We start from the raw sequence: 109,257 nt of genomic DNA, 5'->3' as shown, positions 1-109,257 counted from the left end.
TAGCGCTCGGCCAGCGCCGCCAGCCGCGCCACGTCGGTGCGGTCGCCGTCCATGCTGAAGACGCTTTCGGTGATGATGAAGCGCGCGGCGGGCGCGGCCGATGGCCCGGCGCGCGCCGCCAGCAGCGCTTCGAGGTGGTCCAGGTCGTTGTGGCGGAAGCGGATCTGCCGCACGCCGGCTGCCTGGCAGCCGTGATGCAGGCTGGCATGGTTGAGCTTGTCGGCGTAGACCTGCACTTCGCCCTGGCCGGCGGCCGCGCGCAGCAGGGCCGGCAGCACGGCGGCATTGGCCTGCCAGCCAGACGCCAGCAGCAGCGCGGCCTCGGTGCCTTTCAGGCGCGCCAGCTTGGCTTCGACCTGCTCGTGCAGGTCGAGATTGCCGCACACCAGCCGCGAGGCCTGCGCGCCGGCGCCATGGCGGGCGGCCCATTCGCGCGCGCGCTCGATCAGCAGCGGGTGCTTGGACAGGCCCAGGTAGTCGTTGCTGGAGAAGTTCAGCGCCGGGACGCCGTGCAATGCGATGCGGCCCGCGGGCGCGGCGGTGGCCGTGCGCAGCCGGCGCCGCACGCGGCGCGATTCGGCTTGCGCCAGTTCGGAAGAAAAGAGGGGATCCAGCTTGGACATGACGATTTCCTGCGGCGGCCGGCGGCGGGAGCCCCGCCAGAGGACCGCGGCCGCAAAGCGCGCCGTCAGGCCCCCGGCCGTAGAATGCGAGCCATTGTAGTGGAGGTGAAACATGCAGACCCCTGACTGGATGGCGCGGGGCCAGCGGCATATCTGGCTGCCGTACGCCCAGATGAAGACGGCCACGCCGCCGCTGCCGGTGGTGCGCAGCCATGGCAGCCGCCTGGAGCTGGCCGACGGTCGCCAATTGATCGACGGCGTGGCGTCCTGGTGGACCGCCTGCCACGGCTACAACCATCCGCACATCGCCCGGGCGCTGCGCGAGCAGCTGGACGCCATGCCGCACGTCATGTTCGGCGGCCTGACCCACGAGCCCGCGCTGACCCTGGCCCGGCGCCTGGCCGGCCTGCTGGGGCCGGGGCTGGACCGGGTGTTCTATACGGATTCCGGCTCGGTGGCGGTGGAAGTGGCCATGAAGATGGCGGTGCAGTTCTGGCTCAACCAGGGCGAACGCGGCCGCAGCCGCTTCCTGGCGTTCCGTGGCGGCTACCACGGGGACACCCTGGGCACCATGGCGGTATGCGATCCGGACGAGGGCATGCACAGCCTGTTCCGCGGCATGCTGGCCGAGCACGACATCGTCGACCTGCCGCGCGACGATGCCGCCATGGCGCGCCTGGACGCTTTCCTGGAAACCCGCGGGCCGCAACTGGCCGGCATCCTGGTCGAGCCGCTGGTGCAGGGCGCCGGCGGCATGCTGCTGCACGAGCCGCAGGTGCTGCGGCGCTTGCGCCGGCTGGCCGACCGCCATGGCCTGCTGCTGATCTTCGACGAGATCTTCACCGGCTTCGGCCGCACCGGCACGATGTTCGCGTTCGAGCAGGCCGGCGCGCGTCCCGACATCATCACGCTGTCCAAGGCCCTGACCGGCGGCACCTTGCCGCTAGCGGCCACCGTGGCCAGCAGCCGGGTATTCGACGCCTTCTGGTCGGACGATCCGTCCCATGCCCTGATGCACGGCCCCACCTTCATGGGCAACGCGATGGCCTGCGCCGCCGCCAATGCCTCGCTCGACCTGTTCGAAAGCGAGCCGCGGCTGGCCCAGGCGCAGGCGCTGTCGGTTGCGCTGGCGCGGGGCCTGGCGCCATGCCGCGAGTTGCCGTGGGTGCGCGACGTGCGGGTGCTGGGCGCGATCGGCGTGGTCGAGCTGGATCGCATCGAGGACCGCGAAGCCCTGAAACGGCGCCTGGTCGAGGCCGGGGTCTGGGTGCGGCCGTTCGGCAACGTGGTCTACCTGACGCCGGCCCTGACCATCGCGGCGGACGAACTGGATACCTTGATGCGGGCGGTGGTGGCGGTGTTGCGCGCGCAACGGCCCTGAGCCGGCGGCCGGCCGCGCGCGGGCAAACCGTCCGAGGCGGCTTGATCCAGGTCAAGGCGCGCCCCGGTGGCGCTGGGTAGCATCGGCGCATGCGAGCAAAATCCATTTTCGCCGTTCCCCCGACCCTGCCCGACGCCGACCGCCAGCAGCGCCGGCACGCGCTGGTGCGCCTGTCGCTGGCGTGGCTGGCGATGATGCAGGTGATGATGTTCGCCTGGCCGGGCTACCTGCGCCATGACGGCATCCCCAGGGACGCCCTGGAAACGCTGGACTGGGCCATCGTGCTGATGAACTGGGCCAGCCTGGCCCTGACCGTGCCGGTGGTGCTGTATTCGGCCTGGCCGATCTGGCGCCACGCCGGCGCCAACTTGCGCCAGGGCCGCGCCGGCATGGACGTGCCGGTGGCGCTGGGCATCGTCGCCGCCTTCGTCCCCAGCGTGCATGCCACCTATACGGGCCGCGGCGAGGTGTATTTCGATTCGGTCACCATGTTCGTCGCCTTCCTGCTGACGGCGCGCTACCTGGAACTGTGCGCCCGGCAGTCTTTCGGCGGCTCGACGGGCGGCCAACGGCATGCCCGGGTCGAGGCGCAGCGCCTGCTGCTGGGCGCCGGCGCCGACCGGCTGGCCTCGCGCTTCGTCATGGCGCAGGTGGCGCTGGCGCTGGGGGCGGCGGCCGCCTGGGCCTATATCGATCCGGCCCACAGCCTTCCCGTCATGGTCGCGCTGCTGGTGATGAGCTGTCCCTGCGCCATGTCGATGGCGGTGCCCACCGCCATGGCGTCGGCCCATTCGGCGCTGGCGGCCCATCCGTCAATGCCCGACGCGGCACTGGACGCGTTGCTGGCCCAGGCGCAGCGCAAGGCGCGCCAGAACCTGCATGGTTCCCTGGTCTGGCACCTGCTGATGACGCCGCTGGCGCTGGTCGGCTGGGTCACGCCCTGGCTGGCGGCGATCACCATGCTGGTGTCGTCGCTGGCGGTTGCCTACAACTCGTGGCGGCTGTCGCGGCGCGACTGGTCCGGCCGCGCGGCGCCCGGCGGCGCGCTGGAAGCCGCGCCATGACCATCCTCTATCTTCTCCTGCCCCTGTCCCTGCTGTTCGTGCTGGTCATCGGCGTGTCGTTGTGGTGGGCCGTTTTCAATGGCCAATATGACGATACCGACAACGCCGGCGCCGCCATCCTGCGCGACGACGACGGCGGCCAGGCCTCGCGGGACTGACGGCCGCCGTGCCCTGGACGTTGCGCGGCCGCTGCGGGTTCCCCTGCACGACCAGTAGGGTTTGATTCACATCAACCCCGGATCGTGTCCGACCCCCCATCATTGAAACCTGGAGCTACTTGTTTCTTTTTGTTTGGGGGAAGGGTGATGAACGATTGCGCCGCAATCGCAAGCAAGGCCGACACCTTCAACTATCGGATCGTGAGGCAGTTCGCGCTCATGACCGTGGTCTGGGGCATCGTCGGCATGGCTGTGGGCGTTTTTCTCGCCGCGCAGCTGGTTTGGCCTCAGTTGAATTTCGACACCGCCTGGCTCAGCTACGGCCGCCTGCGCCCGCTGCACACCAACGCCGTGATCTTCGCCTTCGGCGGCAGCGCGCTGTTCGCGACCTCGTACTACGTGGTCCAGCGCACCTGTCAGACCCGCATTTTCTGTGACCGGCTGGCCGCGTTCACCTTCTGGGGCTGGCAGGCGGTCATCGTCGCGGCCGCCATCACCTTGCCGCTGGGCTACACCAGCAGCAAGGAATACGCCGAACTCGAATGGCCCATCGACATCCTGATCACGCTGGTCTGGGTGGCCTACGCCATCGTGTTCTTCGGCACCATCATCAAGCGTCGGTCCAAGCACATCTACGTGGCCAACTGGTTCTTCGGCTCGTACATCCTGACCATCGCCATCCTGCACATCTTCAACAACATCGAGATGCCGGTGACGCTGTGGAAGTCGTACTCCGCCTATTCGGGGGTACAGGACGCCATGGTGCAGTGGTGGTACGGCCACAACGCGGTGGGCTTCTTCCTGACCACCAGCTTCCTGGGCATGATGTACTACTTCGTGCCCAAGCAGGCCGGCCGCCCCATCTATTCGTATCGCCTGTCGATCGTCCACTTCTGGGCGCTGGCCTTCACCTACATGTGGGCCGGTCCGCACCACCTGCTGTACACCTCGCTGCCCGACTGGACCCAGTCGCTGGGCATGACGTTCTCGCTGATCCTGCTGGCGCCGTCGTGGGGCGGCATGATCAACGGCATCATGACGCTGCAGGGTGCCTGGTACAAGCTGCGCACCGATCCGATCCTGAAGTTCATGGTGACGGCGCTGTCGTTCTACGGCATGTCCACGTTCGAAGGCTCGATGATGTCGATCCGCACCGTGAACGCGCTGTCGCACTACACCGACTGGACCATCGGCCACGTGCACTCGGGCGCGCTGGGCTGGGTCGCGATGATCTCGTTCGGCTCGCTCTACTACCTGATCCCGCGCCTGTATGGCCGCGAAAAGATGTACAGCGTCAAGGCCATCGAACTGCACTTCTGGATCGCCACCATCGGCGTGGTGCTGTACATCGCCGCGATGTGGATCGCCGGGGTGCAGCAGGGCCTGATGTGGCGCGACACGGCAGCCGACGGCACGCTGGTGTACAGCTTCGTCGAAGAGCTCAAGACGCGCCTGCCGTATTACCTGATCCGGCTGCTGGGCGGCACGCTGTTCCTGTCGGGTGTCTTTGTCATGGCGTGGAACGTGTGGAAGACGGTGAGCGGCGCGCAAGCGATCAATCCCCCCATTCCGCAAGACGATCCCCACGCCGCCCGCACGCCGGCCATCGCCGCCGCGCCGGCCACTGTTTGACGAGGACATCATGGCCAACAAGCAACAAGGCTTTTTCTCCCACCAGACGCTCGAAAAGAACATCGGCTGGATGATCATCGCCAGCATCCTGGTGGTGTCGTTCGCCGGCCTGGTGCAGATCGTGCCGCTGTTTTTCCAGCACAGCACCACGCAGCCGGTGGCGGGGGTCGAACCTTACAGCCCGCTGCGCCTGATGGGGCGCGACGTCTACATCCGCGAAGGCTGTGTCGGCTGCCACTCGCAGCAGGTGCGCCTGCTGGCGGCCGAAGTGCAGCGCTACGGTTCGTATTCGCTGGCCTCGGAGTCGGTGTTCGACCATCCGTTCCTGTGGGGCTCCAAGCGCACCGGCCCGGACCTGGCGCGCGTGGGCGAACGCTATTCCGACGACTGGCATCGCATCCACCTGCGCGATCCGCGCAAGGTGGTGCCCGAGTCCAACATGCCGGCCTATCCGTGGCTGGAAAAGACGGTGATCACCGGCCAGAACGTCGAGCAGCGCATGCGCGCGCTGCGCGCCCTGGGCGTGCCGTACACCGACGAAGAGATCGCCGCCGCGCCCAAGGCCATCGAAGGCAAGACCGAAGAGGACGCGCTGGTGGCCTATCTGCAAGGGCTGGGCGTGGGCGTGCGCAAGGCGCAGCAGGCCAAAAAGGCGGAAGAGGCCAGGAAGGCCGAAGAAGCCCGAAAGGCGGCGCAGCCCGCCGCCGCCGCGCAACCCGCGGCCACGGGAGGCTGATCATGGCTTATTTAAGCGCAATCGTCACCGCCATCTCGATGGCAACCTTTTTCGGCATTGTCTGGTGGGCCTGCTCGCGCGGCCGCCAGGGCGCCAACAGCGAATCGGCGATGCTGCCGTTCGCGCTGCCCGATGAATTCGGGCCGGTACAACAAGATGGAGCGGATCGGTCATGAGCGATTTCGTCAATGGCTTCTGGGGGTATTTCATCTCGATCGTCGCGGTCGGCGGCGTGGTGTGGTGCGTGTGGCTGCTGTATACGCAGCGTCGTTGGCTCAAGACCAAGCCGGCCAATGGCCAGGTGGAAGACACCGGCCACGTCTGGGATGGCGACCTGACCGAACTGAACAATCCGGTGCCTGGCTGGTGGACCTGGATGTACCTGCTGGCCTGCGCGTTCGCGCTGGGTTACCTGTTCTTCATGCCGGGCCTGGGTTCGTACAAGGGCCAGCTGGGCTACAGCAGCGCCAACGAGGTGGCGCAGCAGCAGGCCAAAATGGCCGAGGCCGTGCGCCCGATCTACGCGCGTTTCGAGACCATGACGGTGCCGCAGATCGCCGCGGATCCGGGCGCCCGGGAAATCGGCCAGCGCCTGTTTCTGAACACCTGCTCGCAGTGCCACGGTTCCGACGCCAAGGGCGGCCCCAGCTTTCCCAATCTGACCGACACGGACTGGCTGCATGGCGGCTCGCCCGAAGCCATCATGCAGACCATCACCAATGGCCGCATCGGCGTGATGCCGCCCTGGAAGGCCGCCATCGATCCCAAGACCGCCGGTGACATCGCCCAGTACGTGCGTTCGCTGTCGGGACTGACGGCCGATCCGGTGCGGGTGTTCCGCGGCCAGCGCGAGTTCGCCAACTTCTGCGTCGCCTGTCACGGTGTCGACGGCAAGGGCAACCAGGCCCTGGGCGCGCCCAACCTGACGGACGACGTCTGGCTGTATGGCAGCTCGGAAGCCACCATCGTCAAGACGATCCTGGATGGTCGCGAGAACCGCATGCCGGCGCACGGCGACATCCTGACCCCGGAACAGATCAAGATCCTGACGGCCTGGGTCTGGGGCCTGTCGAACAAGCCCGACGCGCAAGCGCAGCCGGCCACGACCGCTGCGGCCAAGTAGGCGGCGCATAGGTGGGGCGCCGCGACGGCGGCCCCCATACCACATGGACTTACAGCACGGAGCAGCAAATGGATGATGGGTCAACCGCAAGCGTCAGCAGCTCGCCTGGCGGCGACCCGCCACCCTGGCGGCCGCACGTGCGGCCGCCCCGGCCCGGCCAGGAGACGCTGGAGCAGACCCTGGCCGGCGTGCGCAGCAAGATCTATCCGCGCTCGGTCAGCGGCATCTTCGCGCGCTGGCGCATCGCCTTCGTCTTTCTCACGCAGCTGATCTTCTACGGCCTGCCCTGGCTGCAATGGAACGGCCGCCAGGCCGTGCTGTTCGACCTGGGCGCGCGCAAGTTCTACCTGTTCGGCCTGGTGCTGTGGCCCCAGGACGTGGTCTACCTGGCGGTGCTGCTGGTGATCTCGGCGCTGGCGCTGTTCCTGTTCACCGCGGTGGCCGGCCGGTTGTTCTGCGGCTACGCCTGTCCGCAGACGGTCTACACCGAGATCTTCATGTGGATCGAGCGCAAGGTCGAAGGCGACCGCGTCGCCCGCATCCGCCTGGACGAGTCGCCCTGGACCTGGCGCAAGGCGCGCCTGAAGGTCACCAAGCACTTCCTGTGGATCGCGCTGGCCTGGTGGACCGGCTCGACCTTCATCGGCTACTTCGCGCCGATCCGCGAACTGGGTCACGAGCTGTTCGCGCTGCAGCTGGGGCCGTGGCAATGGTTCTGGATGCTGTTCTACGGTTTCGCCACCTGGGGCAATGCCGGCTTCATGCGCGAGTCGGTGTGCAAATACATGTGCCCGTACGCGCGCTTCCAGAGCGTGATGGTCGACCCCGACACCTTCGTGGTGACCTACGACAAGCGCCGCGGCGATCCGCGCGGCGGCCGCTCGCGCAAGGTCGACCACAAGGCCGCGGGGCTGGGCGACTGCGTCGATTGCAGCCTGTGCGTGCAGGTGTGCCCGACCGGCATCGACATCCGCGACGGGCTGCAATACATGTGCATCGGCTGCGGCGCCTGTATCGACGCCTGCGAGCAGGTGATGGACAAGATGCAGTACCCGTCCGGGCTGATCCGCTACACCTCGGAGCGGGCGATGCTGGAAGGGCTGTCGACCCAGAGCGCGCGCTCGCACCTGCTGCGCCCGCGCGTGCTGATCTACGGCACGCTGATCCTGGGGCTGGCGGTGGCATTCGTGGTGTCGCTGACGCTGCGCAACCCGCTGCGGGTGGACGTGATCCGCGATCGCGGCGTGCTGGGGCGCGAGGTGGCCGGCGGCATGATCGAGAACGTGTATCGGCTGCAGATCATCAACACCTCGGACTCGCCGCTGCGTTTACGGCTGTCGGCCGACGGCATGCCCGGACTGGCGGTGCGCGCCGGGCAGGGCGAGTCGGACGTGGTGGATGTCGAGGCGGCGGCCAACAAGCTGGTGCCGATGGTGATCCGCGCGCCGGCCGGGGCCGAGCCGGGCGCGCACCCGATCACGCTGCGGGCCCGCGCCCACGATCAAGAGAACCGGCCGGTCGAAACCGACGAAGCCGCGAGTTTTTATGTCCCCGAGTGATTCCGAACCAAGGATGCCAACGATGAATACTGTCCATCTTGCCGCGCCGATGCCGGCGAAACCCTGGTACCGCGAGTTCTGGCCGTGGTTCCTGATGGCCGGGCCGTTCCTGGCGGTGATCGGCTGTGCCATCACGATCTACCTGGCCTATACGCAGTTCGGCAACCAGCCGATCCAGGAAGGCGTGGTCAAGCGCGGACTGGTGATCGAGCAGATGGAGCCGCTGCCGACGCCGCCGGCCGCGGTCGGCGTTCGTTGATGATTTCCGGAGGCGCGCCATGGGGTTGAGGTCGTTGATGTGGATACTGTGGCCGTCGTTCCTGGCGGCGGCCGTGGGCAGCGCGATTGTTTTTGCGTTGATCGACCCGTTGGATGTGGCGGTGTTCGGATATGTGCCGACGGGGCGGGTGGGGTTCTATACCGTGTCGTTCTTTCTGTTTTGGGGGATGGCGGGGGCGTCGAGTGCGTTGACGGCTTATTTGATGCCTAAGGTGGAGGAGGATCCGGATCTTTAGGTTCGTTCTTTTTTGGGGGGGCTTCGTGGGAGGCGTGGTTGTGGGCGCGCTTCGTAGGTCGCCCCTCGCGGCGGGCGAGTCGGTGGCGGGCGCCCACGATTGCGGTCCGGAGCGTTCGCTCCGGACTGCCCCGTTGTCATCCTCGTCCTCGCCTTCGGCGACTCCTTCGGATTCCCTCGGGCGCATCGAGGTTGCCCGCCACCGACTCGCCCGCCGCGAGGGGCTGCGAGCGTCTTGGAGCGTCGCGTTGTCAGAACGGTGGGGGCATGGAGAGGTTTGCGGGGCCCGCCCCAGGCCGGCCGCGCGGGCGGCCTTTTGGGGCTTACGCGGTGTCTTGCGTTGGGGCGGTGTTGGGGTGTCGGCGGCTGGTGGGGGCTGAGCTGGGGGCTGCTTGTTTTTGCTCTGCGTGGTGCGCCTTTATCGTGCGTGGTGCGTCCTTATCCCGCGTCGTGCAGCAGGTCCACGAAGTGCCTGGCGGGCGCGCTTAGCGGGCGGTCCTTGGGGATGATGCTGCCGAAGGCGGTCAGGGTGTGCTGGAGTTGGTAGGGGATGATGGCGAGCAGGCCGTGGCGGGCGTAGCGGCTGGCGACGGAGTCGGGGATGACCCCCAGCATGTCGGACTTCATGGCCAGGTTGGTGGTGGTGAGGATCGAGGCGGACTCGATCAGGCCCTTGGGCAGGGGCGTGTCGTGGGCGCGGAATTCCTGTTCCAGGACGTCGCGCATGGGACTGCCGTGGGGTTGCAGGATCCAGGGGTAGGCCTGCAGCGCGTCGAAGGTGATGCGCTTGCGGCGTGTCAGGGGGTGATCGACCGCGGCGATGACGGAGAGGGCCTCGTCGCCGATGGGGCGGAAGACGTAATGGCGTTCGGACAGGGTCAGCATGCGGCCGATGACGACGTCGAGCCTGCCCTCGTTCAGCCGTTCGATCAGCAGGTCGCTGGTGCCGGTGGAGATCTCCACGGCCAGTAGCGGGTAGGTCTGCTTCAGGCGCAGCAGGGCGTCGGTCAGGTGGCCCGGCGAGGCGGCCATGATGCTGCCGATGAACAGTTTGCCGGCGCTGCCCAGGCGCAGTTCTTCCAGTTCCCGCGCCAGCGATGACACCGTGCCGCGCATGCCGCGGAAATACTCCATCACGCATTCCCCGGCGGCGGTCAGCGCCAGGCCGCGGCCGACGCGCTCGAACAGCGCTTGGCCGATGGCCAGTTCCAGTTCGTGCAGCATCTTGCTGGCGGCGGACTGCGTCATGTTGAGCTGGGTGGCGGCGGCCCGCAGGGTGCCGCGTTCTTCGATGGCCAACAGCAGCACGATCTGCCGCATGCGCAGCCGCGAGAGCAGCGCGGGGACGTTCGGGACGCGTTCCATGATTGATCGCCTGTAGTGAACAGTTGGTGCAAAAGTTTCATTTTACGGAAACAGCGGTTGTTTCTAAGATGCAGGCATAACAAAGCCCGCTACGGGCCATAAGCCCCCAAGGAGACAACCATGAAGACTCGGCTTTATGCCGCATTGGCGGCGGGCGTGCTGTGCCTGTCCGCCGCCGTATCCGCCCAGGCGCAGAGCGCCGACTGGCCGGCCCGGCCGCTGCGCCTGCTGGTGGGCTCGGCCCCCGGCGGCGGCACCGACGCCATGGCGCGCGCCGTGGCCGACAAGCTCGGGCCGATGCTCAAGCAGACCGTGGTGGTGGAGAACAAGCCGGGCGCGTCCAACACGCTGGCGGCGGACCTGGCGGCCAAGTCGGGCGACGGCCACACCATGGTGATGGGCGTGTCCACCGCGCATGCGATCGCGCCGCACCTGCTCAAGCTGGGCTACGACAACGACCGCGACCTGACCCCGGTGGTGTTCGTGGGTGCGGTGCCGAACATCCTGGTGGTCAACAACCAGTTGCCGGCCAAGTCGGTGCAGGATCTCATCGCGCTGCTCAAGCGCAAGCCGGGTGAATACAACTTCGCCAGCAGCGGTTCGGGCAGCACCCAGCACATCGCCGCCGAACTGTTCAAGGACGCCACCGGCGTGCAGATGACCCATATTCCCTATCGCGGCAGCGGCCCGGCCATGGTCGACCTGATGGGCGGCCAGGTGCAGATCGCCTTCGAGACCGCGTCGTCCGTCATTCCGCACATCAAGAGCGGCAAGGTGCGCGCGCTGGCGGTGCTGAGTGCCAAGCGCAATCCGCAGCTGCCCGATGTGCCGACCATGGCCGAAGCCGGCGTCAGCGGCGTCGAGATGAGCGCCTGGTACGGCATCTACATGCCCGGCAACACGCCGGCGGCGGTGCAGCGGCGCGTGCATGACTCGGTCAATGCGGTGCTGGCCATGCCCGAGACCCAGACGCGCCTGCAGGCCATCGGCGCCGACATCAGCCCCATGAGCCAGGCGCAGTTCGCGCAGTTCCACCAGACCGAGAACCAGCGCTACGCCGCCATCATCAAGAAGAACCATATTTCCGTGGAATGAACGCAGCATGAGCATCGAAAGCAACCCCGCCGCCAAGCCCGTCATTGCCCTGACGCTGGGCGACCCCGCCGGCATCGGCCCCGAACTGATCGCGCGCCTGCTGGCGCGGCCCGAGGCGGCGCAGCTGGCCAACATCGTGCTGGTGGGCGATGAATGGCTGTGGCGCGAGGGCCAGCGGGTGGCGGGCGTGCAGGTGGCGACGCAGGCGGTGGACGGCTTCGCCGCGGTGCGGGCGCGGCCGGATACCCGCGCGCCGGCGTGGCTGGCGATGGATACCGTGCGGCGCGAGGATGTCAACCTGGGGCAGGCGCAGGCCCCTGGCGGCGCCTCGGTGCTGCGCGTGCTGGACGCCTGCATGGACGCGGCGCTGGCCGGCCATATCGACGCCATCTGCTTCGCGCCGCTGAACAAGCACGCGATGAAGCAGGGCGGCCTGCGCCACGACGACGAACTGCACCACTTCGCGCAGTACCTGGGCGTGACCGGCTACTTCTGCGAATTCAACACGCTGGGCGAGCTGTGGACCTCGCGCGTGTCCTCGCACATTCCGCTCAAGGACGCCGCCGCCGCGCTCAGCATCGACGGCATCAAGGCCGCCACGCGGCTGATCTACCAGTCGCTGCAGGCCAACGGCGTGGCCGCGCCGCGGGTGGCGGTGGCGGCGTTCAATCCGCATGGCGGCGACGGCGGCACCTGCGGGCGCGAAGAGGTCGACATCATCGCCCCGGCCGTGCGCCAGTTGAACCAGGAAGGGCTGCCGGTGCAGGGCCCGTTCCCCGCCGACACCATCTTCCTGAAGGCGCAGGCGGGCGAGTTCCAGGCCATCGTCACCATGTACCACGACCAGGGCCAGATCGCGATCAAGCTGCTGGGCTTTTCGCGCGGGGTGACGGTGCAGGGCGGCCTGCCGATCCCGATCACCACGCCGGCCCACGGCACCGCCTACGACATTGCCGGCCAGGGACGCGCCAGCGTCGACGCTACCTGGCAGGCCTTCCGCATCGCCTGCCGCATGGGCCTGTCGCATCGCGCCGCGCGCGCGGCGGCCTGAGGCGGCCGTTCTTTCCCGTTCATCGCATCGTTCGACCTCGTTTCGCAGGAACCCCCCATGAAGATCAAATCCGTCCGCGCCCGCGTCTTTGAATGGACCGGCAAGACCGTGCCGCCGCAAGGCAACTTCTGCTCCAACGCCATGGACCTGCTGTATTCGCCGCAGGAAACCATGAGCACCTTCCGCTTCCACGGCTGGACCGTGGTCGAGGTCGAGACCGATGACGGCATCGTCGGCCTGGGCAACGTGGCGCTGGCGCCGCGCGTGGCCAAGGCCATCATCGACCAGTACCTGGCGCCGCTGGTGATCGGCCAGGACCCCTGGGACTACGAGTACCTGTGGCAGCGCATGTACCGCGCCACCCACGCCTGGGGCCGCAAGGGCGTGACCATGGCGGCGATCTCGGGCGTGGACCTGGCGATCTGGGACATCCTGGGCAAATCGGTCGGCAAGCCGGTCTTCAAGCTGCTGGGCGGACGCACCAAGGAGAAGATTCCGGTCTATTACTCCAAGCTGTACCGCACCGACCTGAAGGCCATGCAGGAAGAGGCCCAGACCTATCTGGACCAGGGTTTCACGGCGTTCAAGATGCGCTTCGGCTACGGCCCGGCGCACCTGCAGCGCGGCGTGGCGGAGAACCTGAAATCGGTCGAGGCGGTGCGCGAGGTGATCGGCTACGACACCGACCTGATGCTCGAATGCTACATGGGCTGGAACCTGGAGTACGCCAAGCGCATGCTGCCCAAGCTGGAGAAGTTCGAGCCGCGCTGGCTGGAAGAACCGGTGATCGCCGACGACATCGACGGCTATGCGGAGCTGAACCAGCTGACGTCCATCCCCATCTCGGGCGGCGAGCACGAGTTCTCGCTGTATGGCTTCAAGCAGCTGCTGGACCGCAAGGCGGTGTCGGTGGTGCAGTACGATACCAACCGCGTCGGCGGCATCACCGCCGCGCACAAGATCAACGCCCTGTGCGAGGCCTACAGCGTGCCGGTCATCCCGCACGCCGGCCAGATGCACAACTACCACCTGACCATGAGCACGCTGGCCTCGCCCATGAGCGAGTATTTCCCGATGTTCGACGTGGAAGTGGGCAACGAGCTGTTCTACTACATCTTCGACGGCGAGCCGGTGGCCAGGGAAGGCTTCATCGACCTGGACGACAACAAGCCGGGGCTGGGCCTGAGCCTGAAGACCGAATACCTGAAAGACTTCAACATCATCGAGTGAGCGCCATGACCACGACGACTGTGCCGGCGCCGCGCTATCGCGGCATTTTTCCGGTGGTGCCCACCATCTTCACCGAGTCGGGCGAGCTGGACCTGCCGGGCCAGAAGCGCGCGGCCGATTTCATGATCGACTGCGGCGTCGACGGCCTGTGCATCCTGGCCAACTTCTCCGAGCAGTTCTCGCTGTCGGACGACGAGCGCGAAGTGCTGACGCGCACCTTGCTGGAACACGTGGCCGGCCGGGTGCCGGTGATCGTCACCACCACGCACTACGGCACCCAGGTGTGCGCGGCGCGCAGCCGCCGGGCGCAGGCGCAGGGCGCGGCCATGGTGATGATCATGCCGCCGTACCACGGGGCCACCCTCCGCGTTGCCGAGGAACAGGTGGTCGGCTTCTTCCAGCGGGTGTCGGACGCCATCGACATCCCCATCATGATCCAGGACGCGCCGGTGGCCGGCACGCCGCTGCCCGCCGCGTTGCTGGCGCGCATGGCGCGCGACATCGCCCAGGTGTCGTACTTCAAGATCGAGACCGCCGGCGCGGCCACCAAGCTGCGCGACCTGATCGCGCTGGGCGGCGCGGCGGTGGAAGGGCCGTGGGACGGCGAAGAGGCCATCACGCTGCTGCCGGACCTGGATGCCGGCGCCACCGGGTCCATGACGGGTGGCGGCTTCGCCGACGGCATCCGGCCGATCATCGAGGCGCACCGAGCAGGCCGCGCCGACGAGGCCTACCGCCTGTACGAACGCTGGCTGCCGCTGATCAACTACGAGAACCGCCAGGGCGGCATCCTGACCGCCAAGGCGTTGATGAAGGCGGGCGGCGTGATCGCCTGCGACGCGCCGCGCCATCCATTTCCGGCCATGCGGCCGGAAGTGCGGCGGGGCCTGCTGGAGGTGGCGCGGCGGCTGGATCCGCTGGTGCTGCGCTGGGGGCGCTAGGACGCCAGGCCGACGCCGGCCTGCGCGTCAAGGCACCAGCGACAGGCCGATGCGGAACTGCGATTCGTTGCGCTGGTTGTAGCCCAGCAGCGTTTCGCCGTAGCCGTTGAAGTACTGCAGGTGCAGGTAGCCGTTCATGTTGAGCCAGGTGCGCTGCAGCGGCCAGGCGAAATCGAGCTGCGTGGTGCGGCGGCGCTGGTCGCCCTGGCGGTACATGGCCGAGACCACCGCGCCGTTGTCCTGCGCCCAGCGCAGGTTCCAGTCGACGCGGCCGGCGTAGTCGGCGTAGTCGGAGTTCTCGCTGGCGACGCCGAAATAGGCCTTGACCTTGGGCGCGAAGGTCAGCGTGCTGCCGCCGTCGAAACGGTAGTTGAACTGCGGTTGGATGTAGGCGTCGTTGACCGAGCGCGAGTCGTCGCCGGCCTTGCCGTTGGAGTTGTGTTCGACGCCGGTGTTCAGCCCCAGGCGCCAGCTTTGGCTTTCCGACTGCCACATGTTGTCCGACAGCCAGAACAGGCTGGGGTTGAAGGTGGTGTCGATGAAGGGCATGGAATCGCCCTGCAGATCCCACAGCGAGGTCTGGGTATAGCCCAGGTAGAAGTTCTCGCCCCAGGTCGCGGGCCGGTTGCCGGACGGGCTGAACAGGCGGTACTTGGCGCTGATCTGGAAGCGCGCGGTGGTCTGGCCGCGGGTGCCGATGTCGAAGTACACCGGCTTGTATTCCGAGATCGCGCTGCGGAAATGATCGAAGGCCGATTGCTGGTAGGACGAGACGGCCACGCTGTCCGGCGCCGGGCCGCCTTCGGGCGATGCGCCGGCCGCGGTGACCACGGCAGGCGGCACCGGCTGGCCGGTGCGCGGATCGACCACCGGGACGGGAGCGGGCGTGCTGGCCAGCGTGCCGCTGTCGCGGCCGGTGGCGTCCAGCGCCATCATGGCCGGCTGGCCCTCGATGGAAATGGCCTGCAGGCCGCGGGCGCTGGCGGGCACTTCGGCGCTCCAGGCCATGCGCGCGAAATTGTTGACCGGCACGCTGTAGCTGGCCTTGCCGCCTTGCAGCTTGGCCAGGCTGCGCACGATCTGGCCGTCCTGGCCGCGCCATTGCAGCACCAGTTCGGGCGGCGCCTCCCAAGTGGCGCGGGCGTTGCCTTCGTTGAAGTACACCGCTTCGATGGTGACGGTGTCGCCGGGGGCGGCCGAAGGACGGTCGAGCCGGTAGGACACGCCGGCGGTGGCGGTGCCGGCCAGGCCCAGCGCCAGGGCGGCGACCAGGGTGCGCGGGGGAAGGGCGATGCGTCGGGACGAAGTCATGGGAGGCGGGTGGTATCTGTGACGATGCAATGTAGCATCGGCCCGGCCTACATTTTGTAAGTCGGGCTTATCGGATGTAGGACTTGCAACATGGGCGCGGTAGCGTGGACGCGCCGCCGGCTGTGTCCCGCGTGCCCGCGGGACCCGCTGGCGCGCGGCTGGCGGCCGATATCGGCGCCCCGCAAGGCAGGAGGCCCCGCGCATCAGCGACGATGCGCGGGGCCTCTTGCCCTATGGCTGGCGGCTTACTCGCCGAACTTGATGCCCTGCGCCAGCGGCAGGTTGCGCGAGTAGTTGATGGTGTTGGTGGCGCGGCGCATGTAGTTGCGCCAGGCGTCCGAGCCCGACTCGCGGCCTCCGCCCGTTTCCTTTTCACCGCCGAAGGCGCCGCCGATCTCGGCGCCCGAGGTGCCGATGTTGACGTTGGCGATGCCGCAGTCCGAGCCCGCCGCCGACAGGAAGGTCTCGGCCTCGCGCAGGTCATTGGTGAAGATGGCCGACGACAGGCCTTGCGGCACGCCGTTCTGCAGCGCCAGCGCCTGGTTGAAATCGCTGTAGCGCATCACGTACAGGATCGGCGCGAAGGTCTCGTGGCAGACCACGTCGGTCTGGCCGGGCATTTCGGCGATGGCGGGGCGCACGTACCAGGCGTCCGGGTACTGGTCGGCCAGCACGCGTTCGCCACCCGTGACCTTGCCGCCCTGTTCACCGGCGGCCTTGAGCGCGGCCTGCATGGCGTCGAACGAGGCGCGGTCGATCAGCGGTCCGACCAGGTTCTTGCCGTCCAGCGGGTTGCCGATGGGCGCGCTGGCGTAGGCCTTGTGCAAGCGTTGCAGCAGATCGTCGGCCACGCTTTCGTGCACGATCAGGCGGCGCGTGGTGGTGCAGCGCTGGCCGGCGGTGCCGATGGCGCCGAAGACGATGCCGCGCGCCGCCATGTCGAGGTCGGCGGTGGGGCCGACGATGATGGCGTTGTTGCCGCCCAGTTCCAGCAGCACGCGGCCAAAGCGCTGCGCCACGCGCGGGCCGACCTGGCGGCCCATGCGGGTCGAGCCGGTCGCCGACACCAGCGCCACGGCGTGCGAATCCACCAGCGCCTCGCCGACGTCGCGGCCGCCGATCAGCACTTCCGACAGGCCGGCCGGCGCATCGCCGAAAAGCTGCACCGCCTGCGCGAACAGCGCCTGGCAGGCCAGCGCGGTCAGCGGCGTTTTTTCCGACGGCTTCCAGACCACGGCGTTGCCGCACACCAGCGCCAGCGCGGCGTTCCAGGACCACACCGCCACCGGGAAGTTGAAGGCGCTGATGACGCCCACCACGCCCAGCGGATGCCAGGTTTCCATCATGCGGTGGCCGGGGCGCTCGGAAGCGATGGTCAGGCCGTAAAGCTGGCGCGACAGGCCCACGGCGAAGTCGCAGATGTCGATCATTTCCTGGACCTCGCCTTCGCCCTCGGCCAGGATCTTGCCGGCTTCCAGGCTGACCAGGCGGCCCAGTTCGCGCTTGTGCTGGCGCAGCACTTCGCCGAACAGGCGCAGCAGTTCGCCGCGGCGCGGCGCCGGCACGTCGCGCCAGGCCAGGCTGGCCTGGCGGGCGCGAGTGATGGCCGCGTGGGCCTGCGCCACCGTATGTTCATGGACCTGGGCCAGCTCGGCGCCGTCGATCGGGCTGCGGGCGATCAGCGTGCCGCCGGTCAGGGTCGCGGGGTTGAGGCCGAGTGCGCGCAGGATGTCTTGGGGCGTGTCCATACCGGTTCCTTGGAGATGCCGGCGAAGGCGGGCCTTCGCTTAAGGGTTATGCCTAAGTGGCGATTCTGGAAATAAATTTACTATACGAAACTCCAGCGCGAAATGCGAAACCTTTTTGAAGGCCATGCTCGTGTCCGAACCCCTGCTCGTAGTCGAGGCGGTCACCAAGACCTACCAGCGCGACGGCCAGCCCGATCACCTGGCGCTGGACGGCATCGACTGCCGGCTCGACCGCGGCGAGGTGCTGGTGGTGGTGGGGCCGTCGGGCTCGGGCAAGAGCACCTTCCTGCGCACCCTCAATGGCCTGGAGCGCATCGACAGCGGCACCATCCGCGTCGACGGCGTGTCGCTGACCGACCCGGCCACCGACGTCAACCGCTGGCGCACCGACGTGGGCATGGTGTTCCAGCACTTCAACCTGTTCCAGCACCGCACCGCGCTCGACAATGTGGCGTTGCCGCAGCGCGTGGTGCGCGGCCGCGACCGCGCCCAGGCCGAACGCTACGCGCTTGAATTGCTGGACCGGGTCGGCATGGCCGACTTCGGCCCGCGCTATCCCAGCCAGTTGTCCGGCGGCCAGCAGCAGCGCGTGGCGATCGCCCGCGCCCTGGCGATGGACCCCAAGCTGATGCTGTTCGACGAAGCCACCTCGGCGCTCGACCCCGAGACCGTCGGCGGCATCCTGGAACTGATGCGCGCCCTGGCGCGCGACGGCATGACCATGGCGGTGGTGACGCACGAGATGGGCTTTGCCCGCGACGTGGGCGACCGCGCCCTGTTCATGGACGCCGGCCGCATCGTCGAATCCGGCACTCCGGCCGAGGTCTTCGGCCAGCCGAAAGAGGCGCGCACCCGCGCCTTCCTGGAAAAGATCCTGTAGCGGGACCCGCCGCGCCGTGGCGCCGGGCCCGCATTACCGTTGGTTATTTGCGCATCACGCAGTCTTCGCAGCAAGCAGCACACCGCATCCGCATCAGGCAGCAACCGCATCAGGCAGCAAGCAGTAGGCAGCAGGCAGCAGGCAGCAAGCAGGGCCGGCCCGGCCTGACCGGGCGCCGCCGGCACCAGGTGTACGCCCGGAACGACACACGTCTTTCATCCAGAAGGGGAAGCAAATGCTGAAAATCAAACAATGGCTGGGCGCTGCGGGCGTCGTGCTGGCCGTGGCCGCCATCGCGCAGCCGGCGCGGGCCGACGAGCTGTCGGACATCATCAAGCGCGGCGAGCTGCGGGTGGCGGTGCAGACCTCCGGCCCGCTGATGAGCTTCATGGACAAGAGCGGCAAGCGCACCGGCCTGGCGGTGGAAGTCGCCAAGCGCATGGCCGACGACCTGGGCGTCAAGCTGGTGCTGCAGGACTACGAATGGAAGGGCCTGATCCCGGCGCTGCTGTCCGGCAAGGCCGACATGGTGGCCGCCGACATGACGCCGACGCCGCAGCGCGCCGCCCAGGTGCTGTTCTCGACGCCCATGTTCTACGCCGACACCGTGGCGGTGGTGCCCAAGGACTCGCCCTACAAGTCGTACGCGGAACTGGACAAGGACGGCGTGACCGTCGGCGCGCTGGGCGCCAGCACCTACGCCGAGGTCGGCAAGAAGATGCTGCCCAAGGCCACGCTCAAGGAATTCTCCGGCGGCAGCGCGCCGGTGGGCCAGGCGCTGTCCAGCGGCCGCCTGGACGCCGGCATCATGTCGCTGTCCACCGCCAACCAGTTCCTGGTGGACTTCGGCAACCTGCGGGTGCTGGACGGCGTGATGGTGCGCGAGCCGCTGGCTTTCGCGGTGGCGCCCAATGCGTTCCGGCTCAAGTTCTGGCTCGACAACTGGCAGACGCTCAAGACCGCCGACAACACGCTGCCCGAGCAGATCAAGTACTGGTACTCGACCGACTGGAAAAAAGACCACTGATAGCGCGCATCCGCCACCCTTGACCGACAGGACCTGAATGGACTGGCTCATCGACTACTACAACTGGCGCATCGTCGGCCAGTACACGGGCCAGTTCGCCACGGGCCTGGTCAACACCCTGATCGCGGCCGGCGCCAGCCTGGTGCTGTCGGTGCTCGCCGGCATTCCGCTGGCGCTGGCGCACATGTCGGCGCGGGCCTGGGTCTGGCGGCCGGTGGCGGGCTACGTGCAGTTCATTCGCTCGACGCCGCTGCTGGTGCAGATCTACCTGGTTTACTACGCGGTGCCCATGCTGGTGCCCGGCGCCAAGGGCTGGAGCGAAATGCTGCTGGGCATCCTGGCCATGACACTGCACCACGCCGCCTACATGAGCGAGATCATCCGCGTCGGCATCGAATCCGTCCCGCGCGGGCAGATCGAGGGCGCCAAGGCCTGCGGCATGAATTACCACCAGCGCTTGCGCTACGTGGTGTTGCCGCAGGCTTTCGCCAACACGCTGCCGCCCCTGCTGGGGCAGACCGCCGTGCTGATCAAGGACACCTCGCTGCTGTCGTTGATCACGGTCTTCGAACTGGTGGCCGCGGGCGTGCAGATGAACAGCGAGCGCATCGTGCCCACCGAGAGTTTCCTGACCATCGCGGCCGGCTACCTGCTGATCTACGCGGTGATGCTGCTGCTGTCGCGCGGGGTCAGCCTGTGGCTGGCGGGTCCCGCCTGGAACGCGAGGTGAGCATGCTGGATTCCTACCTGTCCACCGCCGGCGTCGTGCTGCCGTTCCTGCTCAAGGGCTTCTGGGAGACCCTGAAGATCTCGTTCGTGGCGATCATCGCCGGTTCGCTGCTGGGGTTCGTCATCGGCGTGATCCGCAGTTACCGCGTGCGCGGCCTGCACCAGTTGCTCGGGCTGTATATCCATGTGCTGCGCGGCACGCCATTCCTGGTGCAACTCTATATCTTCTACTTCGTGTTGCCCGGCACCGGGATCGCGCTGCTGCATTGGGACTCGGCCACGGCGGCCTTCGTGTCGCTGTCGGTCTACACCTCTTGCTATGTGGCGGAGATCGTTTCCGGCGCCATCCGCGCGGTGCCGCGCGGCCAGACCGAGGGCGCCATGACGCTGGGCCTGCGGCCGTTGCAGATCCTGCGGCTGGTGATCCTGCCGCAGGCCATGCGCCTGATCGTGCAGCCCATGAGCGGGGTGTACGTGATGCTGATCAAGAGCACCGCCATCCTGTCGGTGGTCGGCATCACCGAACTGACGCGCCAGGGCGAAGTGTTCATCATCACCTTCCCGGCGAAGTCGCTGTTCATCTACGGGCTGATCGCGGCCATCTATTTCCTGTATTGCTACCCCTTGCTGCGGCTGGCCACCTGGCTGGAAAAACGCCTGACCGGCGGATTGCAGGGCGCTGGGCTGAACTGAACCAAGACCATGGCCACCGAGTACATCGACACCTACTACAAGCGCACGCTGGGCGAGGCGCAAACCTATTACGCGCCGCTGGCGGGCACGGCAGAGGCCGATGTCTGCGTGGTGGGCGCGGGCCTGGCCGGCCTGTCGACGGCGCTGGAGCTGGCGCGCCGCGGCCGCGCCGTGACGCTGCTGGAGGCGCGCCGCATCGCCTGGGGCGCATCCGGCCGCAACGGCGGCTCGGTGTCGCCGGCGTTCTCGGCCGGCGCCGACGCCATCCGTCGGCACGTCGACGAAGACCACTACCGCCAGCTGTACCGGCTGTCGATGGAAGGCGTGGAGATCATCCGCGACAACATCCGCGACCTGCGCATCGCCGATGCCCACAAGGTCGATGGTCGCCTGCGGGTGGTGCGCTACGAGGCCGCCGAGGCGCTGCGCCGCTATTGCGAGGACCAGCGCCGCGACTTCCAACGCGACGTGCGCCTGCTGGACCGCGCGCAGGTGCGCGAGCGGCTGCTGTCCGACGCCTACTTCCAGGGCATCGAAGACCCTGCGTCATTCCATTTCCATCCGCTCAACTATGCCCGCGCCCTGGCCCGCGAGTGCGCGCGGTTGGGCGTGCGCATCCACGAGGACTCGCCCGTCACGCAGGCGCGCCTGGATGGGGCCGTCAAGCAGCTGCGCACCGCCGCCGGCCAGGTCGACGCGCGCACCGTGGTGCTGGCCACCGGCGGCTACACCGGCGATGTGGTGCCGGCGCTGCGCCGGGCGATGCTGCCGATCGCCACCTACATCATGCTGACCGAACCACTGGGCGACCGGGTGCGCGAGGCCATCCGCACCCAGGCCGCGATCGGCGACGACCGCCGCGCGGGCAACTATTACCGGGTGCTCGATGGCGGGCGCATCGGCTGGGGCAGTAGAATCACCACCCGTGTCGATGACCCGCCCGATCTGGCCGAGTCCCTGCGCCGCGAATTGCTCAGCGTCTATCCCCAGTTGCAGGGGCTGCGCGTCGAGACCGCGTGGTCCGGGCGCATGGCCTACGCGCGGCATCTGATGCCGCAGATCGGCAAGCTGGCGCCCGATGTCTGGTACTGCACGGCCTTTGGCGGCCATGGCATGAACACCACCGCCATCGGCGGCCGTGTCGTGGCCGAAGGGATCACCGGCGACAGCCAGCGCTACCGGCTGTTCGAACCCTTCGGCCTGGCCTGGAACGGCGGCGCGCTGGGCACGGCGGCGGTTCAACTCACATATTGGTCTTACCAGGCGCGCGATTGGTGGCGGGAGCGGCAATCGCGGGCATGACAGGGTGTACAGATGCAAGGCAACAAACAGAGCGTGTTGGCACAACGGCTGCGAGCCCTGCGCCAGGCGCGCGATTGGACGCTCAAGCAGGCGGCGTTGGCCACCGGCGTGTCCGCGTCCACGCTCTCGAAGATCGAGAACGGCCTGCTCTCGCCCACCTATGACAACCTGATCAAGATCGCCGCCGGCCTGGAGCTGGACGTGGCCGAACTGTTCACCGCGTCGGACGCCCACATGGGCACCGGCCGCCGCAGCCTCAGCCGCCAGGGCGAGGGCCGCCAGTACGAAACCCCGTATTACGACCACCGCCTGCTCTGCACCGCGCTGTCGCACAAGCGCATGATGCCGTTCCACACCCGCGTCAAGGCGCGTTCGTTCGATGAATTCCAGGACTGGAGCCGCCACGGCGGCGAGGAATTCGTCTACGTGCTGGAAGGCGAGGTCGAGCTGTACACCGAGTTCTATGAACCGGCGCGACTGAAGGCGGGCGAGAGCTTCTATATAGACAGCCGCATGGGCCACCGCGTGATCAGCCTGAGCAAGCAGGACGCGCTGGTGCTGTGGGTGTCCACCCATGCCGATCTCGGCGAGGAATGATGCGTCGTCCCGCCTGATAAAGCGGGTCGGCTCGCCGCCCGCGCCCCGGCCCGGCCGCAACAGGGTAAAATGCGCCGCCCGGACCCGTTCCGGGCAGCCACACACCGCGCGGCAGTAGCTCAGCTGGATAGAGCACGGGCCTTCTAAGCCTGAGGTCGGGGGTTCGAGCCCCTCCTGCCGCGCCAGGATAAGCTGTGGAATCAAGTGCATACGCGGAATTTCGGGCGGCGGACGCCGCGAATGGCGCGTCCGCGCCGGCACCGCCTGTCATGCCGCGTTGCTAGCCGAGCCGGAGCTCGAGCTGCGGTCTCACGCGTTCAGGGTCTCCTTCTATTGGCGCCGGAACAGCCTTCTTCCGTCTGGCGCCTTGGGCCATGTAAAACCCTTCCGCGTGGGGTTCCGCATCGATCGTCAATATCGTTGCGCCGCGTTTCCTGGCGGTGTCCACCGCATGGGCGAACAATGCGCGACCAAACCCTTGGCCGATCCGCTCTGGGTCGATCCACAGATTGTCCAGCGCCCACGCGCCGTTATCGGCGGCCTCCAGCGTGTAGAAGCCGATAGTGCCGGCGTCGTTTTCAGCGACGATGAACGGACGCGCATCAACCCACGCTTCCTGCGGGGTCAGATCCTCGCGCCATTTTTCGAGTTGCCGCGCCGAGTAACCCCAATGCCCCTTCGCCGCGAGCGCGAGGGAACCCAGATGAGGGATGTCTGAAAGCACGGCAGGGCGAAAGCGCATTGGTGTTGTGAAGGGTTGAAGTTGGCCGGATATAGGGTACCGCAACCCGTGCTGCCATATGCGAACGCTTCGGCATGGCAATTGCTTGCGGGTCCCCCGCCCGGCCAATGACGGCCGGCAAAACGGGAGACGACCATGTTTGCTCACAACAAACGCTTGCAGTACACCGTGCGCGTCGCGCAGACCAACCCGGGGTTGGCCAATCTGCTGCTGGAGCAATTCGGCGGTCCTCAGGGGGAACTGGCGGCGGCGTGTAGATACTTCACGCAGGCACTGGCGGAGGACGACCCGGGGCGAAAGGACATGCTGCTCGATATCGCCACCGAGGAACTGAGTCACCTCGAAGTGATCGGTACGTTGGTGGCCATGCTCAATAAGGGGGCCAAGGGCGTGCTTGCCGAAGCCACCGAATCCGAGGCCGAGATCTACCGGCGCTTGAACGGGCCGGGAAACGATTCGCACGTTACGCAGGTGCTGTTCGGCGGCGGGCCCGCGCTGGTCAACTCCGGCGGGCAGCTTTGGAACGCCGGGTATATCGACACCATCGGCGACCCTTCCGCGGACCTGCGTTCGAACATTGCCGCCGAGGCGCGGGCCAAGATCATCTATGAGCGCCTGATCAACGCTACTGACGACCCGGGCGTCAAGGAAGCGCTGGGTTTCCTGATGACGCGGGAAGTGTCGCACCAGCGCTCGTTCGAGAAGGCGCTTTATTCGATGGAACCGAACTTCCCGCCCGGAAAGCTGCCGGGCGACCCGCGCTTTGCCAACGTCTACTTCAACATGTCGCAGGGCGAGGGTGATACGCGTGGTTCGTGGAACAGTGACGAGAACTTCAACTACGTTTCCGAACGGGATGAGCAATGCGCGATCGACGGGGACGGGCTTGCATCGGTAGGTCTTACCGAGGATGAAACGCAGGCGCTGCAAGCCCTGGTTGCCCGTACCGCGTCGGATCCCGCCGCCGACCCGGTGACGGGCACTGAGCTGGGCGACGGGAGTGCGATGGGCGACCGTACTTGACCGGTGGCGGAGCACCACGTCCCGGCCCCGCTTGAAAACAGGGAGGCCGCCGTCCCGCCAGTACGGCAGGCCGGCGGCATTCGGTATCCGTCATTCGCGCGCGGGCGGGCGCGGACCTCCGGCATGACGGCAGGCTAGTCTTGTGCCGAGCGGCGCAACGCCTGGCCTCGACCCGCATCCTTCGCTGCGTAAAGCGCGGCGTCCGCTTCCGAGAGAAGCGAAGCCAGATCTGACCCATCTGCGGGAAAAATCGAGATGCCGACGGATGCGCCCACAGTCGCCTCTACTCCGGGGTAGGGCCGCGACAATGATCTGATCAAGTTGTTTGCGGCGGATAGCGCAGTCTCCGCATCGCTGTCGTCCATCAAAACAAAGAACTCGTCACCGCCGAAGCGCGCAATGATGTCCGATGCGCGAAACGTGGTCTTCATGCGTTGGGCGACAAACTCCAACACTGCGTCGCCCATCGCATGCCCCTGGGTGTCGTTCACGTCCTTGAAGTGATCAAGGTCGATCGCCAGTATGGCCACTTGCCGGCGCGCGCTTGCCGCGGCCGCCAGGGTTTGGCTGGCCAGCTCTCCGAACAGTACGCGATTGCAAAGTCCTGTGAGCGGATCGTGATACGCCAGCTGTTGCGCTCGCGCCAGCATGCGCGAAGTTTCTGTCAGCGCCGATCCCAGCGCGGCCGTTTCCACAAAGTGCGTCGGCGGGGCAACAAAGGTACCGCCGCGGCCGAGCTCGATGGCCGGTTCAATAAGGGCTGCGATGGATCGTTCGATTGCACGCGCCATCCATACGGCGAGCGCGACGCCAAGGCCAACAAATGCGATCCCGGCCAGAATGACCTTCGCCAGCGACGCGATAAGCTCCTCCAAAAGGAAATTCGCGGGTGCGCCCACGGCCACGGCCCACTTCCCGTCCGAGGTGTGTGTGAAGGCCGTAAAGACCGGCGCGCCTTCCTTCGTTGTGCTTTCCAGCGTGTTTTCGGCCCGATTTTCGATGGCGCGGCGAAGCGACGGAACCGCGGGGTGGCCGATGAATCGAGATTCTTCGCGTGTTCGGCCGGCGATGATGCCTTGTGAATCGAGCAATGCCGCGACCCAGCCTTCGCCAAGCGCCTGGCGACGTAATAGCCTTCCGATGGCTTCGGGGCTGATGCCGGCTTGCAAGCTGTATCGGACTTCGTTGTTTACGATTACGGGTACGCCGATGGCCACGAGATAGCGGTTCGTGGCCCGGGTGTTGAATAAATCGGTTTGCATCAAAGTGCGATCCGAGAACACCCGATCCAGCGCGCCTTGCGGCGCTGAGGCAGGGACTGCCGGGCGGGCGTAATCATGGGCCGTATTCAAGATCTGCATGCGCCGGGCGTCGACAAGCACATAGCTGTCCACGTTCTGCAATTGAGCGATCTGCCGCGCCTTCGCATGAAAACCGCGCAGGTCGCCGCGAGCCAGTTCTTCGGAGGCGGCAAGGACGTTCAGACCCGCGGTCACGCCATGGATCTCCCGCTCCCAGTCAACAGTCATGCTGCGGGCGATAGACACCGTCGCCTGGTAAATCCGCTCCTTGTGAAGGCGATAGTCTTCGTACACCGTTAGCGCGGCGACCAATGTCGCGGGTGCCGAGCATGCCAGGCCGAGCAGGACAAGGGCTTGTCGCAGAGACAACAGTCGTAGGCTGCGGGTAAGAGTCGAGCTTTTTGCGGCCAATTTGCGGTCCGACTGTGTGACGTGGAAATGTAAATCCAGTGTAACAAGCCGCGCGGGTCCCTGTCATGGAGAGGGACGTTCGTAGAAGATCTGTGGCGCTGAGGTGAATGTGCGCTGGCGGCAGCCGCTTGCGCCGTTGCATGGAATTGCTAGTGTCCGCGCATTCCGACATCGTCGGTCACCCTCGCAGAACATCTGGATGAAGCGCGCTCTCTGCCTTGCCCTTGCGTTCACGGCCCTGGCCCTCGTCGCCGCGCCACCGCGTCCGCAGGGCCATTGGGAAACCCGTTGAGGGGAATTCGCCTCCAGCAAGGACGACCTCGTCGGCATGGTCGGCATGGCGATTGCTCACCGCATGGCCATGGCTGCGAGCCGGGCGATGGGCGTCCGGCCGTCGAGCCTGGAGCGCCAAGCGCAAGGAGGTCAGGATGTCCAAGCCGATTTTTCACGCGGAGTCCGAGAGCGAGCAGCACAATGGCCAGCCGCAGGTCGATCGACCCGGGCACGATACGCCCAATCCGGATCCGGACACGGGGTCGGGCTATCCGGCGGGCGGCCAACGGCGCGAACAAGGCAAGGATGCCTATGGCCGTGGCCCGATGCAGCGCCGCCAGGCGGGCTTGCCGCCCGATCCGGAAAGCGGCGCGGGGCGGGACGAGCCGCCCGGTAAATCGCGTTGACCGTCGCCGTGTTACGTCCGGCTATCCGTCGGGCCGCCGGAGGCCCGTTGCATCGGCTGTAGCCATGCCGCGCAGCCGGCCGGCGAGGTCGTGCCACTGACATACAACGCGCCGGCACCGTACAGCGACAGGCTCTCGCGCAGCGAGAGGTTTTGCACCACCCATACGCCGCCAGCGCGGTCCGTCCACACGATGCGGGCGTCGGTGCCATCCAGCGCCTGCAGCAACCCCGTGGCCGACGCGTTCGGCAACAAGGCCACCACGGTCGTGCCGTTGTCGCCGCGCAGAGGGAAGAGGTTGGCCGCGGCGGCGCCGGCCAGCGCGGCAATCAGCAGGCCGATGGAGACGTGGCGCCGGCGTGCTGGCGGGCCGCCGCCAGCGGAACGGCCGCGCCAGCCAACCATGAACGGCAACAGGCCGAACACCGCCAGCCAGGCCAGGTCCCAGAACAAGGGCATGTCGGTGTCCATGCGGATTCGGTGAATGCCCGTGATCCAGTGCGAGAACAACGCATCGATGATGTGCCAGGCGCCGAAGCCCATCCAGAACGCCGGCCACAGCGGCCGCAGCGAGACCGCCGGCGCGTGGGCCCGCGTCCGATAGAGGATCCACAAGCCGACCGCCGCCACCACGTACATCAGGGCGTGAAACAGGCCGTCCACCGCCACCTGCATGCGCAGGTCCCCCAGGATGCCGGTGCGGATGGCGGACAACAGGTGATGCCACTGAAGTATCTGGTGCAGCAGGATGCCGTCGAAGAAGCCGCCCATGGCAAAGCCGAGCAGGCCGCCGGCGCGACGCACGCTGCGGCCACTGGCTTGTTCGGAGGTGGGGAGGTCCATGCTGGCGCCTGCTACGCCGGGTTTTTCGACCCGGTGCGTCGGGGCATCACGGCGGGCGTGTCGTCGGCCGGTTTGAGGATGTCGTCCTCGTCCGCGCGCGGATTCGGCGAGCCGTCGAATTGGGTCGCCTTGTGGCCCGTGGCGGTCGTCTGGCCGGGGGGGCGGGGCCGCTGGTTCGCCTGCTTCAATCCTTCTTGCACGCGGGATGAAATGTCGACCTGGTCCTCGCTGCTCGGTTCGGGCGTTTTGGGCGATGGCTGCCGTGGCGGGTCGTTATTGGGCGATGGCTTCATGGTGGATTTCCTTTGACGGGTTGGCCGGTAGTCCCTGCAAGCGGCGTGCCCGGCCGCTGCCGTGAGTCGCCCGGCATGCGGGCACGAGGCTTGCTGATGGCGCCTGCTCGTCCCTATCGACGAAGATATCCAGGAGGCCAACATGGCGAAGAAAGCAGGCAATCCCGAGCAGATTCACGACCTTCTGTACCAGGCGCTCGAAACCGAATTGGGCGGTGAACTCGTGTACACCGCCGCGCTCGACTGCACGGTCGACGCCGACCTGCGCAAGGAGTGGCAGGGTTACCTTGACGAGACGAAAACGCACCAGCGCGTGTTGTTGACCGTCTTTGAAGAGCTGGGCCTGGACCCGGATGCGGCGGTGCCCAGCCGGGCCGTTGTGAAGCACCACGGGGAAAGCCTCGTGGCCGCCATCAAGCTCGCCAAATCGCAAGGCGACCCGGACGCGGCCCAACTGGTGGCCGCGGAATGCGTGGTGCTGGCCGAAACCAAGGATCACCAGAACTGGGAATTGATCGGCCTGGTGGCGCAGAAGACGTCAGGGCCGCAGGCCAGCGTGCTCAAGCGCGCCCACGACGCCGTCGAGAAGGATGAGGACCACCACCTCTATCACACCAAGGGCTGGGCGCGTGAGTTGTGGATCCAGGCGCTGGGCTTCCCCGCCGTCCTGCCTCCTCCGGAGGAGGCCAGGAATGTCGAAACCGCTATCGGCGCTTCCCGCGCCGAACAGGCGCGTGACAAGATGCTCTGACTGTCCGGTTGGCAGGGTATGGCGTGGGCGCCCGGGGTCCAGGGGCGGCGATGATGGGCTCAGTGGACAGGGGGCCGCGCCTGGCCTGCCGGCGGAGGGGTGCCGCGGGGCGGATTCCATGATCGGGTCTCGGCCAGGAATCCGGCCTCCCAGGCCTCGACCTTGCCGCGCCACTCCGTGATCGACTCGCCCGTGTGTCCCGGCATGGCCGCGGCACGGTAGTAGGGGCAGTCCCACAGGGTCAGTCCGTCGCGGGCGGCTTGGGCGCCCAGCTTTTGGATTTCGTCGCGATGCATTGCACTTCCCTCCAAAAGTAGGTGATAGGACCGTCAGTTTTACTGAAATGGCGGATCGGCCGCAATAGTGTTGCAGTACCTGTATCCGTGGTAGGCAACGCTTACCCTTCCGTTTTGACCGTGCAACCACTCTCATGCCATCCTGTCGCCGTGTACGAGGAAGGAGGCGCGTATGGACCGCGAAGAACTCCTGGAATTGATGATCCTGACGCCGGCGCCCACGCCTTCGCTTGATGCCTGGGACAGCGTGCTCGCGATCTATGCGGGTCATCTGGAAAAGCTTGGCGCCAAGCTGGACGAAAAGGATCTCGGCCTGCTGGTCGCCAGCGGCGCGATGTTCTATCGAACCTTGTGCCAGGCCAATGCCGCGCGCTTGCAGGCGCTCGAGCGGCAGGCCGCGCAACCGTCGCGCGGCGCCAAGGACGGGCATGACGCAACCGAGCCCGCGCCTAAAGGAAAAGGGCTGTAAACACAGCCCTCTCTTGCCTGACCTGCCTACATCACTCTTGTCCTCGCGCATTGCTGGCGGTTCCAACCGGCTTCCCATGCCAGCACCTTGGCGAGCCATTGCCCGATCGGTTCCGCGCTTCGGGCGGGCAACAGGTTGAGCCTGAGATAGGGGCAGTCGAGCTTGCTCGCTCCGTGCATCGCTGCCTTGGCCCCTTGCTTCTGGATATCCTCGTACATGGGCCTTTCCTCCACGAGAAAGGTGAACGTCCAGTGTCGGCGGGGGACCGGGCTGGGTCGAGCGTTGTTACCCGGCGAAATGTTACTGTCGCGTCCGTTTCCGGGGCCGGATCCTGCGTCCTGCCTGGTAGCGCCACTACCGGTACACCCGATTGCCTTCCCGGGGGCGTGGGGGCGGCTTAGGCTGTGGGTCTTTTCACTGGCAACGGAGAAGTCCCATGGTGACCGCGAACAGGGTGGGGCCGTCATACGGCGTCGAGATCGGCAACGGGCAAAGCCTGGTGCGATCCGATACGCGCAAGCTTGGCGCGGGAGGCGACACGGGCATGCGGCCGCACGAATTGCTCGAGAGCGCGCTGGCGGCCTGTATCTGCATGTCCATCGACATGGCCGCGCAGCGGGCCGCCATGGCGCTGCCCGCGCTGACGGTGACGGTGGCGCTCGAGCGTCTCGATCACGAAAGCGGCTTCGATGTCTCGTTGCGCTTTGCCGCGCCGCTGTCCGATGCGCAGCGCGCGCTGGCGCGCGAGGCGGTGGCGGCTTCGCCGGTCGCGCGCACCCTGGGCAAGACCGTGCGGGTGCGGCCGGCGACGGTCGACGATGCCTGAGCCGATGACTGCGGTATAGTCGGCGCCCAGTCGAAACGGGGGGAAGGATGCGCAACGTATTGATCGCGATGGTTCTGGCGGCCTGCAATCGGCCGGGCCGTTTCATTGCGCGTGCGTTGTTGCCGGGCGCGTGCGCCCTCGCCATCAGCCTGCCCGCCCAGGCCCAACCGACCGAGCAGCACTGGCTGCCACGCCCGGACGGCTCGGCCATCGCCTACTACCTGCGCCAACACGATCCCGATCGCGCCGCCGACAGTCTGCTGGTGGTGGTGCAGGGGTCCGATTGCAACAGCGTGGCACACAACCATGCCGTGCGCCGGTATCTGCGGCACGTGCTGCCGCGGGCCGATCTGCTTACGGTCGACAAGTACGGCATCGATGTCTCCCTGCCGTACCGCGACGATGATGGCAGCGACCGCGCCGACTGTCCGCGGGCCTATCTGCTGCACGACAATTTCGACCAGCGCCTGCGGGACTACGCAGCCGTGATCGCGCGCTTGCGCCAGCAGGGCGGGTACCGCCGCGTGGTGGCCGTGGGCGGCAGCGAAGGCGCGGTCGTGGCTAATATGCTGGCGGCGCGCGGCGGGCTGGTGGATGCCAGCATCGCCTTCAACGGCGGCGGGCGCTGGTTCCTGGATGACGTGCTGCACAGCATCGGGACGGGCGATGCGCCGCCTGCCGAGAAGGCGCAGGCCATCGAGGGGTTCCGCGGGTTTGCGCAGGCCCTGGCGCAGGCGCCGTCTTCCGACGTGGTGGCGAGCAATCACGGACATGACTGGTGGCGCCAGGCCCTGGCGCTGGACCAGCAGGCGCTGCTGGAGCGGGTGCGCACGCCGCTGTTGATCGTCCAGGGCGGCGCGGACACGTCAGTGTCGCCGGATTCGGTGGCGCGGATGATCGATGCCCTCAAGCGCGCCGGCCGGCGCAATATCGACTATCGCTTCTATCCCGGGCTGGATCATGGCCTGCGCGAAGCGGACGGCACGCCGCGCATGGGCGAGGTGGCGGCCGACATGGCCGCGTGGCTGAGCGCGTTGCCGCCGCCCGCGCCCTGACGCCTTTCCCGCCCTTTCCCCTTTCCTACAATAGCGGCTGGCTTAAGCAGGAAAAGATCATGCCCACTCCCGAAGACATCATGCGGCACTACGACGCCGATCCGGACGAGGACCCGTGGGTGCGCGGCAAGCCGGCGCCGGAAGCGGTCGTCGTGGTGCCTTACGACCCCGACTGGCCGGCGCGGTATGCGCGGCTGGCGCAGGACATCGCCGCGGCGCTGGGGCCGGCCGCGCTGCGCATCGACCACGTCGGATCGACCGCGGTGCCGGGTCTGCCGGCCAAGCCGGTGGTGGACATCGACCTGGCGGTGGCCGACCCGGCCGACGAGGCCGCCTATGTGCCGGCGCTGGAGGCCATCGGCTATGTGCTGGTGATCCGCGAACCCTCGTGGCACCAGCATCGCTGCCTGCAGTTGTCGACGCCGCGGGTCAACCTGCATGTGTTCGGCCCGGACTGTCCCGAGAACATCCGCCACCGGATGTTCCGCGACTGGTTGCGCGGGCACGACGATGACCGCGACCGATATGCCCAGGCCAAGCACGCCGCGGCCGAGGGCGTGGACCAGGTCGCGGACTACAACCTGCGCAAGCAGGCCGTGCTGCGCGGCATCTACGACCGCATGTTCCGCGCGGCGGGCTTCAACTGACGTCCTGCGGCAAAGGCCGTACAAGGTTCCCGATGTATGGACTTGAACCGGGTTTGTGCCATACTGGCCGATTCATGTCAGTCATACATTGCGGCATTCCCGCGCAATAAAAACAATGCATAACGACGATATGTATGCATCCTGGCCCCTGGCCTTCGTGCGCGGCGCCGGCCCCCGCTACCGCCAGATCGCGGATTTCATCGAAGGCGCCGTGGCCGCCAACCGCATGCAGCCGGGCGACCGCCTGCCGCCGCAGCGGCGCCTGGCCCAGCACCTGGACGTGGACCTGACCACGGTGACGCGCGCCTACGCCGAGGCCGCCCAGCGCGGGCTGATCGAAGCGCGCGGGCCGCTCGGCACTTTCATTGCGCGGCCTGTCGAACAGCCGCTGCGGCAGATGCTGGACCTGGGCATGAACATGCCGCCGCTGCCGCTGGGCTGCGACCTGCAGGACCTGCTGCGGCGCGGCCTGGCCCAGGCCATGGAACGCCATGACGTCGGCGTGATGATGACCTATCACCAGGCCGGCGGCGGTCCCGCCGAACGCGAGGCCGGCGCGCAATGGCTGGCGCAGTCGGTCGAGCGGGTCGATCCGGACAGGGTGCTGGTGTGTCCCGGCGCGCAGGCCGCCCTGGCCGCCGTGATGCTGGCCTACAGCCGGCCGGGCGACGGCATCATCGCCGAGCCGCTGGTGTATCCGGGCCTCTTGACCGCGGCGCAGCAGTTGGGCCGGCGCGTGCTGGTGGCCGAGACCGACGCCGACGGCATGACGCCAGCCGGGCTGGAGCGCGCCTGCCGCGACGGCGGCCGGCTGGTCTACCTGAACCCCACGCTGCAGAATCCCACCGCCCACACCATGAGCGCGGCGCGCCGCCGCGACCTGGCGCGCGCCGCGGCGGCCCGCGGCGTGCGCATCATCGAAGACGATCCCTATTCACTGTTCCTGGACGACGCGCCGCCGGCGCTGGCCAGCCTGGCGCCGGCCTCGGTGTTCTACATCGCCACGCTGGCCAAGACCCTGACGCCCGGCCTGCGCACCGCGTTCGTGCTGAGCCCGGACGAAGACGGCCGCCGCAACGTGCTCGCGGCGATGCGCTCGTTTGCCGTGATGGCGGCGCCGCTGATGGGGGTGCTGACCACGCAATGGATCGCCAGCGGCACGGCGCGGCAGATCCTGGACGGTGTGCGCGCCGAGGCCCATGCGCGCCAGCAATTGGCGCGCCGGTTGCTGCCGGGGCCATTTCCGGCCGCGGCGGCGGGCATCCACCTGTGGCAGCCGTTGCCGAGCCTCTGGACCGCGGTCGACCTGGAACGGGTGGCGCGCGACGAAGGCCTGAGCGTGACCTCGTCGGACGCCTTCCACCAGGGCTTGGGCGCGCCCAACGCCATCCGCATCTCGCTGGGCAGCATTCCCGGGCGCGAGGCCCTGGCGCAGGCGCTGGAGCGGCTGGCCGGCCTGGTGCGGCGGCGTCCGCGCGGCCTGCGCGACGTGATCGTCTGACGCGCAAGCCGTAACATGGGCGTCATGCCTGTCTTGCCGTAACGCCTCATGTTGTTCGAGACCTTTCATTCCCTGCAGCAGACGCTGGTCGATTTCGCCCGCACCCACGCCGACTGGCTGGCGCCGATGGGATTCGCCTTCGCGTTCCTGAAGTCGCTGCCGCTGGTGGCGCTGGTGATACCGGGCACGGCGTTGCTGCTGTCGATCGGCGCCATCCTGGGGTTGGGCGACAGCGCTTTCGTGCCGGTATGGTTGGCGATCGCGATTGGCGCGGCGCTGGGCGACTGGGTGCAATATGCCTGCGGCGTGTGGTTCGGACCCGGCCTGACGCAATTGAAGCCGCTGCGAAAACGCCCTGAACTCCTGCACCGCAGCGCCGTGTTCATCCAGAAGTGGGGCGTGCTGAGCATCGTGCTGTGCCGCTTCTTCGGCCCCTTGCGCGCCACCGTGCCGATGATCGCCGGCATCTGCGGCATGCGCGCCGCGTCGTTCCAGGCCGCCAACTGGGCCTCGGCCTTCCTGTGGGCGGCGGCGCTGCTGCTGCCCGGCTGGTGGGGCACGCGCGCGTTCCTTTGAGCCGGCGCGCGTGGCACCGGTTCCGCGCCCCGCGCAGGCGGCGCGGCAGGCGCCCGCGCCGCCATGGGGCGCGCGTCAGAACAGATGGCGGATGCCGACCGAGGTCTGCAGCGTGTGCGATGCGCGGATGTCCAGGCGGTTGACGTAGGCGTACAGGTTGGTGCGCTTGGACAGGTCATGCTGGTAGCCCAGGGCCCAGCCGGTGATGTCGGAGCTGGTGGCGCGCTGGTACGACGCCATCAGCGTGCCGGCCTTGCCGGTCGGCATGCTGACGCCGGCGAGGTACGAATTGACCCGGTCGTAGCCCGCCGAAGGGCCGGTATTGGCGTTGCGCAGGTTGCCGTAGGTGCCGTGCAGCTTGATCCACTCGAAGTCGTACGAACCGGCCACTTGCAGGTTGCCGGCCGTCTTCTTGTTCGGCAGTTGCGAATTCGGATTGAGCCGCTCGTAGGTCAGCGCCGCCGCCACCGGGCCGCCGTTGTAGCGCAGGCCCGCGGTCAGCACGCGATCGTGCGCGTCGGTGGCGAAGGCCTCGCCGTCGTGCGATTCGAAGCTGTAGCCCAGCCCGGCCTGCCAGCCGCCCAGGCGCGGGGTGGCATAGAACACCGCGTTGTTGACGCGGCCGCCGGCGCCGAAGTCGCCGTCGTTGTAGCCCAGGCTGGCGTTGTTGGAAGACTGGCCCCAGCCGGTGCCGAACGGCGAGCCGACGCCGGCCCACTCGAAGCCGTAGACCCACTGGCGCCCCAGCCGCACTTCGCCGAAGCCGCCGGCCAGGCCGACGTAGGCCCAGCGGCCGAACATGCGGCCCTGCGCCTGGGTGCCGTTGTTGGCATTGAAGCCGCTCTCCAGGCGGAACACCGCCTTGTAGCCATTGCCCAGGTCCTCGGAGCCGCGCAGGCCCCAGCGCGAGCCCGATTGGTTGCCGCTTTTCTGGCGCAGGCTGGACGCGCCGTCCTTGCGTTCGTAGGTGGTGCCCAGGTCGACCAGGCCATACAGCGTCACGCTGCTGGTTTCGGCGGCCTGGACCGGACTCAGGCATCCCAGCGCCAAGGCGGCGCCCAGGACTCGGCGGTGGCGGATGATTCTTTTCATGGTGTGATCCCCTCGATTGGTATGGCATTGGACAAAAGAAGCCCCTGCCGCCGGCGCGCCGGCGGCAAAGGATGAAGCAAGCGGTTGTCGGGGCCGGGCGCTAACGGGTCATGGCAGGGCCCCATGCGCGGGCAGCGGCGCCAGGTCCCGCGGCGCGGCCACGCACAGCGTGACGCTGGACGGATGCGCGGCCGACAGGTGCACCGTGTTCAGCGCGATGCGCTTTTCGCGGGCGTCGGCGGCCGATTCGCCGCTGTTCGGGTTGACGTCGTACTTCGGGAAGTTGCTGCTGGAGATGTCCAGGCGGATGCGGTGGCCGCGCTGGAACAGATTGCAGGTGGCGAACGGTTCGATGGTGATCTCGTAGACCTTGCCCGGCGCCAGCGGCCGCGCCTCGTCCCAGCCTTCATGGAAGCGGCAGCGGAAGATGCCGTCGGTCAGGTTCAGCGCATAGCCCTGCGGGTAGTCGGCGCTGGGCGGATAGACGTCGATCAGCTTGGCGGTGAAGTCGGTGTCGGGGCAGTCGGACGACACGTACAGCTTGACGCTCACCGGCCCGGCCACCGCCAGATCCTCCGGCAGCGGTTCGGTCTGGAACACCAGCACGTCGTCGCGCGCGGCCAGCGGCAGGCCAGGCTGGCGCACGCCGAAGAAGCGCGCATCCTCGCGCTGGTCGAAGCCGCCGCCCTCGAACACCGGCTGGCCCGAGGTCAGCGCGCCGCCGATCGTGGGCACCGGATTGCGTGGGTCGTACTGGTAGCGCAACCGGCCCGCCGCGTCCGCCGGCGACCGTTGATCCAGGCGGCCGTCGGCGTGCAGGTAGAAGGCGGTGGCGCGGGCCTGCGGCACCGGCCAGGCGTCGGCCTGGATCCAGGCGCCGCCGTGGTCGAAGCGGCCCTGCGCGTCGCGCGCGCCGCTGCCGCCGCCCATCAGGAACAGGCGCGCGGCCGGGTCCGGCGCGGCGCCCGCCGGCGCATCCTGCAGCCAGCGCTGGAACCACGCCAGCCGGAAGTCCAGCCAGTGCCGCGCCAGGTTGCCGTCGAAGGCCGCGCGCGGACCGAATTCGGCGTCGCCGCTGTGGGTGGTGTTGCGGTCGCCATGCAGCCATGGCCCCATGATGAGCCGCACCGGCGACTGCCGGCCCTGCGTCAGGCCGGCGTAGTTCTCCAGGGTGGTGCGCACGTAGGCGTCGTACCAGCTGGACATCAGCGCCACCGGGATGTCGGGAATCGCGTCGTAGTAGCCCTGGGCGTAGATGCCCAGCTGGCGCCAGGACTCGTCGAAGGTATCGGCGCGCCATTGCTCGAACAGGTAGTCCTCGTATTCGGGCACGCTGGCCAGCGGCGAATGGCCGGGACGCCACGGCATGCGCGTGAACCACTGGCGGATGTCCTCGGCCTCGAGCGCGGCCAGCACCAGCGGGTCCTGCTGCGCGGCGGGGCTCAGCTTGGCCTGCTTGTAGGCCCAGGTGGCCTGCTTCAGCTCGAACGCGCCGGATTGGCGGATGCCGCACTGGTAGCCGTTGGAAAACCCGCCCGAGTCCAGCACCATGCAGGCCAGGCCCGGCGGGTTCAGGCAGGCCAGCGCCATTTGCGTGTGCGCGGCGTACGACAGGCCCATGGTGCCGATGCGGCCGTTGCACCACGGCTGTTGCATGATCCACGCCAGCGTGTCGAAGCCGTCCGGGCCTTCCGACAGGTACTTGGTGAACTGGCCTTCCGAGCCGTAGCGGCCGCGGCAGTCCTGGAACACCACGGCGAAACCGTGCGCGTTGAAATAGCGCGCCACCTCGGGCCGCGGCACGCCGAGCCGGCCGTCGATCTGCTCGGAGCGCGACACCTCCGCCTTGCCATAGGGCGTGCGCTCCAGGATCACGGGCAGCGGCGCGTCCAGGCCGGGCCGGTAGCCGGCCGGCAGGTGCACGTCGGTGGCCAGGCGCACGCCGTCGCGCATGCGCACCATCTGGTCCGCCAGCAGCGCGGCGGGAGAAACTTCGGGGGCGGTCATTTTGCTTCCTGTATGTACAGCATTGAGGTGCGTTCGAGCTTGTTGGCGCGCATGACGGTGCCGTCGCGCGCGGCCCAGAAGGCCACCGGGAAATACAGCGGCACGATGCCGACGTCGTTGAAGGCGGCCTCGGCGGCCTGGCGCAGCAGGGCGTCGCGTTGCGCCGGGTCGAACTCCACGGCGGCCCGCGCCAGCAGGCGGTCCACCACCGGGTTGGAGTAGCGCGCGCGGTTGAAGGCGCCGGTGCCGGCGGCCTTGTCGTAGGTGGCCAGCACGTTGGTCAGGCCGTTCGACGAATCGCCGGTGCTGTTGCCGTACGAGAAGATGAAGGCGCTGTACTGCTGCTTGCCGCTGGCGCCGGCATAGACGTTGTAGGGCTGGGTCACCACGCCGTTGATGCGCAGGCCGGCGCGCGCCATCATCTGCGCCAGCGCCTGGGCCAGGTCGCTGTCGCCGGCGAAGCGGTCGTTGGATGAGTGCAGCGTCAGGCCGAAGCCTTGCGGATAGCCGGCCTGGGCCAGCAGGGCGCGCGCGCCTTCCAGGTCGTAGGCGGGCGCGGGCAGGTTGGGGCTGTGGCCGCCCAGGCCCTCGGGCACCATCTGCCCGGCCGGCACGCCGGCGCCGCTGAGCAGGCGTTCGGTGATCGGGCCGCGCATGAACATCTTCGAGATCGCCTGGCGCACCCGCGCGTCCTTGAGTGGATTGACTGTCATCGGCTTGCCCTGCGCGTCGGTGATGAACGGGCTGGCGTCGCGCGCCGAGTCCAGCGCCAGGTAGATCAGGCGCGCCGACGGCGAGCGATAGAGCGTGTAGCCGGCCTTGCCCTCGAGCGTCCTGGCATCCGTCGGCGGCACGCTGTCGATCAGGTCGACCGTGCCCGACAGCAGCGCCGAGATGCGCGCCGCGTCGTTGGCGATGTAGCGGATCACCACGCGGTCGAAGTCCGGCCGCGCGCCCCAGTAGGTCTCGTTGCGCGCCAGCTCCAGGCTGTCGCCCGGCTGCCAGCGCACGAACCTGTAGGGGCCGGTGCCGATGGCCGCCACGCCGCTGTTGAAGTCTTCCGAGCGCTTGCCTTGCGCGGCGTGGCGCGACAGCATGTAGACCAGCCCGATCTGCTCCATGAAGTCCGGCGTGGGCGCCTTGGTGCGGATGCGCAGGGTCAGCGGGTCGATCACCTCGACCGCGGCGATGGAGCGCACCGCGCCGCTGAAGGGCGCCGGGCTGTTGGGCACCCTGGGCGCGCGTTCCAGCGAGAACACCACGTCGTCGGCGCTGAACGGCGTGCCGTCATGGAAGCGCACGCCGGGCCGCAGCCTGATCTCCCAGGTGTCGGGCGCCAGCACCCGCCACGACAGGGCCAGGCCCGGACGCATCTGCATGTTCTCGTCGGTGGAGACCAACCGTTCGAAGATGTTCTCGGCCGCGGCCTGGTTGTTGCCGGTGCGCGAGAACAGCGGGTCCATCGACGACGGTTCGCTGGAATGGCCGATGGTCAGCAGCGGCCGCGCCACGGCGGGCGCGGCGCCGGCCAGCAGCGCCAGCAGGGCCAGCGCCGCGGCGCCGCGGCGGATCGGGGTAAGCAGGGGATTCATGCGGCGGAGGTTCCTTGTGGGCGCGCGGCGCCGGCGCCGTCGAGCAGGTGACAGGCGGCCTGGTGGCCGTCGGCCGTGACGCGCAGCAGCGGTTGTTCGGTCTTGCATCGCGCCATGGCCTGCGGGCAGCGCGGATGGAAATGGCAGCCGGGCGGCGGATTCAGCGGCGACGGGATTTCGCCCTTGATGGCGTGAAAACGCCGCTTGCGGTTCGACAGCCGCGGCACTTCCTCCAGCAGGGCCTGGGTGTAGGGATGGCGCGGCGCGGCGAACACCTCGGCGGTGGGGCCCGACTCGACCACGCGGCCCAGGTACATGATGACGGTGCGGTCGCTGATGCGCCGCACCACCCCCAGGTCGTGGCTGATGAAGAGATAGGTCAGGCCCAGGTCCTGCCGCAGGTCCATGAAGAGGTTCAGGATCTGCGCCTGGATCGACACGTCCAGCGCCGCGATCGACTCGTCGCAGATCAGGAAGCCCGGCTTGACCGCCAGCGCCCGGCCGATGCCCACGCGCTGGCGCTGGCCGCCCGAGAACTGGTGCGAAAAGCGGTTGCGGTAGTCCGGGTCCAGCCCCACGCGCCGCATCACCTGCACCACGTAGTCGTCGTAGTCGCGGCGCGCGATGATGCCGTTGGCCAGCGGCGCCTCGCCGATGATGTCGCGCACCCGCTTGCGCGGATTGAGCGAGGACATCGGGTCCTGGAAGATCATCTGCGTGGCCATGCGCTGCGCGTGCGCGGCGCGGCCGGTCAGGGCGGACAGTTCGCCGGCCGGCGTCTGGATGCTGCCCGTGGTGGCCGGCAGGATGCCCGCCAGCACCCGGCCCAGCGTCGACTTGCCGCAGCCGGATTCGCCCACCAGGCCGACCACTTCGCCCTGGTGGATGGTCAGGTCGACGCGGTCGACCGCGTGCACGGTGTGCGAGGCGACCTTGGCGCCCAGCAGGCCGGCCAGGCGTTCGGCGTAGTCGGGCCGCTTCACGAACAGGCGCGACACCTGGTTGGCCTGCATCAGGATCGTCGGGCTCACGAAAGGGCTCCTGTCTGGGGATGGAAACAGCGCAGGCCGCGGCCGCCCGCGGCCTCCAGCGGCGGCTGTTCGGCGCGGCAGCGCTCGGTCGCATGGCCGCAGCGCGGGTTGAAGGCGCAGCCGGCCGGCAGCGCCAGCGGCGACGGCGCCATGCCGGGGATCTGGTACAGGCGGTCGCCGGTGTGCTCGTTGCTGGGCACCGAGCCGATCAGGCCGATGGTGTAGGGATGGCGCGGACGATCGAGGATGTCGTCGGTGCCGCCGGACTCGACCACGCGGCCGGCGTACATCACACAGACGCGGTCGGCCAGGCCCGCCACCACCGCCAGGTCGTGGCTGACCCACACCATGGCGGTGCCGGTCTCGGCGCACAGCTTCTGCATCTCGGCCAGGATCTGCGCCTGGATGGTGACGTCCAGCGCCGTGGTCGGCTCGTCGGCGATGATCAGGTCGGGCTTGTGCAGCATGGCGATGGCGATCGCCACGCGCTGGCGCATGCCGCCCGACAGCTGGTGCGGATAGGCCTTCAGGCGCTCGGCCGGCGACGGGATGCCGACCGCCGCCAGCGTGTCGCGGGCGCGGTCCCAGGCGGCCTTGCGGCTGCAGCGCTCGTGGCTCAGCACCGTCTCGACCATCTGGGTCTCGATGCGAAACACCGGGTTCAGCGTCATCATCGGATCCTGGAACACCATGGCGATGCGGTTGCCGCGCAGCTGGCGCAGTTCTTCGCGCGACAGCGTCGCCAGGTCGGTGCCCTTGAACAGGATCTGGCCGCCGTCGATGCGCCCGGGCGGATCGATCAGGCCCAGGATGGAAAAGCCGGTGATGGACTTGCCCGAGCCGGACTCGCCGACCAGGCCCAGGATCTCGCCGGGATGGACGTCGAAGCTGACGTCGTCCACCGCCCGCACCAGGCCGGCGCGGGTGTGGAACCAGGTGCGCAGGTTGCGCACGGATAGGGTGGGGGTTGCCGATTGCATGGCGCTTCCTATTTCTGCAGGCGCGGGTTGAGCGCCTCGCGGACGCGGTCGCCCACGATGTTCATGGTGAAGACCACGGTCAGCAGCAGCAGGCCGGGAAACACGCTGATCCAGTACAGGCCGGCCAGCATCTGCTGGTAGCCGTTGGCGATCAACAGACCCAGCGACGGCTCGGTGACCGGCAGGCCGATGCCCAGGAAGCTGAGCGTGGCCTCGGCGGCGATGGCGTTGGCGGTCTGGATCATGGCGATGACGATGACCGGCGGGATGCAGTTCGGCAGCAACTGGCTGAACAGCGCGCGCCGGTGGCTCAGCCCCAGGCACAGGGCGGCTTCCATGTATTCCTTGCGCCGCTCGACCACGGCGGTGGCGCGCACCGCGCGGGCGAAGTAGGCCCACTGCACCACCACCAGCGCCAGGATCACCTTGTCCACGCCCTGGCCCAGGATGGCCAGCATCATCAGCGCCACCAGGATGGTCGGGAAACCCAGCATCAGGTCCACCAGGCGCATGATCAGCGCATCGATGCGGCCGCCGAAATACGCCGCCGTCAGGCCCAGCACGGTGCCCACGGCCATGGCGAACAGTCCGCTCAGCACGCCCACGGAAAGGCTGGTGCGCAGGCCATACATCATGGCCGACAGCATGTCGCGGCCCTGGGCGTCGGTGCCGGCCCAGTAGATGTCGCCATAGATGCCCTGGCTGCCCGGCGGCATGCGGCCGTCCAGGATGGTGATGGCGGCCAGGTCATATGGGTTCTGCGGCGCGATCCACGGCGCCAGCAGCACGGCCAGCACCAGCAGCAGGAAGATGATCGCGGCCAGCGTCGCGGGGCGGCTGTCCAGCACGCCGTGCAGCGCCTGGCCGAAAGTGGTGTCGCGGCCGGGCAGCCATTTTTTCGCAAGCAATGTCATTCGGAGGCTCCCACGCGGACACGGGGATCCAGCACGGAATAGATGATGTCCACCAGCAGGTTGAGCACGATGAACATGGTGACAACGATCAGCAGGTAGGCAACCACCACCGGGCGGTCCAACTTCATGATGCTGTCGATGATCAGCTTGCCCACGCCGGGCCAGGCGAAGATGGTTTCGGTGACGGTGGCGAAGGCGATCAGCGAGCCGAACTCCATGCCCACCACGGTGACAATCGGGATCAGGATGTTCTTGAGCACGTGCATGTAGATCACGCGCGATTCGCGCAGGCCCTTGGCGCGGGCGAACTTCACGTAGTCCAGCGGCATCGTCTCGCGCACGCCGCTGCGGGTCAGGCGCACGATCAGCGCGATCTTGAACAGCGCCAGGTTCAGCGCCGGCAGGATCAGGTGGCGGATGCCGTCCCACGACGCCAGGCTGGTGTGGATGCCGAGGATCTCGCCGGTGGGGCCGCGCCCGGTCGACGGCAGCCAGCCCAGCGTCACCGAGAAGATCAGCACCAGCATGATGCCCTGCCAGAAGTTCGGCAGGCTGAAGCCCAGGATCGAGCCGGTCATGATGCCGCGATCCAGCGCCGAATCCGGCTTCAGGCCGGCCACCAGGCCCAGCGGCAGGCCGATGGCCAGCGCCAGCAGCAGCGCCACGCAGGCCAATTCCAGCGTGGCCGGCAGGCGTTGCAGGATCAGCTGGATGGCGGGCTGGTTGAAGACGAACGAGGCGCCCAGGTCGCCGTGCAGCGCGTTGCCGACGAACTTCAGGTACTGCTGGTACAGCGGCAGGTCCAGGCCCAGCGACTGCACCGCCTGCGCGATCTCGGCCTGCGTGGCGTCGGCTGGCACCAGGATCTCGATCGGGTCGCCGATGGCGTAGACGCCGGCGAACACGATCAGCGAGGTCAGCGCCAGGATCACCAGGCTCTGGCACAGCCGGCGGATAATGAACGCGGTCATGGCGCCTCGCGGCGACAGGAAGCGGGGAACGGAACGGCGCGCATCTGGGGGCTCCTTGCCGGAAGATATCGGCGATATCGCGTATTGATTGCGGATTCATGAATGGCGAGAATCCGGATGGGCGGAATGTTCGATCCATCGCGCCCGACTGGCAACCGTATGCGAAGGCGGCATATGGCTATGTGAATGACGAGAAATTTGGTGTTAACCCTAGGCCTCGCGCGTGCCGTGCCGCGCGGCGCCGATATTGCGGACCCCGCGGGACAGGATGAATTTCAAGCAGCTCGAGGCTTTCCTCGCCTTCATGACCACCGGCTCGACCATCGAAGCCGCGCAGCGGCTGGGTTCGTCGCAGCCGGCCGTCAGCCGCCTGCTGAGCCAGTTCGAGACCGACCTGGGCGTGCCGCTGTTCGTGCGTCGCAAGGGCCGGTTGCATCCCACCGCCGAGGCCGAATCGCTGCTGCCCGACGTGCAGAACATGATCTCGGACGCCGAGTCGCTGCAGCGCCACGTCAACCAGTTGCGGCTGGGCGGGCAGCGGCGCACGCTGATCCGCGTGCAGCTGCCCAGCACGGTGGCGCAGTCGGTCATGCCCGCCGTGGTCGAATCGTTCCTGTCCGACCATCCCGACGTCGCGCTGGAAGTGCTGGTGGGCACCTACGAAACCAGCGAAGTGGCGGTGCTGGGGCGCGAGGCCGACCTGGCGCTGGTGCGCTCGCCGCCGATGAATTCGGGCCTGGCCATGTTGCGGCGGCTGGCGGCCGAGGCGGTCTGCATCATGCCGCCGGGCCATCCGTTGCAGGCGCTGGACGAGATCGGCCCGGCCGACCTGATCGGCGTCGACCTGGTGCTGCTGGGCCGGCAGCGTTCGCTGCGCCTGCAGATCGACCAGGCCTTCCGGCAGGGCCGCATGATGCCGCAGATCAAGGCCGAGGTGCATTCGGTGGAAATGGCCTGCCGGCTGGCGGCGCAGGGCATCGGCGTGTCGATCGTCAACGGCCTGTTCGCGCGCCTGTGCCAGGACATGGGCATCGTCTGCCGGCCGTTCCGGCCGCGCATCGACTACTGCGTGGGCATGGCCACGCTGGCCGGCCAGCCGCCGCACCCGCTGGTGCCCGAACTGGTCCAGCGCATTCTCGACGCCATGGCGCGGCGGGCGGGGCCGGACGCGTTCACGCTGTTGGCGCCGGACGACGCCGCCGCGCCTGCCGCGCCGGCCTGAGGCGCGCGCCGCCGCCGGCACGGACGCGGGATACAGTACGACGCAAAAGCGGCGGTCTTGCGACACAGGCGGGATACAGCGCCTTGGTGCAATGCGGGTTCCTCAATTCCGATACCAGGAGCCATCATGTCCCAAGCGCTGGAAACCGTGCTGTACACCGCTCACACCCACACCACCGGCGGCCGCGAAGGCGCCGGCCGCAGCGATGACGGCGCGCTGCTGCTGCCGCTCAGCCCGCCGGGCTCGGGCCGGCCCGGCACCAACCCTGAGCAACTGTTCGGCATCGGCTATTCCGCCTGCTTCATCGGCGCCATGCAACTGGCCGGCGCCAAGCTCGGCATCGCCGTGCCGCGCGATGTGGCGGTCGATGCCGAGGTGTCGCTGGGCAAGACCGACGGCGGCGCGCGCTACGCGCTGGCGGTCAGGCTGGGCATTTCGCTGCCGGGACTGTCGGACGAGCAGCGGCGCCAACTGGTCGACACCGCGCACCAGACCTGCCCCTACTCGGGCGCGATCCGCGGCAATATCGACGTGGAATTGGCGATTCTCTGAGTCCGTAGTTTCAGAAGCAACGCCCCGCGATGGCGACATCGCGGGGCGTTTTTCATCTGGAAAATCGAAGCGCGCGCTACCTCGCCGCGCTCAGGCGCCGGGCCGCAGCAGCACCTGCGCCTCCAGCCCGCCGCCCTCGCGATTGCGCAGCCGCAATTCGCCGTCGATCACGTCGGCCAGTTGCCGCGCGATCGCCAGCCCCAGGCCCGTGCCGCCGCTGTCGCGGTTGCGCGAGCCTTCGAGCCGGTAGAACGGTTGCAGCACCGCCTGCAATTCCTGCTCGGGAATGCCGGGGCCGCGGTCCAGCACGCGAATCGATACACCGTGGCCGTCCTCGGCCGGGCCGATCAGGACTTCTGCCGCGCCGCCGAATTTCAGCGCGTTGTCGATCAGGTTGCCCAGGATCCGGCGCAAGGCGCGCGGCCGGGTCTGCCATGGGCCAGGGCAGTGGCCTTGCAGCGTCACCGGCTTGCCGATGTCGGTGTAGTCGCACACCAGGCTGTCCAGGAACGCGTCCAGGTCGATGCGCGCGGGCGGCTCGGTGGCGGCGCCCGCGCTGCGCGCGTAGGCCAGGCCGTCGCGCACCAGCTGCTCGACTTCCTGCAGGTCGTGCGCCAGCTTGTCGCGGTCGGCCGAATCGTCCATGAATTCCGAACGCAGCTTCATGCGCGTGATCGGCGTCTGCAGGTCGTGCGAAATCGCGCCCAGGATCTGCATGCGCTCGGCCAGGTGCGCGGCGATGCGGTCCTGCATGGCATTGAATGCCGCCGAGGCCTGCGCCACTTCGGCCGGCCCGTCCTCGGCCAGCCGCGGGCTGCGGCGGTCGGGGCTCATCGCATCGGCCGCGCCGGCCAGCTGCGTCAGCGGCCGGATCGCCAGCCGCACCGCCAGCCACGCGCACAGGATCAGCAGCGCCAGCTGCGCCAGCAGCACCACCGGCAGCCACATCGCCAGCGGCATCACGCTCATGTGGATGTCGAGCGTGACCGCTTGGCCGTCGGCCAGCGTGGCGCGCGCCTGGATGTGCTTGGGGTCGTCGCCGACCGTGCCGAAGGCCAGCGGATAGGCATTGCCCAGCGCCGCCTGGATCGAGTCGCGCACCGCCTCGGCGGCCGGCGTCTGCAACGGCCGGTCGAAATCGCCGGGTCCCAGCAGGTACTGGCGGTTGCTGGCGCTCAGTCGCGGCAGCCAGGCGGCGCGCTCGTCGGCCGGCAGGCGGTTCAGGATCGCCAGCGCGACCACCACGTCGCGTTCCAGGTTGTCGAGCATGACGCTCCTGGCCGACTGGTAGCGCTCGTAGAACTGCAGTCCAAACGACAATCCGTGGGCCAGCACCAGGCCCACCAGGAAGACCAGGAACAGCCGGCTCGCCAGGGTGCGCGGCCAGCGGCGCCAGGCCGGGACCCGGGCGGCCATCTACGTGGCCTCGGACACGTCGACCTGCGCGGCGAATACATAGCCTTCGCTGCGCACCGTCTTGATATACATCGGCTCGCGCGCGTCCTCGCGCAGCCGCTGGCGCAGGCGGCTGACCAGCAGGTCGATCGAGCGGCCGAAGAAATCGGCGTCGCGCCCCTGCGTCAGGTTCAGCAGCTGGTCGCGGTTCAGCACCCGCTGCGGATGATCCAGGAAGACCCGCAGCAATCGGTATTCGGCGCCGCTCAGCGACACGATCGTGCCTTCGGCATCCAGCAGGTGGCGCGCGGTGGTGTCCAGCGTCCAGGCGCCGAACCGCACGGCGCGGCCGGGCTCGGTGACCTGGAAGTTGGGCGGCAGCATGCGGGTGCGGCGCAGGATCGCCTTGATCCGCGCCAGCAGTTCGCGCGCCACGAAGGGCTTGACCAGGTAGTCGTCGGCGCCCATCTCCAGCCCCAGCACGCGATCCATGTCCTCGTCGCGCGCGGTCAGCAGCAGGATCGGGGTGCGGCGGTGCTTGCCGGCGCGCAGCTCGCGGCACAGCACCAGGCCGTCGTCGCCGGGCATCATGATGTCCAGCACGATCAGGTCGACGGTCAGCGTTTCGAGCAGGTTGCGCATCTGCCGGCCATCGGCCGCCAGCGTGACGTTCAGGCCGTTCTTCTTGAGGAAGTTGCCGGCCAGCTCGCGGATCTCGCGGTCGTCGTCGACGATCAGGATGTGGTCTGGATTGTCCATGGCGCATTCTACTCAGCGGGCGGGGTGCGGCGGCGGTCCTGGCTGTTGACGATCAGCTGGCATGGGCCGGCCTGGACGGCTTCGGCGCCCAGGCCGCCGGCCAGCAGCGCCAGCACGGCCAGCAGCCGGCGCAGGGTGGGGCGGGGACGTGGCAGGGGGGCGGGGTGCTTCATGGTCGGGCTCCGGCAAGGGGTGTCCGGCAGGTTATAGCGCCGCCCGCGGCGCGAAGTGTGTCGTAGTGTATGCGCGGCCGGACACGATACAAAAGCCGCGCAAAAACCCCGTTTTCCGGCACAGGGCGGATACCCGCCGCGCGTCCAATGCGGTCATCGAGACTGAAACGGACCGCCCGCCATGACCACCCTCATCGACACCCCGCTCGCCCTGGCCGCCGGCATGCTGACGGTAGCCTCGCCCTGCGTATTGCCGCTGCTGCCGATCCTGCTGGGCAGCGCGGTCGAGCGCGCCGGGCGCCTGCGGCCGCTGTGCATCGTGCTGGGCTTCGTGCTGGCGTTCTCCGGGCTGGGTATCGCGCTCAGCCTGCTGTCGGGCGCGGTGGAATCGGCCCATGAGGCGGTGCGCTCGGTGTCCGTGGCGGCGCTGGCGCTGTTCGGCCTGGCGCGCATCTGGCCGCGGCCGTACGACTGGCTGGCGGCGCGGCTGAGCGGCCCGCTGCAGGGTGTGATCGGCCTGGGCGCCCGGGGCGGTTCGGGCAATGCCGGCGGCTTCCTGCTGGGCATGTCGCTGGGCGCGGTCTGGACGCCCTGCGCCGGGCCGGTGCTGGCATCGATCCTGATCCTGGCGGCGCGCGCCCAGGACCTGGCCCATTCCAGCCTGCTGCTGCTGGTCTACGGGCTGGGCGCCGGCATCCCGATGTTGGCCATTGCCTACGGCGGCGGCTTCGCGGCCCGCCGCGTCGGCGCCATCGCCCGCCACGCCGTGCGCCTGCAGCGCGCCTTCGGCGTGTTGCTGGTGGCGTCGGCCATCGCCATCCATTTCCAGTACGACGTGCTGGCCTATGCCTGGATCAGCCGCCTGTTCTCGTGACCTGTTTTTTTCTGTCCGCTTTTCCGCGACCTGCTTTTTCGCAACCCCATTTTCCGTGACCTGAAGGAGCGCACCATGCCGTCCATCCGCTTTTCCGCCCGCCGGGCCCTCGTTTCCGTCAAGCTCGCCGTGGCCGGCCTGTTGCTGGGGACCGCGGCGCATGCCGCCGCCCCGGCGCCGGTTCCCGCGCCGGAATTCACCGGCATCCAGACCTGGCTCAACAGCGAGCCGCGCACCCTGGCCAGCCTGCGAGGCAAGGTGGTGCTGGTGGATTTCTGGACCTACACCTGCATCAACTGCATCAACACGCTGCCGTACGTGAAGCAGTGGCACCAGAAGTACAAGGACCAGGGCCTGGTGGTGGTGGGCGTGCACACGCCGGAATTCCCTTTCGAGCGCACAACGAAGAATGTGGCGGACGCCATCAAGCGCTTCGGCATCGAATACCCGGTGGCGCAGGACAACGACTACAAGACCTGGGACGCCTACCGCAATCAGTACTGGCCGGCGTTCTACCTGATCGACAAGGGGGGCAACATCGTCTATCGCCATTTTGGCGAGGGGCGCTACGCCGAGACCGAGGCCGAGATCCAGCGCCTGCTGGCCCAGCCCCAGTCCTGAGTCCCGCGCACCGGGCCGTCGTCGCGAATGCCGTTGCGGGCGCCATTGAGACGCGTGCGATGGCTCGCTGGCGCGTCCTGTGCCGGCCCCGCGGCGGTTCAGCCGCCGGCCAGCGCCAGCATCAGCAGCGCGCCCAGCAGCGCCGGCGGCATCACCCAGGCGCCCAGTTTCAGGAAGCGCAGCGCGCCCACGTGCTGGCCCTCGCGCCGCACCGCGATCAGCCACAGCAGCGTCGCCAGCGAACCGGTGATCGACAGGTTGGGGCCCAGGTCCACGCCGATCAGCAAGGCGCCGGCGGTCTGCGCCGGCAGGTCGGCGATCTGGCCGACCGACCCGGCGATCAGTCCGGCCGGCAGGTTATTGATGACGTTGCTGGCCAGCGCCGCGACGATGCCGGCGCCCCACAGCGCGCCGCCGGCCGAGTCGCTCGCCAGCCGCAGCAGCGCCCGCGCCAGGGCGTCGATGGCGCCGCTGAGCGCCAGGCCCTCGACCAGCACGAACAGGCCGGCCACCATCGGCAGTACGCCCCAGGCCACGTGGCGCAGCACCGGCAGGGGATTGAGCCGCTGCCGCAGGTGGATGAAACCGGCGGTGGCCAGGCCGGCAATGAAGGTGGGCAACCCCAGGTCGGCATGCAATGCCGAGGCCGCCATCAGCACCAGCGCGGTCAGCAGGATGCCGATGCCGGTCAGGCGCGCGCCGCTGTCCAGCGGCTGCGGCACGATGTCCGCCCGCAATGGCTGGCGCAGCGCCTCGCGCTGGCTGTAGCGCAGCGCCAGGTAGGTCAGGCCGATGGCCGCCAGCGACGGCAGCGTGAAGCGTTGCAGCCAGTCCAGCAGCGGCGGCATCTGGCTGCCGTACACCACCAGGTTGGCGGGATTGGAGATCGGCAGCACGAAGCTGGCGGCGTTGGCGATGAAGGCGCAGATGAACAGATACGGCAGCGGCCGCGCGCCGGCGGCCCGCGCCGCGGCGTACACCGCCGGCGTCAGCACCACGGCGGTGGCGTCGTTCGACAGGAATACGGTGACCAGGATGCCCACCAGGAACACCAGGTCGAACAGCCGCCGCGCCGACCCGCGCGCATGGCGCGCCGCCACCATCGCCAGCCAGTCGAACAGCCCCTGCTGGCGCGCCAGCTCGGCCAGCACCATCATGCCGATCAGGAACAGGTAGACGTCCAGCCCCTTGCCGACCGCGCCCAGCGCTGCCTGCCAGGGGATCAGCCCGGTCGCCGTCAGTAGCAGGGCGGCGCCGCCGGCCCAGACGTATTCGGGCAACTTCCAGGGGCGCAGCAGGATGCCGACGATCGCCAGGGCGGAAATACCCCAGAGGGCGAGGGAGGCGTAGGAGGCGGGCATGAATGGTGGTCGCGGGGCGGGAAGCTGGGCATTATCGCCCGTCTCGCGGCCGCGCGGGCGGGGCGGCCCGCTGCTTCCGCACTGCTCATGCCCCGCGCCGATCCCGGGGGGGCCTCGTGATGCGAGCAGGCCCTAGCCTAGTTGACCTGCAGCGTGTACATCGCCTGTCCGCGCACCAGCGTCAGCAGCAGCGGTTGCCCCGGCGCCGCGCCGCTCAGCAGGCCGCGCAGGTCGGCCAGCCGGCTCACCGGGCGCTGGTTGACGCCGATGACGATGTCGCCGCGCTGCATCCGCGCCGCCACCGGCCCGCGCTCGGGATAAGTGGCGCTGACCGCCACGCCATCGTTGCCCTTCAGGCGCTGCGCGCGGCCGATCTCGGTGAACTCCACGCCATTCAGGCGCGCATCCAGCGAACCGCCGTGCAGCCGCTCGTTGCGCTCCGGCTCGATGCGCAGCGTCACCTCCGAGCGCTGGCCGCCGCGCGACAGCGTCAGCCGCACCTGCTTGCCCACCGGCAGCAGGCCCTCGGCATTGCGCAGCTGGGCGCTGGTGCCGATCGGCTTGCCGTCCAGCGCCACGACCAGGTCGCGCGCCTGCACGCCGGCCTGTTGCGCCGGTGAACCGTCCGCCACCCGCGCCACCACCACGCCGGTGGCGTTGGGCGCCATGCCCAATTGGCGCGCGTTGCGCGGCGTGATGTCGATGGTGTCCAGCCCCAGGCCGCCGCGCTGCACCTGGCCGTGCTGCAGCAACTGGCGCATGACCTCGCCCGCCAGGTTCGACGGAATCGCGAAGCCGATGCCGACATTGCCGCCCGATGGCGTGTAGATCATGGTATTGATGCCGACCAGTTCGCCGTTCAGGTTGACCAGCGCGCCGCCCGAGTTGCCCGGGTTGATGGAGGCGTCGGTCTGGATGAAGTTCTGGTAGCCGGCCGCGCGCAGGCTGGAGCGTTCCAGCGCCGATACGATGCCGGACGAGGCCGACTGGCCCAGGCCGTAGGGATCGCCGATGGCGACCACGAAATCGCCCACCCGCAGGTCGCTCGAGTCGGACAGCGTCAGGGCCTGCAGCTTGTCGGGCGGAATGCGCAGCACCGCCAGGTCGGTGTCCGGATCGCTGCCGACCACGGTGGCGGTGAAGCTGCGGCCGTCCTGCAACGACACGCGGATGGACGTGGCGCCGCGCACCACGTGGTGATTGGTCAGGATATTGCCCTGGGCCGCGTCGACGATCACGCCCGAGCCGATGCTCTGGCGCCCGCCGCCACCGGCCTGGCCGAAGGCCGACGCCGGCGCGCCATCGCCCTGGGCGGAAATGTTGACCACCGCTGGCGTCACGCGTTCGAGCATGGGCGCCAGCGAGGGCAGGGGCTGGCCGTCCACGGCCATGGGCAGCGCGGCCAGCGCGCGGGACGGGGCGGTGAGCGAGGTCGCCAGGGCGGCGGCCAGCGCCGCGGCGGACAGGATGCGGTTCATAGGGGCCTTGGTGAGTCTGCGCCGCAGTATCGCCGCGCCCCGCGTCGTCCATATGACCGATCAAGCCCCTTTCCGGCGGCGTGTTCCGCCGCCGTGCCCGCCAGCCCTAGAAGCCGACCGCCTGGCCGTCGCGGCGCGAATCGGACGCAGCCACGTAGCCGCCCTGCGGCAGCCGGCAGATCAGTTGCGCCGAGCCGAATTCCAGGCTGTCGGCGGGCGCCACCGCCACGTTGTGGCCGCGCTGGCGCAGCGCCTCGACCACGTCGGCGGGCAGGTGCGCTTCGACGTTCACCACCGGCCCCTTCTCGACCCGGAAACGCGGCGCATCGCTCATGGCCTGCGGGTTCTGGCCGAAGGCCGCCAGGCGCGTCACCATCTGCAGATGGCCTTGCGCCTGCATCGACCCGCCCATCACGCCGAACGACATCACCGGCTCGCCGCCGCGGGTGACGAAGGCCGGGATGATGGTGTGCATGGGCTTCTTGCGCGGCGCCACCTGGTTGGCGTGGCCCGGCGTCAGCACGAAGTTCAGGCCGCGGTTGTGCAGGCTGATGCCGGTGTCCGGCACCACCACTCCGGAACCGAAGCCGTGGTAGTTGGATTGGATGAACGACACCATGGTGCCGCCCGCGTCGGCGGCGGTCAGGTAGACCGTGCCGCCGCTGGCGGGCGTGCCGGCCACTGGCACGGCGGCGCGGTCCATCGAGATCAGGCGCGCGCGCTCGGCCAGGTAGGCGCGATCGAGCAGGGCGCGGGCGTCGGTGCGCATGTGGCGCGGATCGGCCACGTGGTGATGCAGGTCGGCAAAAGCCAGCTTCATGGCCTCGATGCTGACGTGGTAGTAATCGGCGCTGTCGCGGCCCATCGCTTCCAGGTCGAACTGCTCCAGCATGCCCAGCGCCATCAGCGCCGAGATGCCCTGGCCGTTGGGCGGGATTTCATGCAGTTCGTAGCCGCGGAACGACTGCGAGATCGGCGTCACCCACTCGGGGCGGTGTTCGGCCAGGTCGGCCGCGCCCAGGGCGCCGCCGGTGCGCGCCGCGAAGTCGACGATCCTGCCGGCCAGCGCGCCGCGGTAGAAGCTGTCGCCCCCGCTTTCGGCGATGTCGCGCAAGGTGCGCGCCTGCGCCGGAAAGCGCCACCATTCGCCCGCCCGCGGCGCCCGGCCTTGCGGCAGGAACGCCTCGGCAAAGCCCGGTTCCTGCGCCAGCTTGGGCGCCTGCGTGGCCCATTGGCGCGCAATCGTCGGGCTGACCGCGAAGCCTTCCTCGGCATAGGCGATTGCCGGTTCGAACAGCTTGGCGAAGGGCAGCTTGCCGAAGCGTTCGGACAGCGCCTTCCAGCCCGCCACCTGGCCGGGCACGGTCACCGTGCCCCAGCCGGTGCCAGGCATGGCGTCGCGGCCGGCGAAATACTCCGGCGTCCATGCCGCCGGCGCGCAGCCGCTGGAGTTCAGGCCATGCAACCGCCCTTCGTGCCACACCAGCGCGAACATGTCGCCGCCAATGCCGTTCATCACGGGTTCGACCACGGTCAGCGCGATGGCGGTGGCGATGGCGCTGTCCACGGCATTGCCGCCCGCCAGCAGCATGCGCAGCCCGGCCTGGGCCGCCAGCGGCTGGCTGGTTGCCACCGCGTTGGCGGCCAGCACCGGCATTTTTCGGGAAGCGTACGGAAAAGACCAATCGAAGGGGGAGGACATGATGGCGTGGAGACTCTGTGGGAAATTACTGCGGGGTGATGCCGGCCTGGTCGATCAACTGCTTGGTGCGCGGGATCTCGGCCTTGATGAAGGCGGCGAATTCCTCGCGGCTGCCGCCACGCGGCTCGGCGCCGGCTTCGGCCAGCTTACCGCGCAACGCGGGATCCGCAAGCACCTTGTTGACGGCGCGGTTGAGCTTGTCCAGGATCGGCGCGGGCGTGCCTTCCGGCGCCACCAGCCCGTACCACGGCGCGATGTCGTAGCCGGCGTAGCCCTGCTCGGCGATGGTCGGGATGTCCGGCGCCAGCGACGAGCGCTGCGAATTGGACATGCCCAGCGCCAGCAGCGCGCCGCTCTTGACCTGCGGCAGGCCGGTCATGATGGTGTCGAAGTACATCGAGACCTGGCCGCTCAGCAGCGCCGGAATGGCTTCGCCGGCGCCCTTGTAGGGCACGTGCAGGATGTCGATGCCGGCCACCGACTTGAGCATTTCCCCCGCCATGTGCGAGGTGGTGCCGGTGCCGAACGAGGCGTAGGTCAACTTGCCCGGATTGGCGCGGGCATACGCGATCATCTCGGGCAGGGTCTTGAACGGCTGCTGCGGATTGGCCAGCAGGATGTTGGGCGTGTAGGCCACCATCGACACCAGCTCGAACTTGTCCGGATCGTAGGCCAGGCGCTTCTGCAGGAAGCGGTTGGTGACGATGGCGGCCGGGCCGCCCATCAGCAGTGTGTAGCCGTCGGCCGCCGAGCGCGCCACCGAGGCGCTGCCGATCGCGGCGGCGGCGCCCGGGCGGGCCTCCACCACGAAAGGCTGGCCCAGTTCGGTCGACAGCGCCGCGCCCAGCTGGCGCGAAATCAGGTCGGTGGCCGAGCCGGCCTGGAACGGCACCACGATGCGCACCGGATGCTGCGGCCAGTCGGTGGCCTGGGCGCCGGCCTGGGCGGCGAAGGCCAGCGCGGCGGCGCCCGCCAGGGCGCGGATGAGACGGAAAGGCATGGATTCCCCTTGAATGCGTTGTATCGGTGAGCGCCAGGCGGGTCTGTCGCCCGTTGCGGTCCCCGGCGGGCGCGCACGGCCGGCGCGCCAGTCACGGATTTGACGCGAGCCATGGCGATCCGAACATAGGTATTTGCATCCATGGATTACTGGATCCAATTTGTGTTATTTTTGCGTTTATCTATCATGGCGGCTTTGAAAACCCGGGGACGAGGATGCTGCAGTATCAGAAGACAGCCGTCAGCGCCGAAGAAGAGGCCTACCTGCACCTGCAGCGCGAAATCCGGCTGGGCAACTATCCGCCCGGCCACCGCCTGGTGCCCGAGGTCATCGCCAGCGAAATCGGCACCAGCCGCATGCCGGTGCGCGGCGCGCTGCGCCGCCTGGCGTCCGAAGGCCTGGTCGAGATCCGCGCCAACCGCGGCGCCGTGGTGCGCGGCCTGAACCAGCAGGAAATGCGCGAAGTCTTCGAAATGCGCTCCGTGCTCGAAGGGCTGGCCGTGCGCAATGCCGTGCGCCACATGAGCGCCGAGCACGTCCGCCGCCTGTCCGGCATGCTCGACCAGTTGGAGCAGGGCCTGGGCGACTACCTGGACTGGACCAGCGCCCACCGCGACTTCCACGAATACCTCTGTAGTTTCTGCCAGCAGCCGCGCCTGTTGCGGCAGATCTCCGAACTGCACTCGGTGGTCGAGCCCTACATGCGCCTGTGGGCCGCCCAGCCCGGCCGCGTGTTGCGGGTGCGCGAATCGCACCAGGAGCTGATAGACGCGCTGCTCACCGGCGACCCCGATCGCTGCGAAGCCGCAATGCGCCAGCATGTGCTGAACACCGTGCCGGCGTTGCAGGCGTTCCTGGAGCAGGGCGGCTGACGGCTGTCCGCCCGCGCCGCGCCGTTCAGGTCCTGCCCGGCGCCGGCTTGCCGCGGCGCTTGAATTTCACCTCGCTGGCCAGCACGCCCGCCACGATCAACGCCGCGCCCACCAGCGCCAGGCCGGGCAGGCGCTCCCCGGCCAGCCGGCCGACGATGCCGCCCCACACCGGCTCGCCGGCGTAGATCACCGTGGCGCGCGTGGGCGACACCGACTTCTGCGCCCAATTCATCGTCAGCTGGATCACCGCGCTGGCCAGGCCAAGTCCGATCGCCCCGCCGGCCCACAGCCATGAAAATTCCGGCACCGCCTCGCCCAGCGCCGGCATCAGCGCGAACGACACCAGCCCGGCCGTCAGCAGCTGCACCGCCGTGACGCGGCGGCTGTCCACCGAGCTGGCGAAATGGCCGATCAGGATGATCTCGGCCGCAATCGCCGCCGCGCCCGCCAGCGTGGCCAGTTCGCCCGCGCTGAAATGCAGCGCGCCGGCCTCCGGACCGGCCAGCAGCACCAGCCCGGTGAACGCCAGCGCCACCCCGACCCAGCTCATCAGTCCGGGCGGGCGCTTGAGCACCGCCCATTGCAGCAGCGGCACGATCGGCACGTACAGCGCGGTGATGAAGGCCGACTGGCTGCTGGTGATGGTGCGCAGGCCGAGGGTCTGCAGGTAATAACCGAGGAACAGCGCGCAGCCGATCGCCACGCCCGCGCCCGCTTCGCGCCGCGTCAGCCGTGCCATGTGCCGGCGGAACAGCAGCATCGACACGACTCCCGCCAGGGTGAACCGCACTCCCACGAAGAACAGCGGTCCGCTATGCTGCATGGCGATATGGATAACGAGGAAAGTGCTTCCCCACAGCATGGTGACCAGCACCAGGGCGATTTCCTGGCGCGACAAGGCAAACATCGATTCGGATTTCACGGCGGACTTCGGATTTCAAAGGTGCGAGCAATATACGCGCCCGGCCGCACTGCGGCGTCGCGCCACGGGCAGGGTGCCGCGATTCCAGCGCCACGGATCGGCGCGCGCCCGGACACCACCGGCGACCGTTCACCGGACAACATCTTGCGCCCGCCCCGCCACCCGCATATAGCCAGGAGTAATATGGCGCGTCCGGCGGTCGGCTTCCGTCTCCTCGCATCTCCGATGCCCGTGTACCGAAGCGCCCCGGCGCGACAAGAACACAAGGAGAGAGGCAAGTGGACAAGCAAGCATCGGGCGGCTGGTATTTCGGCTGGAACATCGTCGGCGCCGCCACCGTACTGACCCTGCTCACGGTGGGGCTGCGCATGGGTATCGGGCCGTTCTTCCTGCCCATGGCGGACGGCCTGGGTTTCTCGCGCAGCCTGCTGTCGGGCATCGTCGCGGTCGGCATGCTGTGCTACGGCCTGGGCATGCCGCTGGCCGGCTACCTGGTCAGCACCCGCGGCACCCGCTTCGTGCTGCTCACCGGCACCGCCATCGTGGTGGCCTCGTCGATCTGGACCGTGTTCGCGCGCGGCCCCATCGAATTCCTGCTGGCGTTCGGCGTGGCCCTGTCGATCGGGCTGGCCTTCACCAGCCCGGTGGCGCTGACCCCCGTCATCAGCCGCTGGTTCACGCGCCAGCGCGGCATGGCGCTGTTCTTCCTGTCCACCGGCTCCATGGCCGGCATTGCGCTGATGACCCCCACGCTCACCTTCGCCATCGGCGCCGTGGGCTGGCAGGAAACCCTGCTGGCCTTCGCGGTCCTGTTCGCGCTCTTGACCGTGCCGGTGGCGCTGTTCGTCATGCGCGACCAGGCGCCCGAACACACCGACCTGCTGCCCCACCAGATCGTCGAAAGGAAAGCCGGCGCCCGGCCCGCCGCCAAGGCACCCGACCTGCGCGTTGGCGACGCCGTGCGCACGCTGCCGTTCTGGCAGGTGGCGCTGGGCCTGTTCGCCTGTGGCTTCAGCATGAACCTGCTGGGCACGCATGGCATGCCCATGCTGATGGATCATGGTTTCGACGCCACCACCAGCTCGCTGGGCATCGGCCTGATCGGCCTGGTGGCGATCTTCAGCACCCTGGTGCTGGGACGCATGTCCGACCAGGTCGAGCGCCGCAACATCCTGGCCGTCATCTACCTGGTGCGCGGGCTCGGGTTCTTCGCGCTGGTCATGGTCGGGGCGCACTGGGAACTGTATGCCGCCGCCACCATCGGCGGCGTGGTCTGGGCCGGCAGCATCGCGCTGTCGTCCGCCATCCTGGCCGACGTCTACGGCGTGCGCCTGGTGGGCGTGCTGTACGGGCTGACCTACCTGGGCCACCAGGTCGGCGGCATGATCAGTTCATGGCTGGGTGGCTGGGCCTTCGAGACCTTCCATACCCACTGGGTGGCGTTCGGCGCGGCCGGCGCCTTGCTGCTGCTGGCCGCCGCCATTTCCCTGCAACTGCCGCGGCGCGGCGCCTTGCGCGCCGTGCCGGCGATGGCGGCGGGCGGGCGCTGAACCCGCGCCGCCGTCAGGCTCAACGGTCCCTTAACGGTCCTTGAGCAGCGACACCAGTTCGGGCACGTAGCGTTCGCCGCCGCCCTGGCTGACCGCCTGGTCATAGGTGTGCAGCACCGCGGCGCCGATCTCGCGCACCGCGCCGGTCTCGGCCGCCATGGTGTTGTAGTACGAAAGGTCCTTCTGCGCGTTCGACATGAAAAAGCGCAGCGACGACGGGTCCTGCTCCAGCAGGTAGGGCTTGAGGCGCTCCAGCGCCACGCCGCCGCCGCCACCCTTGGTCAGCACCTCGGCGAACACCGCCGGATCGATGTCGGCGCGCAGCGCGCACGCGGCCGCTTCCGACAGCAGCGCGATCGCGCCCAGCGACACATAGTTGTGCAGCAGCTTCATGCGATGGCCCGCGCCCACCGGGCCGGCATGCGCGATGTTCTCGGCAAAGCATGCCAGGATCGGCTTGCATTCCTCGAACAAGGCCTTGTCGCCGCCCACCAGCAGGTTCAGGCGGCCTTCTGCGGCTTCCTTCGGCGTGCGCGTCATGGGGGCGTCGAGGAAACGGCCGCCTTTCTCGGTGACCGCCTCGGCCACCTTGACGGTGGACGAGGGAATGGCGGTCGAGCAGTCGATGATCACCGTGCCCGGGCGCAGCCCTTCCAGCACGCCGCCTGGCGACAGCAGCACCGCCTCGACCTGGGGGCTGCCCGTGACGCACAGGATGATCACGTCCGACTGCGCCGCCAGCGTCGCGCCGTCGGCGCAACTGGTGGCGCCCGCCGCCTTCAACGCGTCCAGCGGCTGGTTGCCCGGATGCTCCAGCACCGTCAGCGTGTGACCGTGCTTGACCAGATTGCTTGCGATGCCATGGCCCATCAGGCCGATGCCCACCATACCGATTTTTGCCATCTTCCACTGCTCCTGCCACATGGGCTGTTTGTTATGGCTTAAATCTTACTCTCAGATCCACGCGCGGCCGGCCGACGCAGCGCGATGGCGCCCGGCGCTCCCCGCCTTGCGGCGCCCCGCCGCATGCCGGGCGGCCAGGCGCCAAGACCAGCCTGGCGCCGGGGACGGCGGCCAAGGCAGCCCGCGCCGCGCCTCAGACGATGCGGATGCTCAACTCCGGCAGGCCGTCCACGTGCGCCACGATCACGTCGCCGCGCACCACCGGCCCCACGTTCTCCGGCGTGCCCGAATAGATCAGGTCGCCCGGGAACAGCTCGAAAGCCTGCGACAGCCGCGCGATCTGCTCGGCCACCGACCAGATCATGTGCGACAGCGTCGCCTGTTGCTTGCGCTCGCCATTGACCGCCAGCCAGATGCTGCCTTCCTTGTAGTGTCCCGTCTGGCTCACCGGATGGATCGGGCCGATCGGCGCCGCGTGGTCGAAACTCTTGCCGATTTCCCACGGCTTCTTCTGGTCGCCCATGCCGCGCTGCAGGTCGCGCCGCGTCATGTCCAGCCCCAACGCGTAGCCGTAGACGCAGTCGAGCGCCCGTTCCACGGGGATGTCGCGGCCGCCTTGCGACAAGGCCGCCACCAGTTCCACCTCGTAGTGGTAGTTCTGGGTCAGCGGCGGGTAGGGGTGATCGGCCACCGTGTCCGGAAGCACCACCTGGATCGCGTCCGTCGGCTTCTGGAAAAAGAACGGCGCTTCGCGGCTGGGGTCCGAACCCATCTCGATGGCGTGCGCGGCATAGTTGCGGCCGATGCAGTAGATGCGGCGCACCGGAAAGCGCAGGTCGCCGCCGGCGATCGGCACGGTGGTCTGCGGCACGGCAAACGGGGTCTGGACGGATGGGGTCATCGCGGGTCTCCTGAAGGTTGCGAGGGGTCACGGCCAGATTAGGTCCGCGCCGCCCGCGTCGCCTGGAGACGATTACGCAATCCGTGGACGATTCCGCGCATTTCGCGGCGTGCCCTGCCGTCCCGTTTGCGTGGCCTTTCGCCCCGTCTTTTGCCCGGACTCTTGCGCGACCTTCGGCGGCGTCCGCGCGCCGTCGCCGCGCAGACGCTCGCGGTAGCCGGTCGGGCTGACGCCTTCCAGCTGCCGGAAGCGGCGCGAGAAATACGCCTCGTCCGCGAATCCCGCGGCATGCGCCACCTGCGCCACGCCGCGCGCCGTATGTGCCAGCAGATCGCGCGCGAGTGCCATGCGGCGCTCGGCCACCAGCTCGGTGAAGGTCTTGCCGGTCTCTTTCTTGAGCAGGTGCGCCAGGTAATTGGGCGACAGGAACGCCGCCGCCGCCGCGTCGTTCAGCGTCAGGTTCTCGGCCAGATGCGCGCCGATGTGCGCCAGCACCCGTCGCACGCTCTCGCGCCGGCTGCTGCCAGCGTGATGGCGCGCCAGGTGCAGCAGATCGGCCTCGTAGCGTGCGCACACCAGCCCGATCAGCTGCAGCAGCAGCCCGCGGATCGCCGTCGACGAACCGAAGCCGCGCCGCCGGTTCTCCGCCATCAACCGGGCGATCAGCGTCTCGGCCTCGGCCAGCCCCTGCGCGTCCAGCTCGAAATCCAGGTATTCCTGGAACAGGAACGGCGCCAGCGCCGGCGCCTGCGATACCGGCACGTCCTCCAGGTCCAGCGCGTCCACCGCCAGCTCCGGCCACAGGAAGCGCTGCGCGAAATTGATGATGACGTAGCGCGCGCCGGGCGGATGCGGCACCAGGTGCACCCGGTACGGCAGCACGAAGCTCAGCCCGCCGCGCGGAAACGACCGCGTGGTGCCGCTGATGGTCTGGCGCGTGTCGCCCTCCAGGTTCACCTGGATCTGGAAATACTCGTGCCGGTGCGGCTGCTCCAGCGGCTCGCGCACCTGCTGCGCCCGGATATCGAAGTCGAAATAATCCGCGCGCTCGGCCATGCCGTAGGTCTTGATGCGGTTCATGCGTGGGGCGGAGAAACGGACGATTGCATGGGCAGAATGTAGCGCCGGCGCGACGGCCGCGCCAGCCGCCGCCGAAATTGTCCGCTCACCGGTCGCCACCGGCCGGCGCTGGCGCGCGCCGTCCTCTTTGCGCTACCGTGGGACATTGCGCAGCAGACACTTACCATCCCATGACAGACACCATCCCCGCCGGCTTCGCGCCGTGGCAACCCAGCAGCCAGTTCATGCGCCACCTGGCGGACCTGGGCGGCTTCTACCGGCGCGCGGCCGACGACGTGCTGGCCATGCGCATCGGCGCGGCCCACGGCAACATGCACGGCATGGCCCACGGCGGCCTGCTCGCCACCCTGGCCGACAGCGCACTCGGCTATGTCATCGCCCATCAATGCCAGGCCTCGGTCGTCACCGCGCAAATGTCGGTCGAATACCTCAACGCCGTCATGCCCGGCGACTGGCTCGAAGCCCACGTCACCATCGACAAGCGCGGCAAGCGCCTGATCTACGCCACCTGCCATCTGAAGGTGGACGAACGCCTGGTGCTCAAGGCCAGCGCCGTCTTCGCCGTGCGCCAGGCCGCGGTGCCGACCTCGGACGGTTGATGCGGCGGGCGGCGAAGCCGCCAAACGCAACCGGCGGCCAGCGGCCGCCGATTTTCCCGCATGCCGGCGCCGCCGGGCTCAGAGGTAGGGCGTGGCCAGCCAGATCACCTTGTTGCGCAGCCGCTTGGCGAACGGCGCCTGCTGCAATTCATCGAGCGTCTGCCGGCGCGCGCCGGCCACCAGCGCATCGATGCGGGCGCCGATCCAGCATGCCACCTGCGGGTCGTAGATCTCCGTATCCAGCTCGAAATTCAGCCGCAGGCTGCGCGGGTCCAGGTTCGACGACCCGACATAGGCCCAGCCGTCATCCACCGTCATCAGCTTGGAATGGTCGAACGCTCCGCGCGAGCGCCACACCCGGCAGCCGGTGCGCACCACCTGGTCCAGCTGCGCCGTCATGGCATAGTCGACCAGCCTCAGGTTGTTCTTGCCCGGGATCACGATATCGACGATGACCCCGCGCCGCGCCGCCGTCGCCAGCGCGCCGATCAGCGGCTGGTCCGGCAGGAAATAGGGCGACTGGATCCGCACGTGGCGCTGCGCCACCGCCAGCGCGCCCAGGATGATGCTGTGCGCGCTGCCCATGGCGCGGTCGGGACCCGACGGCACGCAGCGCATCGGCACCACGCCATGCACCGGCTGGGCGTGCGGGTCGAACCACGGCCGCGCCGGCAGCGACTCGTGCGTCGTGAAATTCCAGTCGTGCGCAAACACCGACATCAACTGCGTCACGATCGGGCCTTCCACCCGGAAATGCGTATCGACATTGGTGGCCGCGCCCGACAGCGCCGTCACGAACGCCGCCCGCACGTTCATGCCGCCGGTGAAACCGATGCGGCCATCCACCACCAGCACCTTGCGGTGGCTGCGCAGATTGGCATACGGCATGCGCAGCACGCCCAGCGGATTGGTCATGAACCGCGCCACCGGCACGCCGCCGCGCGCCAGCATGCGCACGATCGGCGGCCGCGAATACTTGGCGCCGATCGCATCGATCAGCACCCGCACCTGCACCCCGCGCCCGTGCGCCTCGATCAGCGCCTGCGCCATTTCGCGGCCGATCGCGTCGTTGTCGAAGATGTAGCTCTGCATCGCCACCGCGTGGCGCGCCTCGCGGATCGCCTGCAGCATCGCCGGATAGGCCTCGTCGCCGCCGGCCAGCGGCCGCACCGCGTTGCCGCCCAGCAGCCGGAAGCGGCTGACCTGGTCGCCCAGCACCTTCAGCGACGCGAACTGCGGGCCCGAGATCGGCGCCACGTCCACGCTGGGCGTCTCCACCAGCGCCGCGTCCACCAGTATGGCTTCGTCACGCTGCTGCGACAGCCGCGTTTTGCGGATCCGGTTGATCCCTGCCACGAAATAGGCCGCCGCCCCGAACAAGGGCGAGAACAGCGCCAACCCGACCCAGCCGATGGCCGAGCGCACATCCTGCTTGGTCATGGCGGCATGCACCGCCGCGCCCGTGCCCGCCACCACGCTGATGCCGAACACCATGTGCGGCCAGTAAGCGGTCAATAATTCATGTATGCGATCCATGGCAACGGCGCGACGCAGGCCTCCAGAGGGTGATTCGAGCGCCAAGGATAGCAAGGCGGGCAGGCGTGGCAAGAGGGGGCGGACGAGGCCGAGGCGGCAGGACCGCGGGGCGTTTTACACCGCCGAAAAAAACATGCTAGAATTCGGCCTCTTTGCAGTTGAACACGAAATTTCTGGTGTCAGCAATTTGGTGCAGCGGTTTGGTGTCAGCGCAAGAAAAATGTGGTGGCTGTAGCTCAGTTGGTAGAGTCCCGGATTGTGATTCCGGTTGTCGTGGGTTCGAGTCCCATCAGCCACCCCACCGAATTCAAATGAAATCAGGCACTTACGCGAAAGCGGGGTGCCTTTTTTCATTTCCGGATGGTGGCAGGATCCGGCATTGGTGGCATGCGTCAGGCGCTGCCCTTAATTGACCACGTGCTGGCGGTCGTACACCCGCCCGGTGGCGGCGGGGTTGGCGTGGGTTTCCCGGTTCTCATGCCGGCCCACCAAGACGGTCACATTTTGCCCTGGCGAACCGTGCCACAAGAGTCGCCGCCGACGTCATGGCGCCGGTCGCCGTCGGAGGCGTACCAGACGCGATCATGCGGGTAAACCGGCGAAATCGCTGCTCCACGTCTCGCGCACCCACAGGCGGCCACCGGGCTGGCCGTAGGGGCGCGTGGCGCCAGGGCTTCACGACCCGCCGCGTCTGCGTCTTGTTGCCGGCCAGGATGGCGCGCACCAGATTTGGCGAGGGATGGTCAATTTGGGCGCTGACACGTTGGTAGGGGATTCCCGTAGAACTGTGTCGTGCTCGTGGTAAACCAGAGCCTCGATCGGCCACCAACCATGAAGTCATGGGCAGCTATGGTTAATATCTCCCGCGAGACCTTTGAGCAAACTGAGCGACGTCTACGCCAGGTCATCACTAAGGCACGACTACGCATATATCCGGGCACATACGCGTTCGTTGAATTTCCGTTGGATAGATTTCCCAGCGCTGTCCGCGCAGATGCACTTGCTCTGGTGCGAGATGACGACGTGTGGAGTCAGCTTGTGCCCAGTGACGGGACGCACGACGAACAGTTCGGGTTATTTCGATTCCATTTCCCTCCGGGTGCCGACAATAGCGGCTTCGTAGGGTGGCTAGCCACGCATTTCAAGAATCGGTTTGGCACCGGAGTATTTGTCACGTGCGGCCAGAATCAGTCGGATGGCGGGATATTCGACTACTGGGGTGTGCCGAAGACGCTCGCGGCAGAAGTGTTTAATGAGGTTCAGCGGCTGGTTGAGGGGCGCTAGCCATCGGCGCGGACGCGGCGGGTAGTGGCGCATCACTCACCGCCTTTGTCCTGCTGGGCTGCAATCGCGGAGTCAATGTCTCCGTTGATCGTGTCGCTGAACGTCTCCCCATCATCCACGTCGATGCCGTTGTATTGGGGGTCTATCGCAGTGACGCCAACAGTCTTTGATGGAGCGGGACGCGGGGTTCGAACCCGCGTAGGCGGCGTGAAAGCCCGTCTCGTCATCGCGCGGGCATCGCCCTGACTCCGACCCTCGTGGCAAGCGGCCGGGAAGGCCATTGCCGTCGTTCCCGCCTGTTCCCCGAATACGTCCACGGCGCGATATACGACTGGTAACCGCCGCTAGAGCCTTGTTTCGGGCCGCCGAAATACACTGGGCGCACTTTTGACTCGGTGTCTTTGATATGAAAATTCTCTGTAGCCTGGCCCTGCTCGCCTCCTTGCTCGGCGGGTGCGCCGTATATACCCCGGACGGCGCCGTGATCGTCGATCCTCACCGTGGCGGCGGCGGCTTCTGTCCGCCGGGACAGGCCAAGAAGGGCAACTGCTGATCTTCAGCTCCGGCGAAAGGGCGCCCATGCCTGAACTGCCCCCGAGAGGTTGGATCCCTGTCCGACTTTCGCGGAAAGCGGTTCATGGCAGGGCGCCCTTTTTTGCGGGCATGGCCCGGCACATTGTTACCGTATCGCCGCCAGCTTCACCGCAAATCCCAGCAGGAACACTCCCGCCAGCCGTTCCAGCAGATTGGCCACGCGCGGGTTGGCGCGCATGCGTTGCGCCAGATGGTGCGTCAGCAGCACCGCGACCAACCCATACAGGAAGGTCAGCGCCGCCACCGTGACCGCCATGAAGGCGAAGGTCACCAGGCCCTGGTGCCTGACCGGGTCGATGAACAGCGGGAAGAACGCCATGTAGAACATGATCGCCTTGGGGTTGAGCAAGGTGATCATCGCGGTCTGGCGCAGGTAGTGGCCGTTGTCCATGCGGCTCGGACGCGGCGGGGCGCCGGGTTTGCTGCGCATCATCTGCAGGCCGAGCCAGGCCAGGTATGCGGCGCCCGCCCACTGCACGATATGGAACGCGGTGGGATAGGCCGCCAGCAGGGCCGACACGCCGGCCACCGCGAGCCACATCAACACCTGGTCGCCCAGGATCACGCCGCAGGTGGCGGCCAGGCCCGCTTTGATGCCACCCTTGCCCGTGGCGGTGAGCAAAGCGAAGTTGCCAGGGCCGGGGATGATCAACAGCATGATGAAGGCGAGCACGAATGCGCCATAGTCGGTGACGCCGAGCATGGAAGGACTCCCGAGAAGATAGCGGTATTGTAGAACCGCTGGCGTCGGCGGAAACCGTCGGAATCAATCCACTTGCCCCAGCCAGGGGGCCGGCGCTTCGCTTGGGCCGGCGCTGCGCGCCGGCCGTCCTGTCGCGTTACTCCCGCTTGATGCCGGCCTTGCGGATCACTTCCGCCCAGTTCCGGCGCTCCTGTTCCGCATAGGCGCGGAATTCCTCCGCGGACATCGGCATGGGCTGGACGCCGATGTCGGCCATCTTCTGCGTCATGGCGGGCGTCCTGATCGCGGCCTGCAACTCGGCCGACAGCTTCTTCGTGACCGCCTCGGGCAGGCCTTTCGGGCCGACCACGCCCTGCCAGGAATAGACGGTGTAGTCCTTGACCCCCTGTTCGGCCATGGTCGGAACGTCGGGAAGATCCCTCAGCCGCTGCGGCGTGGCGGTGGCCAGGATGCGCAGCTTGCCTGCCTTGATGTTGGGCAGGGCGCTGGTGAGGTCCACGAACATCAGGTCCACCTGATTGCCCAACAGGTCCTGGATGGCGGGCGCGGCGCCCTTGTAGGGCACGTGCAGGATGTCCGCGCCGGTGCGCTGCTTGAACAGTTCCAGCGCCAGATGGTGCGGCGAACCGGTGCCGGCCGAAGAGGCCGTCAGTTTGCCGGGGTGCTTCCTGGCCGCCTGCAGCACATCGTCCAGGGTTTTGTAGGCGGAGCCGGCGTTCACCGCCAGCATCATGGGAAACCTGGCGAGCCCGCCGATGTAGGTGAATTTCGACGGGTCGTAGGTCAGGCTGTTGTAGAGCGCCGGGTTGAAGGCGAGGGTGGCGATGTCGGCCGAGCCGAGCACGTAGCCCGACGGCGCCGATTCGGCGATCGCGGTGGCGCCCACGATGGTGGCGGCGCCGGGGCGATTCTCCACCACCACCGTCTGGCCCAGCGGTTTCTCCAGGCCGCTGACGACCGTGCGGGCCAGCACGTCGGTGCCGCCGCCGGCAGGGTAGGGCACGATCCAGCGGATGGGTTGGGTGGGCCAGGACTGGGCCTGGGCCGTGGCGGCCAGCGACAGGGTGGCCAGCGCCAGCAGGCGCTTCGCGTAGGGATGCATGGGAACCTCGTTGTCTCTGTGTGCTTGTCGAACGTGGAAGAACGCTGCTTGTGGCGAGGTGATACGGACCAACTCTTACGGACCAACGCGTTATTTTTAACATGTTAACTAATTGTGGAACAGCCTTGCCACGCGTCGGGCGGGTCAGGGTTTTCGCGCAGGACAGTCCGGCCCGGGGCGCGCCGGACGCCTGTCCGCGACTTGGATCGGGTGCCGGGACTTGTCGCTGGTCGAGAAAATAATATGGAATAAATATTCACAAACTGAAATTTATCTATCAAAATCGAGCTGGTGTGCTGTCCCGTATCCGTGGGTCGGCGCACCCGCGACGCACCGTCGCGCTTCCCGTGCCCGAGGACCGACCCATGCGCACCGCAAGCCGCTTGTTGCAAGATTCGTACCGCCGGACCGACCGCGCGATGTTGCCCCTGCTTTGGCTGCTGTTCATCGTTGGCCTGTGCATGGCGCCGCAGTACGGTCGTTGGGCCGCCGCCCTCATCGTCGGCGGCTTGGCCGCCGGCATTCCTTCGTTGCTGATTCTCTGGTTGCCCGGGCGCCTGGCCACGCGCCTGGCCGTCGCCTGTGGACTGATGGTGCTGGCCGCGCTGCACATCCACCTGATGTCCGGCATGACCGAAATCCACTTCGGCATCTTCGTCCTGCTCTCGCTGCTGCTGGCGTATCGTGACTGGCGCACCATCCTGTGCGCGGCGCTGGTGATCGCGGTGCATCACCTGTCCTTCAATTTCCTGCAGCAGTGGGGATACGGGACCATCTGCTTTACCGAGCCCAGCCTGGGCATGGTGCTGTTGCATGCCACCTACGTGGTGGTGCAGGCCGCCGCGCTGGGGTGGCTGGCCTGGAAGATGGAACGGGCCGGCGTCGCCGCCGAAGAACTGGCCCGGCTCAGCGCGCACATCGGGCGCGAAGTCGGCGTGTTCGACCTGCGGTTCGACGGGCAGGGCATGCACAGCGACCTGGGCCGCAGTTTCAAGACCACCATGGACGCGGTGCATCGGACCATGAGCGAGGTGCGGGCGACCGCGACGTCGCTATCCGTCGCCTTGAGCGAGATGATGCAGGGCAATCAGCAGCTCGACGCGCACGCGGGCACGCAGGCCGAATCGCTAGCGCGTACCGCCGCGTCGATGCGCGACCTGGCGGCCAATGTCCATGACAACGCCGCACGCGCGCAGCAGGCGCGGCAACTGACCGACCAGGCGCGCCAGACCGTCGACGCGGGCAGCGCCGCCGTGGCGGGCGTGGCGACCATGATGGGCGAAATCCAGCAGGAGTCGAAAAAGATCTCGGAAATCATCGGCCTGATCGACAGCATTGCGTTCCAGACCAATATCCTGGCGCTGAACGCGGCGGTGGAGGCGGCGCGCGCCGGTGAGAGCGGGCGCGGCTTCGCGGTGGTGGCCACCGAGGTCCGGGCGCTGGCGCAGCGCAGCGCCAGCGCGGCGCGCGACATTCGCACGTTGATCGAAGGTTCCCTGCACAAGACCAGCGAGGGGTTTCGCCAGGCCGATCACGCGGCTGGGGTGATCCGCGAGGTGGTGTCCAGCATCGACCAGGCGGCGCGCATCGTCGGCCAGATCGGCGAGGCGGGACAAACCCAGAGCGCGGATATCGACGCGGTAAACCTGGCGGTGTCCAACATGGATGAGCTGGTCCGCGAGACCGCGTCCGAGGTGGCCCAGGCCGCTCGCGCCTCGACCGCGCAGCAAGCGCAGGCGGCGGCCTTGCTGCGGGCGGTGGAAGTGTTCCGCCTGCAGGCCGACCCATCGGCCGATGCCGTGGCCGCGCCGGGCGCGCGGCCGCCATCTGCCGCGTTGACGCTGGCGGGCGCGTGACCCCAAGTTCCGAAAGGGCGCGGGCCTCGGCGCCGCTTTGATGCGCGGACGCGGCGCGGCCTCCGGTCGTCGCCAATGCGATGACCGGAGGCCGCGTGGGCCAGGCGCTATTGCGTGATCAACGCAGCAGCGACAGCACCGTCTGCGGCACCTGGTTGGCCTGCGCCAGGACCGACGTGCCGGCCTGTTGCAGGATCTGGGCCTTGGACATGTTCGACACTTCGGTGGCGTAGTCCGCGTCCAGGATGCGCGAGCGGGCGCCGGACAGGTTGTTGATCACGTTGTTCAGGTTGGCGATGGTCGATTCCAGACGGTTCTGCACCGCGCCCAGTTCACCGGTCAACTTGTTCAGCACGTTGAAGGCGGCGTCCAGCGTCTTGAGCGGATCGGTGGTCTTGTCGCCCTTGCTGGTCGTTTCGGTGGTCAGCTTGCCGCTGGAGCTCATGTAGACGGTAGCGCCGATCTTGGGCGCATAGGCGCCCGTGCCGGTGCCGGCCTTGACCGTGACGGTGCCCGTGGTGGGGTCATTGGTGTAGGTCGTCGTGAACGTGCCGCCCGTGATCTTGGTGAATTCCCCCGCGTCATCGACATACGTGTCGGTCGATTGGCCCGAGGTAAACGCCAGCGTCACGCTGGCCAAGCCATCCCCCAGGACCACATTGCTGTTGACAGGGCCCGCCTTGAAAGCGGTCAGGACAGCGTCCTTGCTCTTGGTGTCGACGTAATGTACCTCGCCCGCGGTGCCACTGCTGTTGTAGACCTTGCCGCCAATCGACAGCGTGGCGTCGTTTGCGGCGGCCTTGCTGGTCGCCGTCAGGATGTTGGTCAACGAGGCGGCTGGTACCGTGCCGGCGGCGTTATTGGTGGTGAGTTCGCCAGTGGTTGTCAGGAATGCGGCCTTGCCACCGATGGTTACGTTGCCGGCGGCATCGACTTCGAAGGTCGCGGCGGCCGTGCCCTTGTTCGTGTAGGTTCCGGTGACGGTGCCGGTGGCCGGCGTCAACGACGTTACCAGCGCGCCCAGTGTGGCGGTTGTTGTCTTGTTGTCGAACGTGAAGTTGTCGTTGGCGGCGTCGTACGTATATGTGACGTTGGCTGCTGCCGTGGCACCGGCCACCGTAACGGTATTGCCGTTCTCCAGCTTGGCGAAGGCTTGTTCGGCGCTGACCTTGGCGAAAGTGGTGGTCACGACGTAATCGTTTGGCGTGGCGGCTGCAGGCGTAGGGGCACCGGCGGCCAGCAGATTGTTCACCGAGGCCTTGGTGTTATCGATGACGCCCTTGCCATTGACGTTGAAGCCGTTCAGGCCCAGCGTCTTCGAGCTGATTTCAGACAGGTTCAAGGTAATGGTCTCGCCATCATTGGCGCCGACTTGCAGCGTCAGGGGCTTGGCGTTCGACGACAGTACTTTCACGCCGTTGAAGTCGGTCTGTTGCGAGATACGGTCGATGTCCGCCATGCGCTGCTTGATTTCGTCCTGGATGGAGTCGAGCTGTTCTTGCGAGTAGCTGCCGTTGGCGGCTTGCACCGTCAGTTCGCGCACACGTTGCAGGTGGGTAGTGACTTCGGAGGCTGCGCCTTCGGTGGTCTGTGCCAGCGAGATGCCGTCGTTGGCGTTGCGCGCGGCCTGGGTCAGGCCTCGGACGTTCGAGGTGAAGCGATTCGAGATCGCCATGCCAGCGGCATCATCCTTGGCGCTGTTGATGCGCAGGCCCGACGACAGGCGTTCGATGGCGGTGCCCAGGGCGGACTGGGACTTGTTCAGGTTGTTCTGCGCAACCAGCGACAGATAGTTGGTATTGATGACTGCAGCCATGTGTTTGCTCCTAGACAGAGTGGCTTTACTGGCTCGGGCCGCGGATGCGGCCCGATGGAAACGTGATGAACCGGGGCTCAGCCTGCGGTTCGTCCGTTGCCATGACTACGGCGCTGGGCAATTTGTTCTTTAGAAGTTTGCCGCTGGAAACGGGGCTTTATGATCTTTTATGAGCTTTTGCTCTCTTAATGAATGCGCTTGCGGAACGCCAGAAAAAAAGAAGGCCCCGCCCGCCGGTAAGCGGGTGGGGCCTTCGGGTCTTAGCTCTCTTGGGGAAAGTTTTAAGACCTGCGTAGTGTAGAAGCTGTACGGTATCGAAAACTCATCAATACTCAACGCCCCGGGAAACGGCCTAGGCCTGAGCCGCAATGCTGACCGTGATGTCGCGCACGACCAGCAATGAGCCTTCGGCGTAGATGTTGCGGATCTGCATGGGCGTGCCCCGGATCGTGCCGAGCTTCTTGCGCACGCGATAGAGCAGGGCATCGATGCGATGCTTGTCGAAGATGATCTCGGGGTAGCCCAGTATCTGTGACATGCGCTCGTGGCTGATGGGAAACTTCGGGCTCTGGATCAGCGAGGCCAGGACGATGGCTTCCTTGGCGGTCAGGTCGACCTGTTGGCCGTCGCTCGACCGCAGTTCGCGCGATTCCACGTCCAGGGTCCAGGCGCCGTCGCGGGACGGCGCGGCCGACGAGGTGACCAGCCGGCGCTCAAGCGCGCTTAGCGTGACGGCCAGCAGGGGCAGCTGCACCGGCTTGTTCAGGTAGTGGTCGACGCCATCGCTCATGCCCTGCAGCTGCGTGTTGATGCGCGGGCTGGCGGCGAGCACGACGATGCCCATGGCGGGAAAGGTGCGGTGCAGGGCGGCAATGTGCGCCAGCATGTCGCCGTCGGGCAGCGGCGTGCCGGTGACCAGTATTTCCGGCGCCCGCTGGCGGATATGGTCGAGCGCGTCACGCAGGCCGCCGCAGGTATGCACGGCATGGCCCAGGCCGGCAATGTGCCGGGATACGGTGTCGGCCCATTCCGGGGGATCTTCAACGACGAGGATGCGCATGTTTGCACTGGCCGGTTCTGGCCGCGGACGACGAGGGTCGGCGCGGTGCGGGCCCAAGGTTGTGCCTTGAAATCGATACTTCCGGGATTCTAGGGGCGCCGATGCGCGCAAGGCGTGTCCCGGGCCCTACCTTCAGTCTGATATTGATGCGGTCAGTGCGGTGGCGCGTCGCGCGATGCGCGCTGGCGTGCCGTGCCGCCCGCGGCGCTGAGGTTGTAGGCCGTGTTCACCAGGCCGATATGCGAGAAGCCCTGTGGAAAGTTGCCGACCAGGCGTCGGCGCGCCACGTCGTATTCCTCGGACAGCAGACCCAGGTCATTGCGCAGCGACAGCAGCCGGTCGAACAGGCGCTCGGCGTCGTCCAGCCGGCCCAGCATGATGCAGGCGTCCGCGAGCCAGAAGCTGCACGCCAGGAACACGCCTTCGTCGCCCGGCAGGCCATCGTCGCTCAGCGCGGGCGAATAGCGCAGCAGCAGGCCATCGCGCAGCAGCTCGCGCTCGATGGCCCGCACCGTGCCGGCGATGCGCGGATCGTCCGGCGGCAGGAAGCCGACCTGGGGGATCAGCAGCAGGCTGGCGTCGAGCGCCGTGCCGCCGTAGTACTGCACGAAGGTGTTGCGGCCGGCGTCGTAGCCGTGGGTGCAGATGTCCTCGCGGATTTCGTCGGCCAGCGCGCGCCAGCGCTGCACCGGGCCTTCCAGCCCGAAGCGTTCGCTGGATTTGACGCTGCGGTCCAGCGCCACCCAGCACATCAGCCGCGAATGCGTAAACGCGCGCGGCGGTCCGCGCATTTCCCAGATGCCGTGGTCCGGTTCGCGCCAGAGCGCCTCGAGCGGCTGCAGCAGCACCTTCTGCATGCGCCAGGCTTCGGCCAGCGGCGCCAGGTCGGCCACGCGCGCGGCGTGCAGGGTTTCGATCAGTTCGCCGTAGACGTCCAGTTGCATCTGCCCGGCCGCCCCATTGCCCAGGCGCGCGGGGGCGCTGCCTTCGTAGCCGGGCAGCCACGGGATGTCGTGCTCGGGCAGCCAGCGCTGGCCGGCAATGCCGTACATGATCTGCAGCTGGTTGGGGTGGCCGGCGGCGGCGCGCAGCAGCCACTGACGCCAGGCCTCGGCTTCTTCGCGGTAGCCGGCGTTGAGCAGCGCATACAGGGTCAGGGCGGAGTCGCGCAGCCAGCAATGGCGATAGTCCCAATTGCGGCTGCCGCCCAGTTGCTCCGGCAGCGACGTGGTGGGCGCGGCGACGATGCCGCCGGTAGGCTGGAAGGTCAGCAGCTTCAGCGTGATCAGCGAGCGCACCACCGCGTCGCGGCGCGCGCCGGGACCGTCGGGCCAGTGGCAGCGCTTGGCCCATTCGTGCCACCAGGCGATGGTGCGGTCCATGCTTTCCATGCGGTCGGGCACGAAATGCGGCGACTTGTGCGAGCGGTGGTAAGACAGGGTGAAAGGCACGGTTTGCCCCTGCCGCACGCTGAAGGCGGCCACGCTTTTCATGTCGCGGCCTTCCAGCGGCACGGCGGTGTGCAATTCCACCGCGTCCGGACCGGCGATGGCGCTCAGCCCGTAATCGCGCCGCCGCACCCACGGCACCGCCTGCCCATAGTTGAAGCGCAGCGTCAGCTCCATCTGCATGTCCACGTGGCCGGATTCACCCTGGACGATGCGCACCACGTCGACCCGTTCTTCGTCGTCGCTGAGCGGCATGAAATCGTAGACACGCACCGCGCCGGTGGCGGTCTCGTGGCGCGTTTCCAGCACGGCCGTGTCGGGCAGGTAGCGGCGCCGGACCTCGCCCGGCCGGCGCGGCGCCAGCAGCCAGCGGCCGTGGCTGTCGTCGCCGAGCAGGGCGGCGAAACACGCGGGGGAATCGAAATGCGGCAGGCACAGCCAGTCGATGGAGCCGTCGCGCGCGACCAGCGCCGCCGACAGCAGGTTGCCGATCACGCCATAGTCCTCGATGGGCTTGGACATGGGTCAGGGCGCGTCTCGCGGCTCGCCGATGCGGCCGTTGACCACCACGCGCGCGCCGGTGGCCGCCAGTTCCAGGGCGATGCCACGGCCGATGCCGGAAGTGGCGCCCGTGACGATGGCCACCTGTCCGGACAGATCCGTTTGCCGCATGTTGCTCTCCTTGCGGCGGGCGCGAGCACGGGCTGTCGCCAGGCCAGGGCACGCGGGCCGCTGTCGATAGCAAAGGGTCAGGTTAGTCCCGAACGGACGGCGGTTCAACCCGCGGCCGCCCGGCGCCTGGCGCCGGTTCGCCAACCGATTTCTGACATTTTTCTGAAATTTCCTTGATTTTTCACCAGGTTGCTCTTCATTTTGTCCGACATATAATGCGCATGAGAAGTATTGTTATTAGCAAATAGGGGCGGTAAATCTTGACCAAGAATATGAAATCGGCCCGGGCGCGTCGCGTTCCCCGGCACGCGCCGCGACTCGCGCTGGCGCTCGCTTTCCCTTTTTCCAGCGCGCTGGCGCAAAGCGCGGCGCCCACCCTGCCGGCCGTGACGGTCACGGCCAATTCCGCGCAGGACCAGGACTTGCCCGCGCCCTACGCCGGCGGCCAGGTGGCGCAGGGCGCCAGGCTGGGCATGATGGGCAACCAGGACGTGATGGACACGCCCTTCAACGTCACCAGCTACACCGCCGAACTGATCCAGAACCAGCAGGCCCGCACGCTGGCCGACGTCATGGCCAACGATGCGTCGGTGCGCTTCACGACGTCGAGCGGGCACGCGTATGAGAATTTCCGCATCCGCGGGTTCGACGTCAACCAGAACGATGTCGCGATCAACGGCATGTACGGCCTGGCGCCCATGGGCCGCACGCCGCTGGAATTCGTCGAGCGGGTCGAAGTGCTCAAGGGGCCGAATGCGCTGTTCAGCGGCATGGCGCCCAGCGGCGCGGTGGGCGGCACGATCAATCTGGTGCCCAAGCGCGCCGACGATACGCCCAACGCGACGTTCGGGGTGAACTGGCAGGGAGACGGCCAGCTGGGCACCACCATCGATGCCGGCAGGCGCTTCGGCGACGCCAACCAATGGGGGGCCCGCGTCAACGGCGCTTTCAGCGACGGCGCCACCACGCTGGACGGCCAGTCGCGCAAGCGCGAATTCCTGTCGCTGGGCCTGGACTATCGCGGCAGCGCGCTGAGCGCCTCGATCGACGCCTACCACAGCCAGGAGTCGTTCCAGGGCGGCACGCCCGCCATGTTCTGGTTCGGCGGCTCCGTGGTGCCCAAGGCGCCCGATCCCCGCATCAATCAGTTCAGCACCGGCTACGGCAGCATCCAGAGCAACGCCGTGGTCGGCCGCGCCGAATACCGCTTCAACGACAATGTCTCGGTGTTCGGCGGCATCGGCCGGCGCGACAGCCACCAATCGGGCCTGATCAACGGCACGCACGCGCGCCAGATCGACGCCAATGGCAATTTCACCGGCTCCATCATCGGCCAGCGGGCCTACACCGACGCCACCTCGGCCGAGGCGGGCCTGCGGTCGCGCTTCAAGACCGGCGCCGTGGGCCATGAACTGGTGCTGCAGGCCTCCATCCTGGATACCGAGGATGGGTCGGCCACGGGCACGACCTCGACCTTCCGCTCCAACATCTACGACCCCATCACTCCGGTCATGCCGGGTGTGCCCGACAGCGCGCCCAAGACGGCGGAAAACACCTTGACCAGCCTGGCGCTGGTCGACACGATGTCGTTCCTCGACGACCGGCTGCGGTTGACCGGCGGCCTGCGCAACCAGCGCGTGAAGACGACCAACTTCGACAAGAACGGCAACACCACGTCGCGCTACGACAAGCAAGCCGTGACGCCCGCCGTGGCCTTGGTCGTCAAGCCCTGGGGCCCGGATTTGTCCTTCTATGCGAACTACGTGCAGGGCCTGAGCAAGGGCGACAGCGTCACCGACACCACCGCCACCAACTTCGGCCAGGTCTTCGCGCCCTACAAGACCGAGCAGAAAGAGGTGGGCGTGAAGTGGAACGCCGGCACGTTCACCAATACGCTGGCACTGTTCCAGATCGACAAGCCCATGCTGGTCACCGAAGGCACCACGGCCAGGCCGACCTACGCCGATGGCGGCGAAAAGCGCGTGCGCGGGGTCGAATGGAACACCTTCGGCGAACTGGCGCGCGGCGTGCGCGTGCTGGGCGGGGTGACCTATTCCCAGGGCAAGCAGACCAAGACCTCGTTCGGCCGCTATGACGGCAACACCGCGGTCGGCGCGCCGCGCTGGCAGGCCAATACCGGACTGGAATGGGATACCCCCTGGATTGCCGGCCTGACCCTCAGCGCGCGCGTGCAGGCGACCTCGAGCCAGTACGCCGATGCCGCCAACAAGCTGAAGATCCCGGGTTGGGGCCAGCTCGACCTGGGCGCCCGCTACGCCATGCTGGTCAATGGCAAGGACGTGGTGCTGCGTTTGAACGTCAACAACGTGTTCGACAAGCACTATTACGCCGGCAGTTTCAGCGACACCACGCCGATCGCCACGCTGGGCCCGGCGCGCACCGTCACCGCATCCGCCAGCATCAGCTTCTGACCATGGCGCGCCGCCCCCGCCGCCGGCCATGGGCCGGGCAGGGCGCGGCGCCCCACCGCATGCGCCGCATGCAAGGACGACTATGCAATCCCTGATTCTTCCCAGCCTGATCGCCTTGTTCCTGGGCTGCCTTGGCATCTATCTCGGGTCGCCCAATCAGCGCTGGCGCCGCGCGCCCTGGCCCCCGCTGGCGGCCCGCGCCGCCGGGAGCGTGGGCTTGGCGCTGGGCGCCTGGGGCTGTCTGCGCGCGTTCTCGATCGTCGCGGCGGTGTTCGTGTTCTGTACCGCCTTGATGCTGTTCTTCAGCCTCATCCCGTACCTTGGCGCGCTGGCGGCCTCGCGCCGGAGCGATAGGCATGACGCCCGCTAAGCCCGCGCCGATCCGGCGCGACTGGATTTCCAAGACCCTGGCGGGTGCGCTGCTCGGCTTCGTTCTGGCGCTCGGCGCCAGCGCGGCGCTGGCGGCGATGACGCGCGGGATTCCCCTTGTGACGCGCTCGCAGCTCGCCATGTGGCTGGTGCCGCCCGTCTGGCTGGGCGTGCTGAGCACGGTCTATTTCTTCCGCAGCGGCCCGCGGGCCTGGGCCTGGCTGGGGGGCGCGTGCGCCGTGCTGTATGGCGCGTTGTTCCTGGCCGGCGCGCTCTGAGGGCGGGCACCATCATGAAAGCCGACTACATACGCATCTACAAATCCGTCCACACCTGGACCGGCATCCTGGCGGGCATGGCGCTCTTCATTGCCTTCTATGCCGGCGCATTGACGGTATTCAAGGAGCCGCTGTCGCGCTGGGCCACGCCGCCCTCGGCGGTGCCGCGCGCGCCGGTGGAAGACGCGCAGGATCTCATCGCCAGGACGCTGGCGGCGCGCCCGGACGTGGCCAGGGGATTCACCGTGCACCTGCGCGACGGCGAGCACGTGCCGGCGCGCCTGGGCTGGGAGGTGCGCGATCCGGGCGCCGACGACCATGACGAATCGTCGCTGCGCCACTACATCGCCTTCCTGGACGCGGACGGGAAATTGCAGGTGCAGCAGTCCGCGCCCAGCGGGCTGGCCGCATTCATCGACGTGCTGCATCGCGTGGTCGGGCTGCCGCTCGACAGCGATCCCAATCGCTGGTTCATGGGAATCATCGCCTCGCTGTACGCGGTGGCGCTGGTTTCCGGCGTCATTGTGCTGCTGCCGTCGCTGGTCAAGGATTTCTTTGCCCTGCGCACCGGCAGGAACCTCAAGCGCATGTGGCTCGATGCGCACAATGTGGTGGGCATTGTCTCGTTGCCGTTTCACCTGGTCATGGCGCTCAGTTCGGTGGTGTTCGCGTTCCACGATGGCATCTACGACCTGCAGGACAAGTTCATGTACGAGGGCAAGCTGGAGGCGGTGTTCCAGCGGCCTGGCGCCGGCGCGCCGGACCCGGCCATCCGGCGCGACCCGGCGGCCATGCTGGCGCCGCAGGCGCTGGCGGCCCGGGCGCGCGAGCTGGCGCCGGGCTTCGAGCCGGACACGCTGCAGTACCAGCAGGTCACCGGTCCGCGCGCCATCGTGCGGGTGTGGGGCAAGGACGACAGGGCGGTGTCGCCGCGCGCGCGCGGCGGCTTCGTGGCGCTCGACCCCTACACCGGCAAGGTGCTGAACAGCGACTACCTGCCGGGCGGGCAGAGCACCGCCAATCTCTGGGTCAGCAGCTTCTTCGCGCTGCACATGGCGTCCTTCGGTGGCGTGACGGTGCAGTGGCTGTACTTCTTCCTGGGCCTGGCGGGCGCGTGGCTGTTCTACAGCGGCAACCTGCTGTGGATCGAAACGCGTCGCAAGCGCGCCGACCGCAGGACCGGCGCGATGCCGCGGCAGAGGCTGGATACGCGGCTGATGGCCTCGGCCACCGTGGGCGTATGCCTGGGCAGCCTGTGCGGCATTTCGTTGATGATCGTCGCCGCCAAAGGATTGAATGGCCGCGTCGACGATCTCGACGCCTGGCTGCGGGGCGTGTACTACGCGGCGTTCTTCGCCAGCGTGGCCTGGGCCTTTGCGCGCGGCGGCGCCAGGGCGGGCGTGCAACTGCTGTGGACCGCCGCGGCGCTGACGCTGGCGATTCCGGCCACCTCGCTGGCGGGCTGGCTGCTGCCCGCCAGCGGACTATGGGCGCACACCACGCCGCCGGCATTGGCCGTGGACGCCACGGCGCTGGCGCTTGCGCTGGGCCTGGCCTGGATGGCGAAAGCCAGCGCGCGGCGTATCCGCCATGGCGAGCGCGACAGCGTGTGGGCGCCGCCGCCGCGGGCATCCGAGCGCGGCCTGGCATAGCGTCGGCGAGCCCCATTTCGCATGAGGCCCGCGGGCCGTCACGGGAAGCGGTACCGCAGCCCCGCCGCGAACACATTGTTGGTCAGCCCTCCGGGGCCGAACTGCGCGTCGTAGCTGGCGTACCACGAGACGTCGTCCGCCAGCTGCGAGCTGGCGCCCAGGCCCAGCCAGCCGGTATGGCGCGGCAGGCCGATGCCCTGGACCTCGAAGCTCGCGTCCGGAGCGCCGGCGAAGGCGGCCGTGAAGTCCAGGCGCGTCGGGTTGCCGTAGCGATACGCGCCATAGGCGCTAAGGGTGGTGCTGCCCCCGGCCCAGTCGAGCGGCGAGGACTGCAATCGCAGGCCCAACTGGCCGGCCCCCTGGTCGTAGGATTTCTTTCGAGCCTGCAGGGCGAAGGCGCTGCCATCTTCGTCGATCGCGCCGCGCGCCAGATGGTCGTAGGACACGCCGACGAAAGGCGTCACGCGGCCGCTGTCGAACGCGAAGGCGTGGCCGATCTCGGCGTAAAGGGCGGTGACGCGGTCGTTGCGGCCGCTGTCGACGCGTTCGGCGCCGCCGGCCAGGATGTCGCGCTTGACGTCCGCATGGCGCCATTCGTGGCCGGCGCGCGCCGACACGTACGGGCCGGTCTCGGCCCCGTAGCGGCCATACAGCGACAGCCCGGTTCCCTGGCTCCTGGACTGGCCGCCATAATGGTCGAAATCGGCCTTGGCGTCGGACCACGTCAGGGAAAGACCGAGAATGCCGTCGTCCGTGACGCGATGGTCAACGCCCAGCTGGCCGCCATACAGGCGCGTATCGGCGCCGGCGAAACCGGACTGCTTCAACTTGCCGGCGCCGCCCATCATCTGCATCCACACGCCGCTGCGCGCGCCCGCGAGCGCCAGCTGGTCGACGCGGTTCGACAGCGCGCGGTTCACGGCCTGTGACTGCTGGAAGCCGAGCGCCTGCGACGAGGCATGGATCTGCCCGCTGACGCTGTCGAGCGCCGCCGCCAGTTGCGCGGCGCTGTCGACGCTCTGCAGCCGCGCCGCGCGCTGGATGAAGGCGTCGCTGACGTTGCTGTCCGCGCCCAGGACCTTGGCGTCGGCCGCCTCGAAGGCGGTCTCGATCGCCTGCGCGGCGCCCAGCCTGCCGGCCTGGCCGCCGTACAAGTCATTCGCCACGGTAGCGACGTTGCTGCGCGCCACGTCCAGGTCGATCTGGTCGGCGGTCGAGTAGTCGGGGCTGACCGTGTACAGCAGGCTCGGTCCGGCGCTGACCGTGCCGAAGCGGCCGACCACCGCGAAGGCCTTGAGAACCGTCTCGCGCGACTTGACCACATAGGCGTCGTCGGGCTTGGTGACCTCCAGCGTGGAGTTGCCCAGCGAGGCCAGGCCATCGACCGTCAGGGTCGTGCCAAGCTGGGTCGTCAACCTGGCCTCGGGGCGAAACGCGAAGTAGCTGCCCTGGATGTGCAGGCCGTTGCCCTTGGCCACCAGCGTGCCGCGGTTGTGCACCGAGCGTCCCGCCACGCCGCCGTCGGCGCTCAGGACGCCATCGGCCTGGATCGAGATGTCCCCGGCCACGCTGCCGTACAGTTCGACCGTGCCGCGGGTGATGGTCGTGGTGCCGGTATAGCGGTTCTGGCCCCACAGGACCAGGGCGCCCGTGCCTGCCTTGGTCAGGCCGGCGTCGCCGCCGATGTCGTTGAAGAACTCCGAGCGCATGCCGTCGAAGTCCGCCACGAAATCCCCGCCCAGCGTCAGGCGCGTGTCGAACAGGGCGGGGCCGCGCACCGCGCGCGCCATGTTCAACCGGCCCCAGCCGAAGCGGGTACGATCGCCCAGGTCGTCGGCGGTCGACAGCAGGGTCTGGCGCAATGCGCTGTTGTCCATCCAGGGATAGGCTTGCGATACCAGCGCCGCCGTGGCGGCGACCACGGGCGCGGCAAACGAGGTGCCCGTCAATTTGTCGTCGTCCGGCGACCGCGCGCTGAGGCACCACTTCGCGGCGATACCGCAGGCGTTGGACCAGGGCGCGAGATCGCCGTCGGCCAGCACCTGCGTGACCGTCAGCCAGCCGCGTTCCAGCGTCGGCACGACACGAGGCGCGGCGGCCAGCAGATAGGGATTGGGTTGCGATTCGTTGCCGTTGGCCCAGACCAGCAGCTGGCCGTTGCTGTTCACGGCTTCGTCGAGCGCAGGGAAGAAGGCCTTGACCGTCGGCGAATCGGGCTTGGTTTCGTCGCCGTCGGGCAGGGCGTACTCGGGGCCGGGAACGAAGGACCAGGAATTGTTGACGATCTTGACCCCGCGCGCGTTCAGGGCTGACAGCACGCCGCGCAGGCTCAGGTTCGAGAAGGTGGCCCGCTGGTTTGCCTGGTACAGGTTGACGCCCGTGGCCACGCCCTTGCCGAAGTCGTCGCCGGCCACGACCTTGCCGCCAATGATGCGGCTGACGATGGCGCCATGGGTGGCGATCTTGCCGTCCTTGTCGACGGGCTCGGCGGCATCGGCGGCGAGGACCTCGCGCAGCGCGCCCGCAACCGAGAGCTTGTGGTGGTCCGTGGCCGGATCGGCGTCGAAGCCGTTGTCGATCACGCCGACGTTGACGCCTGTGCCCTCGAAGGCCGCCGCGTCGGGCGGGGCGGGCATGGGCGAAGTCGGCCGCCAGCCGGGGATGCCGGTGTCGCTGATGGAGACGACAGGGGCTGGCTGGGGCGGATCGGGGGGCGCGACGGGATCGGCCGGTGTGGCGGGATCGGGGGGGGTGACGGGATCGGCCGGTTTGGCGGGGTCGGGGGGCGTGACGGGATCGGCGGGCTTGACGGGGCCGGGAGGCGTGACGGGATCGGCCGGTTTGGCCGGATCAGGCGGCGTGACGGGATCGGCGGACTGGACCGGAGGCGCGACCGTCCCGGCGCCGCCAGGACCGCCACCGCCGCCACTTCCCGTGCCAGGCAGGCTGCCCCCCGTGTCTCCATGGCTTCCCCCGCCGCCTCCGCAAGCCGCCAGGATGGACAGGGTCAGGATGGACAGGGCGAGTCTGGATGCGATCGGCAGGGATCGATGTGTGCGCATGATGCGGCGGTTTCCGTATTTGTGCTGGCCCCGGGCAAGGGGCGCTTGAAAGGGGGGCGTCGCCGTCAAGCCAAGTTTGGTTTTTGCGACACGCCATGTTTGGCGGCGCGCATTAACCCCGCATTAGCCGAGGCCACAAGGGCACCGCGCGAGCGTGTTCTCGGACTGCCGGACATCCACCCCTTCCGCCAGGAACCGCTGGCCTATTAGCGGGATTTATGCCGGGCTTAAGCCATTGCTTGAACCAGCGTCGTGAACAGTGAGCAAAACCCGCTATTCCTGGGGTTTTCCCTCATCCCCTCATCGCCCTACCATGCCCGTCCGGATCAATCAGGCCCCGCGACAACAACAGGCGCCATCGCGCCATCCGGCCGGGGCCGCATAGGAAGCAAGCATGTTTCGGCTATTTACTGGATTGCGCATCCGCGCCCGGCTCTCGGGCGCTTTCTTGATCGTGGCGATGATCGGCGGGGCCATTGGCGCCGTTGGCGTCTGGGGGCTGGCCAGCATCAACGACATGAACACGCGGCTTTACGAAGTCGAGCTGCGCGGCCTGTCCGACATGAAGGAAGCCAACATCCATTTCATCTATGCGGGCCGCGCCCGCAACAGCTACCTGGCCGCCTCCAGCGAACGCGAACGCCAGGCCGTGCGCGCGCAGTTCGACAACGCCGTGCGCAACATGGACAAGCTGCGTGACCGCGCGCAGGCCTACTACCAGACGGACGAGGGGCGCCAGATGCTGGACCGCTTCAAGGAAATGGAAGAGACGTGGAAACGCGACGCCGACGCCTTCTTCACCGCCGCCGCCGCGCTGCCGCCGGTGCAGAAAGACCCGCGCGCGGCCGAGATCGAGCGACACGTGATCGCGTCGTCCGAGCAACTGGACCGCGTCATGAGCAAGCTGGCCCTGCAAAAAGAGGCCTCCACCGCGCAGTCGGTGCGCGAGGGCTCCGATCTGTACGAGCGCATGCGGGACGTCATGATCCTCCTGTCGGTGGCTGGGGTGGTGCTAGGCATCCTGCTGGGCGCCGTGATGACGCGCGGCATTGTGGGGCCGCTGGGCCAGGCCGTGAACGCGGCGCGCCGGGTGGCGGCCGGCGACCTGACCGGCGACATCCAGGTGGCCACGCGCGACGAGACCGGCGACCTGATGGCCGCGCTCAAGGCCATGAACGCCAGCCTGACCGGTATCGTGCGCGAGGTGCGCGGCGGCAGCGAGGGAATCGCCGCGGCGTCGTCGCAGATCGCGCAGGGCAACGCCGACCTGTCCCAGCGCACGGAGGAACAGGCCGCATCGCTCGAGCAAACCGCGGCGTCCATGGAGGAACTCACCGGCACGGTGCGCCAGAACGCCGCCAACGCCGGCCAGGCCGAGCAACTGGTCAGCCAGGCCTCGGCCGTGGCGGCGCGCGGCGGCGAAGTGGTCGATGGCGTGGTGCAGACCATGGGCACGATTTCCGACAGCTCGCGCCGCATCGCGGATATTACCAACGTGATTGATGGCATCGCGTTCCAGACCAACATCCTGGCGCTCAACGCCGCGGTCGAGGCGGCCCGGGCCGGCGAGCAGGGCCGCGGCTTCGCCGTGGTGGCGGGCGAGGTCCGCACCCTGGCGCAGCGCTCGGCGCTGGCCGCCAAGGAAATCAATGCCCTGATCAACGAATCCGTCAGCCGCGTGGAGGATGGATCGCGCCAGGCCGACGAGGCCGGGCGCACCATGCGCGACGTGGTCCAGAGCGTGCGCCGCGCGGCAACGCTGGTGCGCGAAATCGCCAGCGCCTCGGCCGAGCAGTCGACCGGCATCGACCAGGTGAACGTGGCGATCGCGCAGATGGACGGCGTCACGCAGCAGAACGCCGCCCTGGTGGAACAGGCCGCCGCCGCGGCCGCCAGCATGCGCGAGCAGGCCGGCCACCTGGCGCAGCAGGTGCGGCGTTTCAAGGTGGAGGCGGACGCGCCGCCGGTGACGCGCCGGTCGTGATCGGCCTGGGGGGCCGCCGGGCGCGCTGGCCTCTGCCGGCAGGTGTGTCGCCCGCGCTACTGGCGCAGGCGTTCCTGGAAAACGCACTGCCCCGCCGCGCAGCGATAGCGGTTCATGCGCAATCCGCCATAGTCGTCGACATTGCCCAGCACCACCTCGCCGACGTCCGGCGGCAGCGTCGCCTTGACCTCCTGTTCCGAGAACGGCGCCAGCATCGGCGCGTTGTCGAAACCTGGCAGCGGCTGCTTCACATCGCGTCCCAGCCAGATCACCGTGACGTAGTACGGCGTGGGGTTTTTCAGCGTCAGGCTGTTGCCGCGTGCCTGGATCTGCAGTGACCTTTCCGGATTGACTTCGTCGCTCTTGCCGAGCGCCGCCGGGCGCAGCAGCAGCTTCAGCCGGCTTTGCGTGGTCAGCTGCAGGATGTTGGCGTCGGTCTTGGGCGGTTCCGGGGGAATCTCGCGCACGTTGAAATAGAACAGGGTCTCGCGGTCCTGTGGCAGGCGTGCGGTGAAGGCGTCGTTGGCGCGCATGATGCGCACCTGGGCCTTCTTGCCGCCATCGATCCGCTGCAGCGGCGGCAGCGCCACCAGGTCGCTGATTGTCTTGCCGTCGGCGTCCTCGATCCAGGCTTGCGCCAGGTAGGGGGTGTCATGGCTTTCGTTGCTCAGGACGACCGACACCGATTTCTGGTTGCCGCCCATGATGATGCGGGTGCGGTCGACGTTGACCGCGGCCTGGGCGCAAAGCCCCCATGCCAGCGTGGCGCCCAGCAGCAGGCCTCTCAGATGTTTGCGTTTCACGTGTGCTCTTCCCAAAAAGATGTGGCGCCCTGCGGGGTCGTTCAGTGGCAGGGCAAGGACCGCGGCCCCTGGTCGATGGCCGCCGCGGCCGGCAGCGCCAGGCGGCATTCGCGGGCTCCGCCCCAGGTCACGGTCAGCGCCTCGCGGTCATCCGGTTCCACGTTCAGGTACACCAGTCCGCCGTCGGCCACCATGCCGGCGGTCTTGCCGCTGCGGGTCGACAGCACCAGCGCGCCAAGCGGTGGGTGGCCGCCGTCGGCCAGCTCTACGCGGCCCAGCACCTGTTCGCCATGGCGGGCACCGACACGGGTGTAGCCGATGGCGCCCTCGGTCAATACCTGGCTGATCATCGCGTCGGCCACGTCCACGCCGTCGGGCAGGGCATTGACGTCCACCGCCAGGTTGCTTTCGCGATAGCTCGATACGCCGTTCACGACTGCGATGCCGAAGCGGTTGGTGACCCCGTCGCCGTTCTCGATCTGCACGCCGGCGATGCCGTCGGTGTCGATCATCATGCGCGGTTCGTTGCCCGAGGAAGGCGGGCCGAAGGCCGCGCCTTCGGCGGTTGCCGTCAGCGAGCCGTACCAGTTCAGGCCGACGCTGCGGTACTGGCCCGGCTGCAAGGTGAAATCGCCCGCGGCGCGGCCGTAGGGGGTGCGGCTCTGGATATTGCCGCTCACGCTCTGGTGGCGGTCGGGCGCGTCGCGGTCGTCGCTGGCGCTCAGGTTCCAGGTGGTGTCGGGGTTGCTGAAGTCGGTGTAGCCGACGTTCTGCTGCATGCGGCCGCCGCCGCTGTTCTGGTAGCCGTAGCTGAGCTGGCGGCTGTCGCCCAGCGGGATGCTGAGGCTGGCGTAGACCTGGTTCTGCGTCGGTCCGTAGACGCTCTGGGTGCGCGCCAGCGACAGCGACAGGCTGACGTTGCGCAGCGGGCCGAAGCGGGCGTTCTTGTTGAACGACAGCATGTAGTGATTGTTGGCCGCCGCGTCGTTCCAGTAGTTGAGCCGGCTCAGCGACAGGGAGACGCTCAGTTCCAGCGGCTGGATGTACTGGCTGTAGGAAACGGTATAGCTTTGCTTTTCGTCGCGGAAGTCGCCGCCGTGCAGGGCCGAGCGGACGATGAATTCCCGCATCGACAGGAAGTGCCGCCCCGAGAACCGGTAGCCCATGAAGGCCAGCGTGCTGCCCAGGTCGTCGAAGCTCTTGGCGTAGTTGACCCGATAGCTGTAGCCCGTGCGTCGCGGCGCCGACGAATACGGCAGGCGCGCGTCCGAGCGCGTGACGTCGGCCGACAGCGCGCCCAGCGCGCCCATGTTCTGCCCGGCGCCCAGCGCCAGTGCCTGGTAGTTGTCGTCGGTGACGATCAGGCCGCCGTACAGCGAGGTGTTGTTGAACGCGCCCCAGGTGGCCTCGCCCGCCATGAAGCGCGGCTTGGCAACGTGGTTGCCGCTGGGGCCGCCAAACAGCGGGCGTCCCAGGGACACCTGGTAGCGCAGGTTGCCCTTGCGCGTCATGAACGGCACGCTGGCCGTGCTGACCTGCCAGCTGCGCTTGGTGCCATCGCTTTCCCGCAGCGATACGTCCAGGTTGCCGCTGACGTACTGGTTCACCGCCGGCAGCACGAACGGCCCGGGCGATACTCGCGTCTGGTAGAGCAGGCGACCGTTCTGGCTGACCGTCACCTCGGCATTGCTGGTGGCGATGCCGGTGATCTGCGGCGCGTACCCCTGCAGCGACGGCGGCAGCATGCGTTCGTCGCTGGCCAATGTCACGCCGGCGAAGCGGAAGGGGTCGAAGATCGCGGACGCCAGGTAGGTCTGGCCCAGCGTCAGTTTCGAGCGCCATTGCGGCAAGGCGCGGAACAGATAGGTCTGCGGCAGGCTGAAGCGCGCCTGGGATTGGCCGCCGCTGTCGTAGCGGTTGTACTGGTAGTCGCTGCGCAGGCGCCATGCGCCCAGGTTCAGGCCGCCGGTGCCGTACAGCGTGTAGCTCGCCGAGCCCGCGCCCTGCCGCGGCATGTAGCGGTTGGCCAGCACGTTGTAGTCCAGGACCACGCCGTTCACGCCGTTGCTCCAGCGGGCCGGCGGCACCCAGTCGGGGTCCTGGTATTGCAGCCAGGCCTGCGGCACGGTCAAGGTCAGGCTCTGGTGTTCGGCGCTGTAGACGACCCGGCTGTCGGGCGTGTCCAGGTCGATGCAGGGGCCGCCCTCGGCCGTGTTGACCTGGGCCAGCCGCGCGCGGAATTCGTCTTTCAGGCTCAGCATGTCGACCATTCCGGGGGTGACACAGAATACGGTGCCATCGCCGATCACCGGCACGGCCTTGACCAGTGTCTGGCCCTGGATCAGCCGCTGGTCCAGGTAGATGTCGAGCAGGTAGCTGCCGGGCGCGATGTAGCCGTCGCGGCTGAAGGTCGACAGGTCGATGTTGTTCTTGTCTTTGGTATTGAGAAAGCCCGTGCTGAATTCCGTCGCCTGTGCCGTGCACACAAAAGTACTGATCGCCACGAGGAATGCCAAACGGGCCAGGGTCATGATGTCTGTTGCCGAATCACCGGCCTGAAGGGTTGCCGGACTGCTTCGGCGTCGATGCGGCGGCGCTGGGCGGCCGCCTAGGTGAGGTAATGCTCGCGCGCCCGCCGAACCCTGGCGCCGGAGCGGCGGGGTTCGGGCGCGCGTAACGGCAGGGGGGCTGCCGTCTACTTGTAGTCAAGCATGTAGGTCACCTTGGCCGCGACCGAGCCGGCCGTGGCGGCGGTTGCGCCGGTATTGGCGATGCGGGCGAACAGGCTCAGCATGTTGCCGTTGCCCTGGTGCATCTGCGTTCCGGCGCTTCCCGTCGCGAAATTGACTGCCGTCGTGTTGTCGGCGTTCATCATCTGGATGGCGACGCCGGTGGCGTCACCGGTATTCGGGATCATGCCGGTCGTCGACGTCTGGCCGGGGAACGTGACGTTGACCTTCGACAGCTTCAAGGCCTTCGTCGTGGCGTCTTCCTCGAAGTTGCAGCCCGCCAGGTGGATCTCCACCGGCACCGGCGTGCCGAACTTACCGGTGCCGCTCAGGACCTTCTTGGAAATCTGACCCAGGTCGATGGCCAGGTTGGAGTCTGCGGCCGAGATGGAGCACGGCGCCTCGGTGACCGAACCGGTGAAGGTGATAGTGCCTTGGCCCATATCACCGGCGGCAAATGCCGCCACCGGGCCGAGCAGGGCGGCGGTGGCCGCGGTGGCGAGGAGCGTCTTCTTAAACATGGATAGTCCTTATGTGATATCCGTGGGGGATTGCCTGCGCTGAATGCCGCGCAGTGGTTGAAGAAATCGAAGAAACCGGGCGGAAAAATTATGGAGTTGGATGCGGTGCTTTTTTCCACGCATCCATGGCGGGATCTATAGCGTCCGCGGGGAAATGCGGGCCATGGATGTCAGCAATGCGCAACGCGCTGGACCGTGCCGCGATCACGAAAGCGCAAGGCGGCGCGCGCGGCCGTGAAAGCGATGGCGCCGGCTGTTGGCGCAAGGGTTGGGCGGGACGGCGGTGCGGCCGGGTTCGCCGGCGAGGCCGGTGGCGAGCCAATCAGGACCCGCCAGGCATGCGGATGGATATGAGAGGTTTTCGTCATGCAGGCCATCTTGCATGGCGTGCATTATCTGAGCGTTAACACGAATCAGAGACGAAGCCAGTGACTATCGTGCCTGCGATAGGCACGGCGTGGCGCGATAAGGCCTGCGCGAAGTTGGAAGCGAACCCGCTCAGGCGCGCCAGGCCAGCACGCCCGCCACCACCACGCACACCGCGGCGAACACGCGTTGCAGCACGGCCTGCGGCACGCGCGGCGCCAGCGCGCGCCCGCCCGCCATGCCGGCGATGGCCGCGGCCACGAAGGCCCATTGCGCGGCCGACAGCGTCAGGCCATGCAGCAGCGCGGAGCTGACCGTGGCGGCCGACACCAGCGCGATGACCATGAGCGAGGTCGAGACGATGCTGATCATGCGCGCATCGCTGAAGTGCGTCAGCGCCGGCACGATGATGAAGCCGCCGCCCACGCCCAGCATGCCGGTGCACAGCCCGGACACGGCGCCGATGCCGCCCAGCGTGGCGGCGGTCAGGCGATTCCAGACGAAGCGGCCGGTCTCGGGCGACAGGCGGCAGGCCTTGGGCGGCGCGTCGGGGGCGCCCGGTAGTGGCGCGCGGCGTCGCGATTGCTGCACCATGCGCACTGCCACCAGCAGCATCACGCCCGCAAAAGTCAGACTAAGCCACTGTGCCGGCACCTGGCGCGCCAGCGACAATCCCAGGGGGGCGGTCAGCGCGCCCACCGCGGCCATCAGCATGGCGGCCTTGTAGCGCACCAGGCCCCGCATCAAACCCTGCAGGGCGCCGACCGCCGAAGCGATGCCCACCGCGATCAGCGCCACCGGCGCCGCCTGCGTCAGCGTCAGGCCCAGGCCGAACATCAGCGCGGGCACGGCCAGGATGCCGCCGCCCGCGCCCGTCAGGCCAAGGGAGACGCCGATGCATAGTCCCAACAGGGTCGCGGTCATCATCATTAATTACTTTTGGAAATTAACTTATTACTTCTAATAAGTATAACGTGCCGGGACTGGGATACTGCGATGCGCATTTTGTTGGTCGAGGATGACGCTTCCATCGCGTCGGCGATTCAAGCCGGGCTGGGGCTGCAAGGTTTCGTGGTCGATGCGGTCGGGAGCCTGCGGCAGGCCGACCTGGCGGTGGGAACGTCCCACGCCAGCGCCTGTGTGCTGGATCTCTGCCTGCCCGATGGCGACGGCGTGACGCTGCTGGCGAAGTGGCGCGCGCGGCGCCAGGACCTGCCGGTGCTGGTGCTGACCGCCCGGTCGGCAATTGCGCAGCGCGTCGCGGCGTTGCGCGCCGGCGCCGACGACTACGTCCTCAAGCCGTTCGACCTGGATGAACTGGCCGCGCGGTTGCAGGCGCTGATACGGCGCGCGGCCGGCCATAGCGCCGATCGCATCGACCACGGCCGCCTCACGTTGTACCTGTCGCGCGGCGAAGTCCTGCTGGACGGCGCCCGCGTCACGCTGCAGCGGCGCGAACTGGCCTTGCTCAAGACGCTGTTGCAGCATCCCGGGCAGATCCTCACCATGGACCAGTTGCGCGACAGCCTGTATGGCTTTGACGACCGGGTCGAGAGCAACGCCGTCAACGTGCATATCCACAAGCTGCGCCGCAAGCTCGGCGCCGGGCTGATCGAGACCGTGCGCGGCTGGGGCTATCGGCTGGGGATGCCGCCGCCATGAGCCTGCGCGTTCGCCTGATGCTGATCCTGGGCGCCGTCTGGCTGGTGGTCGGCGGCGCGGTGACGCTGTGGATGTTCGAACTTGCCAGCGCCGAGCTGGACGCGGCGCTGGACTCGCGGCTGGCGGCGTCGGCGGCCATGGTGGCGCGGCTGGTGACGCAGCCGTCGCGTCCGGCCACGGCGGATGGCGGCGACATGCTGGCGATCGTCGGCCCGCCGGCGGGCGACGCCCGCTGCGCGGCCGCGCCGGATGACGACGCGGCGCAGGCGTGCGCGCCGGACGGACAGGCGCTTGCCGCCGCGCCGCTCGGCTACGGTTCGCTCATGCGGGCCGGCGCCGACTGGCGCACTTATGCCTTCGAGACCGACGACCTGCGCGTGGTCACCGCCGGTCGCGGCGACATCCGTGCCGCGCTGCATCGGCAGATCGCCTGGACGGCGCTGCTGCCCAGCGTGGCCGGGCTGCTGCTGGCCATGGCGCTGCTCTGGTTCGGGGTCGACCGCCCGTCATTTCCCCAGACGCTGGCGCGGCTGTCGCGGCGCATGGAGGAAATGCTGCGGCGCGAGCGGCATTTCTCGGATCATGCGGCGCACGAAATGCGCGCCCCGGTCACCGCCATCAAGGCGCATCTGCAGGTGCTGCAACGGTTGCCGCAGGCGCCCCATGATGCCGCCAGCCGCCAGGCCATTGCGCATGCGCTGCAGGGCACCGAGCGCCTGGAGCGCCTGATCGAACAGCTATTGGCGCTGGCGCGCGCCGATGGCGACGAGGCGGCCGGCGTTCCGGCCTGCGACGCGCTGGCGGTGCTGGCGCGGGTGGCCGGCCGCAAGCCCGCGCGGGTGCGCTGGCGCATGCCCGCCGGCCAGCCCTGGGTGGCGCTGCCCGATACCCTGCTGGATTGCGCCGTGCGCAACCTGGTGGACAACGCGCTCAAGTATTCGCCCGACGACAAACCGGTGGAGGTCGACGCCGGCATCGTCTCGGATTGGCTGGTGGTGACGGTGCGCGACCACGGTCCCGGCCTGACGCCGGCGCAGTGCGCGCAGGCGGCCGCGCCGTTCTGGCGCGGTCATCGCCAGGTCGAGGGCGCCGGCCTGGGGCTGTCGATCGTGGCGACCATCGCGGCGCGCCACGGCGGCATGCTGGAATTGACGCCGGCCGTCGGTGGCGGCTTGTGCGGCCGCCTCAGCCTGCCCCTGGTCAATCCCGTCCATGCTATTCCCATGACCTGGAATAGTGATGATCAAGGAACATCTCAGGCAGGCCGGACACCTGCTTGAAGCGCAGGATCTCGTCGGGGTCCATGCCGAGCTGGCGGGCGATGTCGGCATCGTTCCAGCCCGCCCTGACCAGCCGCACGACGATGTCGGTCATGGGCATGACGCCATGCACGCCGCGGGCGCGGTTGTGGCGGATGGTCGCGGCGATGCGGTCGGCCGTGGCATCGCGCCCGGGCCGGATGGCGACGACGGGCAGGTAGCCATGCAGCCGCTGCCGGATGGGCCCCTTCTTCTTGCCGACCCGCTGGCGGTGGAAACCGTCGACCACCACGTAGCCATCCTGCCCGTCCGGATGCGCCACGATGGGCTGGGTGTAGCCGTCGGCGTCGATCGACAACTCCAGCAAGCGCATCTCCGGTGGCGCAACGGTGTTGGGGTTGTAGTCGTTGGCCTGGACCCGTTCGCCGGGCACCCACAGCACGCAATCGACCGGCTCGGCGGCAAAGGGGCTGTGCTCATGCAGGCATTGGCGGATCTGGTTGATGGCTTCGATCCGCTCGCGCAGCGGCAGGCTCCGCAGTTCGTTGAACAGGAGCCGGGCCCGGCTCGTCAGGTCCGCTGCGTGTGGCATGCGTGTTCCTTTTCAAGGTGGCCCAGTTGCCACGGGTGAGATGGACCTGGAAGCCGTAAGGCTGCAGGCGCGCTGCGCAGTCCCATGGCACGCGCAACACGCATGGCTGGTTCAGCGCGTCGATGTACTCCAGCACCCGCTGCCGCAGCGCCCGGAACAGGCCGAGCTGGCGCGCCTCGGGGCGCACGTAGCCGTCGCGGATGCGGACCTCGCCGCTCAGGAGTTCGATGCTGATGAAACCCAGCACGCGCTTGCTGGCGTGTCTTCGGACGATGAACCAGAGATAGCGCGGGCCGTCGCTGAGGGGGTAGCCGCCGCAGTCGCGCCTGACGTTGGCGCTGGCGAAGAAGCGGCCCATCAGGGCGAAGAAGGCCGGCTCGTCGTCGTACGAGCGCAGTTGTTCGAATGCGTAGTGCTTCAGGGGATGGGTCATGGGACGGCGCGGGGCTTGGCGGGAAGCAGGGTGTCGATATCGCGCCGGGCGGGGCCGAACGACAGGGAGCGCGCCATGTCCTGCTTGAGCAGCGACAGGCCGATGCGCCGCCATGACGGTTGCGCCTTGCGGTTCTCGAGATCGGGAACGCCCGCGTCCGGCCACATCGAAAGGGGATGGCCGCGTTGCTCCCACCACTGAATGAAGACATCGATGCGCCGCGCGTAGACCTGGCGCAACGCGGCCGGCATGCTGTCGAGCAGGAACTGGCAGTATTGGCGCCAGGTGCTGAAGGTGGGGGGCAGGCCCAGGCCGCCGCGGTAGCCGAGAAAGCGCTGGCGGCAGTAGCGGGCCGCGTAGTTGGCGCCTTCGACGCGCTTGACCGTGCGGAACCAGGTGTCGGGTTCGAGCTTGTGGAACAGGTCCAGGCCCTTGCGTTGATCGTCGCCGTAGGGTTGGCAGATGCGCATCTGTGAAAACGCCACGCCCGCCCGCAGCATCTGGTCGTAAAGGCGGTTGTAGGCGTGGCCGTGCTCGCCGGTGTAGCGCCACAGGTCTTCGAATTTCCAGTCGTAGATCGGAAAGAAGGTGACGCCGCCGTCGCCGGATTTGTCGCTGGTGCTCCAGGGCAGCGGTTTGTGCGCGCCGGGGGGCGTCCAGGCGCATTTCTTGGTGCGGCGCTTGACCGCGAGGTAGCGGTTGAGCGATTCGTCGGAACGGATGCCGACCAGGAACGCGGTGGACGCGTCGCGCGCCAGCCAACGGTTGAATTCGGGCACGAATTCCTCGAACTCCATGCGGTGGCGATAGAACGGGAATCGGGCGGGGTCGCTGATGACCGAGGGATGGCTCGGCAGGGGGCGGATCCAGTCGGCCTCGCGGCCCGGTTCCCAGGCGCACCAGTAGGGTTCGCGCAGGCTGGACGCGTTGCGCAGGTTGATCGGCAGGCAGACCCACCACGGCTGGACGTCGGGCCGGTCGAACATTTCGGTGACGTGCGCGATGGTGGCCTGGTATTGCCCTTCGAGGTCGATGAACACGGCATGCACCGGGCCGCGCTTCATTTCGCGGGCGACCTCCAGCGCCAGATGCAGCGTGACGGAACTGTCCTTGCCGCCGGAGAAGGCCACGCACACGCGTTCGAAGTGCTGGAACACCAGCCGCAGGCGCGCCTTGGCGGCATCGTGGACGTTGAGATCGCGGTAGTGCTTCACCGCCATTGTGCTGTTACCTATTCGCTTCATCCCGAGAGTCGGCGCGCGGCCGGAACCGCGGCGCGACGATGTGGCCGGCCAGGGAAAATTTATGCGAATCGGCCGCCGTAAGCCTTTGAGAATAGCGTGAAGGGCAGGCGCGGACAGGGTCAATATGTCCGACATTCACGCGACCCTCGGCGGGCATTTGCCGCGATCAGGCCGGCAGGCAGGGCTTCGGAGAGCGGGAGCTTGTGCGGGTGCGGTCAGGTGAGCCGGGCGCCATTGGGGACATCGAGCTCGGGCGTCACCAGCACGGTGTCGCCGGCGTCGTCGGCCAGGCCCAGCACCAGGACTTCGGAGCGCACCGGACCGACCTGGCGCGGCGGGAAGTTGACGACGCCCAGCACCCGTTTGCCGGGCAGCTGGTCCAGCGTGTAGCGGCCGGTGATCTGCGCCGAGCTTTTCCGCACGCCGACGCCGGCGCCGAAGTCGATGGTCAATTTATAGGCCGGCTTGCGCGCTTCGGGAAACGCGTCGGCGGCGACGATGGTGCCGACACGGATGTCGACTTGCATGAAGTCGTCGAAGCTGATGGTGGCGGCGGGCGGGGTGTTCGGGTCTTGGGTGTAGTGCATGGCTCGGCGTGACGAAGGGAATGGAACGGGGCCGGCCCGAAGGCCGGCGACAGGCCCATCATGCCAGATCGAGGTTGCCGTCCGCGCCGGTCCTGGCGGGCAGGTCGGCCAGCCTGGCCAGCGCGATGCGGCCGTCCAGCGTGCCGATCGCGAGGATGCCGTCGCGCGCCGCCATGGCGTAGATCACCGTGGCGATGCCGTCCAGGCGGACCTTGGCCGACAGGCGCAGGTCGCCGGTGCGGGCGTCGATCAGCATCAGGCTGCCGTCGAGGAAGGCCGCCGTCACCAGGCCGTCGGCCAGCACGATGGCGCTGGCCGACGCCGGCGTGGCATGGCGCCAGCGTTCCTGGCCGCGCGCCAGGCTCTTGCGGTAGATGAAGCCGCGGTAGGCGCCGTCGACCGTGGGCGAATAGTGCTTGCCGGCGATGACGACGCCCGCGCCGAGGGCGTCGTCGACGTAGGCGCCGCGGCATTCCATGGCATGGCTGGCCGGCGTGCGATCGGGCTTGAGCACGGGCCAGAGCCGTTCGATGCGGCCGTCAGGGTGGACGATGCACAGGTACTTGCCCTCGTGCGAGCCGGGCGGGGTGCCTTGCAGCGCGAACAGGCAGGGGGCGCCGTTGATGCCGATGTAGTGGTTGAAGCAATCGTAATGGCCGACGTCCAGCCGCTGTTCGCGGGCCAGCGCCGGATCCAGCAGGATGTCGGCGGCGCCGCGCGCGCGACTGCCGACGCGGTCTTGGCGGCCCAGCAGGCGGCCATCGGCGTCGACCGAGAATGTGTATGCGCCGCCGGCGTAGTCGCGCGCCGCCGCCAGTTGCCCGTCGCGCAGCACGTACAGGCGGGAATCGCGCCGGAAAATGTCGGCCGGATCGGGGGGCGCCAGCGCGTGCACCGTGACCGCCGCCGCGGGCAGGATTTCGCTGCCGCGGCCGCCGCCTTCGTGGCGCGACAGCAGCTCGCCGTTGCGGTCATAGCGGTCCAGCAGGCAGGCGTCGTGGGTGGCGCCGAGGGTATCGGCGTCGAGCCAGGCGAGGTCCCAGATCGCGCCGCGCAGGCCCAGGTCGGGCAGGCCGGACCAGTCGGCCAGGCGCGTGACCGCAAGGCCATCGTCCGGCGGCGTGGCGTCGACCATGGCGGTGGTTTCGTCGAGGTCGAGCGCGGCGGGTTCGCCGGCGCGCCAGGCCGCGTCGGAATCATCGATCCGTATCCGCAGCAGCGTATCCGCGGCCGGCGCGGCGCGGTCGTCGTCCTCGTCCCAGGATTCATCCCATGGACGGACCCAGGCTTCGAGCTGCCCGGCATCGTCCAGGTAGCGGCAACGGACCACTTCCGGGACATGCAGGCAGGGACGGCGGCTGCGGCCGTCGGCCCAGTTCCAGATGACGAGGTCGCCTTCGAACAGATAGCCGCCATCGTAGCTGCCCGCGCCGATCGCAATCGCGGGCCGGGTGGGATGGAAGGCGACGTCGTTGACCGGCAGGCGCAGCGCGTCGAAGGTGGCGAACGGCGCGGCCTCGCCGCGGCGGTACAGGCCGACACGGTAGCGCAGGGTGGCGCCGCCATAGACGGCGCGCGCGCGCGGATTGATCAACAGCGGAAAGGCCGAGGCCACCGCCGCGAGCTCGCCGTCGGGACTGAAGAACACGGCGGTGATCTTGCCGGCGCCGCGCAGCGCCGGATTCATGAACGGGTTCACGATGGGCGGGGGCCGCGCGCGTCGATGCGTGGCGCGGCCGGACGTTTGGGGCCGCGCATGCCCGCGCCGGGGCGGCGGCAGGGCGGGACGATGGCGGGCGCGGGCATGGCGGATGCTGACGGCGTCAAGGGTGTGTCACATCAAGGGGGCGCGTCACGTCAAGGGCGTGTCACGATTTGGCCGCGCCGGCCGTGGCCGCGGGTTTCTTGGCGCGAGGCTTGGCCGTGGTGGACGGCTTGCCCGCGGGGGGCGCGTCGAATTCCTGTTTGTTCCGTTCGCCCCGCGGGGTGTTTTCCGGGTGGGGTTTGGGGAACGCCCAGGGTTTGGTTTTCTGATCCATTGCTTGTACTCCTTGCACAGGCCGAACAGTAGCATTAGCCGTGCCAGCGAGTAAGTGAGGGTTGACGTCAATATTCATCGCTTCGTGAGAGAGGACGCGGCAAGCGCGGATGGCCGGGAAAGGCGGCCACGTGGCGGGCTGGCTGACATACGACCGCGGCGGCGGCGCCGCGTTCACTCATGGGAGGCGTTTTATCCGGTATCGAATCGGGCCGCGCGATCGTTCGCGGGCGGGGTGGGTGGCGTGCATGGCCCCTGCGGGCCGCGGCCGCGCGGCCGCGATTTCGCGGGGCTGTCCGGCGTTGCCATCGTGCACGGACGGTCCGGATGCGCGAATTTTACCGTGTCGCCGCGCTCGGCCAAATGCAGCCATCCCGCCACGCATCGGACTCATCCATTTGCGTCGCTGAATGAATCACCGCAGCCGGCGCCAGCGGGGCTACGATCGGGGTGTGCACATAGGGAGGGAGCTATGGACACGACCAAGGAATGGTACGCCGCCGTCAAGGAATGGCAGCGCGCGCGCGACGAATTGACCGCCGCCGTCGCCGCCATCAAATGGCCCGATCCGACGTCGGCCTGTCTGGCCACATACGACCGCGCCTACGCGCATGAGACCGCGGCGCGCGAGCGCATGAACCAGGCCTACGAGCGCGTCCGACGATGACGGGCGGCGCGGTTGCTACACTGCCGCGCATGACGCAAACCCCGAACACCCTGACGATCCGGCTGGCGCGCCCCGACGATGCGGCGGCGCTGGAAGAGATATTGACCGCGACCTACGAAGGCACTTGGCGGCCGCAGATGACGCCCGAGAAATATCGGTATTTCCTGGACAGCGGCAAGATCCCGCGCTATGTCGCCGAACGCGGCGCGCGCTTTTACGTGTGCGAAGCCGAAGGCCGGGTGGCGGGCATGGTGGACTGGGAAAAGAACTTCATCTGGGCGCTGCACGTGCATCCGGCGATGCAGCGGCGTGGCGTGGGCGCGGCGCTGCTGGCGCTGGCCGAGGACGGCATGCGCGGCGCCGGTTTCGGCCAGGCGCGGCTGGAAACCGATACCTTCAACATGCAGAGCCGCGCGTTCTACGGCAAGCAGGGCTATGCCGAGATCGACACCTATCCCGACGAGGAATGGGACAGCGGTTTCACCACGGTGCTGCTGGTGAAGGCACTGGCCTGACACGGACGGCGCGGCGGAGGGCGGCGCCACGTTGTGGCTCCATGAATTGATGGCTGGATGGCTCTGGCAATGGGGCCAGGGCGGCGCTATGGTGTGTTTTTCCTCCAGCCAGCCATTGCCGCCATGTACCTGCCGTCCGCCTTCCGCGAAGACTCGCTCGATATCCAGCACGACTTCATCCGCGCCCATCCCCTGGGGGTGCTGGCCACCAGCGGGGACGGCGGGCTGATGGCCAACCACATTCCCTGTCTGCTGTATCCCGAAGGGCCGCGGGGCGTGCTGCGCCTGCACATGGCGCGGGCCAATCCGCAGTGGCGGGAGCTGGCCGACGGCGCCGAGTGTCTGGTGGTGTTCCACGGCGCCCAGGCCTATGTCACGCCGTCCTGGTACGCCACCAAGGCCGAGACCCACAAGGTGGTGCCGACCTGGAACTTCGTGGCCGTGCACGTCTGGGGCACGCCGCGGATCCATGACGATCCGGCCTGGGTGCGCGCGCAGATCGGCGCCTTGACCGACGCGCAGGAAAAGGCGCGGGCCCAGCCGTGGCGCGTCGAGGATGCGCCCGACGATTTCATCGCCGCGCAGATGCGGGCGATCGTCGGCGTGGAAATCGCCATCACGCGCATCGAGGGCAAATGGAAGGTCAGCCAGAACCGCAACGCCGCCGACCGCCAAGGGGTGGCGCAGGGGCTGGCCGACGAGCAGGGCGACGCCGTCATGGCCGGCCTGGTGGCGCGTCGCGGCGGGCTGGACTGAGTCCGCGCCGCCAGGCCGCGCCGCGGCCCCATGCCAGGCAGGCGATCGCGGCGGCTTGCAGGCAGGCCGCCACCGCCAGGAATGCGAACATCGATTGGCCGTCCTGGCCGGCCATGGCGCGCAGCACGCCGAACACCGCCGGCGCAAACGCATAGGCGCCTTGCGACACGGCGACGATCAGCGGCACCACGCGCAAGGCGTCCTCGCGGCCGAATTCGCTCTGCGCGATCAATGGCGGCAGCGACGTGGCGTTGCCGATGCCGGCGCCGAACAGCAGCACGCCGGCCCACACCGCCCAGGCGTGGTCCGCCGCCAGCATCAGGACCAGCGAGCCGAGGATCTGTGCGCCATACGATACGCAGGCGACCTTGCGGCGGTCGGCGGACGGCGGCATCAGCCAGCCCACCAGGCTGCGCCCGGCGATGGCGCTTGCAGTGGCCAGGCCCATGGCGATGCCGGCGGTCTGCGCGCCCAGCAGTGGCGCCAGCAATGACAGCAGGTGGGCGATCAGGCCGATCTGCGCGAACAGGCCCAGCGCCATGCCGGCGCCCAGCGACAGGAAGGCGCGATCGCGCCACAGGCGCGGCACCGGCGCCAGCGTGGCGGCCGCGGCCGGTGAGTGCGGGTCGGGCGCCACGCCGTCCGGGTGCTGGCCCAACTGGCGCGGCGTGACGGCGAATACTTTGCGCGCCAGGATCGCCATCACGATGACCATCGTCGCGCCGATCCACCAGGCCGCCTGCGCGAAACCGTAGCCGGAAATCAGGAAGACCCACAGCGGCGAAAACACGATGCCGCCCACGCTGGCGCCGTTGTAGGCCATGCCGAGCGCGGCCGGGCGCCGTTTGACGAACCAGGGCGCGATCAGCGCATTGACCGCCGCCGCGCCCAGCGTCACCCAGCCCATGCCGGAGAACAGCGCGGCCGCGTACAGCTGCCACGGCGCCGCCGCGCGCGCCCAGCCCGACACGCCCAGCGCCAGCGCAACGGCGCCCGCCAGGGTCACCGCCGGCACGCCCCAGCGCCGGTACAGGCGCGGCAGATTGGCCACGATCAGCGTGCCGCACAGGAAGTGCAGGCTGACCGCGGCCGAGACCAGCGCCACGCTCCAGCCGGTGCGCTGCACCACGGCGTGCAGGAAGACCGGCGGACCGTAGAAGCCCACGCCCCAGCCGAAGACGGCCAGCACGAAGGTGGCGTAGAGAACTTTCCAGCCGAAGAAAACCGGGGTGTCGCGCATGGCGGTGGCCGGCGGCGCCGGCTGTCTTGTTGGGATGACTCGCAGTATGCTTGTGCCTGTACACAACACTTTGGCCGGGACCGAATCATGGAATCCGAGTTCGCCGATATCAACCTGTCCGCCGTCGCGGGCGCCATCGCCGATCCGGCGCGGGCGCGCATGCTGTGCGTGCTGCTGGATGGCCGCGCCCGCACCGCCACGGAACTGGCCGCGGCCGCGGATATCGGCGCGTCCACGGCCAGCAGCCATTTCCAGCGCCTGCGCGAGCAGGGCCTGGTGGAGCAGGCGGCGCAAGGCAAGCACCGCTATTACCGGCTGGCCAATGCCGAAGTGGCGCGCGCGCTGGAAGCGTTGCTGGTGGTGGCGGGCGCCGAGCGCGCGCCGTTCAAGCCCAACACGCCATCGGCGCTGCGCGAGGCCCGCACCTGTTATGACCACATGGCGGGCACGCTGGCCGTGCGCGTCCATGATGCGATGCTGGCGCGCCAATGGCTGGCGGCCGATGGCCGCGACTATGTGTTGACGCCGCTGGGCGAGGCCTCGCTGGCACAGGTCGGGGTGGATGTGGCGCAGGCGCGCCAGCGCCGCCGCCGCTTTGCCTGCCCCTGCCTGGACTGGAGCGAGCGCCGCTCGCACCTGGGCGGCGCGCTGGGCGCCGCGCTGCTGGAGGCGTTGTTGCGGCGCGGCTGGGTCGACAAGGACCTGGACTCGCGCGCCTTGTCGGTCACGCGCAAGGGCGCGCGCCAGTTCCCGGCGTTTTTCGGCATGCCCGGGGAGGCGGCCGCCGACGCGGTGGACTGGAACCTGACGGGCGGCCACGCCGCCTAGGACCATTTCGAGGCGGATTTTCATCGCACCTCCCGCGGACCGGCAGGTCGCGGGCGGGCGCACATCTTTTTTTCATCGGGCATTTGCCCTGTACAGGAGGTGGCCTTGCCTACGCTGGCCCTGCACGCTTTCCGCCGCGCCTTGCCTATCGCGACGGAACTGCGCATCGACGTCAATCACGCTCCGCGCGAAGTGGAGACCGAACTCGATGCCATCCACGACCGCATGAATCGTCCTTCGGACCGCTTGCATGGATTGCCGGAGGTTCAAACCGACATCCCTGGCATGGTGCTTCGCTACCGCGAGGCCGATGGCGAGTATTACGTGTATGTGGTGGACGCGCGGCGCGGCCGGCTGGCGGGCTACACGGTGTTCAACCGGCTGATCGAAGTGGGGCGGCGCGCCGATCCCTACGTGCGCGCGCCGCATTCGAAGTACGCCGCGCCCTACCAGGGCATGGGGCTGGCCACCGCGGTCTATCGCTGGGCCCTGGACGCGGGGCTGTGCATCATGAGCGGGGCGCGCCAGTCGGTCGGCGCGCATCGCCTGTGGCTGGGGCTTGCTCGCGATTATCCGCTGGGCTATGCCGACCTGCGGCGCAAGCGGCTGACCTACCTGGGGCCGGCGGTGACGCCGCAGGTGCTGGGCGATCTGCACACCCGCATGTTCCTGCTGGGCCGGGGCTGGACCTTGCCCGACTACCTGCGGGCCACGGGCATGCAGCCCCCCGATAGTGCGCTTTCGCAACAGCTTTAGGGAAATCCCCGGGACGGATCGACGCGGCCCCGGCCGGGCGCGGGTCGCGTCCGGCTGTCAGCCGCGTCCTGCCTGCCTGTCGGCGTGGCGGGCAGGCCGCCAGGGAAACGGGGACGCAATTAGCGCGGTGCAACAATGTTTCTATCGGATGCCTGGGTTACAAAACTTATCCGAACTGTCATGAACAGGCGCGGTATGCTGGGTCGCAGATAGAGGGCATCCGAAGTGCATCAGAACAACTTGATCTACAAGGGATACCGGCTGACGGCCAAGGTGTCCCGGGGCGCGGGCGATGAAGTCCAAGCGTTGCCGAGCGGCCCCGTTTTCATCGCATCGGTCATGGTGGTCCAGGCTGGCGCCGTGCTGGAAGGTGGCGACGAATATCCCGTGCCACGCTTTGCCGAAGGTGGTTTTGTCTTCAGTCCGCGCGAAGCGGTGCATGCCGCCATCCTGCACGGCCGCGAAATCGTCGACGGCCTGACCAACATGCCATCCTGACGCCGCCGGCCGGCGCTGATGGGGCGCGGTCCGCGGCGGCGGCTATTCCGCGGCGAACACCGCCCGCCAGTCGCGGGTCTTGGCCAGCGTCAGCACGCTGGCCGACTGTTCCAGGATGGTCACGGCTTTCCTGAGTTCCTCGGCCGACGCGCCATCCTCCAGGATCACCATGCGCGAGTTGCGCGCATCGGCCATTTTCACGTCCGACATCTTGCCGTGGGTCTGGTAGACCTGCGTCCAATCCATTTTCTTGCCCGCCTTGAGCGCGATCGGTTCGATGTAGGTCAGCGCGGTGCTGCCCGCGGCGCGCACGGCGAAGGCGAAGTCGGCGGTATGGCCGCTGCTGCCCTTGGCGCGCGCGCCCTTGACCATGCGATTGGGGCCGACCCCGGCCGCCAGCGCCCGGCCGACCTGGGCGCGAAAGCGCAGCTGGCTGAAACGCGGCATCCACTTGGCGCACTGGAACGACAGCGCCATGGCCAGCTTGACCGCGTCCCACAGCGCTTCCTGCAACTGCTCGTTGGGGCCGCTGGCGACGATGGCGCCCGACTTGTCGAAGTGCGCCAGGCTCACGCCCGGCGTTTCGTTGAGGATGTCGATCCGCTTGGGCGCCAGTTCGATGCCGTAGCTGGAGGCATGCATCGCGGTTTCACAGGCGTCGGTGAGATAGAACGACGTGTCGTCCGGATGGGCGATGAAGAACGCCGCGTGCTGGCCGTCCAGGCCCAGCGTCATCGGCGAGATCGCGCGGATGGCGTGCTCGCCCGCCGGCAGGACGGTCCAGCCGGAGGCTTCCAGGAAATTGCTCATAGGATCAGTTCGATTTGTCGGCCTTTGAGGGGATGCGCGAAACCGCCGGTCAGGGTCAGGTTGGCCCTCGGCAGGAAGTACTGCATCAGCTCGGCGATCGTGTGCAGGGCGGGCACGATGGGTTCGGCGTAGCCTTCGCCTTCGTCCACCCAGATGTGTTCGTGGCTGCGGTCCGCCAGCGGCTTGCGGTATTGCGGCCGGCCTTCGCCCACCAGGCTGGTGTGGAAGGAGTCGTCGGTGTCGACGCCGAGGACGCGGTGCGGGCCGACGAACAGGCTGGCGCAGAACGCCTCGGCCAGGAAAATGGTGGCCTGGCCGTGCACGTCGGTGCGGGCGCCGCGGTAGGTGGCGCGGAAGATCACGTCGTCGCGCACTTCACCCTTGATGCGGCAAGGGCTGGCGAACTCCATCCACTGGATGCTGGTGGCGGCCGGCTTGGGGATCCAGGTGATCGGCTTGACGGTTTCCTTGGGCTCCGCGAGGATTTCTTGCACCTCATCAGCGGTGATTAACGGTTCGAACTTGTTGGCCATGGAACGGATCTGGTGTCTGGAAATGCGCCGCCGGGCCGCCCAGCGGGAAAAGCCCCCTTGCGGGAGCTCTGGCCCGCGCTTGGTCTGCGCGGGGGCGTAATCTTACAAGATGAAGACGCCCTCGGTCCGCGCGCTGTATGGATATACAGGCGCAATGGCGTCGCGGCCGGCACGCCGGGGCTACAGCGAGCTGGCGGCGAAGGTATCACATTGCTTGAGCTCGCCGCCTTCCAGGCCGCGCTTGAACCAGCGCACCCGCTGGGCCGACGAGCCGTGGGTGAAGGCGTCCGGCACCACGTAGCCCTGGCTCTGCTTTTGCAGCCGGTCGTCGCCGATGGCGGTGGCCGCGGCCAGCGCTTCCTCGACGTCGCCGCCCTCGAGGATGTTGCGGGCGGCGTTGGCGCGTTGCGCCCACAGGCCGGCGAAGCAGTCGGCCTGCAGTTCCATGCGCACGGACAGCGCATTGGCCTGCGACGGGTTGCGGCGGCGCAGGTTGTCGACCTGGTCGGAGATGCCCAGCAGGTGTTGCACGTGGTGGCCGACCTCGTGCGCGATGACGTAGGCCTGGGCGAAATCGCCGGGCGCCTTGAAGCGGTTCTGCAATTCGTCGAAGAACGCCAGGTCGATGTAGACCTTGCTGTCGCCCGGGCAGTAGAACGGCCCCATCGCCGCCTGGCCGGTGCCACAGGCCGTGGGCGTGGCGCCACGGAACAGCACCAGCTTGGGCGGCACGTACTGGCGGTTCAGGTCCTTCTGGAAGATGGCGCTCCAGGTGTCCTCGGTTTCGCCCAGCACCTTGGCGACGAAGCGTGCCTGCGGGTCGTTGGCGGGCGGCCGGGCGGCCGGCCCCTGTTGCTGCTGCGCCGGCGGGCCTTCGGCCATCTGCAGCACCACGCTGGGATCGACGCCGAAATACATGGCCACCAGGGCCAGCACGATGGTGCCGATGCCAATGGTGCCTCGGCCGCCGATACGCGGGCCGCTGGCGCGGCGGTCTTCCACGTTGTCGCTTTCGCGGGAATCGTCCAGGCGCATACTGTGTCTCCGGGCGGGCCGGCATGGCCGCCATGTGTTGCCGTGGCCGCCCATGGTGAAGCGGCCTTCAAGAGTGTTAGGATAAACCCATGGCTCTCCATTTAGATATCCACCCCGCGAATCCCCAACCGCGCCTGCTCAAGCAGGCCGCCCAATGGCTGAACGACGGGGGCCTGGTGGCGGTGCCCACCGATTCCAGCTACGCGGTGGTCGCGCGCCTGGACGACAAGAACGCGGCCGACGGCCTGCGCCGCCTGCGCGGCCTGGACGAGCGCCATCACCTCACGCTGCTTTGCCGCGACCTGGCCGAGATCGGCCACTTCGCGCGCGTCGACAACCGCCAGTACCGGCTGCTCAAGGCCGCTACGCCCGGCCCCTGGACCTTCATCCTGGAAGCCACCAAGGAAGTGCCGCGGCGCGTCTCGCACCCGTCGCGCAAGACCATCGGCATCCGCGTGCCGGATCACGCCGTGATGCTCGGCCTGCTCGAACAGATGGGCGCGCCGCTGCTGTCCACCACCCTCATCCCGAAGGACGAGACCGAAGCGTTGAACGACGCAGAGGACATCCGCGAGCGCTACGCCCACGAGCTGGCCGCCATCATCGACGCCGGCGCGTGCCCGCATTCGCCGACCACCGTGATCGACCTGACCGGCGCCGAGCCGGTGGTGGTGCGCGTGGGACGCGGCGACCCGGCCACGCTGGGCCTGGCCTGAAGTCACCGCCGCGCATGGCCCCCCGGCGCGGCCACGCGGGTCCTCTACAATCCGGTTCGCCATGAACGAGATCATCCAAACCATCGCGGTCTACGCGATACCGGTCATTTTCGCCATCACCCTGCACGAGGCCGCGCATGGTTATGTCGCGCGCATGTTCGGCGATCCGACGGCGTACCAGGCCGGCCGCGTCAGCCTGAACCCGGCGCGCCACATCGATCCGATCGGCACGCTGCTGGTGCCGGTGGTGATCCTGCTGACCTCCAAGCTGCTGGGCAGCCCGGGCATGCTGTTCGGCTGGGCCAAGCCGGTGCCGGTGGATTTCGGCCGCCTGCGCCGTCCCAAGAAAGACATGCTGTGGGTGGCGCTGGCCGGACCCGCCGCCAATCTGCTGATGGCCATCCTGTGGGTGTTTTCGCTGCGCCTGTTCCTGGAATCGGGCATGCAGGAGAGCTTCTGGTTCGAGATGGCGATGGCCGGCGTGCAGGTCAACCTGGTGCTGATGGCGCTGAACCTGCTGCCGATTCCGCCGCTGGATGGGGGACGCATCCTTTTCAGCCTGCTGCCCAACCGCCTGGCCTGGCAATACTCGAAAATCGAGCCGTATGGGCTGGTGATCGTGGTGGTGCTGCTGGTGACCGACGTGCTCTGGATATTGATGCGTCCGGTATTGGCTTTGGGAACGACGATCGTTCAGTGGTTCCTCTAGGATTTTGGCCAATATCCGTTAAACTCAGCGGTTTCACTGATTCTGGCCCTGGGGCATCCCGCCGTGGGGCTTTGGAGCCCCACATTTATGGCATCCCCTGCAACCGCCGCAGGCGTTAATTTCCAGGGCAGCATGGTGGCCCTCGTCACCCCGATGCAGCCCGACGGCAGCCTGGACTACGCTGCCTACCGGTCGTTGATCGATTGGCATATCCAGGAAGGAACCGATGCGCTGGTGGTGGTGGGCACCACCGGGGAATCGCCGACGGTTTCCATGGAAGAACACGCGGAACTGATCCGCGTGGCGGTCGAGCATGCGGCGGGCCGCATCCCGGTCATTGCCGGCGTGGGCGCCAACTCCACCGACGAAGCCATCCACCTCACGCGCCACGCCAAGGCGGTGGGCGCGCAGGCCGGCCTGTCGGTGGTGCCGTACTACAACAAGCCCTCGCAGGAAGGCCTGTACCGCCACTTCCGCGCCATCGCCGAAGCCGTGGACCTGCCGACCATCCTGTACAACGTGCCGGGCCGCACCGTGGCCGACATGAGCAACGAAACGGTGCTGCGCCTGGCGCAGGTGCCGGGCATCATCGGCATCAAGGACGCCACCGGCGACATCGCCCGCGGCGGCCTGCTGTTGCGCGAGGCACCGGCCAGCTTCCAGGTGTTCAGTGGCGATGATCCCACCGCCGCCGCCCTGATCCTGCTGGGCGCGCGCGGCAACATTTCGGTGACCGCCAACGTCGCGCCCAAGCTGATGCGCGACCTCTGTGCCGCCGCCCTGGCGGGCAATGTGCCGAAGGTGCGTGAACTTAATGCGCACCTGGCCCGTCTGAACAAGGCTTTGTTCGTTGAAGCCAATCCTATTCCCGTCAAGTGGGCGCTGGCCGAAATGGGCCGCACCGCACTGGGCTACCGGTTGCCGCTGGTGGAACTGGGCGCACCGCGCCACGAAACGGTGCGTCGCGCGCTCCAGGAAACGGGCCTGCTCTAAATATCGTGAGGATACGTATGAACAAGCGTCATGCCGGTCTGTCGGCATTGATGTCTCTGGTGTTGTTGGCCGGCTGCAGCGAGGTCAACCAATTCCTGGGCAATGAAGAGTCCGTCAACTACAAGAGCGCCGTCACGCAACGTGGCGAGCCGCTCAGCATCCCGCCCGACCTGACCCAGGCCGCCAGCGATCCGCGCTACCGCGCGCCGGCGTCGGGCTCGACCACCTACTCGCAATTCCAGCAGCAGGGCCAGGCCCAGGCCAACGCGCCCAAGGCCAGCAACGTGCTGCCCAACCGCCAGGACATGCGCGTCGAACGCGACGGCGACCTGCGCTGGCTGGTGGTCGACCGCGCGCCCGAGGACGTGTTCCCGCGCCTGGTCGACTTCTGGACCGAAAACGGCTTCACCGTCGCCAGCAACAATCCGGCCGCCGGCCTGATCGAGACCGACTGGGCGGAAAACCGCGCCAAGATCCCGGAAAGCTGGCTGCGCCAGGCCCTGGGCGCGGTGCTGGAATCGGCCTGGGACAGCGGCGAGCGCGAGAAATTCCGCACCCGCGTCGAACGCGTCAACGGCCACACCGAGATCTACGTCAGCCACCGCCAGATGCTGGAAAAGCGCGTTGGCAACGACGGCTCCCAGGTGCAATGGCAGAATGGCAAGGAAGACCCGGGCCTGAACGCCGCCATGCTGGCGCGCATGATGGTCTACCTGGGCACCGACGTCGACAACGCCCGCAAGCTGGTGCAGCAGGCCGAGGCCGCGCCGCAGAAGCCCGCGGTGCAGCAGGACGTCCGCACCCAGGGCGCCGCCCTGATCGTCAGCGAGTCGTTCGACCGGGCCTGGCGCCGTGTCGGCGTGGCGCTGGATGGCGGCGGTTTCTCGGTCGAGGACCGCGACCGTTCCGCTGGCGACTACTACGTGCGCTACGTCGACACCGACACCGGCGAGAAGATCGACCAGCCGGGCTTCTTCAGCCGCATGTTCTCGGGCGACAAGAAGGCCGAGGCGCCGCAGTACCGCATCCATCTGGTCGGCAGCGGCGAACAGACCACCGTCACGGTGCTGGATGCCAAGGGCGAACGCGACAACAGCGCCACCGCCCAGCGCCTGCTGAGCGTGCTGAAAGACAAGATGTGATCCACATCCCCGGCGAGCGCCTCGGCGCTCGTATGGACCCGGAAAAGGCCCCTTGCGGGCCTTTTTCTTTGTGCGCGGGGCTGGCGCTCATCGGCCGCCGGACAAAGGGCATGGCCGTGGCGCGGCAGCTGCGCGCAAACAAAAACCCCGGCGCGAGGCCGGGGTTTTTGTTTGCCGTGATCAGCGCGGGGGTTGTTCGCTGATCAGGAGGCGGGCGTGGTCGAGCCGCCAGGGGTGGTCGAGCCACCGCCGGGCGTGGTGCCAGGCGTGGGGGCCGGGGCCGGCGAGGTGGCCGGCGGCGTGCTCGAGGGCGCCGGGGTGCTGGCGCCCGGCGTGGGGTTGTTCGCGGGCGCCGGGGCATCTTCCTTCTTGTTGCACGCGCTGAGCGACACCGCCAGCACCGAGGCAATAATCAAGGTTTTGCTCATCATTTTTAGACTCCTGTAGATGACGACTCTTGAAACCCCGTCAGGGGAAACCAGAATCCAGGCTACAGGAAGCCGTAAGCGATGCGAGTGTGAAAGTTAAAAAGGTCGCATCCCAACGGCAACAAACCTTTCCGGGCGGTGTGTTGTCTTGCTTTATGTGACCCTGCGCACAGACCTCATTGCGTTCTGTGCAAGATGGATACGCGCAGGTGTCTGGATACTACGAGGCGACGTAATGCAGCCAGCCGGAGTCGAGCCAGTCCGCCAGGCATGCGCGGGCCTCGTCGGACAGGCGCGCGCAGGCCGGATCGGCGCAGTCCAGGCTGCGCGCGTCGGCCAGCTTGCAGAGCGCGGGCGCGGCCGGCGTCATGGCGGTCTCGCCGTTGATGAAGAGCTGTTTGCCGCGATAGAGCATGCGGCTGCGGCGATCCAGCACCAGCCTGCCGCTGGCGGGCCAGTCTTCTTCCAGGTCCACGTCCAGCCCCTCGGGGCCGTCGAACACGCTGAGGTTGCTGGGCTCGGTCAGCCAGCAGCCCAGGAAGCGCGAGGCCAGCGCGTCGTCGAAACGCAGCTTGCCGACGGTGTCGAGCGTGGCCTGCACCAGCGCATCGGGTACCTGCGCCGGCGTGGCCACGGCGGCCTGGGCCGGATCGCGGTACACGGCCGACAGCCTGGGGCCAGGCAACGCCGGCTCGCCATAGGGACCGCCCAGCAGCCCGACGCGCGCCATCACCTGGTCGGCGGCGGCCTCGAGCAGGCCGCGCGCCAGCGTGGCTTGCGTGGGGGCCCGGAAACCGATGGAGATGGTCATGCAGCCGTCGCCCGCGGCGATGCCGTCGTGCGCGGCCTGCGGCGGCAGGTAGAGCATGTCGCCGGGCGCCAGCAGCGCTTGTTCCTCGGGCTGGAAATGGCTGAGGATCTTGAGCGGCAGGCCGGGTTCGAGCGACAGGTCCTTCTGACGCCCGTAGCGCCATTCGCGCTCGCCGGCCGCTTGCAGCAGGAATACGTCATAGCTGTCGAAGTGCGGACCGACGCCGCCGCCATGGCTGGCGATGCTGATCATCACGTCGTCCAGGCGCGCGTCCGGGATGAAGCGGAACTGCTGCATCAGCTCGGCCGCGGCGTCGCTGTGCAGGTCGACGCTTTGCACCAGCAGGGTCCAGTCGCCTTCGTTGTCCTTGGGCAGGCGGGCGAAGGGGCCGTTTTCCATCTGCCATTCGCCGTTCTCGCGCCAGATCAGGCGCGATTCGACGTCGTCGCGGCGCGCCAGCTTCTTGATCGCGGCGATGGTGACCGGCGGCTTGAAATCCGGGATGGCCTGGCGGATCAGCAGCGGCTTCTTCTGCCAGTAGCGGCGCATGAAGTCGTTGGGGCTCTGGTTGCCCAGCAGCGGCAGGGGGTGGTCGAGGTTCATTGCAGGTGCTTCTTCAGGCGGTAGAGGGCGTCCAGCGCTTCGCGCGGGGTCAGGCTGTCGGGGTCGATGCCGGCGAGCTCCTCGCGCAGCGTGTCCAGCGCCTCGATGGCGTCGGCGCGGTCGGCTTCGGCATAGGCCTGCGCGTCGGCGTCGGCCGCGGCCGAGAACAGGCCGAGCTGCGGCGTGGGCGCGCCTTGCGCCTCGAGCCGTTCGAGTTCGCGGGTGGCCTGGCGGATCACGGCGGCGGGCACGCCGGCGCGCTGCGCCACCTGGATCCCGTAGCTGCGGCTGGCCGGACCTTCGCGCACTTCGTGCAGGAACACGATGCCGCCGGCCGATTCGGCCGCGGCCAGGTGCACGTTGGCCGAAGCCGGTTGCTCGGCCGGCAGGCGCGTCAGTTCGAAATAGTGGGTGGCGAACAGCGTCAGGGCGCGGTTGTGCGCCAGCAGGCGGCAGGCGATGGCCCACGCCAGCGCCAGGCCGTCGTAGGTGGAGGTGCCACGGCCGATTTCGTCCATCAGCACCAGGCTGTTGGGCGTGCTGGCCGCGAGAATGGCGGCGGCCTCGGTCATCTCCATCATGAAGGTCGAGCGTCCGCCGGCCAGGTCGTCGGCGGCGCCGATGCGGGTGAAGATGCGGTCGATGCGGCCGATGCGGGCGCGCGCCGCCGGCACGAAGCTGCCGATGCGCGCCAGCAGCACGATCAACGCCACCTGCCGCATGTAGGTCGATTTACCGCCCATGTTCGGGCCGGTGATGAGCAGCATGCGGCGCGCCGGATCGAGGCGGCAGCCGTTGGGCGTGAAGCGCTCGATGGCCTGTTCGACCACGGGATGGCGGCCGGCGTCGATATCGATGTCGGCCTGCTCGGACAATTCGGGGGCGATCCAGTCGTGCCGCCGCGCGTGTTCGGCCAATGCCGCCAGGGTGTCCAGTTCGGCCAGCGCGCCGGCGCAATCGGACAGCGGGCGCACGTGTTCGGCCAGCACGTCCAGCAGCTGCTCGAACAGCCACTTTTCGCGCGCCAGCGAGCGGTCCTGCGCCGACAGCACCTTGTCTTCCCAGGTCTTGAGTTCCGGGGTGATGTAGCGTTCGGCGTTCTTGAGCGTCTGGCGGCGGCGGTAGTCTTCCGGCACCTTGGCGGTCTGGCCCTTGGTGACCTCGATGTAGAAGCCGTGCACGCGGTTGAATTCGACGCGCAGGTTGCTGATGCCGGTGCGCTCGCGTTCGCGCGCTTCCAGTTGCACCAGGAAGTCGCCGCCGTCGGCGGCCAGGGCGCGCAGTTCGTCCAGTTCGGCGTCAAAGCCCGTGGCCAGCACGCCGCCGTCGCGGATCGCCACGGCCGGCTCGGCGGCGATGGCGCGCACCAGCAGGGCGGCCAGCGCCGGGTCCACCGACAGGTGCGAGATCAG

General features: G+C 68.2%; 109 protein-coding genes and 2 tRNA genes (2 of these 111 running past the window's edge). 58 read left to right on the top strand and 53 right to left on the bottom strand.

Translation table 11 applies throughout. The features are described from left to right. A protein-coding gene (gene bioF / locus ACVN9Z_RS29180; RefSeq protein WP_458212954.1) for an 8-amino-7-oxononanoate synthase crosses the window boundary here: on the bottom strand, positions 1-623 show its 5' portion. It extends 562 nt beyond the left edge of the window; only the first 623 of its 1,185 coding nucleotides appear in the window; the start codon lies at positions 621-623; its stop codon lies off the left edge, out of view. Positions 624-735: 112 nt separating this feature from the next. On the opposite strand from bioF, the gene ACVN9Z_RS29175 reads away from it, so the two are divergent. From ACVN9Z_RS29175 to ACVN9Z_RS29130, 10 genes are all read left to right on the top strand, one after another. Beyond that, positions 736-2,004 (top strand): adenosylmethionine--8-amino-7-oxononanoate transaminase, encoded by a 1,269-nt coding sequence (locus ACVN9Z_RS29175; RefSeq protein WP_054438735.1) that lies wholly within the window; start codon positions 736-738, stop codon positions 2,002-2,004. Positions 2,005-2,093: 89 nt separating this feature from the next. Beyond that, entirely contained in the window at positions 2,094-3,068 is a 975-nt protein-coding gene (locus ACVN9Z_RS29170; protein WP_006387525.1) for a P-type ATPase, read from the top strand. Continuing rightward, positions 3,065-3,226, top strand: coding sequence for a cbb3-type cytochrome oxidase assembly protein CcoS (gene ccoS, locus ACVN9Z_RS29165; protein ID WP_047991554.1), 162 nt, complete (start codon positions 3,065-3,067; stop codon positions 3,224-3,226). Before ACVN9Z_RS29170 ends, ccoS begins: the two co-directional genes overlap by 4 nt. A 147-nt stretch (positions 3,227-3,373) precedes the next feature. After that, positions 3,374-4,858: a cytochrome-c oxidase, cbb3-type subunit I gene (gene ccoN / locus ACVN9Z_RS29160; protein WP_006387527.1), complete on the top strand. Its 1,485-nt coding sequence runs from the start codon at positions 3,374-3,376 to the stop codon at positions 4,856-4,858. Between the two features lie 10 nt (positions 4,859-4,868). Continuing rightward, complete coding sequence (gene ccoO, locus ACVN9Z_RS29155) at positions 4,869-5,594, top strand: cytochrome-c oxidase, cbb3-type subunit II (RefSeq protein WP_020929012.1); 726 nt, start codon at positions 4,869-4,871, stop codon at positions 5,592-5,594. Next, positions 5,594-5,770: a cbb3-type cytochrome oxidase subunit 3 gene (locus ACVN9Z_RS29150; RefSeq protein ID WP_026382338.1), complete on the top strand. Its 177-nt coding sequence runs from the start codon at positions 5,594-5,596 to the stop codon at positions 5,768-5,770. Before ccoO ends, ACVN9Z_RS29150 begins: the two co-directional genes overlap by 1 nt. Next, complete coding sequence (gene ccoP / locus ACVN9Z_RS29145) at positions 5,767-6,717, top strand: cytochrome-c oxidase, cbb3-type subunit III (protein WP_006387530.1); 951 nt, start codon at positions 5,767-5,769, stop codon at positions 6,715-6,717. Before ACVN9Z_RS29150 ends, ccoP begins: the two co-directional genes overlap by 4 nt. Positions 6,718-6,785: 68 nt before the next feature. Further along, a complete protein-coding gene (ccoG, locus tag ACVN9Z_RS29140) occupies positions 6,786-8,276 on the top strand; it encodes a cytochrome c oxidase accessory protein CcoG (RefSeq protein ID WP_058207469.1) in 1,491 nt (496 codons plus the stop codon). Between the two features lie 22 nt (positions 8,277-8,298). Beyond that, positions 8,299-8,535: a FixH family protein gene (locus ACVN9Z_RS29135; RefSeq protein WP_020929008.1), complete on the top strand. Its 237-nt coding sequence runs from the start codon at positions 8,299-8,301 to the stop codon at positions 8,533-8,535. A gap of 19 nt (positions 8,536-8,554) precedes the next feature. Then, entirely contained in the window at positions 8,555-8,791 is a 237-nt protein-coding gene (locus ACVN9Z_RS29130; RefSeq protein ID WP_054440926.1) for a hypothetical protein, read from the top strand. Positions 8,792-9,228: 437 nt separating this feature from the next. Here ACVN9Z_RS29130 and ACVN9Z_RS29125 read toward each other — a convergent pair whose 3' ends face one another. Continuing rightward, positions 9,229-10,155: a LysR family transcriptional regulator gene (locus ACVN9Z_RS29125; protein ID WP_054499772.1), complete on the bottom strand. Its 927-nt coding sequence runs from the start codon at positions 10,153-10,155 to the stop codon at positions 9,229-9,231. A 120-nt stretch (positions 10,156-10,275) separates the two neighbouring features. Between ACVN9Z_RS29125 and ACVN9Z_RS29120 the strand changes: the two genes are divergently transcribed. From ACVN9Z_RS29120 to ACVN9Z_RS29105, 4 genes are read left to right on the top strand one after another with little or no spacing between them, the layout of a single operon-like run. After that, complete coding sequence (locus ACVN9Z_RS29120; protein WP_458212953.1) at positions 10,276-11,250, top strand: Bug family tripartite tricarboxylate transporter substrate binding protein; 975 nt, start codon at positions 10,276-10,278, stop codon at positions 11,248-11,250. Positions 11,251-11,257: 7 nt separating this feature from the next. Beyond that, positions 11,258-12,301: a 4-hydroxythreonine-4-phosphate dehydrogenase PdxA gene (locus tag ACVN9Z_RS29115; RefSeq protein WP_053500911.1), complete on the top strand. Its 1,044-nt coding sequence runs from the start codon at positions 11,258-11,260 to the stop codon at positions 12,299-12,301. A 57-nt stretch (positions 12,302-12,358) separates the two neighbouring features. Next, positions 12,359-13,531, top strand: a complete 1,173-nt coding sequence (locus tag ACVN9Z_RS29110) for an L-rhamnonate dehydratase (protein WP_006387537.1) — start codon at positions 12,359-12,361, stop codon at positions 13,529-13,531. 5 nt (positions 13,532-13,536) lie between these two features. Then, a complete protein-coding gene (locus tag ACVN9Z_RS29105) occupies positions 13,537-14,472 on the top strand; it encodes a dihydrodipicolinate synthase family protein (protein ID WP_200221712.1) in 936 nt (311 codons plus the stop codon). A gap of 27 nt (positions 14,473-14,499) precedes the next feature. On the opposite strand, the gene ACVN9Z_RS29100 is transcribed toward ACVN9Z_RS29105, so the two are convergent. Together ACVN9Z_RS29100 and amaB are read right to left on the bottom strand one after the other, a co-directional pair. Then, entirely contained in the window at positions 14,500-15,783 is a 1,284-nt protein-coding gene (locus ACVN9Z_RS29100) for a phospholipase A (protein WP_035199989.1), read from the bottom strand. A 245-nt stretch (positions 15,784-16,028) separates the two neighbouring features. Then, entirely contained in the window at positions 16,029-17,531 is a 1,503-nt protein-coding gene (gene amaB, locus ACVN9Z_RS29095; protein WP_458212952.1) for an L-piperidine-6-carboxylate dehydrogenase, read from the bottom strand. Between the two features lie 124 nt (positions 17,532-17,655). On the opposite strand from amaB, the gene ACVN9Z_RS29090 reads away from it, so the two are divergent. The 7 genes from ACVN9Z_RS29090 to ACVN9Z_RS29060 all read left to right on the top strand — a co-directional run bounded on the left by ACVN9Z_RS29090 (position 17,656) and on the right by ACVN9Z_RS29060 (position 22,944). Beyond that, the gene (locus ACVN9Z_RS29090) at positions 17,656-18,411 is read left to right on the top strand and encodes an amino acid ABC transporter ATP-binding protein (RefSeq protein WP_006387541.1); all 756 of its coding nucleotides are present in this window, start codon (positions 17,656-17,658) and stop codon (positions 18,409-18,411) included. Between the two features lie 235 nt (positions 18,412-18,646). Then, complete coding sequence (locus ACVN9Z_RS29085) at positions 18,647-19,438, top strand: ABC transporter substrate-binding protein (protein ID WP_024069953.1); 792 nt, start codon at positions 18,647-18,649, stop codon at positions 19,436-19,438. A 37-nt stretch (positions 19,439-19,475) separates the two neighbouring features. After that, complete coding sequence (locus ACVN9Z_RS29080; protein WP_006387543.1) at positions 19,476-20,168, top strand: amino acid ABC transporter permease; 693 nt, start codon at positions 19,476-19,478, stop codon at positions 20,166-20,168. Positions 20,169-20,170: 2 nt separating this feature from the next. Beyond that, entirely contained in the window at positions 20,171-20,860 is a 690-nt protein-coding gene (locus tag ACVN9Z_RS29075) for an amino acid ABC transporter permease (RefSeq protein WP_006387544.1), read from the top strand. A 9-nt stretch (positions 20,861-20,869) separates the two neighbouring features. Continuing rightward, the gene (locus tag ACVN9Z_RS29070; RefSeq protein ID WP_058207631.1) at positions 20,870-22,162 is read left to right on the top strand and encodes an NAD(P)/FAD-dependent oxidoreductase; all 1,293 of its coding nucleotides are present in this window, start codon (positions 20,870-20,872) and stop codon (positions 22,160-22,162) included. Between the two features lie 12 nt (positions 22,163-22,174). Then, positions 22,175-22,759, top strand: coding sequence for a helix-turn-helix domain-containing protein (locus ACVN9Z_RS29065; protein WP_006387546.1), 585 nt, complete (start codon positions 22,175-22,177; stop codon positions 22,757-22,759). 108 nt (positions 22,760-22,867) lie between these two features. Further along, a tRNA-Arg gene (locus tag ACVN9Z_RS29060) sits at positions 22,868-22,944 on the top strand. Positions 22,945-23,039: 95 nt separating this feature from the next. Here the strand turns inward: ACVN9Z_RS29060 and ACVN9Z_RS29055 are convergent. Continuing rightward, positions 23,040-23,483: a GNAT family N-acetyltransferase gene (locus ACVN9Z_RS29055; RefSeq protein WP_158070860.1), complete on the bottom strand. Its 444-nt coding sequence runs from the start codon at positions 23,481-23,483 to the stop codon at positions 23,040-23,042. A 153-nt stretch (positions 23,484-23,636) separates the two neighbouring features. Here ACVN9Z_RS29055 and ACVN9Z_RS29050 point away from each other — a divergent pair, with 153 nt between their 5' ends. Then, a complete protein-coding gene (locus tag ACVN9Z_RS29050; protein ID WP_020928996.1) occupies positions 23,637-24,524 on the top strand; it encodes a manganese catalase family protein in 888 nt (295 codons plus the stop codon). Positions 24,525-24,658: 134 nt separating this feature from the next. Here ACVN9Z_RS29050 and ACVN9Z_RS29045 read toward each other — a convergent pair whose 3' ends face one another. Further along, the gene (locus ACVN9Z_RS29045) at positions 24,659-26,119 is read right to left on the bottom strand and encodes a sensor domain-containing diguanylate cyclase (protein WP_131727912.1); all 1,461 of its coding nucleotides are present in this window, start codon (positions 26,117-26,119) and stop codon (positions 24,659-24,661) included. Between the two features lie 545 nt (positions 26,120-26,664). Between ACVN9Z_RS29045 and ACVN9Z_RS29040 the strand changes: the two genes are divergently transcribed. Next, the gene (locus ACVN9Z_RS29040) at positions 26,665-26,916 is read left to right on the top strand and encodes a hypothetical protein (protein ID WP_006387550.1); all 252 of its coding nucleotides are present in this window, start codon (positions 26,665-26,667) and stop codon (positions 26,914-26,916) included. An 11-nt stretch (positions 26,917-26,927) separates the two neighbouring features. Here ACVN9Z_RS29040 and ACVN9Z_RS29035 read toward each other — a convergent pair whose 3' ends face one another. Both ACVN9Z_RS29035 and ACVN9Z_RS29030 read right to left on the bottom strand, forming a co-directional pair. Beyond that, the gene (locus ACVN9Z_RS29035; protein WP_006387551.1) at positions 26,928-27,758 is read right to left on the bottom strand and encodes a DUF2243 domain-containing protein; all 831 of its coding nucleotides are present in this window, start codon (positions 27,756-27,758) and stop codon (positions 26,928-26,930) included. An 11-nt stretch (positions 27,759-27,769) separates the two neighbouring features. After that, positions 27,770-28,051 carry a hypothetical protein gene (locus ACVN9Z_RS29030; protein WP_458212951.1) on the bottom strand — a complete coding sequence of 94 codons (282 nt, stop codon included), beginning with the start codon at positions 28,049-28,051 and terminating at the stop codon, positions 27,770-27,772. Between the two features lie 142 nt (positions 28,052-28,193). On the opposite strand from ACVN9Z_RS29030, the gene ACVN9Z_RS29025 reads away from it, so the two are divergent. Continuing rightward, positions 28,194-28,802, top strand: a complete 609-nt coding sequence (locus ACVN9Z_RS29025) for a hypothetical protein (RefSeq protein WP_006387553.1) — start codon at positions 28,194-28,196, stop codon at positions 28,800-28,802. 59 nt (positions 28,803-28,861) lie between these two features. Here ACVN9Z_RS29025 and ACVN9Z_RS29020 read toward each other — a convergent pair whose 3' ends face one another. Beyond that, positions 28,862-29,098 carry a CrpP-related protein gene (locus ACVN9Z_RS29020; RefSeq protein WP_155869527.1) on the bottom strand — a complete coding sequence of 79 codons (237 nt, stop codon included), beginning with the start codon at positions 29,096-29,098 and terminating at the stop codon, positions 28,862-28,864. Positions 29,099-29,270: 172 nt separating this feature from the next. Here ACVN9Z_RS29020 and ACVN9Z_RS29015 point away from each other — a divergent pair, with 172 nt between their 5' ends. After that, positions 29,271-29,567: a hypothetical protein gene (locus tag ACVN9Z_RS29015; RefSeq protein ID WP_051429100.1), complete on the top strand. Its 297-nt coding sequence runs from the start codon at positions 29,271-29,273 to the stop codon at positions 29,565-29,567. Positions 29,568-29,593: 26 nt separating this feature from the next. On the opposite strand, the gene ACVN9Z_RS29010 is transcribed toward ACVN9Z_RS29015, so the two are convergent. After that, positions 29,594-29,785 carry a CrpP-related protein gene (locus ACVN9Z_RS29010; RefSeq protein WP_053500266.1) on the bottom strand — a complete coding sequence of 64 codons (192 nt, stop codon included), beginning with the start codon at positions 29,783-29,785 and terminating at the stop codon, positions 29,594-29,596. Positions 29,786-30,003: 218 nt separating this feature from the next. Here ACVN9Z_RS29010 and ACVN9Z_RS29005 point away from each other — a divergent pair, with 218 nt between their 5' ends. From ACVN9Z_RS29005 to ACVN9Z_RS28985, 5 genes are all read left to right on the top strand, one after another. Beyond that, on the top strand, positions 30,004-30,393 hold the full coding sequence (locus tag ACVN9Z_RS29005) for an OsmC family protein (protein WP_006387558.1): 390 nt from the start codon (positions 30,004-30,006) through the stop codon (positions 30,391-30,393). A gap of 47 nt (positions 30,394-30,440) precedes the next feature. Beyond that, on the top strand, positions 30,441-31,448 hold the full coding sequence (locus ACVN9Z_RS29000) for an alpha/beta hydrolase family protein (RefSeq protein ID WP_458212950.1): 1,008 nt from the start codon (positions 30,441-30,443) through the stop codon (positions 31,446-31,448). Positions 31,449-31,507: 59 nt separating this feature from the next. Beyond that, positions 31,508-32,095 carry a GrpB family protein gene (locus ACVN9Z_RS28995; RefSeq protein ID WP_458212949.1) on the top strand — a complete coding sequence of 196 codons (588 nt, stop codon included), beginning with the start codon at positions 31,508-31,510 and terminating at the stop codon, positions 32,093-32,095. Between the two features lie 115 nt (positions 32,096-32,210). Then, complete coding sequence (locus ACVN9Z_RS28990; RefSeq protein ID WP_081004598.1) at positions 32,211-33,596, top strand: aminotransferase-like domain-containing protein; 1,386 nt, start codon at positions 32,211-32,213, stop codon at positions 33,594-33,596. 48 nt (positions 33,597-33,644) lie between these two features. Further along, entirely contained in the window at positions 33,645-34,172 is a 528-nt protein-coding gene (locus ACVN9Z_RS28985) for a DedA family protein (RefSeq protein ID WP_006387561.1), read from the top strand. A gap of 75 nt (positions 34,173-34,247) precedes the next feature. Here the strand turns inward: ACVN9Z_RS28985 and ACVN9Z_RS28980 are convergent, their stop codons facing one another. The 7 genes from ACVN9Z_RS28980 to ACVN9Z_RS28950 form a co-directional block, all read right to left on the bottom strand. Beyond that, positions 34,248-35,264: a porin gene (locus ACVN9Z_RS28980; protein WP_020928986.1), complete on the bottom strand. Its 1,017-nt coding sequence runs from the start codon at positions 35,262-35,264 to the stop codon at positions 34,248-34,250. Positions 35,265-35,372: 108 nt separating this feature from the next. Beyond that, a complete protein-coding gene (locus ACVN9Z_RS28975; protein WP_110134434.1) occupies positions 35,373-37,271 on the bottom strand; it encodes a CocE/NonD family hydrolase in 1,899 nt (632 codons plus the stop codon). Beyond that, positions 37,268-38,863, bottom strand: a complete 1,596-nt coding sequence (locus ACVN9Z_RS28970; protein ID WP_458212948.1) for an ABC transporter substrate-binding protein — start codon at positions 38,861-38,863, stop codon at positions 37,268-37,270. Before ACVN9Z_RS28970 ends, ACVN9Z_RS28975 begins: the two co-directional genes overlap by 4 nt. After that, entirely contained in the window at positions 38,860-39,894 is a 1,035-nt protein-coding gene (locus tag ACVN9Z_RS28965; protein WP_458212947.1) for an ABC transporter ATP-binding protein, read from the bottom strand. Before ACVN9Z_RS28965 ends, ACVN9Z_RS28970 begins: the two co-directional genes overlap by 4 nt. Then, positions 39,891-40,874 (bottom strand): ABC transporter ATP-binding protein, encoded by a 984-nt coding sequence (locus ACVN9Z_RS28960; protein ID WP_006387567.1) that lies wholly within the window; start codon positions 40,872-40,874, stop codon positions 39,891-39,893. The genes ACVN9Z_RS28965 and ACVN9Z_RS28960 overlap by 4 nt, the downstream gene beginning before the upstream one ends. Positions 40,875-40,882: 8 nt before the next feature. Further along, complete coding sequence (locus ACVN9Z_RS28955) at positions 40,883-41,788, bottom strand: ABC transporter permease (protein WP_458212946.1); 906 nt, start codon at positions 41,786-41,788, stop codon at positions 40,883-40,885. Then, positions 41,785-42,759 (bottom strand): ABC transporter permease, encoded by a 975-nt coding sequence (locus tag ACVN9Z_RS28950; protein WP_054485981.1) that lies wholly within the window; start codon positions 42,757-42,759, stop codon positions 41,785-41,787. The genes ACVN9Z_RS28955 and ACVN9Z_RS28950 overlap by 4 nt, the downstream gene beginning before the upstream one ends. 268 nt (positions 42,760-43,027) lie before the next feature. Here ACVN9Z_RS28950 and ACVN9Z_RS28945 point away from each other — a divergent pair, with 268 nt between their 5' ends. Continuing rightward, positions 43,028-43,981, top strand: coding sequence for a LysR family transcriptional regulator (locus ACVN9Z_RS28945; RefSeq protein WP_458212945.1), 954 nt, complete (start codon positions 43,028-43,030; stop codon positions 43,979-43,981). Positions 43,982-44,107: 126 nt separating this feature from the next. Next, complete coding sequence (locus ACVN9Z_RS28940) at positions 44,108-44,533, top strand: organic hydroperoxide resistance protein (protein WP_054448817.1); 426 nt, start codon at positions 44,108-44,110, stop codon at positions 44,531-44,533. Positions 44,534-44,623: 90 nt separating this feature from the next. Here the strand turns inward: ACVN9Z_RS28940 and ACVN9Z_RS28935 are convergent, their stop codons facing one another. From ACVN9Z_RS28935 to ACVN9Z_RS28925, 3 genes are read right to left on the bottom strand one after another with little or no spacing between them, the layout of a single operon-like run. Further along, positions 44,624-45,949, bottom strand: a complete 1,326-nt coding sequence (locus tag ACVN9Z_RS28935) for an ATP-binding protein (protein ID WP_006387572.1) — start codon at positions 45,947-45,949, stop codon at positions 44,624-44,626. Further along, positions 45,950-46,687: a response regulator gene (locus ACVN9Z_RS28930; RefSeq protein WP_006387573.1), complete on the bottom strand. Its 738-nt coding sequence runs from the start codon at positions 46,685-46,687 to the stop codon at positions 45,950-45,952. A gap of 8 nt (positions 46,688-46,695) precedes the next feature. After that, positions 46,696-46,860, bottom strand: a complete 165-nt coding sequence (locus ACVN9Z_RS28925; RefSeq protein ID WP_006387574.1) for a hypothetical protein — start codon at positions 46,858-46,860, stop codon at positions 46,696-46,698. Positions 46,861-47,041: 181 nt separating this feature from the next. On the opposite strand from ACVN9Z_RS28925, the gene ACVN9Z_RS28920 reads away from it, so the two are divergent. Both ACVN9Z_RS28920 and ACVN9Z_RS28915 read left to right on the top strand, forming a co-directional pair. Then, on the top strand, positions 47,042-47,734 hold the full coding sequence (locus ACVN9Z_RS28920) for a cytochrome c biogenesis CcdA family protein (protein WP_026383261.1): 693 nt from the start codon (positions 47,042-47,044) through the stop codon (positions 47,732-47,734). Positions 47,735-47,809: 75 nt separating this feature from the next. Next, the gene (locus ACVN9Z_RS28915) at positions 47,810-48,355 is read left to right on the top strand and encodes a thioredoxin family protein (protein ID WP_051429099.1); all 546 of its coding nucleotides are present in this window, start codon (positions 47,810-47,812) and stop codon (positions 48,353-48,355) included. A gap of 98 nt (positions 48,356-48,453) precedes the next feature. Here the strand turns inward: ACVN9Z_RS28915 and ACVN9Z_RS28910 are convergent, their stop codons facing one another. The 4 genes from ACVN9Z_RS28910 to ACVN9Z_RS28895 form a co-directional block, all read right to left on the bottom strand. Further along, positions 48,454-49,716: an arsenic transporter gene (locus tag ACVN9Z_RS28910; protein WP_458212944.1), complete on the bottom strand. Its 1,263-nt coding sequence runs from the start codon at positions 49,714-49,716 to the stop codon at positions 48,454-48,456. A gap of 137 nt (positions 49,717-49,853) precedes the next feature. Beyond that, positions 49,854-51,194 (bottom strand): trypsin-like peptidase domain-containing protein, encoded by a 1,341-nt coding sequence (locus ACVN9Z_RS28905; RefSeq protein ID WP_054440952.1) that lies wholly within the window; start codon positions 51,192-51,194, stop codon positions 49,854-49,856. Between the two features lie 106 nt (positions 51,195-51,300). After that, complete coding sequence (gene ggt, locus ACVN9Z_RS28900; RefSeq protein ID WP_054446981.1) at positions 51,301-52,896, bottom strand: gamma-glutamyltransferase; 1,596 nt, start codon at positions 52,894-52,896, stop codon at positions 51,301-51,303. A gap of 25 nt (positions 52,897-52,921) precedes the next feature. Further along, on the bottom strand, positions 52,922-53,896 hold the full coding sequence (locus ACVN9Z_RS28895; protein WP_024069934.1) for a Bug family tripartite tricarboxylate transporter substrate binding protein: 975 nt from the start codon (positions 53,894-53,896) through the stop codon (positions 52,922-52,924). Between the two features lie 215 nt (positions 53,897-54,111). On the opposite strand from ACVN9Z_RS28895, the gene ACVN9Z_RS28890 reads away from it, so the two are divergent. After that, a complete protein-coding gene (locus ACVN9Z_RS28890; protein ID WP_049054441.1) occupies positions 54,112-54,768 on the top strand; it encodes a GntR family transcriptional regulator in 657 nt (218 codons plus the stop codon). 25 nt (positions 54,769-54,793) lie between these two features. On the opposite strand, the gene ACVN9Z_RS28885 is transcribed toward ACVN9Z_RS28890, so the two are convergent. After that, positions 54,794-55,675 (bottom strand): DMT family transporter, encoded by an 882-nt coding sequence (locus tag ACVN9Z_RS28885; protein WP_047991528.1) that lies wholly within the window; start codon positions 55,673-55,675, stop codon positions 54,794-54,796. A gap of 293 nt (positions 55,676-55,968) precedes the next feature. Between ACVN9Z_RS28885 and ACVN9Z_RS28880 the strand changes: the two genes are divergently transcribed. Continuing rightward, on the top strand, positions 55,969-57,240 hold the full coding sequence (locus ACVN9Z_RS28880) for an MFS transporter (RefSeq protein WP_047991527.1): 1,272 nt from the start codon (positions 55,969-55,971) through the stop codon (positions 57,238-57,240). 30 nt (positions 57,241-57,270) lie between these two features. Here ACVN9Z_RS28880 and ACVN9Z_RS28875 read toward each other — a convergent pair whose 3' ends face one another. From ACVN9Z_RS28875 to ACVN9Z_RS28865, 3 genes are all read right to left on the bottom strand, one after another. Further along, positions 57,271-58,143, bottom strand: a complete 873-nt coding sequence (locus ACVN9Z_RS28875) for an NAD(P)-dependent oxidoreductase (protein ID WP_020928970.1) — start codon at positions 58,141-58,143, stop codon at positions 57,271-57,273. A gap of 193 nt (positions 58,144-58,336) precedes the next feature. Next, positions 58,337-59,044: a fumarylacetoacetate hydrolase family protein gene (locus ACVN9Z_RS28870; protein WP_458212943.1), complete on the bottom strand. Its 708-nt coding sequence runs from the start codon at positions 59,042-59,044 to the stop codon at positions 58,337-58,339. Between the two features lie 72 nt (positions 59,045-59,116). After that, positions 59,117-60,124, bottom strand: coding sequence for a helix-turn-helix transcriptional regulator (locus tag ACVN9Z_RS28865; RefSeq protein WP_458212942.1), 1,008 nt, complete (start codon positions 60,122-60,124; stop codon positions 59,117-59,119). A 170-nt stretch (positions 60,125-60,294) separates the two neighbouring features. Between ACVN9Z_RS28865 and ACVN9Z_RS28860 the strand changes: the two genes are divergently transcribed. Further along, the gene (locus ACVN9Z_RS28860; protein ID WP_006387591.1) at positions 60,295-60,723 is read left to right on the top strand and encodes a PaaI family thioesterase; all 429 of its coding nucleotides are present in this window, start codon (positions 60,295-60,297) and stop codon (positions 60,721-60,723) included. A 78-nt stretch (positions 60,724-60,801) separates the two neighbouring features. Here the strand turns inward: ACVN9Z_RS28860 and ACVN9Z_RS28855 are convergent, their stop codons facing one another. Further along, a complete protein-coding gene (locus ACVN9Z_RS28855; RefSeq protein WP_458212941.1) occupies positions 60,802-62,259 on the bottom strand; it encodes a phospholipase D-like domain-containing protein in 1,458 nt (485 codons plus the stop codon). 225 nt (positions 62,260-62,484) lie between these two features. Here ACVN9Z_RS28855 and ACVN9Z_RS28850 point away from each other — a divergent pair. The 3 genes from ACVN9Z_RS28850 (at position 62,485) to ACVN9Z_RS28840 (ending at position 64,096) form a co-directional block, all read left to right on the top strand. Further along, positions 62,485-62,560 (top strand) — tRNA-His (locus ACVN9Z_RS28850). 530 nt (positions 62,561-63,090) lie between these two features. Further along, positions 63,091-63,543, top strand: coding sequence for a DUF6196 family protein (locus tag ACVN9Z_RS28845; RefSeq protein ID WP_306414968.1), 453 nt, complete (start codon positions 63,091-63,093; stop codon positions 63,541-63,543). A gap of 406 nt (positions 63,544-63,949) precedes the next feature. Next, positions 63,950-64,096, top strand: coding sequence for a hypothetical protein (locus ACVN9Z_RS28840; RefSeq protein WP_458212940.1), 147 nt, complete (start codon positions 63,950-63,952; stop codon positions 64,094-64,096). A gap of 126 nt (positions 64,097-64,222) precedes the next feature. Here the strand turns inward: ACVN9Z_RS28840 and ACVN9Z_RS28835 are convergent, their stop codons facing one another. Together ACVN9Z_RS28835 and ACVN9Z_RS28830 are read right to left on the bottom strand one after the other, a co-directional pair. Then, positions 64,223-64,840: a LysE family transporter gene (locus ACVN9Z_RS28835; RefSeq protein ID WP_020928962.1), complete on the bottom strand. Its 618-nt coding sequence runs from the start codon at positions 64,838-64,840 to the stop codon at positions 64,223-64,225. Positions 64,841-64,976: 136 nt separating this feature from the next. Next, on the bottom strand, positions 64,977-65,942 hold the full coding sequence (locus ACVN9Z_RS28830) for a Bug family tripartite tricarboxylate transporter substrate binding protein (RefSeq protein WP_020928961.1): 966 nt from the start codon (positions 65,940-65,942) through the stop codon (positions 64,977-64,979). Positions 65,943-66,307: 365 nt separating this feature from the next. On the opposite strand from ACVN9Z_RS28830, the gene ACVN9Z_RS28825 reads away from it, so the two are divergent. Beyond that, complete coding sequence (locus tag ACVN9Z_RS28825) at positions 66,308-67,798, top strand: methyl-accepting chemotaxis protein (RefSeq protein WP_155873932.1); 1,491 nt, start codon at positions 66,308-66,310, stop codon at positions 67,796-67,798. A 118-nt stretch (positions 67,799-67,916) separates the two neighbouring features. Here the strand turns inward: ACVN9Z_RS28825 and ACVN9Z_RS28820 are convergent, their stop codons facing one another. From ACVN9Z_RS28820 to ACVN9Z_RS28805, 4 genes are all read right to left on the bottom strand, one after another. After that, complete coding sequence (locus ACVN9Z_RS28820) at positions 67,917-69,614, bottom strand: flagellin N-terminal helical domain-containing protein (protein WP_054518030.1); 1,698 nt, start codon at positions 69,612-69,614, stop codon at positions 67,917-67,919. Positions 69,615-69,966: 352 nt separating this feature from the next. Beyond that, a complete protein-coding gene (locus tag ACVN9Z_RS28815) occupies positions 69,967-70,674 on the bottom strand; it encodes a response regulator transcription factor (RefSeq protein WP_047991520.1) in 708 nt (235 codons plus the stop codon). Positions 70,675-70,826: 152 nt separating this feature from the next. After that, positions 70,827-72,644, bottom strand: a complete 1,818-nt coding sequence (locus ACVN9Z_RS28810; RefSeq protein WP_020928958.1) for a glycoside hydrolase family 15 protein — start codon at positions 72,642-72,644, stop codon at positions 70,827-70,829. Positions 72,645-72,647: 3 nt separating this feature from the next. Further along, a complete protein-coding gene (locus ACVN9Z_RS28805; protein WP_020928957.1) occupies positions 72,648-72,794 on the bottom strand; it encodes an SDR family NAD(P)-dependent oxidoreductase in 147 nt (48 codons plus the stop codon). Between the two features lie 260 nt (positions 72,795-73,054). On the opposite strand from ACVN9Z_RS28805, the gene ACVN9Z_RS28800 reads away from it, so the two are divergent. The 4 genes from ACVN9Z_RS28800 (at position 73,055) to ACVN9Z_RS28785 (ending at position 77,525) form a co-directional block, all read left to right on the top strand. Further along, positions 73,055-75,226 carry a TonB-dependent receptor gene (locus tag ACVN9Z_RS28800; RefSeq protein ID WP_395500647.1) on the top strand — a complete coding sequence of 724 codons (2,172 nt, stop codon included), beginning with the start codon at positions 73,055-73,057 and terminating at the stop codon, positions 75,224-75,226. A gap of 82 nt (positions 75,227-75,308) precedes the next feature. Continuing rightward, entirely contained in the window at positions 75,309-75,596 is a 288-nt protein-coding gene (locus ACVN9Z_RS28795) for a hypothetical protein (protein ID WP_020928954.1), read from the top strand. Next, positions 75,583-75,873: a hypothetical protein gene (locus ACVN9Z_RS28790; RefSeq protein ID WP_006387672.1), complete on the top strand. Its 291-nt coding sequence runs from the start codon at positions 75,583-75,585 to the stop codon at positions 75,871-75,873. The genes ACVN9Z_RS28795 and ACVN9Z_RS28790 overlap by 14 nt, the downstream gene beginning before the upstream one ends. Before the next feature lie 14 nt (positions 75,874-75,887). Further along, entirely contained in the window at positions 75,888-77,525 is a 1,638-nt protein-coding gene (locus ACVN9Z_RS28785; protein WP_458212939.1) for a PepSY-associated TM helix domain-containing protein, read from the top strand. Between the two features lie 38 nt (positions 77,526-77,563). Here ACVN9Z_RS28785 and ACVN9Z_RS28780 read toward each other — a convergent pair whose 3' ends face one another. After that, the gene (locus ACVN9Z_RS28780; protein ID WP_458212938.1) at positions 77,564-80,587 is read right to left on the bottom strand and encodes an autotransporter domain-containing protein; all 3,024 of its coding nucleotides are present in this window, start codon (positions 80,585-80,587) and stop codon (positions 77,564-77,566) included. Between the two features lie 394 nt (positions 80,588-80,981). On the opposite strand from ACVN9Z_RS28780, the gene ACVN9Z_RS28775 reads away from it, so the two are divergent. Continuing rightward, positions 80,982-82,571 (top strand): methyl-accepting chemotaxis protein, encoded by a 1,590-nt coding sequence (locus ACVN9Z_RS28775; protein ID WP_458212937.1) that lies wholly within the window; start codon positions 80,982-80,984, stop codon positions 82,569-82,571. Positions 82,572-82,627: 56 nt separating this feature from the next. Here ACVN9Z_RS28775 and ACVN9Z_RS28770 read toward each other — a convergent pair whose 3' ends face one another. The 4 genes from ACVN9Z_RS28770 to ACVN9Z_RS28755 all read right to left on the bottom strand — a co-directional run bounded on the left by ACVN9Z_RS28770 (position 82,628) and on the right by ACVN9Z_RS28755 (position 87,920). Further along, on the bottom strand, positions 82,628-83,374 hold the full coding sequence (locus ACVN9Z_RS28770) for a fimbria/pilus periplasmic chaperone (RefSeq protein WP_053497639.1): 747 nt from the start codon (positions 83,372-83,374) through the stop codon (positions 82,628-82,630). A gap of 41 nt (positions 83,375-83,415) precedes the next feature. Then, positions 83,416-85,905: a fimbria/pilus outer membrane usher protein gene (locus tag ACVN9Z_RS28765; protein ID WP_458212936.1), complete on the bottom strand. Its 2,490-nt coding sequence runs from the start codon at positions 85,903-85,905 to the stop codon at positions 83,416-83,418. 164 nt (positions 85,906-86,069) lie between these two features. After that, positions 86,070-86,624 (bottom strand): fimbrial protein, encoded by a 555-nt coding sequence (locus ACVN9Z_RS28760; RefSeq protein ID WP_024069896.1) that lies wholly within the window; start codon positions 86,622-86,624, stop codon positions 86,070-86,072. 498 nt (positions 86,625-87,122) lie between these two features. Beyond that, a complete protein-coding gene (locus ACVN9Z_RS28755; protein WP_006386478.1) occupies positions 87,123-87,920 on the bottom strand; it encodes a sulfite exporter TauE/SafE family protein in 798 nt (265 codons plus the stop codon). Between the two features lie 66 nt (positions 87,921-87,986). On the opposite strand from ACVN9Z_RS28755, the gene ACVN9Z_RS28750 reads away from it, so the two are divergent. Further along, positions 87,987-88,652 (top strand): response regulator, encoded by a 666-nt coding sequence (locus ACVN9Z_RS28750; RefSeq protein ID WP_049053239.1) that lies wholly within the window; start codon positions 87,987-87,989, stop codon positions 88,650-88,652. Continuing rightward, positions 88,649-89,932, top strand: coding sequence for a sensor histidine kinase (locus tag ACVN9Z_RS28745; protein WP_054448801.1), 1,284 nt, complete (start codon positions 88,649-88,651; stop codon positions 89,930-89,932). The genes ACVN9Z_RS28750 and ACVN9Z_RS28745 overlap by 4 nt, the downstream gene beginning before the upstream one ends. Here ACVN9Z_RS28745 and ACVN9Z_RS28740 read toward each other — a convergent pair. From ACVN9Z_RS28740 to ACVN9Z_RS28715, 6 genes are all read right to left on the bottom strand, one after another. After that, positions 89,868-90,503, bottom strand: a complete 636-nt coding sequence (locus ACVN9Z_RS28740) for an IbrB-like domain-containing protein (RefSeq protein ID WP_054499743.1) — start codon at positions 90,501-90,503, stop codon at positions 89,868-89,870. The genes ACVN9Z_RS28745 and ACVN9Z_RS28740 overlap by 65 nt on opposite strands. Beyond that, positions 90,388-90,936 carry an N-acetyltransferase gene (locus ACVN9Z_RS28735; RefSeq protein WP_076472562.1) on the bottom strand — a complete coding sequence of 183 codons (549 nt, stop codon included), beginning with the start codon at positions 90,934-90,936 and terminating at the stop codon, positions 90,388-90,390. The genes ACVN9Z_RS28740 and ACVN9Z_RS28735 overlap by 116 nt, the downstream gene beginning before the upstream one ends. After that, on the bottom strand, positions 90,933-92,156 hold the full coding sequence (locus tag ACVN9Z_RS28730) for a phosphoadenosine phosphosulfate reductase (protein WP_054446964.1): 1,224 nt from the start codon (positions 92,154-92,156) through the stop codon (positions 90,933-90,935). Before ACVN9Z_RS28730 ends, ACVN9Z_RS28735 begins: the two co-directional genes overlap by 4 nt. A 239-nt stretch (positions 92,157-92,395) precedes the next feature. Further along, positions 92,396-92,767 (bottom strand): tRNA-binding protein, encoded by a 372-nt coding sequence (locus tag ACVN9Z_RS28725; protein ID WP_006386483.1) that lies wholly within the window; start codon positions 92,765-92,767, stop codon positions 92,396-92,398. A gap of 58 nt (positions 92,768-92,825) precedes the next feature. Beyond that, on the bottom strand, positions 92,826-94,454 hold the full coding sequence (locus ACVN9Z_RS28720) for a PQQ-binding-like beta-propeller repeat protein (RefSeq protein ID WP_024069891.1): 1,629 nt from the start codon (positions 94,452-94,454) through the stop codon (positions 92,826-92,828). A gap of 181 nt (positions 94,455-94,635) precedes the next feature. Beyond that, entirely contained in the window at positions 94,636-94,806 is a 171-nt protein-coding gene (locus tag ACVN9Z_RS28715) for a hypothetical protein (protein WP_162838314.1), read from the bottom strand. Between the two features lie 471 nt (positions 94,807-95,277). Between ACVN9Z_RS28715 and ACVN9Z_RS28710 the strand changes: the two genes are divergently transcribed. The 3 genes from ACVN9Z_RS28710 to ACVN9Z_RS28700 all read left to right on the top strand — a co-directional run bounded on the left by ACVN9Z_RS28710 (position 95,278) and on the right by ACVN9Z_RS28700 (position 96,743). Then, positions 95,278-95,472: a hypothetical protein gene (locus ACVN9Z_RS28710; RefSeq protein WP_006386486.1), complete on the top strand. Its 195-nt coding sequence runs from the start codon at positions 95,278-95,280 to the stop codon at positions 95,470-95,472. A 29-nt stretch (positions 95,473-95,501) separates the two neighbouring features. Next, positions 95,502-95,987, top strand: a complete 486-nt coding sequence (locus ACVN9Z_RS28705; RefSeq protein WP_458212935.1) for an N-acetyltransferase family protein — start codon at positions 95,502-95,504, stop codon at positions 95,985-95,987. 123 nt (positions 95,988-96,110) lie between these two features. Next, the gene (locus ACVN9Z_RS28700) at positions 96,111-96,743 is read left to right on the top strand and encodes an FMN-binding negative transcriptional regulator (protein WP_026384422.1); all 633 of its coding nucleotides are present in this window, start codon (positions 96,111-96,113) and stop codon (positions 96,741-96,743) included. On the opposite strand, the gene ACVN9Z_RS28695 is transcribed toward ACVN9Z_RS28700, so the two are convergent. After that, positions 96,703-97,983, bottom strand: a complete 1,281-nt coding sequence (locus ACVN9Z_RS28695) for an MFS transporter (protein WP_458212934.1) — start codon at positions 97,981-97,983, stop codon at positions 96,703-96,705. The two genes, ACVN9Z_RS28700 and ACVN9Z_RS28695, sit on opposite strands and share 41 nt — an antisense overlap. Before the next feature lie 87 nt (positions 97,984-98,070). Here ACVN9Z_RS28695 and ACVN9Z_RS28690 point away from each other — a divergent pair, with 87 nt between their 5' ends. The 3 genes from ACVN9Z_RS28690 (at position 98,071) to ACVN9Z_RS28680 (ending at position 100,065) form a co-directional block, all read left to right on the top strand. Next, positions 98,071-98,811, top strand: coding sequence for an ArsR/SmtB family transcription factor (locus ACVN9Z_RS28690; RefSeq protein WP_006386490.1), 741 nt, complete (start codon positions 98,071-98,073; stop codon positions 98,809-98,811). Positions 98,812-98,916: 105 nt separating this feature from the next. Next, positions 98,917-99,567 (top strand): hypothetical protein, encoded by a 651-nt coding sequence (locus ACVN9Z_RS28685; protein WP_006386491.1) that lies wholly within the window; start codon positions 98,917-98,919, stop codon positions 99,565-99,567. Between the two features lie 225 nt (positions 99,568-99,792). Further along, positions 99,793-100,065 (top strand): hypothetical protein, encoded by a 273-nt coding sequence (locus ACVN9Z_RS28680; RefSeq protein ID WP_006386492.1) that lies wholly within the window; start codon positions 99,793-99,795, stop codon positions 100,063-100,065. A gap of 42 nt (positions 100,066-100,107) precedes the next feature. Here ACVN9Z_RS28680 and ACVN9Z_RS28675 read toward each other — a convergent pair whose 3' ends face one another. The 3 genes from ACVN9Z_RS28675 to ypfJ form a co-directional block, all read right to left on the bottom strand. Further along, complete coding sequence (locus tag ACVN9Z_RS28675; RefSeq protein WP_006386493.1) at positions 100,108-100,875, bottom strand: DUF1828 domain-containing protein; 768 nt, start codon at positions 100,873-100,875, stop codon at positions 100,108-100,110. Further along, a complete protein-coding gene (locus ACVN9Z_RS28670; protein ID WP_006386494.1) occupies positions 100,872-101,408 on the bottom strand; it encodes a hypothetical protein in 537 nt (178 codons plus the stop codon). Before ACVN9Z_RS28670 ends, ACVN9Z_RS28675 begins: the two co-directional genes overlap by 4 nt. A gap of 180 nt (positions 101,409-101,588) precedes the next feature. After that, positions 101,589-102,443 (bottom strand): KPN_02809 family neutral zinc metallopeptidase, encoded by an 855-nt coding sequence (ypfJ, locus tag ACVN9Z_RS28665; RefSeq protein ID WP_006386495.1) that lies wholly within the window; start codon positions 102,441-102,443, stop codon positions 101,589-101,591. 89 nt (positions 102,444-102,532) lie between these two features. Here ypfJ and ACVN9Z_RS28660 point away from each other — a divergent pair, with 89 nt between their 5' ends. From ACVN9Z_RS28660 to bamC, 4 genes are all read left to right on the top strand, one after another. Further along, the gene (locus ACVN9Z_RS28660) at positions 102,533-103,159 is read left to right on the top strand and encodes an L-threonylcarbamoyladenylate synthase (protein ID WP_006386496.1); all 627 of its coding nucleotides are present in this window, start codon (positions 102,533-102,535) and stop codon (positions 103,157-103,159) included. A 61-nt stretch (positions 103,160-103,220) separates the two neighbouring features. After that, positions 103,221-103,868 (top strand): site-2 protease family protein, encoded by a 648-nt coding sequence (locus ACVN9Z_RS28655; protein WP_006386497.1) that lies wholly within the window; start codon positions 103,221-103,223, stop codon positions 103,866-103,868. Between the two features lie 87 nt (positions 103,869-103,955). After that, positions 103,956-104,861 (top strand): 4-hydroxy-tetrahydrodipicolinate synthase, encoded by a 906-nt coding sequence (gene dapA / locus ACVN9Z_RS28650; protein ID WP_458212933.1) that lies wholly within the window; start codon positions 103,956-103,958, stop codon positions 104,859-104,861. A gap of 17 nt (positions 104,862-104,878) precedes the next feature. Next, complete coding sequence (gene bamC, locus ACVN9Z_RS28645) at positions 104,879-106,003, top strand: outer membrane protein assembly factor BamC (protein WP_006386499.1); 1,125 nt, start codon at positions 104,879-104,881, stop codon at positions 106,001-106,003. Between the two features lie 203 nt (positions 106,004-106,206). Here the strand turns inward: bamC and ACVN9Z_RS28640 are convergent, their stop codons facing one another. From ACVN9Z_RS28640 to mutS, 3 genes are all read right to left on the bottom strand, one after another. Beyond that, complete coding sequence (locus tag ACVN9Z_RS28640; protein WP_006386500.1) at positions 106,207-106,434, bottom strand: hypothetical protein; 228 nt, start codon at positions 106,432-106,434, stop codon at positions 106,207-106,209. Positions 106,435-106,651: 217 nt separating this feature from the next. Further along, the gene (locus tag ACVN9Z_RS28635) at positions 106,652-107,845 is read right to left on the bottom strand and encodes a ribosomal protein uL16 3-hydroxylase (protein WP_238876765.1); all 1,194 of its coding nucleotides are present in this window, start codon (positions 107,843-107,845) and stop codon (positions 106,652-106,654) included. After that, positions 107,842-109,257, bottom strand: the 3' portion of a protein-coding gene (gene mutS / locus ACVN9Z_RS28630; protein WP_429927940.1) for a DNA mismatch repair protein MutS. It continues 1,257 nt past the right edge of the window; 1,416 of the gene's 2,673 nt are visible here — the last part of the coding sequence; its start codon lies off the right edge, out of view — the gene reads right to left on this strand; its stop codon occupies positions 107,842-107,844. Before mutS ends, ACVN9Z_RS28635 begins: the two co-directional genes overlap by 4 nt.

It is taken from the genome of Achromobacter sp. KK8 (assembly GCF_054188005.1).
Note: the sequence above shows the minus strand (reverse complement) of the source record. Positions and strands in the feature narration are given on the sequence as shown.

Coding starts and splice junctions, on each gene's coding strand:
- ACVN9Z_RS29010 (WP_053500266.1), bottom strand. CDS start 29,785: ATGTACGAGGATATCCAGAAGCAAGGGGCCAAGGCAGCGATGCACGGA.
- ACVN9Z_RS28985 (WP_006387561.1), top strand. CDS start 33,645: ATGTTGTTCGAGACCTTTCATTCCCTGCAGCAGACGCTGGTCGATTTC.
- ACVN9Z_RS28975 (WP_110134434.1), bottom strand. CDS start 37,271: ATGACCGCCCCCGAAGTTTCTCCCGCCGCGCTGCTGGCGGACCAGATG.
- ACVN9Z_RS29000 (WP_458212950.1), top strand. CDS start 30,441: ATGCGCAACGTATTGATCGCGATGGTTCTGGCGGCCTGCAATCGGCCG.
- ACVN9Z_RS28640 (WP_006386500.1), bottom strand. CDS start 106,434: ATGATGAGCAAAACCTTGATTATTGCCTCGGTGCTGGCGGTGTCGCTC.
- ACVN9Z_RS28655 (WP_006386497.1), top strand. CDS start 103,221: ATGAACGAGATCATCCAAACCATCGCGGTCTACGCGATACCGGTCATT.
- ypfJ (WP_006386495.1), bottom strand. CDS start 102,443: ATGCGCCTGGACGATTCCCGCGAAAGCGACAACGTGGAAGACCGCCGC.
- ACVN9Z_RS29065 (WP_006387546.1), top strand. CDS start 22,175: ATGCAAGGCAACAAACAGAGCGTGTTGGCACAACGGCTGCGAGCCCTG.
- ACVN9Z_RS28930 (WP_006387573.1), bottom strand. CDS start 46,687: ATGGACAATCCAGACCACATCCTGATCGTCGACGACGACCGCGAGATC.
- ACVN9Z_RS28945 (WP_458212945.1), top strand. CDS start 43,028: ATGAATTTCAAGCAGCTCGAGGCTTTCCTCGCCTTCATGACCACCGGC.
- ACVN9Z_RS28990 (WP_081004598.1), top strand. CDS start 32,211: ATGCATAACGACGATATGTATGCATCCTGGCCCCTGGCCTTCGTGCGC.
- ACVN9Z_RS29100 (WP_035199989.1), bottom strand. CDS start 15,783: ATGACTTCGTCCCGACGCATCGCCCTTCCCCCGCGCACCCTGGTCGCC.
- ACVN9Z_RS28730 (WP_054446964.1), bottom strand. CDS start 92,156: ATGGCGGTGAAGCACTACCGCGATCTCAACGTCCACGATGCCGCCAAG.
- ACVN9Z_RS29015 (WP_051429100.1), top strand. CDS start 29,271: ATGGACCGCGAAGAACTCCTGGAATTGATGATCCTGACGCCGGCGCCC.
- ACVN9Z_RS28710 (WP_006386486.1), top strand. CDS start 95,278: ATGGACACGACCAAGGAATGGTACGCCGCCGTCAAGGAATGGCAGCGC.
- ACVN9Z_RS28795 (WP_020928954.1), top strand. CDS start 75,309: ATGCAATCCCTGATTCTTCCCAGCCTGATCGCCTTGTTCCTGGGCTGC.
- ACVN9Z_RS28960 (WP_006387567.1), bottom strand. CDS start 40,874: ATGCAATCGGCAACCCCCACCCTATCCGTGCGCAACCTGCGCACCTGG.
- ACVN9Z_RS29005 (WP_006387558.1), top strand. CDS start 30,004: ATGGTGACCGCGAACAGGGTGGGGCCGTCATACGGCGTCGAGATCGGC.
- ACVN9Z_RS28890 (WP_049054441.1), top strand. CDS start 54,112: ATGCTGCAGTATCAGAAGACAGCCGTCAGCGCCGAAGAAGAGGCCTAC.
- ACVN9Z_RS29175 (WP_054438735.1), top strand. CDS start 736: ATGCAGACCCCTGACTGGATGGCGCGGGGCCAGCGGCATATCTGGCTG.
- ACVN9Z_RS28875 (WP_020928970.1), bottom strand. CDS start 58,143: ATGGCAAAAATCGGTATGGTGGGCATCGGCCTGATGGGCCATGGCATC.
- ACVN9Z_RS29030 (WP_458212951.1), bottom strand. CDS start 28,051: ATGAAGCCATCGCCCAATAACGACCCGCCACGGCAGCCATCGCCCAAA.
- ACVN9Z_RS28905 (WP_054440952.1), bottom strand. CDS start 51,194: ATGAACCGCATCCTGTCCGCCGCGGCGCTGGCCGCCGCCCTGGCGACC.
- ACVN9Z_RS28940 (WP_054448817.1), top strand. CDS start 44,108: ATGTCCCAAGCGCTGGAAACCGTGCTGTACACCGCTCACACCCACACC.
- ACVN9Z_RS28910 (WP_458212944.1), bottom strand. CDS start 49,716: ATGCCCGCCTCCTACGCCTCCCTCGCCCTCTGGGGTATTTCCGCCCTG.
- ACVN9Z_RS28920 (WP_026383261.1), top strand. CDS start 47,042: ATGACCACCCTCATCGACACCCCGCTCGCCCTGGCCGCCGGCATGCTG.
- ACVN9Z_RS29135 (WP_020929008.1), top strand. CDS start 8,299: ATGAATACTGTCCATCTTGCCGCGCCGATGCCGGCGAAACCCTGGTAC.
- ACVN9Z_RS29115 (WP_053500911.1), top strand. CDS start 11,258: ATGAGCATCGAAAGCAACCCCGCCGCCAAGCCCGTCATTGCCCTGACG.
- amaB (WP_458212952.1), bottom strand. CDS start 17,531: ATGGACACGCCCCAAGACATCCTGCGCGCACTCGGCCTCAACCCCGCG.
- ACVN9Z_RS28950 (WP_054485981.1), bottom strand. CDS start 42,759: ATGACCGCGTTCATTATCCGCCGGCTGTGCCAGAGCCTGGTGATCCTG.
- ACVN9Z_RS29080 (WP_006387543.1), top strand. CDS start 19,476: ATGGACTGGCTCATCGACTACTACAACTGGCGCATCGTCGGCCAGTAC.
- ACVN9Z_RS28735 (WP_076472562.1), bottom strand. CDS start 90,936: ATGACCCATCCCCTGAAGCACTACGCATTCGAACAACTGCGCTCGTAC.
- ACVN9Z_RS28935 (WP_006387572.1), bottom strand. CDS start 45,949: ATGGCCGCCCGGGTCCCGGCCTGGCGCCGCTGGCCGCGCACCCTGGCG.
- ACVN9Z_RS29040 (WP_006387550.1), top strand. CDS start 26,665: ATGTCCAAGCCGATTTTTCACGCGGAGTCCGAGAGCGAGCAGCACAAT.
- ACVN9Z_RS28805 (WP_020928957.1), bottom strand. CDS start 72,794: ATGCGGCAAACGGATCTGTCCGGACAGGTGGCCATCGTCACGGGCGCC.
- ACVN9Z_RS28765 (WP_458212936.1), bottom strand. CDS start 85,905: ATGACCCTGGCCCGTTTGGCATTCCTCGTGGCGATCAGTACTTTTGTG.
- ACVN9Z_RS28955 (WP_458212946.1), bottom strand. CDS start 41,788: ATGACATTGCTTGCGAAAAAATGGCTGCCCGGCCGCGACACCACTTTC.
- ACVN9Z_RS28860 (WP_006387591.1), top strand. CDS start 60,295: ATGACAGACACCATCCCCGCCGGCTTCGCGCCGTGGCAACCCAGCAGC.
- ACVN9Z_RS29020 (WP_155869527.1), bottom strand. CDS start 29,098: ATGCATCGCGACGAAATCCAAAAGCTGGGCGCCCAAGCCGCCCGCGAC.
- ACVN9Z_RS29085 (WP_024069953.1), top strand. CDS start 18,647: ATGCTGAAAATCAAACAATGGCTGGGCGCTGCGGGCGTCGTGCTGGCC.
- ACVN9Z_RS28755 (WP_006386478.1), bottom strand. CDS start 87,920: ATGATGATGACCGCGACCCTGTTGGGACTATGCATCGGCGTCTCCCTT.
- ACVN9Z_RS29125 (WP_054499772.1), bottom strand. CDS start 10,155: ATGGAACGCGTCCCGAACGTCCCCGCGCTGCTCTCGCGGCTGCGCATG.
- dapA (WP_458212933.1), top strand. CDS start 103,956: ATGGCATCCCCTGCAACCGCCGCAGGCGTTAATTTCCAGGGCAGCATG.
- ACVN9Z_RS28715 (WP_162838314.1), bottom strand. CDS start 94,806: ATGGATCAGAAAACCAAACCCTGGGCGTTCCCCAAACCCCACCCGGAA.
- ggt (WP_054446981.1), bottom strand. CDS start 52,896: ATGTCCTCCCCCTTCGATTGGTCTTTTCCGTACGCTTCCCGAAAAATG.
- ACVN9Z_RS28780 (WP_458212938.1), bottom strand. CDS start 80,587: ATGCGCACACATCGATCCCTGCCGATCGCATCCAGACTCGCCCTGTCC.
- ACVN9Z_RS28775 (WP_458212937.1), top strand. CDS start 80,982: ATGTTTCGGCTATTTACTGGATTGCGCATCCGCGCCCGGCTCTCGGGC.
- ACVN9Z_RS29130 (WP_054440926.1), top strand. CDS start 8,555: ATGGGGTTGAGGTCGTTGATGTGGATACTGTGGCCGTCGTTCCTGGCG.
- ccoN (WP_006387527.1), top strand. CDS start 3,374: ATGAACGATTGCGCCGCAATCGCAAGCAAGGCCGACACCTTCAACTAT.
- ACVN9Z_RS28695 (WP_458212934.1), bottom strand. CDS start 97,983: ATGCGCGACACCCCGGTTTTCTTCGGCTGGAAAGTTCTCTACGCCACC.
- ACVN9Z_RS28840 (WP_458212940.1), top strand. CDS start 63,950: ATGAAAATTCTCTGTAGCCTGGCCCTGCTCGCCTCCTTGCTCGGCGGG.
- ACVN9Z_RS28845 (WP_306414968.1), top strand. CDS start 63,091: ATGAAGTCATGGGCAGCTATGGTTAATATCTCCCGCGAGACCTTTGAG.
- ACVN9Z_RS28835 (WP_020928962.1), bottom strand. CDS start 64,840: ATGCTCGGCGTCACCGACTATGGCGCATTCGTGCTCGCCTTCATCATG.
- ACVN9Z_RS28825 (WP_155873932.1), top strand. CDS start 66,308: ATGCGCACCGCAAGCCGCTTGTTGCAAGATTCGTACCGCCGGACCGAC.
- ACVN9Z_RS29070 (WP_058207631.1), top strand. CDS start 20,870: ATGGCCACCGAGTACATCGACACCTACTACAAGCGCACGCTGGGCGAG.
- ACVN9Z_RS29105 (WP_200221712.1), top strand. CDS start 13,537: ATGACCACGACGACTGTGCCGGCGCCGCGCTATCGCGGCATTTTTCCG.
- ACVN9Z_RS29120 (WP_458212953.1), top strand. CDS start 10,276: ATGAAGACTCGGCTTTATGCCGCATTGGCGGCGGGCGTGCTGTGCCTG.
- ACVN9Z_RS29110 (WP_006387537.1), top strand. CDS start 12,359: ATGAAGATCAAATCCGTCCGCGCCCGCGTCTTTGAATGGACCGGCAAG.
- ccoP (WP_006387530.1), top strand. CDS start 5,767: ATGAGCGATTTCGTCAATGGCTTCTGGGGGTATTTCATCTCGATCGTC.
- ACVN9Z_RS28725 (WP_006386483.1), bottom strand. CDS start 92,767: ATGCACTACACCCAAGACCCGAACACCCCGCCCGCCGCCACCATCAGC.
- ACVN9Z_RS28885 (WP_047991528.1), bottom strand. CDS start 55,675: ATGTTTGCCTTGTCGCGCCAGGAAATCGCCCTGGTGCTGGTCACCATG.
- ACVN9Z_RS28980 (WP_020928986.1), bottom strand. CDS start 35,264: ATGAAAAGAATCATCCGCCACCGCCGAGTCCTGGGCGCCGCCTTGGCG.
- ACVN9Z_RS28675 (WP_006386493.1), bottom strand. CDS start 100,875: ATGAGCAATTTCCTGGAAGCCTCCGGCTGGACCGTCCTGCCGGCGGGC.
- ACVN9Z_RS28720 (WP_024069891.1), bottom strand. CDS start 94,454: ATGAATCCGGCGCTGCGCGGCGCCGGCAAGATCACCGCCGTGTTCTTC.
- ACVN9Z_RS28705 (WP_458212935.1), top strand. CDS start 95,502: ATGACGCAAACCCCGAACACCCTGACGATCCGGCTGGCGCGCCCCGAC.
- ACVN9Z_RS28760 (WP_024069896.1), bottom strand. CDS start 86,624: ATGTTTAAGAAGACGCTCCTCGCCACCGCGGCCACCGCCGCCCTGCTC.
- ACVN9Z_RS28745 (WP_054448801.1), top strand. CDS start 88,649: ATGAGCCTGCGCGTTCGCCTGATGCTGATCCTGGGCGCCGTCTGGCTG.
- ACVN9Z_RS28970 (WP_458212948.1), bottom strand. CDS start 38,863: ATGAATCCCCTGCTTACCCCGATCCGCCGCGGCGCCGCGGCGCTGGCC.
- ACVN9Z_RS28870 (WP_458212943.1), bottom strand. CDS start 59,044: ATGACCCCATCCGTCCAGACCCCGTTTGCCGTGCCGCAGACCACCGTG.
- ACVN9Z_RS28740 (WP_054499743.1), bottom strand. CDS start 90,503: ATGCCACACGCAGCGGACCTGACGAGCCGGGCCCGGCTCCTGTTCAAC.
- ACVN9Z_RS28750 (WP_049053239.1), top strand. CDS start 87,987: ATGCGCATTTTGTTGGTCGAGGATGACGCTTCCATCGCGTCGGCGATT.
- ACVN9Z_RS28790 (WP_006387672.1), top strand. CDS start 75,583: ATGACGCCCGCTAAGCCCGCGCCGATCCGGCGCGACTGGATTTCCAAG.
- ACVN9Z_RS29075 (WP_006387544.1), top strand. CDS start 20,171: ATGCTGGATTCCTACCTGTCCACCGCCGGCGTCGTGCTGCCGTTCCTG.
- ACVN9Z_RS28690 (WP_006386490.1), top strand. CDS start 98,071: ATGGAATCCGAGTTCGCCGATATCAACCTGTCCGCCGTCGCGGGCGCC.
- ACVN9Z_RS28635 (WP_238876765.1), bottom strand. CDS start 107,845: ATGAACCTCGACCACCCCCTGCCGCTGCTGGGCAACCAGAGCCCCAAC.
- ACVN9Z_RS28830 (WP_020928961.1), bottom strand. CDS start 65,942: ATGCATCCCTACGCGAAGCGCCTGCTGGCGCTGGCCACCCTGTCGCTG.
- ACVN9Z_RS28660 (WP_006386496.1), top strand. CDS start 102,533: ATGGCTCTCCATTTAGATATCCACCCCGCGAATCCCCAACCGCGCCTG.
- ACVN9Z_RS28810 (WP_020928958.1), bottom strand. CDS start 72,644: ATGTCCAAGCCCATCGAGGACTATGGCGTGATCGGCAACCTGCTGTCG.
- ACVN9Z_RS28700 (WP_026384422.1), top strand. CDS start 96,111: ATGTACCTGCCGTCCGCCTTCCGCGAAGACTCGCTCGATATCCAGCAC.
- ACVN9Z_RS28815 (WP_047991520.1), bottom strand. CDS start 70,674: ATGCGCATCCTCGTCGTTGAAGATCCCCCGGAATGGGCCGACACCGTA.
- ACVN9Z_RS29170 (WP_006387525.1), top strand. CDS start 2,094: ATGCGAGCAAAATCCATTTTCGCCGTTCCCCCGACCCTGCCCGACGCC.
- ccoS (WP_047991554.1), top strand. CDS start 3,065: ATGACCATCCTCTATCTTCTCCTGCCCCTGTCCCTGCTGTTCGTGCTG.
- ACVN9Z_RS28995 (WP_458212949.1), top strand. CDS start 31,508: ATGCCCACTCCCGAAGACATCATGCGGCACTACGACGCCGATCCGGAC.
- ccoG (WP_058207469.1), top strand. CDS start 6,786: ATGGATGATGGGTCAACCGCAAGCGTCAGCAGCTCGCCTGGCGGCGAC.
- ACVN9Z_RS29035 (WP_006387551.1), bottom strand. CDS start 27,758: ATGGACCTCCCCACCTCCGAACAAGCCAGTGGCCGCAGCGTGCGTCGC.
- ACVN9Z_RS29090 (WP_006387541.1), top strand. CDS start 17,656: ATGCTCGTGTCCGAACCCCTGCTCGTAGTCGAGGCGGTCACCAAGACC.
- ACVN9Z_RS28670 (WP_006386494.1), bottom strand. CDS start 101,408: ATGGCCAACAAGTTCGAACCGTTAATCACCGCTGATGAGGTGCAAGAA.
- ACVN9Z_RS28865 (WP_458212942.1), bottom strand. CDS start 60,124: ATGAACCGCATCAAGACCTACGGCATGGCCGAGCGCGCGGATTATTTC.
- ACVN9Z_RS28855 (WP_458212941.1), bottom strand. CDS start 62,259: ATGGATCGCATACATGAATTATTGACCGCTTACTGGCCGCACATGGTG.
- ACVN9Z_RS28820 (WP_054518030.1), bottom strand. CDS start 69,614: ATGGCTGCAGTCATCAATACCAACTATCTGTCGCTGGTTGCGCAGAAC.
- ACVN9Z_RS28925 (WP_006387574.1), bottom strand. CDS start 46,860: ATGAAGCACCCCGCCCCCCTGCCACGTCCCCGCCCCACCCTGCGCCGG.
- ACVN9Z_RS28895 (WP_024069934.1), bottom strand. CDS start 53,896: ATGCCTTTCCGTCTCATCCGCGCCCTGGCGGGCGCCGCCGCGCTGGCC.
- ACVN9Z_RS28785 (WP_458212939.1), top strand. CDS start 75,888: ATGAAAGCCGACTACATACGCATCTACAAATCCGTCCACACCTGGACC.
- ccoO (WP_020929012.1), top strand. CDS start 4,869: ATGGCCAACAAGCAACAAGGCTTTTTCTCCCACCAGACGCTCGAAAAG.
- ACVN9Z_RS28915 (WP_051429099.1), top strand. CDS start 47,810: ATGCCGTCCATCCGCTTTTCCGCCCGCCGGGCCCTCGTTTCCGTCAAG.
- ACVN9Z_RS29025 (WP_006387553.1), top strand. CDS start 28,194: ATGGCGAAGAAAGCAGGCAATCCCGAGCAGATTCACGACCTTCTGTAC.
- bamC (WP_006386499.1), top strand. CDS start 104,879: ATGAACAAGCGTCATGCCGGTCTGTCGGCATTGATGTCTCTGGTGTTG.
- ACVN9Z_RS29050 (WP_020928996.1), top strand. CDS start 23,637: ATGTTTGCTCACAACAAACGCTTGCAGTACACCGTGCGCGTCGCGCAG.